General features: G+C 63.4%; 126 protein-coding genes, 5 tRNA genes and 1 other RNA gene (2 of these 132 running past the window's edge). 67 read left to right on the forward strand and 65 right to left on the reverse strand.

What is annotated here, in order from left to right; genetic code table 11:
• On the reverse strand, positions 1-97 hold the 5' end (the start) of the coding sequence (locus tag CWE16_RS11060; protein WP_007098450.1) for a NifU family protein. 149 nt of this gene lie to the left of the window's left edge; the window shows 97 of its 246 coding nt (coding positions 1-97); it begins with the start codon at positions 95-97; the stop codon falls past the left edge of the window.
• A 98-nt stretch (positions 98-195) separates the two neighbouring features.
• Here CWE16_RS11060 and CWE16_RS11065 point away from each other — a divergent pair, with 98 nt between their 5' ends.
• Positions 196-1,686: a malate:quinone oxidoreductase gene (locus CWE16_RS11065; protein ID WP_131595420.1), complete on the forward strand. Its 1,491-nt coding sequence runs from the start codon at positions 196-198 to the stop codon at positions 1,684-1,686.
• A gap of 48 nt (positions 1,687-1,734) precedes the next feature.
• Positions 1,735-3,549 carry a translation elongation factor 4 gene (gene lepA, locus CWE16_RS11070; protein WP_131595422.1) on the forward strand — a complete coding sequence of 605 codons (1,815 nt, stop codon included), beginning with the start codon at positions 1,735-1,737 and terminating at the stop codon, positions 3,547-3,549.
• Positions 3,550-3,627: 78 nt separating this feature from the next.
• Here lepA and CWE16_RS12425 read toward each other — a convergent pair whose 3' ends face one another.
• On the reverse strand, positions 3,628-4,131 hold the full coding sequence (locus tag CWE16_RS12425; protein WP_330848559.1) for a pilin: 504 nt from the start codon (positions 4,129-4,131) through the stop codon (positions 3,628-3,630).
• Positions 4,132-4,256: 125 nt separating this feature from the next.
• Here CWE16_RS12425 and CWE16_RS11080 point away from each other — a divergent pair, with 125 nt between their 5' ends.
• The 4 genes from CWE16_RS11080 to CWE16_RS11095 are packed head-to-tail and all read left to right on the forward strand — an operon-like array spanning position 4,257 to position 6,224.
• Positions 4,257-4,742, forward strand: coding sequence for a hypothetical protein (locus tag CWE16_RS11080; RefSeq protein WP_131595424.1), 486 nt, complete (start codon positions 4,257-4,259; stop codon positions 4,740-4,742).
• A complete protein-coding gene (locus CWE16_RS11085) occupies positions 4,739-5,134 on the forward strand; it encodes a type II secretion system protein (RefSeq protein ID WP_131595426.1) in 396 nt (131 codons plus the stop codon). Before CWE16_RS11080 ends, CWE16_RS11085 begins: the two co-directional genes overlap by 4 nt.
• A complete protein-coding gene (locus CWE16_RS11090) occupies positions 5,131-5,649 on the forward strand; it encodes a GspH/FimT family pseudopilin (protein WP_131595428.1) in 519 nt (172 codons plus the stop codon). Before CWE16_RS11085 ends, CWE16_RS11090 begins: the two co-directional genes overlap by 4 nt.
• Positions 5,649-6,224, forward strand: a complete 576-nt coding sequence (locus tag CWE16_RS11095; RefSeq protein WP_131595430.1) for a prepilin-type N-terminal cleavage/methylation domain-containing protein — start codon at positions 5,649-5,651, stop codon at positions 6,222-6,224. The genes CWE16_RS11090 and CWE16_RS11095 overlap by 1 nt, the downstream gene beginning before the upstream one ends.
• Here the strand turns inward: CWE16_RS11095 and CWE16_RS11100 are convergent.
• Together CWE16_RS11100 and CWE16_RS11105 are read right to left on the reverse strand one after the other, a co-directional pair.
• Positions 6,192-6,566 (reverse strand): hypothetical protein, encoded by a 375-nt coding sequence (locus CWE16_RS11100; protein WP_131595432.1) that lies wholly within the window; start codon positions 6,564-6,566, stop codon positions 6,192-6,194. The genes CWE16_RS11095 and CWE16_RS11100 overlap by 33 nt on opposite strands.
• Positions 6,563-8,059, reverse strand: coding sequence for a sensor histidine kinase (locus CWE16_RS11105; protein WP_131595434.1), 1,497 nt, complete (start codon positions 8,057-8,059; stop codon positions 6,563-6,565). Before CWE16_RS11105 ends, CWE16_RS11100 begins: the two co-directional genes overlap by 4 nt.
• 124 nt (positions 8,060-8,183) lie before the next feature.
• Here CWE16_RS11105 and CWE16_RS11110 point away from each other — a divergent pair, with 124 nt between their 5' ends.
• Together CWE16_RS11110 and CWE16_RS11115 are read left to right on the forward strand one after the other, a co-directional pair.
• Complete coding sequence (locus tag CWE16_RS11110; RefSeq protein ID WP_131595627.1) at positions 8,184-9,002, forward strand: ABC transporter permease; 819 nt, start codon at positions 8,184-8,186, stop codon at positions 9,000-9,002.
• A gap of 20 nt (positions 9,003-9,022) precedes the next feature.
• Entirely contained in the window at positions 9,023-9,283 is a 261-nt protein-coding gene (locus CWE16_RS11115; RefSeq protein WP_131456141.1) for a hypothetical protein, read from the forward strand.
• 15 nt (positions 9,284-9,298) lie between these two features.
• Here the strand turns inward: CWE16_RS11115 and trmH are convergent, their stop codons facing one another.
• Entirely contained in the window at positions 9,299-9,988 is a 690-nt protein-coding gene (gene trmH, locus CWE16_RS11120; RefSeq protein ID WP_131595436.1) for a tRNA (guanosine(18)-2'-O)-methyltransferase TrmH, read from the reverse strand.
• Here trmH and CWE16_RS11125 point away from each other — a divergent pair.
• Both CWE16_RS11125 and CWE16_RS11130 read left to right on the forward strand, forming a co-directional pair.
• Positions 9,987-10,364 carry an MGMT family protein gene (locus tag CWE16_RS11125; protein WP_131595438.1) on the forward strand — a complete coding sequence of 126 codons (378 nt, stop codon included), beginning with the start codon at positions 9,987-9,989 and terminating at the stop codon, positions 10,362-10,364. The two genes, trmH and CWE16_RS11125, sit on opposite strands and share 2 nt — an antisense overlap.
• A 7-nt stretch (positions 10,365-10,371) precedes the next feature.
• The gene (locus CWE16_RS11130) at positions 10,372-11,724 is read left to right on the forward strand and encodes a 16S rRNA (cytosine(967)-C(5))-methyltransferase (RefSeq protein WP_131595440.1); all 1,353 of its coding nucleotides are present in this window, start codon (positions 10,372-10,374) and stop codon (positions 11,722-11,724) included.
• 4 nt (positions 11,725-11,728) lie between these two features.
• Here CWE16_RS11130 and CWE16_RS11135 read toward each other — a convergent pair whose 3' ends face one another.
• From CWE16_RS11135 to petP, 3 genes are read right to left on the reverse strand one after another with little or no spacing between them, the layout of a single operon-like run.
• Positions 11,729-13,762 carry a transglycosylase domain-containing protein gene (locus tag CWE16_RS11135; RefSeq protein WP_131595442.1) on the reverse strand — a complete coding sequence of 678 codons (2,034 nt, stop codon included), beginning with the start codon at positions 13,760-13,762 and terminating at the stop codon, positions 11,729-11,731.
• Positions 13,759-14,712 (reverse strand): chlorophyll synthase ChlG, encoded by a 954-nt coding sequence (chlG, locus tag CWE16_RS11140; RefSeq protein ID WP_131595444.1) that lies wholly within the window; start codon positions 14,710-14,712, stop codon positions 13,759-13,761. Before chlG ends, CWE16_RS11135 begins: the two co-directional genes overlap by 4 nt.
• An 11-nt stretch (positions 14,713-14,723) precedes the next feature.
• Positions 14,724-14,945, reverse strand: a complete 222-nt coding sequence (petP, locus tag CWE16_RS11145; RefSeq protein WP_131595446.1) for a cytochrome b6f subunit PetP — start codon at positions 14,943-14,945, stop codon at positions 14,724-14,726.
• A 67-nt stretch (positions 14,946-15,012) separates the two neighbouring features.
• On the opposite strand from petP, the gene hisF reads away from it, so the two are divergent.
• The 7 genes from hisF to CWE16_RS11180 all read left to right on the forward strand — a co-directional run bounded on the left by hisF (position 15,013) and on the right by CWE16_RS11180 (position 20,065).
• The gene (gene hisF / locus CWE16_RS11150; protein WP_131595448.1) at positions 15,013-15,792 is read left to right on the forward strand and encodes an imidazole glycerol phosphate synthase subunit HisF; all 780 of its coding nucleotides are present in this window, start codon (positions 15,013-15,015) and stop codon (positions 15,790-15,792) included.
• Between the two features lie 40 nt (positions 15,793-15,832).
• Positions 15,833-16,051, forward strand: a complete 219-nt coding sequence (locus CWE16_RS11155) for a hypothetical protein (RefSeq protein ID WP_131595450.1) — start codon at positions 15,833-15,835, stop codon at positions 16,049-16,051.
• An 11-nt stretch (positions 16,052-16,062) separates the two neighbouring features.
• On the forward strand, positions 16,063-16,764 hold the full coding sequence (gene ubiE / locus CWE16_RS11160; protein WP_131595452.1) for a bifunctional demethylmenaquinone methyltransferase/2-methoxy-6-polyprenyl-1,4-benzoquinol methylase UbiE: 702 nt from the start codon (positions 16,063-16,065) through the stop codon (positions 16,762-16,764).
• 86 nt (positions 16,765-16,850) lie between these two features.
• On the forward strand, positions 16,851-17,201 hold the full coding sequence (locus tag CWE16_RS11165; RefSeq protein ID WP_131456159.1) for a hypothetical protein: 351 nt from the start codon (positions 16,851-16,853) through the stop codon (positions 17,199-17,201).
• Between the two features lie 45 nt (positions 17,202-17,246).
• Entirely contained in the window at positions 17,247-18,119 is an 873-nt protein-coding gene (gene glyQ / locus CWE16_RS11170; protein WP_131595454.1) for a glycine--tRNA ligase subunit alpha, read from the forward strand.
• A 36-nt stretch (positions 18,120-18,155) separates the two neighbouring features.
• The gene (locus tag CWE16_RS11175) at positions 18,156-19,958 is read left to right on the forward strand and encodes a ComEC/Rec2 family competence protein (protein WP_131595456.1); all 1,803 of its coding nucleotides are present in this window, start codon (positions 18,156-18,158) and stop codon (positions 19,956-19,958) included.
• 20 nt (positions 19,959-19,978) lie between these two features.
• Positions 19,979-20,065, forward strand: a tRNA-Ser gene (locus tag CWE16_RS11180).
• Positions 20,066-20,089: 24 nt separating this feature from the next.
• Here the strand turns inward: CWE16_RS11180 and CWE16_RS11185 are convergent.
• A complete protein-coding gene (locus tag CWE16_RS11185; protein ID WP_185189932.1) occupies positions 20,090-20,347 on the reverse strand; it encodes a hypothetical protein in 258 nt (85 codons plus the stop codon).
• A gap of 76 nt (positions 20,348-20,423) precedes the next feature.
• Between CWE16_RS11185 and CWE16_RS11190 the strand changes: the two genes are divergently transcribed.
• Both CWE16_RS11190 and CWE16_RS11195 read left to right on the forward strand, forming a co-directional pair.
• Positions 20,424-21,662, forward strand: a complete 1,239-nt coding sequence (locus CWE16_RS11190; protein ID WP_131595458.1) for a glycosyltransferase — start codon at positions 20,424-20,426, stop codon at positions 21,660-21,662.
• A 26-nt stretch (positions 21,663-21,688) separates the two neighbouring features.
• Positions 21,689-22,411 (forward strand): sugar transferase, encoded by a 723-nt coding sequence (locus tag CWE16_RS11195; protein ID WP_236629715.1) that lies wholly within the window; start codon positions 21,689-21,691, stop codon positions 22,409-22,411.
• On the opposite strand, the gene cbiB is transcribed toward CWE16_RS11195, so the two are convergent.
• The 5 genes from cbiB to CWE16_RS11220 form a co-directional block, all read right to left on the reverse strand.
• On the reverse strand, positions 22,405-23,406 hold the full coding sequence (gene cbiB, locus CWE16_RS11200) for an adenosylcobinamide-phosphate synthase CbiB (RefSeq protein ID WP_131595460.1): 1,002 nt from the start codon (positions 23,404-23,406) through the stop codon (positions 22,405-22,407). The genes CWE16_RS11195 and cbiB overlap by 7 nt on opposite strands.
• A gap of 27 nt (positions 23,407-23,433) precedes the next feature.
• Positions 23,434-24,429: a ketol-acid reductoisomerase gene (gene ilvC / locus CWE16_RS11205; protein ID WP_131456171.1), complete on the reverse strand. Its 996-nt coding sequence runs from the start codon at positions 24,427-24,429 to the stop codon at positions 23,434-23,436.
• Between the two features lie 55 nt (positions 24,430-24,484).
• Complete coding sequence (locus tag CWE16_RS11210) at positions 24,485-25,087, reverse strand: ATP-dependent Clp protease proteolytic subunit (RefSeq protein ID WP_131456173.1); 603 nt, start codon at positions 25,085-25,087, stop codon at positions 24,485-24,487.
• A gap of 80 nt (positions 25,088-25,167) precedes the next feature.
• A complete protein-coding gene (locus CWE16_RS11215; RefSeq protein ID WP_131595462.1) occupies positions 25,168-25,842 on the reverse strand; it encodes an ATP-dependent Clp protease proteolytic subunit in 675 nt (224 codons plus the stop codon).
• A gap of 30 nt (positions 25,843-25,872) precedes the next feature.
• Positions 25,873-27,030 carry a PIN/TRAM domain-containing protein gene (locus tag CWE16_RS11220; RefSeq protein ID WP_131595464.1) on the reverse strand — a complete coding sequence of 386 codons (1,158 nt, stop codon included), beginning with the start codon at positions 27,028-27,030 and terminating at the stop codon, positions 25,873-25,875.
• A gap of 71 nt (positions 27,031-27,101) precedes the next feature.
• Between CWE16_RS11220 and hemW the strand changes: the two genes are divergently transcribed.
• Positions 27,102-28,361: a radical SAM family heme chaperone HemW gene (gene hemW, locus CWE16_RS11225; protein WP_131595466.1), complete on the forward strand. Its 1,260-nt coding sequence runs from the start codon at positions 27,102-27,104 to the stop codon at positions 28,359-28,361.
• Here hemW and panB read toward each other — a convergent pair.
• Complete coding sequence (gene panB, locus CWE16_RS11230) at positions 28,267-29,085, reverse strand: 3-methyl-2-oxobutanoate hydroxymethyltransferase (protein ID WP_131595468.1); 819 nt, start codon at positions 29,083-29,085, stop codon at positions 28,267-28,269. The genes hemW and panB overlap by 95 nt on opposite strands.
• Before the next feature lie 43 nt (positions 29,086-29,128).
• Between panB and ffs the strand changes: the two genes are divergently transcribed.
• Positions 29,129-29,225, forward strand: an RNA gene (gene ffs, locus CWE16_RS11235) — signal recognition particle sRNA small type.
• A gap of 32 nt (positions 29,226-29,257) precedes the next feature.
• On the opposite strand, the gene ftsZ is transcribed toward ffs, so the two are convergent.
• The 5 genes from ftsZ to miaB all read right to left on the reverse strand — a co-directional run bounded on the left by ftsZ (position 29,258) and on the right by miaB (position 34,178).
• A complete protein-coding gene (gene ftsZ, locus CWE16_RS11240; protein WP_131595470.1) occupies positions 29,258-30,409 on the reverse strand; it encodes a cell division protein FtsZ in 1,152 nt (383 codons plus the stop codon).
• 74 nt (positions 30,410-30,483) lie between these two features.
• A complete protein-coding gene (locus tag CWE16_RS11245) occupies positions 30,484-31,329 on the reverse strand; it encodes a cell division protein FtsQ/DivIB (protein ID WP_131595472.1) in 846 nt (281 codons plus the stop codon).
• Complete coding sequence (locus CWE16_RS11250) at positions 31,326-31,736, reverse strand: hypothetical protein (RefSeq protein ID WP_131595474.1); 411 nt, start codon at positions 31,734-31,736, stop codon at positions 31,326-31,328. The genes CWE16_RS11245 and CWE16_RS11250 overlap by 4 nt, the downstream gene beginning before the upstream one ends.
• Before the next feature lie 33 nt (positions 31,737-31,769).
• Positions 31,770-32,831, reverse strand: coding sequence for a D-alanine--D-alanine ligase family protein (locus CWE16_RS11255; protein WP_131595476.1), 1,062 nt, complete (start codon positions 32,829-32,831; stop codon positions 31,770-31,772).
• A gap of 36 nt (positions 32,832-32,867) precedes the next feature.
• Entirely contained in the window at positions 32,868-34,178 is a 1,311-nt protein-coding gene (gene miaB / locus CWE16_RS11260; protein ID WP_236629728.1) for a tRNA (N6-isopentenyl adenosine(37)-C2)-methylthiotransferase MiaB, read from the reverse strand.
• Positions 34,179-34,349: 171 nt separating this feature from the next.
• Here miaB and CWE16_RS11265 point away from each other — a divergent pair, with 171 nt between their 5' ends.
• Complete coding sequence (locus CWE16_RS11265; RefSeq protein ID WP_131595480.1) at positions 34,350-35,450, forward strand: dipeptide epimerase; 1,101 nt, start codon at positions 34,350-34,352, stop codon at positions 35,448-35,450.
• On the forward strand, positions 35,450-36,526 hold the full coding sequence (locus tag CWE16_RS11270) for a DUF1611 domain-containing protein (protein ID WP_131595482.1): 1,077 nt from the start codon (positions 35,450-35,452) through the stop codon (positions 36,524-36,526). The genes CWE16_RS11265 and CWE16_RS11270 overlap by 1 nt, the downstream gene beginning before the upstream one ends.
• A 45-nt stretch (positions 36,527-36,571) precedes the next feature.
• Here the strand turns inward: CWE16_RS11270 and CWE16_RS11275 are convergent.
• Positions 36,572-36,644 (reverse strand) — tRNA-His (locus CWE16_RS11275).
• A 109-nt stretch (positions 36,645-36,753) separates the two neighbouring features.
• Here CWE16_RS11275 and CWE16_RS11280 point away from each other — a divergent pair.
• From CWE16_RS11280 to CWE16_RS11290, 3 genes are read left to right on the forward strand one after another with little or no spacing between them, the layout of a single operon-like run.
• Positions 36,754-37,131, forward strand: a complete 378-nt coding sequence (locus CWE16_RS11280) for a DUF4359 domain-containing protein (RefSeq protein WP_236629716.1) — start codon at positions 36,754-36,756, stop codon at positions 37,129-37,131.
• The gene (locus tag CWE16_RS11285) at positions 37,128-38,423 is read left to right on the forward strand and encodes an amidohydrolase family protein (RefSeq protein ID WP_131595486.1); all 1,296 of its coding nucleotides are present in this window, start codon (positions 37,128-37,130) and stop codon (positions 38,421-38,423) included. The genes CWE16_RS11280 and CWE16_RS11285 overlap by 4 nt, the downstream gene beginning before the upstream one ends.
• A 24-nt stretch (positions 38,424-38,447) precedes the next feature.
• Positions 38,448-39,788: an FAD-binding oxidoreductase gene (locus CWE16_RS11290; RefSeq protein WP_131595488.1), complete on the forward strand. Its 1,341-nt coding sequence runs from the start codon at positions 38,448-38,450 to the stop codon at positions 39,786-39,788.
• A 40-nt stretch (positions 39,789-39,828) separates the two neighbouring features.
• Here the strand turns inward: CWE16_RS11290 and CWE16_RS11295 are convergent, their stop codons facing one another.
• The 5 genes from CWE16_RS11295 to murA all read right to left on the reverse strand — a co-directional run bounded on the left by CWE16_RS11295 (position 39,829) and on the right by murA (position 44,239).
• A complete protein-coding gene (locus tag CWE16_RS11295; RefSeq protein WP_131595490.1) occupies positions 39,829-40,383 on the reverse strand; it encodes a pentapeptide repeat-containing protein in 555 nt (184 codons plus the stop codon).
• Between the two features lie 24 nt (positions 40,384-40,407).
• Positions 40,408-41,628, reverse strand: a complete 1,221-nt coding sequence (locus CWE16_RS11300) for a bifunctional folylpolyglutamate synthase/dihydrofolate synthase (protein WP_236629717.1) — start codon at positions 41,626-41,628, stop codon at positions 40,408-40,410.
• Positions 41,625-42,809: an aspartate aminotransferase family protein gene (locus CWE16_RS11305; protein WP_131595629.1), complete on the reverse strand. Its 1,185-nt coding sequence runs from the start codon at positions 42,807-42,809 to the stop codon at positions 41,625-41,627. The genes CWE16_RS11300 and CWE16_RS11305 overlap by 4 nt, the downstream gene beginning before the upstream one ends.
• 8 nt (positions 42,810-42,817) lie before the next feature.
• Positions 42,818-42,899, reverse strand: a tRNA-Leu gene (locus CWE16_RS11310).
• Positions 42,900-42,940: 41 nt separating this feature from the next.
• Positions 42,941-44,239 carry a UDP-N-acetylglucosamine 1-carboxyvinyltransferase gene (murA, locus tag CWE16_RS11315; protein ID WP_131595492.1) on the reverse strand — a complete coding sequence of 433 codons (1,299 nt, stop codon included), beginning with the start codon at positions 44,237-44,239 and terminating at the stop codon, positions 42,941-42,943.
• Positions 44,240-44,396: 157 nt separating this feature from the next.
• On the opposite strand from murA, the gene CWE16_RS11320 reads away from it, so the two are divergent.
• The 5 genes from CWE16_RS11320 to trpC all read left to right on the forward strand — a co-directional run bounded on the left by CWE16_RS11320 (position 44,397) and on the right by trpC (position 47,967).
• Positions 44,397-44,480 (forward strand) — tRNA-Leu (locus tag CWE16_RS11320).
• Between the two features lie 30 nt (positions 44,481-44,510).
• Positions 44,511-44,759 carry a hypothetical protein gene (locus CWE16_RS11325; protein WP_131595494.1) on the forward strand — a complete coding sequence of 83 codons (249 nt, stop codon included), beginning with the start codon at positions 44,511-44,513 and terminating at the stop codon, positions 44,757-44,759.
• Between the two features lie 26 nt (positions 44,760-44,785).
• On the forward strand, positions 44,786-45,640 hold the full coding sequence (locus tag CWE16_RS11330; protein WP_131595496.1) for a TrmH family RNA methyltransferase: 855 nt from the start codon (positions 44,786-44,788) through the stop codon (positions 45,638-45,640).
• Complete coding sequence (gene lpdA, locus CWE16_RS11335; protein WP_131595498.1) at positions 45,637-47,079, forward strand: dihydrolipoyl dehydrogenase; 1,443 nt, start codon at positions 45,637-45,639, stop codon at positions 47,077-47,079. Before CWE16_RS11330 ends, lpdA begins: the two co-directional genes overlap by 4 nt.
• A 3-nt stretch (positions 47,080-47,082) precedes the next feature.
• Positions 47,083-47,967: an indole-3-glycerol phosphate synthase TrpC gene (gene trpC, locus CWE16_RS11340; RefSeq protein ID WP_131595500.1), complete on the forward strand. Its 885-nt coding sequence runs from the start codon at positions 47,083-47,085 to the stop codon at positions 47,965-47,967.
• Positions 47,968-48,045: 78 nt separating this feature from the next.
• Here trpC and CWE16_RS11345 read toward each other — a convergent pair whose 3' ends face one another.
• The 3 genes from CWE16_RS11345 to CWE16_RS11355 form a co-directional block, all read right to left on the reverse strand.
• Complete coding sequence (locus tag CWE16_RS11345) at positions 48,046-48,645, reverse strand: superoxide dismutase (RefSeq protein ID WP_131595502.1); 600 nt, start codon at positions 48,643-48,645, stop codon at positions 48,046-48,048.
• Positions 48,646-48,709: 64 nt separating this feature from the next.
• A complete protein-coding gene (locus CWE16_RS11350) occupies positions 48,710-49,309 on the reverse strand; it encodes an FKBP-type peptidyl-prolyl cis-trans isomerase (protein ID WP_131595504.1) in 600 nt (199 codons plus the stop codon).
• A 38-nt stretch (positions 49,310-49,347) separates the two neighbouring features.
• Positions 49,348-49,677 (reverse strand): phasin family protein, encoded by a 330-nt coding sequence (locus CWE16_RS11355; protein WP_131456218.1) that lies wholly within the window; start codon positions 49,675-49,677, stop codon positions 49,348-49,350.
• Positions 49,678-49,732: 55 nt separating this feature from the next.
• On the opposite strand from CWE16_RS11355, the gene CWE16_RS11360 reads away from it, so the two are divergent.
• On the forward strand, positions 49,733-51,259 hold the full coding sequence (locus tag CWE16_RS11360; protein ID WP_131595506.1) for an apolipoprotein N-acyltransferase: 1,527 nt from the start codon (positions 49,733-49,735) through the stop codon (positions 51,257-51,259).
• On the opposite strand, the gene mnmA is transcribed toward CWE16_RS11360, so the two are convergent.
• Complete coding sequence (gene mnmA, locus CWE16_RS11365) at positions 51,180-52,346, reverse strand: tRNA 2-thiouridine(34) synthase MnmA (protein WP_131595508.1); 1,167 nt, start codon at positions 52,344-52,346, stop codon at positions 51,180-51,182. The two genes, CWE16_RS11360 and mnmA, sit on opposite strands and share 80 nt — an antisense overlap.
• A 99-nt stretch (positions 52,347-52,445) precedes the next feature.
• Between mnmA and CWE16_RS11370 the strand changes: the two genes are divergently transcribed.
• Both CWE16_RS11370 and CWE16_RS11375 read left to right on the forward strand, forming a co-directional pair.
• The gene (locus CWE16_RS11370) at positions 52,446-53,978 is read left to right on the forward strand and encodes an NAD(P)H-hydrate dehydratase (RefSeq protein WP_236629718.1); all 1,533 of its coding nucleotides are present in this window, start codon (positions 52,446-52,448) and stop codon (positions 53,976-53,978) included.
• Positions 53,979-54,145: 167 nt separating this feature from the next.
• A complete protein-coding gene (locus CWE16_RS11375) occupies positions 54,146-55,084 on the forward strand; it encodes an RpoD/SigA family RNA polymerase sigma factor (protein WP_131595512.1) in 939 nt (312 codons plus the stop codon).
• Between the two features lie 23 nt (positions 55,085-55,107).
• On the opposite strand, the gene pdhA is transcribed toward CWE16_RS11375, so the two are convergent.
• Positions 55,108-56,199, reverse strand: coding sequence for a pyruvate dehydrogenase (acetyl-transferring) E1 component subunit alpha (pdhA, locus tag CWE16_RS11380; RefSeq protein ID WP_131456226.1), 1,092 nt, complete (start codon positions 56,197-56,199; stop codon positions 55,108-55,110).
• A 46-nt stretch (positions 56,200-56,245) separates the two neighbouring features.
• Between pdhA and CWE16_RS11385 the strand changes: the two genes are divergently transcribed.
• From CWE16_RS11385 to CWE16_RS11405, 5 genes are all read left to right on the forward strand, one after another.
• Positions 56,246-58,363, forward strand: a complete 2,118-nt coding sequence (locus CWE16_RS11385) for an ARC6/PARC6 family protein (RefSeq protein WP_131595514.1) — start codon at positions 56,246-56,248, stop codon at positions 58,361-58,363.
• A 61-nt stretch (positions 58,364-58,424) separates the two neighbouring features.
• The gene (gene ffh, locus CWE16_RS11390; RefSeq protein ID WP_131595515.1) at positions 58,425-59,915 is read left to right on the forward strand and encodes a signal recognition particle protein; all 1,491 of its coding nucleotides are present in this window, start codon (positions 58,425-58,427) and stop codon (positions 59,913-59,915) included.
• Between the two features lie 78 nt (positions 59,916-59,993).
• Entirely contained in the window at positions 59,994-60,431 is a 438-nt protein-coding gene (gene rpsP, locus CWE16_RS11395; RefSeq protein ID WP_131456231.1) for a 30S ribosomal protein S16, read from the forward strand.
• 8 nt (positions 60,432-60,439) lie between these two features.
• A complete protein-coding gene (locus tag CWE16_RS11400) occupies positions 60,440-61,450 on the forward strand; it encodes a PhoH family protein (protein ID WP_131595517.1) in 1,011 nt (336 codons plus the stop codon).
• Positions 61,451-61,525: 75 nt separating this feature from the next.
• Complete coding sequence (locus CWE16_RS11405; protein ID WP_131595519.1) at positions 61,526-62,260, forward strand: Bax inhibitor-1/YccA family protein; 735 nt, start codon at positions 61,526-61,528, stop codon at positions 62,258-62,260.
• 61 nt (positions 62,261-62,321) lie between these two features.
• Here CWE16_RS11405 and CWE16_RS11410 read toward each other — a convergent pair whose 3' ends face one another.
• The gene (locus CWE16_RS11410; RefSeq protein WP_131595521.1) at positions 62,322-62,843 is read right to left on the reverse strand and encodes a hypothetical protein; all 522 of its coding nucleotides are present in this window, start codon (positions 62,841-62,843) and stop codon (positions 62,322-62,324) included.
• Between the two features lie 64 nt (positions 62,844-62,907).
• Between CWE16_RS11410 and era the strand changes: the two genes are divergently transcribed.
• The 6 genes from era (at position 62,908) to larB (ending at position 66,704) form a co-directional block, all read left to right on the forward strand.
• On the forward strand, positions 62,908-63,834 hold the full coding sequence (gene era / locus CWE16_RS11415; protein ID WP_131595523.1) for a GTPase Era: 927 nt from the start codon (positions 62,908-62,910) through the stop codon (positions 63,832-63,834).
• Positions 63,835-63,870: 36 nt separating this feature from the next.
• Entirely contained in the window at positions 63,871-64,341 is a 471-nt protein-coding gene (locus CWE16_RS11420) for a phycobiliprotein lyase (protein WP_131595525.1), read from the forward strand.
• A 5-nt stretch (positions 64,342-64,346) separates the two neighbouring features.
• Positions 64,347-65,057 (forward strand): tRNA (guanosine(37)-N1)-methyltransferase TrmD, encoded by a 711-nt coding sequence (gene trmD / locus CWE16_RS11425; RefSeq protein ID WP_131595527.1) that lies wholly within the window; start codon positions 64,347-64,349, stop codon positions 65,055-65,057.
• Positions 65,058-65,098: 41 nt separating this feature from the next.
• Complete coding sequence (ispF, locus tag CWE16_RS11430; RefSeq protein WP_131595529.1) at positions 65,099-65,584, forward strand: 2-C-methyl-D-erythritol 2,4-cyclodiphosphate synthase; 486 nt, start codon at positions 65,099-65,101, stop codon at positions 65,582-65,584.
• Positions 65,585-65,694: 110 nt separating this feature from the next.
• On the forward strand, positions 65,695-66,039 hold the full coding sequence (locus tag CWE16_RS11435) for a TIGR03792 family protein (protein ID WP_131456542.1): 345 nt from the start codon (positions 65,695-65,697) through the stop codon (positions 66,037-66,039).
• Positions 66,036-66,704, forward strand: coding sequence for a nickel pincer cofactor biosynthesis protein LarB (larB, locus tag CWE16_RS11440; RefSeq protein WP_131595531.1), 669 nt, complete (start codon positions 66,036-66,038; stop codon positions 66,702-66,704). Before CWE16_RS11435 ends, larB begins: the two co-directional genes overlap by 4 nt.
• On the opposite strand, the gene CWE16_RS11445 is transcribed toward larB, so the two are convergent.
• From CWE16_RS11445 to CWE16_RS11465, 6 genes are all read right to left on the reverse strand, one after another.
• Positions 66,693-66,872: a hypothetical protein gene (locus tag CWE16_RS11445; protein WP_131595533.1), complete on the reverse strand. Its 180-nt coding sequence runs from the start codon at positions 66,870-66,872 to the stop codon at positions 66,693-66,695. The two genes, larB and CWE16_RS11445, sit on opposite strands and share 12 nt — an antisense overlap.
• A gap of 64 nt (positions 66,873-66,936) precedes the next feature.
• Entirely contained in the window at positions 66,937-67,104 is a 168-nt protein-coding gene (locus CWE16_RS12045; RefSeq protein ID WP_161567588.1) for a hypothetical protein, read from the reverse strand.
• Positions 67,105-67,198: 94 nt separating this feature from the next.
• Entirely contained in the window at positions 67,199-68,176 is a 978-nt protein-coding gene (locus CWE16_RS11450; protein WP_131595535.1) for a DUF1517 domain-containing protein, read from the reverse strand.
• Between the two features lie 33 nt (positions 68,177-68,209).
• Positions 68,210-68,425, reverse strand: a complete 216-nt coding sequence (gene thiS / locus CWE16_RS11455; protein ID WP_131595537.1) for a sulfur carrier protein ThiS — start codon at positions 68,423-68,425, stop codon at positions 68,210-68,212.
• Between the two features lie 11 nt (positions 68,426-68,436).
• Positions 68,437-69,483, reverse strand: a complete 1,047-nt coding sequence (locus CWE16_RS11460; RefSeq protein WP_131595539.1) for a thiamine phosphate synthase — start codon at positions 69,481-69,483, stop codon at positions 68,437-68,439.
• A gap of 137 nt (positions 69,484-69,620) precedes the next feature.
• Positions 69,621-70,547, reverse strand: a complete 927-nt coding sequence (locus tag CWE16_RS11465) for a bifunctional riboflavin kinase/FAD synthetase (protein WP_131595541.1) — start codon at positions 70,545-70,547, stop codon at positions 69,621-69,623.
• Between the two features lie 61 nt (positions 70,548-70,608).
• Here CWE16_RS11465 and CWE16_RS11470 point away from each other — a divergent pair, with 61 nt between their 5' ends.
• Positions 70,609-71,184 (forward strand): DUF3611 family protein, encoded by a 576-nt coding sequence (locus CWE16_RS11470; protein ID WP_131456257.1) that lies wholly within the window; start codon positions 70,609-70,611, stop codon positions 71,182-71,184.
• Here CWE16_RS11470 and surE read toward each other — a convergent pair.
• Entirely contained in the window at positions 71,169-71,978 is an 810-nt protein-coding gene (surE, locus tag CWE16_RS11475) for a 5'/3'-nucleotidase SurE (RefSeq protein ID WP_131595543.1), read from the reverse strand. The two genes, CWE16_RS11470 and surE, sit on opposite strands and share 16 nt — an antisense overlap.
• A gap of 71 nt (positions 71,979-72,049) precedes the next feature.
• Here surE and pheS point away from each other — a divergent pair, with 71 nt between their 5' ends.
• The 4 genes from pheS to CWE16_RS11495 all read left to right on the forward strand — a co-directional run bounded on the left by pheS (position 72,050) and on the right by CWE16_RS11495 (position 75,174).
• Positions 72,050-73,057 (forward strand): phenylalanine--tRNA ligase subunit alpha, encoded by a 1,008-nt coding sequence (gene pheS, locus CWE16_RS11480; RefSeq protein ID WP_131595545.1) that lies wholly within the window; start codon positions 72,050-72,052, stop codon positions 73,055-73,057.
• 67 nt (positions 73,058-73,124) lie between these two features.
• A complete protein-coding gene (locus tag CWE16_RS11485; protein WP_131456544.1) occupies positions 73,125-74,033 on the forward strand; it encodes an NAD(+) kinase in 909 nt (302 codons plus the stop codon).
• Positions 74,030-74,716, forward strand: a complete 687-nt coding sequence (locus tag CWE16_RS11490) for a winged helix-turn-helix domain-containing protein (RefSeq protein ID WP_370318296.1) — start codon at positions 74,030-74,032, stop codon at positions 74,714-74,716. Before CWE16_RS11485 ends, CWE16_RS11490 begins: the two co-directional genes overlap by 4 nt.
• Positions 74,717-74,718: 2 nt before the next feature.
• Positions 74,719-75,174, forward strand: a complete 456-nt coding sequence (locus CWE16_RS11495) for a DUF192 domain-containing protein (RefSeq protein WP_131595547.1) — start codon at positions 74,719-74,721, stop codon at positions 75,172-75,174.
• 1 nt (position 75,175) lies between these two features.
• Here CWE16_RS11495 and CWE16_RS12050 read toward each other — a convergent pair whose 3' ends face one another.
• Genes CWE16_RS12050 through CWE16_RS11505 form a run of 3 tightly spaced genes read right to left on the reverse strand, consistent with a single transcriptional unit; the run spans position 75,176 to position 76,828 of the window.
• Positions 75,176-75,337, reverse strand: a complete 162-nt coding sequence (locus tag CWE16_RS12050) for a hypothetical protein (protein WP_161567589.1) — start codon at positions 75,335-75,337, stop codon at positions 75,176-75,178.
• Positions 75,334-76,617 (reverse strand): precorrin-6y C5,15-methyltransferase (decarboxylating) subunit CbiE, encoded by a 1,284-nt coding sequence (cbiE, locus tag CWE16_RS11500; protein WP_131595549.1) that lies wholly within the window; start codon positions 76,615-76,617, stop codon positions 75,334-75,336. The genes CWE16_RS12050 and cbiE overlap by 4 nt, the downstream gene beginning before the upstream one ends.
• A 13-nt stretch (positions 76,618-76,630) precedes the next feature.
• Complete coding sequence (locus tag CWE16_RS11505; RefSeq protein WP_131595551.1) at positions 76,631-76,828, reverse strand: helix-turn-helix domain-containing protein; 198 nt, start codon at positions 76,826-76,828, stop codon at positions 76,631-76,633.
• A gap of 95 nt (positions 76,829-76,923) precedes the next feature.
• Here CWE16_RS11505 and CWE16_RS12335 point away from each other — a divergent pair, with 95 nt between their 5' ends.
• From CWE16_RS12335 to ribD, 6 genes are all read left to right on the forward strand, one after another.
• Positions 76,924-77,193, forward strand: coding sequence for a hypothetical protein (locus CWE16_RS12335; RefSeq protein WP_236629719.1), 270 nt, complete (start codon positions 76,924-76,926; stop codon positions 77,191-77,193).
• A gap of 4 nt (positions 77,194-77,197) precedes the next feature.
• Complete coding sequence (locus CWE16_RS11515; protein WP_131595553.1) at positions 77,198-77,464, forward strand: hypothetical protein; 267 nt, start codon at positions 77,198-77,200, stop codon at positions 77,462-77,464.
• 63 nt (positions 77,465-77,527) lie between these two features.
• Positions 77,528-77,788 (forward strand): DUF3764 family protein, encoded by a 261-nt coding sequence (locus tag CWE16_RS11520; RefSeq protein ID WP_131456548.1) that lies wholly within the window; start codon positions 77,528-77,530, stop codon positions 77,786-77,788.
• Positions 77,789-77,844: 56 nt separating this feature from the next.
• Complete coding sequence (locus CWE16_RS11525) at positions 77,845-80,343, forward strand: GH116 family glycosyl hydrolase (RefSeq protein WP_131595555.1); 2,499 nt, start codon at positions 77,845-77,847, stop codon at positions 80,341-80,343.
• Positions 80,344-80,382: 39 nt separating this feature from the next.
• Positions 80,383-80,883 (forward strand): DUF3122 domain-containing protein, encoded by a 501-nt coding sequence (locus CWE16_RS11530; protein WP_201738000.1) that lies wholly within the window; start codon positions 80,383-80,385, stop codon positions 80,881-80,883.
• On the forward strand, positions 80,880-82,007 hold the full coding sequence (ribD, locus tag CWE16_RS11535) for a bifunctional diaminohydroxyphosphoribosylaminopyrimidine deaminase/5-amino-6-(5-phosphoribosylamino)uracil reductase RibD (protein ID WP_131595557.1): 1,128 nt from the start codon (positions 80,880-80,882) through the stop codon (positions 82,005-82,007). The genes CWE16_RS11530 and ribD overlap by 4 nt, the downstream gene beginning before the upstream one ends.
• Here the strand turns inward: ribD and CWE16_RS11540 are convergent.
• A complete protein-coding gene (locus CWE16_RS11540; RefSeq protein ID WP_131595559.1) occupies positions 81,994-82,737 on the reverse strand; it encodes a potassium channel family protein in 744 nt (247 codons plus the stop codon). The two genes, ribD and CWE16_RS11540, sit on opposite strands and share 14 nt — an antisense overlap.
• An 84-nt stretch (positions 82,738-82,821) precedes the next feature.
• On the opposite strand from CWE16_RS11540, the gene ftsH reads away from it, so the two are divergent.
• From ftsH to CWE16_RS11560, 4 genes are all read left to right on the forward strand, one after another.
• Positions 82,822-84,702 carry an ATP-dependent zinc metalloprotease FtsH gene (gene ftsH, locus CWE16_RS11545; RefSeq protein WP_131456280.1) on the forward strand — a complete coding sequence of 627 codons (1,881 nt, stop codon included), beginning with the start codon at positions 82,822-82,824 and terminating at the stop codon, positions 84,700-84,702.
• A gap of 52 nt (positions 84,703-84,754) precedes the next feature.
• Positions 84,755-85,711, forward strand: coding sequence for an ornithine carbamoyltransferase (gene argF, locus CWE16_RS11550; protein WP_131595561.1), 957 nt, complete (start codon positions 84,755-84,757; stop codon positions 85,709-85,711).
• A 70-nt stretch (positions 85,712-85,781) separates the two neighbouring features.
• A complete protein-coding gene (gene lexA, locus CWE16_RS11555) occupies positions 85,782-86,405 on the forward strand; it encodes a transcriptional repressor LexA (protein ID WP_131595563.1) in 624 nt (207 codons plus the stop codon).
• Between the two features lie 92 nt (positions 86,406-86,497).
• A tRNA-Ala gene (locus tag CWE16_RS11560) sits at positions 86,498-86,570 on the forward strand.
• A gap of 621 nt (positions 86,571-87,191) precedes the next feature.
• Here the strand turns inward: CWE16_RS11560 and CWE16_RS11565 are convergent.
• The 3 genes from CWE16_RS11565 to CWE16_RS11575 are packed head-to-tail and all read right to left on the reverse strand — an operon-like array spanning position 87,192 to position 88,404.
• On the reverse strand, positions 87,192-87,464 hold the full coding sequence (locus tag CWE16_RS11565; protein WP_131595637.1) for a hypothetical protein: 273 nt from the start codon (positions 87,462-87,464) through the stop codon (positions 87,192-87,194).
• Positions 87,465-87,469: 5 nt separating this feature from the next.
• Positions 87,470-87,658, reverse strand: a complete 189-nt coding sequence (locus CWE16_RS11570; RefSeq protein WP_131595565.1) for a DUF3721 domain-containing protein — start codon at positions 87,656-87,658, stop codon at positions 87,470-87,472.
• 44 nt (positions 87,659-87,702) lie between these two features.
• Positions 87,703-88,404, reverse strand: coding sequence for a DUF305 domain-containing protein (locus tag CWE16_RS11575; protein ID WP_443081614.1), 702 nt, complete (start codon positions 88,402-88,404; stop codon positions 87,703-87,705).
• A gap of 58 nt (positions 88,405-88,462) precedes the next feature.
• On the opposite strand from CWE16_RS11575, the gene CWE16_RS11580 reads away from it, so the two are divergent.
• A complete protein-coding gene (locus CWE16_RS11580) occupies positions 88,463-88,840 on the forward strand; it encodes a MerR family transcriptional regulator (protein ID WP_236629720.1) in 378 nt (125 codons plus the stop codon).
• A 24-nt stretch (positions 88,841-88,864) separates the two neighbouring features.
• On the opposite strand, the gene CWE16_RS11585 is transcribed toward CWE16_RS11580, so the two are convergent.
• Genes CWE16_RS11585 through CWE16_RS12430 form a run of 4 tightly spaced genes read right to left on the reverse strand, consistent with a single transcriptional unit; the run spans position 88,865 to position 91,639 of the window.
• The gene (locus CWE16_RS11585; RefSeq protein WP_131595569.1) at positions 88,865-90,295 is read right to left on the reverse strand and encodes a multicopper oxidase family protein; all 1,431 of its coding nucleotides are present in this window, start codon (positions 90,293-90,295) and stop codon (positions 88,865-88,867) included.
• Entirely contained in the window at positions 90,295-91,050 is a 756-nt protein-coding gene (locus CWE16_RS11590; protein ID WP_131595571.1) for a MauE/DoxX family redox-associated membrane protein, read from the reverse strand. Before CWE16_RS11590 ends, CWE16_RS11585 begins: the two co-directional genes overlap by 1 nt.
• Entirely contained in the window at positions 91,043-91,453 is a 411-nt protein-coding gene (locus CWE16_RS11595; RefSeq protein ID WP_236629721.1) for a DUF411 domain-containing protein, read from the reverse strand. Before CWE16_RS11595 ends, CWE16_RS11590 begins: the two co-directional genes overlap by 8 nt.
• A 60-nt stretch (positions 91,454-91,513) precedes the next feature.
• Positions 91,514-91,639 (reverse strand): hypothetical protein, encoded by a 126-nt coding sequence (locus CWE16_RS12430; RefSeq protein ID WP_330848562.1) that lies wholly within the window; start codon positions 91,637-91,639, stop codon positions 91,514-91,516.
• Between CWE16_RS12430 and CWE16_RS12055 the strand changes: the two genes are divergently transcribed.
• Genes CWE16_RS12055 through CWE16_RS11610 form a run of 3 tightly spaced genes read left to right on the forward strand, consistent with a single transcriptional unit; the run spans position 91,580 to position 93,999 of the window.
• Positions 91,580-91,729: a hypothetical protein gene (locus CWE16_RS12055; protein WP_161567590.1), complete on the forward strand. Its 150-nt coding sequence runs from the start codon at positions 91,580-91,582 to the stop codon at positions 91,727-91,729. The two genes, CWE16_RS12430 and CWE16_RS12055, sit on opposite strands and share 60 nt — an antisense overlap.
• Complete coding sequence (locus CWE16_RS11605; RefSeq protein ID WP_131595575.1) at positions 91,726-92,895, forward strand: efflux RND transporter periplasmic adaptor subunit; 1,170 nt, start codon at positions 91,726-91,728, stop codon at positions 92,893-92,895. Before CWE16_RS12055 ends, CWE16_RS11605 begins: the two co-directional genes overlap by 4 nt.
• Before the next feature lie 27 nt (positions 92,896-92,922).
• The gene (locus CWE16_RS11610; RefSeq protein ID WP_236629722.1) at positions 92,923-93,999 is read left to right on the forward strand and encodes a DMT family transporter; all 1,077 of its coding nucleotides are present in this window, start codon (positions 92,923-92,925) and stop codon (positions 93,997-93,999) included.
• 343 nt (positions 94,000-94,342) lie between these two features.
• On the opposite strand, the gene CWE16_RS11620 is transcribed toward CWE16_RS11610, so the two are convergent.
• Genes CWE16_RS11620 through CWE16_RS11660 form a run of 10 tightly spaced genes read right to left on the reverse strand, consistent with a single transcriptional unit; the run spans position 94,343 to position 100,776 of the window.
• On the reverse strand, positions 94,343-94,993 hold the full coding sequence (locus CWE16_RS11620; RefSeq protein ID WP_131595581.1) for a secondary thiamine-phosphate synthase enzyme YjbQ: 651 nt from the start codon (positions 94,991-94,993) through the stop codon (positions 94,343-94,345).
• 24 nt (positions 94,994-95,017) lie between these two features.
• Complete coding sequence (locus tag CWE16_RS11625) at positions 95,018-95,779, reverse strand: MBL fold metallo-hydrolase (protein ID WP_131595583.1); 762 nt, start codon at positions 95,777-95,779, stop codon at positions 95,018-95,020.
• Positions 95,776-95,904: a hypothetical protein gene (locus CWE16_RS12380; RefSeq protein ID WP_255417772.1), complete on the reverse strand. Its 129-nt coding sequence runs from the start codon at positions 95,902-95,904 to the stop codon at positions 95,776-95,778. The genes CWE16_RS11625 and CWE16_RS12380 overlap by 4 nt, the downstream gene beginning before the upstream one ends.
• A 33-nt stretch (positions 95,905-95,937) precedes the next feature.
• Positions 95,938-96,810 carry a DMT family transporter gene (locus CWE16_RS11630; RefSeq protein WP_131595585.1) on the reverse strand — a complete coding sequence of 291 codons (873 nt, stop codon included), beginning with the start codon at positions 96,808-96,810 and terminating at the stop codon, positions 95,938-95,940.
• On the reverse strand, positions 96,810-98,003 hold the full coding sequence (locus tag CWE16_RS11635; RefSeq protein WP_236629723.1) for a chloride channel protein: 1,194 nt from the start codon (positions 98,001-98,003) through the stop codon (positions 96,810-96,812). Before CWE16_RS11635 ends, CWE16_RS11630 begins: the two co-directional genes overlap by 1 nt.
• Entirely contained in the window at positions 98,000-98,242 is a 243-nt protein-coding gene (locus tag CWE16_RS11640; RefSeq protein WP_131456310.1) for a 2Fe-2S iron-sulfur cluster-binding protein, read from the reverse strand. The genes CWE16_RS11635 and CWE16_RS11640 overlap by 4 nt, the downstream gene beginning before the upstream one ends.
• A complete protein-coding gene (locus tag CWE16_RS11645) occupies positions 98,239-99,732 on the reverse strand; it encodes a cobyric acid synthase (protein ID WP_443081615.1) in 1,494 nt (497 codons plus the stop codon). The genes CWE16_RS11640 and CWE16_RS11645 overlap by 4 nt, the downstream gene beginning before the upstream one ends.
• Positions 99,729-100,130, reverse strand: a complete 402-nt coding sequence (locus tag CWE16_RS11650) for a type II toxin-antitoxin system death-on-curing family toxin (protein ID WP_161567591.1) — start codon at positions 100,128-100,130, stop codon at positions 99,729-99,731. The genes CWE16_RS11645 and CWE16_RS11650 overlap by 4 nt, the downstream gene beginning before the upstream one ends.
• On the reverse strand, positions 100,127-100,372 hold the full coding sequence (locus CWE16_RS11655) for an AbrB/MazE/SpoVT family DNA-binding domain-containing protein (protein WP_161567592.1): 246 nt from the start codon (positions 100,370-100,372) through the stop codon (positions 100,127-100,129). The genes CWE16_RS11650 and CWE16_RS11655 overlap by 4 nt, the downstream gene beginning before the upstream one ends.
• A 20-nt stretch (positions 100,373-100,392) precedes the next feature.
• Positions 100,393-100,776: an Npun_F0494 family protein gene (locus CWE16_RS11660; protein WP_131595591.1), complete on the reverse strand. Its 384-nt coding sequence runs from the start codon at positions 100,774-100,776 to the stop codon at positions 100,393-100,395.
• 83 nt (positions 100,777-100,859) lie between these two features.
• Here CWE16_RS11660 and CWE16_RS11665 point away from each other — a divergent pair, with 83 nt between their 5' ends.
• Complete coding sequence (locus CWE16_RS11665; protein ID WP_131595593.1) at positions 100,860-101,432, forward strand: Maf family protein; 573 nt, start codon at positions 100,860-100,862, stop codon at positions 101,430-101,432.
• Between the two features lie 42 nt (positions 101,433-101,474).
• Here the strand turns inward: CWE16_RS11665 and CWE16_RS11670 are convergent, their stop codons facing one another.
• Both CWE16_RS11670 and CWE16_RS11675 read right to left on the reverse strand, forming a co-directional pair.
• A complete protein-coding gene (locus CWE16_RS11670) occupies positions 101,475-102,812 on the reverse strand; it encodes a type II toxin-antitoxin system HipA family toxin (RefSeq protein ID WP_131595595.1) in 1,338 nt (445 codons plus the stop codon).
• A complete protein-coding gene (locus CWE16_RS11675) occupies positions 102,812-103,048 on the reverse strand; it encodes a helix-turn-helix domain-containing protein (protein WP_236629724.1) in 237 nt (78 codons plus the stop codon). Before CWE16_RS11675 ends, CWE16_RS11670 begins: the two co-directional genes overlap by 1 nt.
• Before the next feature lie 92 nt (positions 103,049-103,140).
• On the opposite strand from CWE16_RS11675, the gene CWE16_RS11680 reads away from it, so the two are divergent.
• Both CWE16_RS11680 and CWE16_RS11685 read left to right on the forward strand, forming a co-directional pair.
• Complete coding sequence (locus CWE16_RS11680) at positions 103,141-103,506, forward strand: hypothetical protein (protein WP_161567593.1); 366 nt, start codon at positions 103,141-103,143, stop codon at positions 103,504-103,506.
• Between the two features lie 65 nt (positions 103,507-103,571).
• Positions 103,572-105,320, forward strand: coding sequence for a mechanosensitive ion channel family protein (locus tag CWE16_RS11685; protein ID WP_236629725.1), 1,749 nt, complete (start codon positions 103,572-103,574; stop codon positions 105,318-105,320).
• Here CWE16_RS11685 and CWE16_RS11690 read toward each other — a convergent pair.
• The 3 genes in view from CWE16_RS11690 to CWE16_RS11700 are tightly spaced (at most 25 nt apart) and all read right to left on the reverse strand, a layout consistent with a single transcriptional unit that may run on beyond the window.
• Positions 105,313-106,077 (reverse strand): YcgJ family protein, encoded by a 765-nt coding sequence (locus CWE16_RS11690; RefSeq protein WP_131595601.1) that lies wholly within the window; start codon positions 106,075-106,077, stop codon positions 105,313-105,315. The two genes, CWE16_RS11685 and CWE16_RS11690, sit on opposite strands and share 8 nt — an antisense overlap.
• 25 nt (positions 106,078-106,102) lie before the next feature.
• A complete protein-coding gene (locus CWE16_RS11695) occupies positions 106,103-106,972 on the reverse strand; it encodes an MlaD family protein (RefSeq protein WP_131595603.1) in 870 nt (289 codons plus the stop codon).
• A gap of 10 nt (positions 106,973-106,982) precedes the next feature.
• A protein-coding gene (locus tag CWE16_RS11700; RefSeq protein ID WP_330848561.1) for a hypothetical protein crosses the window boundary here: on the reverse strand, positions 106,983-107,578 show its 3' portion. The gene runs 19 nt beyond the window's last position; 596 of the gene's 615 nt are visible here — the last part of the coding sequence; the start codon falls outside the window, past its right edge; its stop codon occupies positions 106,983-106,985.

The following is a 107,578-nucleotide window of genomic DNA, read 5'->3' on the forward strand; positions in this document are numbered from 1 at the left end:
CCTCCACGTTGCCGCCGTCGGCCATCAGGAACGGGCGCAGCTCATCGAGCACCTTCTCCACATTCTCACTGGTGAGCGGCAGGGTTTCGGTGCTCATGGCAAACGAACGAAGTTGGAAGAGAACCCAATCGTAGGCAGGCGCGAACGGCACCGGCTCCATACCCTTTGGGCAGCAAAGTCCGTTTTGTCTCTTTCGTGAACCGCTACGACGTTGTGTTGGTGGGCGCGGGAATCATGAGCGCCACCTTGGCGTCGTTGCTGCATGCCCTAGACCCTGAGCTGCGCCTGCTGCTGGTGGAGCGTCTTGAGGCGCCAGCGCTGGAAAGCAGTGCTGCAGTGAACAATGCAGGCACCGGCCATGCGGCCAACTGTGAGCTCAATTACACCCCGCTGCAGGCTGATGGCACGGTGGCGACGGCTAAGGCTTTATCGATCAATGCCGCGTTCGAATCGAGCCTGGAGTTTTGGGCCTCGCTTGCTGAACAGGGCCTGCTGAAGCCAGAGGTGTTTCTGCATCGGGTGCCCCATCTCAGCCTGGTGTGGGGTGCCGAGGATGTGGCCTTTCTGCAGCAACGCCACCGGCAGCTGAGCGCTTTGCCTGCCTTTGGGGCGATGGAGTGGACCAGTGATCCGCAGCAGATCGCAGCCTGGATGCCCCTGGTGATGGAAGGGCGCGGGCGCGATCAGCCCCTGGCCGCGACGCGCATCGAGCGAGGGATGGATGTGGATTTCGGCACCCTCACCCGGGCCTTGTTGGCTCCTCTGCAAAACGCTGGTGCGCTGGAAGTGATGTTCGGCACCACGGTCACCGATCTCAATCGCGGCCACAGCCTTGGCGTGGCTTCCGAACGTGACTGGGTCTTGAATCTGCGCGGACCCTCGGGTGCTCGGCAGGTGGAGACCCCCTTTGTCTTCCTGGGCGCTGGCGGGGGAGCCCTTCCTCTGCTGCAGAGCAGCGGCATCCCCGAAGCCGATGCCTATGCCGGTTTCCCGGTGAGTGGTCAGTGGCTGGTGTGCGGCGAGCCATCGCTGGTGGCGCGCCACCACGCTAAGGTGTACGGCAAGGCGAAGGTGGGAGCGCCGCCGATGTCGGTGCCCCACCTCGATACGCGCTGGATCGATGGCAAGCGCTCGCTGCTGTTCGGTCCCTATGCGGGTTTCAGTAGCAAGTTCCTCAAGACGGGCTCGCTGCTGGATCTGCCGATGTCAATGCGGGCTGGCAACCTGCTGCCGATGCTGCAGGTGGGGGTCAACAACCTTCCTCTGGTGAAGTATCTGATCAATCAGCTGCGCCAGAGCGAGGCCGATCGGATGGAGGCCCTACGCGCCTTCTTGCCTGAAGCCCGCGACCAGGATTGGACGCTCTCGGTGGCCGGCCAGCGGGTGCAGATCATCAAACGCACGCCCGAGGGCGGGCGCCTGCAGCTGGGCACCGAGGTGGTGGCCTCTGCCGATGGTTCCCTGGCGGCCTTGCTGGGGGCCTCACCGGGGGCCAGCACCTCCGTCAAAATCATGCTGGAGGTGCTGGAGCGCTGCTTCTCGCAACAGTTGACCACGGCGGCCTGGCGTGAACGCCTGCAGCGACTGATCCCCAGTTATGGGCAGGACATCAATGCCGATCCGGCGCTGTTAGCCCGCACCCGGGAGCGCAGTGATGCGCTTCTGGGGCTGGTGGCTGCTCCCTAGGATCGCTTCACTGATGACACAAGCCCGAGCCGGGATTCCGCCAACCGCATGACCGACGCCCCCGTCTCAAGGATCCGCAACTTCTGCATCATTGCCCACATCGACCACGGCAAGTCGACCCTGGCCGATCGGCTGCTGCAGGACACGGGCACGGTGGCCAGCCGCGACATGCAGGATCAGTTCCTCGACAACATGGAACTGGAGCGGGAACGGGGGATCACGATCAAGCTTCAGGCGGCGCGGATGAACTACACCGCAGCCGACGGTGAGCAATACGTGCTCAACCTGATCGACACCCCGGGGCACGTGGACTTCTCCTATGAGGTGAGTCGCTCGTTGCAGGCCTGTGAAGGGGCGCTGCTGGTGGTGGATGCCAGCCAGGGGGTGGAAGCCCAGACCCTGGCCAATGTGTACCTGGCACTGGAGAACGACCTCGAGATCATTCCCGTTCTCAACAAGATCGATCTGCCCGGTGCCGACCCCGATCGCATCAAGGAAGAGGTGGAGGCGATCATCGGCCTTGACTGCAGCAAGGCCATTGCCTGCTCGGCCAAAACAGGGTTGGGTGTACCCGAAATTCTGCAGGCGGTGGTGGACCGGGTGCCAGCGCCGAAGGATGCGGTGGAGGAGCCCACCAAGGCACTGATCTTCGATTCCTATTACGACCCCTACCGGGGGGTGATTGTGTATTTCCGGGTGATGAGCGGCCGGATCAGCTGCAAAGACAAGGTGCTGCTGATGGCCAGCAAGAAGACCTATGAGCTCGATGAGATCGGGATCATGGCGCCGGATCAGAAGAGGGTGGAGGAGCTTCACGCCGGTGAGGTGGGTTACCTGGCGGCATCGATCAAGGCTGTGGCCGATGCCCGCGTGGGCGACACGATCACCCTGCTCAATGCTCCGGCAGACGAGGCCTTGCCTGGTTACACCGAGGCCAAGCCGATGGTGTTCTGCGGCCTGTTCCCCACGGAGGCCGACCAGTATCCGGATCTGCGCGAAGCACTCAACAAGCTTCAGCTCTCCGATGCGGCGCTGCAGTTCGAACCGGAAACCAGCAGTGCGATGGGCTTCGGGTTCCGTTGTGGCTTCCTGGGCTTGCTGCACATGGAGATCGTGCAGGAGCGTCTGGAGCGGGAGTACGACCTCGATCTGATCGTCACTGCACCGTCGGTGATCTACAAGGTGAACATGATCGACGGAACGGACGTGATGGTGGATAACCCCGCCACGCTTCCCGACCCGCAGAAGCGCGAGTCGATTGAAGAGCCCTACGTGAAGATGGAGATCTATGCGCCGAATGAGTACAACGGCGCGCTGATGGGCCTGTGCCAGGAACGGCGCGGTGAGTATCTCGATATGAAATACATCACCACCGATCGGGTGACGCTGATTTATGAACTACCACTGGCGGAAGTGGTGACGGATTTCTTCGATCAGATGAAGACGCGCACCCAGGGCTATGCGTCGATGGAATACCAACTGATCGGCTATCGCAGGAACGAACTGGTGCGCTTGGATGTGCTGATCAATGGCGAGCGGGCTGATCCCCTCACTACGATTGTGCACCGCGATAAGGCGTACAACGTGGGCAAGGCCCTGGTGGAGAAACTGAAGGAACTGATCCCCCGCCAGCAATTCAAGATCCCCATTCAGGCTTCGATTGGTAGCCGCATCATTGCCTCCACCAGCATCAGCGCGATCCGTAAGGATGTGTTGGCCAAGTGCTACGGCGGTGATATCTCCCGCAAGAAGAAACTGCTGAAGAAACAGGCCAAAGGTAAGAAGCGGATGAAAGCCATGGGCAAGGTGGATGTGCCTCAAGAGGCCTTCATGGCGGTGCTGAAGCTGAATCAGACACCTTGAGCAGGGTTCCTTTGGGCTTCAGCGTTTTTCCGGCCTGCTTGTAGGGCCTTGGCTGGCGTGCAGGGGCTGAATCAGCCTTTAAATTCCTGCTGTTTTGATGTCGTCGATAGATCCTAGGGCGGCATTTCCGGTGAGTGTAATTGTTACGCCTTTGGTGTTTTGATTGTTGGTGTCACCGGTTGCTGTGATCGTGAAAGCTTCCTCAGTTCCTGTGCATGCATAGGAGAATTTGGCTCCATCTTCAATTGTAGTCAAAGTGCCTGCGTATGTTGAGCAGTTGAGGCTGAGCGTGCCGAGAGAGCCATTCTCTAAAATGTAGGCATGAGTTTGTTTGAAGATGTTGCTAGCCTGCTGTTTCGCTTCAGTCGCTGCTGCCTTCTTGGTTTGACTGAGGAAGGTCGGCAGAGCAACTGCTGAGAGAATTCCTACAATAACGATGACGATCATTAGTTCGGCAAGGGTGAAGCCCTTCGCGAACAAATGCCGTTTTTCGTTGCGGTTTATGAGCGCTTTCTGAACTCTGGAAGTCGTGGGAGTCATGTCCTGAAGTGGGTCGAGCACCTTTGGTGCGAGCCCTTTCATCATTCCCCTGGGATGGGCGCCTGAGTCGGAAGCGTTGCTCAGGCAAACGCAGGCCTCTAGGCCGCCAGGGTTTTGCACTGTATCGGTGCTGTCGGGGAATGATTAAAACCGTTGTCTCTACGGCCATGCATCCGCAACGAAAACCGCCGGCCAATGGTTTCGTGTTGCCCCTGGCGATCAGCACCTCAATCGTGTTGCTGATCGGCAGCGCCTCTCTGCACACCCTCGCGCTTCAGGCCCGCAGCCGTGGGCGCTTGCAGCTGCAACTCCAGCAGCGCGAGGACCAGTTGCGGGCTGCTGCCATGACCTTTCTGCAAAGGGCGTCGGAGCCTGCTGAAGCTTGCCTGCTCGCCTGGCCTTCATCTTCCTGGGAGGGACTGACGTCTCTCTGCGCAGAGGCCTCACTCGAACGGCTCCGCATTGGAGCCGTTCACACCGGAACGCCTACCTGGCGTCTGATCGCCTGGGAGCCTGACGGGAATGGTGCGACCCTCAGCCTGGCCCTGGAGGCTGAACCGGCTGCTGCGCGTTTCCGTTTGGATCGTGCCCAGGGACAGTGGCGTTTGCAGGACGGTTTGCAGCGCCTGCCCGTGTCGGAGCCGGCGTCATGACCCTGCCGGAAGTGTTGGTGGCGGCGGTGATCCTCACGGGCAGCAGCGGAGCTGCTCTACAGACCTGGAGCCTGGCCGCCCGTTCCGCCCTGGAGGGGCAACAGCAGCAGGGCGAGCTGGAGTTGCTCAACACCCACCTGCTGGCTGGCCGCCGTTGGTTGGTCCAGGAGTATGCGGGGGCCTGTCGCTTTGACGCCGCCACCATGGCGGATCAGCTGGCGTTGGCGCAGCCCCTGCCGGAGCCGTTCAAGCGCAGCCTGGAGCCAGACCTTCCCACCGGTGGTGTCTGGCTCAGCCTGCGGCATCTCCCCACCGATCTCAGCCGTCGCCAGTTGCTCACGCCTGCCGGGAGCGGCACCTGTGCGCTCCAGGCCCAGGAGTTGGAGCCATGAGCCAGCGTGATGGCGGCTTCAGCCTGGTGGACCTGCTGGTGGCGATTGCCGTGTTGGGGATCCTCGCCTCGATCGGTCTGGTGCATGCCGGCCAGGATCGCGCTCGCGCCGAATTGGATGGGGCCATGCGTCGCTTGGCCGTGGGCCTGGAGCAAGCCCGGCGATCGGCGGAGCGCGACGGGAAGGCCTGTGCCCTCTCCCTCACCGAGGCGGGCTGGGAACCGCCGGTCTCCGCTGATCTGTCGCCCTGTCGTGGAGCTGGCCTCGCCCTCGAGGAACCCCTCTCCCGCGGGCTGGTCCGTCTCGACACCAACCTTCCCGACCCCCTGCGTTTCAGTGTCAACGGTCTGGTGCTGGACGGGGGGCTGGCGGTGCTGTCCGCCCCAGGCAGCACCGTTCGCCCTTGCCTGGTGGTGAGTCTCCCCCTGGGCGTGATGCGGCAGGGCCGTTACCAGCATGATCCTGCCGCTGGCCTGAGCAGCAGCCACTGTTTGCCGACGGGGAGGACCGGTTGATGTCCCGCCCTGATCGCTGTGATGGCTTCACCCTGGTGGAGCTGCTACTGGCCGCCAGCCTGGGCAGCTTGCTTTTTGGCGTGCTGCTGCAGGTGCTGCTTGGTGACCTCAGGCTCGGTGCCGCGATGGCGGCACGCCTCCAGGCCCGTTCCCAGCAGCAGCGCACCCTGGCGCTGCTCCGTGCCGAACTCGCCATGGCCCATGGGGTGGATCTGGATCCCTACCCATCAGCACAGTGGCCCTGTGGCTTGGCGGGGCGCCGCCCGGTGCTGGCGATCGCCACGGATCCCGCTGACCCTGACGCCCGAGGTCGCGCCATCGTCTACAGCGTTGGCCCGGCTCCCTCCTCGATCTGGCGTGGCCAGGTGCTGATGCGCTGCGGCCCTGCTTACAGCCTCGATGGTCTGCCCAGCCTCGAGAGCCGTTTTCAGAATCGGGTGCTGCTCGACAGCTTGCCTGAGGGGGCAGAGACGGGGCTGATTGCTCGCCGTGATCCAGTGCTGCCGGTGCTGCATCTGGCGTTGGAGCAAGCCCTCTCTCCCTCAGGCCGCGTGCGGACCACGGCGGCGCTGTAGCGGATTGGAGGCCTGGGGTTCCAGAAAGTAGTAGGCCTCCACACTGAGGGCACCAAGCGCCAGGAACAGATGGTCGATCCATCCGTAGTCCACGCCCATTCCCATGAATGCGATCCAGCTGTTCACCGTTGCCATCACCAGCAGGAAGACAGCGAGTACAACCGACAGCGCGGGCAGCGTCTGACGGCGATCGAGCCACAGGGATCGCAGCAGTGGCAGCAGCACCAGCACCGAAACGGCGTGCAGGATGCGCATCGACAGGTCGCTGTGCAAATGGGGCGTGATTGCGGCCCAGAGATTGACAGGAATCAGCAGGGAGGCCACGAATAAGTAGCTGATCATGGCTTGGATGTCTCCGCGTCGATGGATTGGGCTGGGTCCGCGAGCGGCAACTGCACGACAAAGCAACTACCACGGCCAAGCTCGCTGCGAACGCTCACCTCGCCTCCCATTGCTTCCACCAGCAGTTTGACGATGGAGAGCCCTAGGCCAGTGCCACTGCGTTGGGAGGAATTACTGGCCCGCCGGAAGCGCTCGAAGACATGCTCAAGCTCATCGGCGGGAATGCCGATGCCGTTGTCTTCCACTTCGACGCAGACCTTGGTGCCAGCGCGGTGCAGGCCCACGCGAATCTCGGCCTGCTCCGGTGAGTATTTGTCGGCGTTTTCGATCAGATCGAGCAGCACCTGTCGCAGTCGGTCGCCATCGGCCAGGGCCACCAGGGAAGCCCCTTCGCTGCCATCCGGCAGTTCCAGTTGAATCTCCCGTTCGGTGGTGGTGCGCGCCAGGTTGATTGCTTCCTGCAGCGTGTCGGCCATCGACACCGGTTTGCAGCTCACCTGCAGCTGGCCCGAATCCCCTCGGGAGAGATCAAGCAGATCATTAATCAGGCGTCCCATCCGCAGGCTTTCCTCCTCGGCGACGCCGAGCCCCTGGCGTTGCACGCCATCGAGGTTGCTTCCGCGTTTCAGGGTGCGATGCAGATACCCCTGAACGATCGTGAGCGGCGTGCGCAATTCGTGACTGACGGCACTCACAAATTGGCGCTGATGATTCCACGATTCCGCCAGTCGCTCCACCAGGTCGTTGTAAGTACCGGCCAGTTGGGTCACTTCCACGGGGGCATTGGCGATCTCCACCGCTTCCGTGGTGAGGGTGTCGGCCGTGAGTTGGGCGGAGGTGTCACTCAGCTGTTGCAGGGGCCTGATGATCCTGCGCACCAGATGGCTCACCACGGCGAGGGAAAGCACCAGACAGCTGCCCCAGATCACGATCATCCAATTGAGAAATTCCCCCTGGGCTCGCTGCACGCTGGTGATCTCAGCCGAGCTCCAGAGCCGTAATCCCGATGGGTACTGGCGATGCAGCAGGGTCACATAGTCCTGACCGCCCACACTGATCGCTCGGGTGCTTCCCTCCTGGCGTTGGGGATTCGCGGCCATGGCCAAGTGCAGCATCGCTGGATCGTTGGGGAGATGCCCTGCCGTCGGCAGGAGCAGTTGGCCATCGGATTTCTCGATCCAGAGGGTGGTGCGCACGCTTGAGTGATCGCGCAGCTCCTGGCGGATCTCGCGGGCTTTCGCTTCGTGGACTTGGCTGGCCGCTTCCCCCTCACTCCCTGTCAGCAGGTTGTGGGCCAGTAGGCAGGTTTCCAGTGAGCTGGCGCTAGCTGTAAGTTCCGCCTCGCCGCTGAGGAACTGGCTGCGTTGACTCAGCCAGAGCCCGGCGGTGCTGGCGCCGGTGAAGCCGAGGAACACCGCCAGATACGTGGCCAGTTGCAGCTGGCCCATCAAGCTGCCGAGCAGGCGTTTGCGCCAGGGGGTGTGGGTGCTCATGGCTTCATCTTCATCGCCCGAGCCGTCCTCGGCAGCGAGAATCTCCCCAGCACGACCCCCCCGGCGGCCCTTGAGCTTCGGTTTCTCCCCCCTGGGCCTTTCCCGCCCCAGCCTCTCGGCCCGGATGGCCCGCTGGGGATTGGTGATCGTGGCGGTTTACATCGCTGTGGCCCTGCTCACCCCATTGCTGCTGGCGGCCGGGGTGTTGCCTGATCCGAATGCCGGCCTCGACAATCCCATCTATTCCGCCCCCTCCTGGCAGCACTGGTGCGGGACCGATCGTCTAGGCCGCGACGTGTGCGTGCGCACGCTGCAGGGCAGCGGTGTTGCCTTGCAGGTGGTGTTGCTGGCCGTGGCTCTGGCCCTCGTGATCGGCGTGCCCCTGGGCATGGTGAGCGGCTACCTCGGCGGTGGTGTCGATCGCTTGCTGGTGCTGCTGATGGACACCCTCTACACCCTGCCGGTGCTGCTGCTGTCTGTGGTGCTGGCCTTTCTGCTCGGCCGCGGGATTCCCAATGCCGCTGCTGCCCTCTGCGTTGTGTATGTGCCTCAGTATTTCCGCGTGGTGCGCAATCAAACCGCCCAGGTGAAGGCCGAGCTGTTCGTGGAGGCGGCCAAATCCCTCGGGGCCGGACCGGTGTGGATTCTGCGCCGTTACCTGCTCCGCAACGTGATCACCTCCGTGCCGGTGCTGCTCACCCTCAATGCCGCCGACGCGGTGCTGGTGTTGGGGGGGCTGGGATTTCTCGGCCTCGGATTGCCTGAAACGGTGCCGGAGTGGGGCAGTGATCTGAATCTGGCCCTGGCGGCAGTGCCCACCGGGATCTGGTGGACGGCCCTCTACCCCGGCCTGGCGATGTTTGTGCTGGTGCTCGGGCTCTCCTTCCTCGGGGAGGGGCTTGAAGCTTGGGTGAGCAGCAGCGGACGAGACGCGGCAGACTGAAGAAATCCGCAGTTGCTGCCATGCCCTGGTGGGCCACGCTGATCTTCCTCTCGCTGATGACCTACCTGTGGTTTTCAGGTCGGTCGAATCCGGATGATGTGATCGGTCTGCTCGAGCAGATGCTGGCGATCGCCCTGGCCCTGGTGGTGTTGTTCATTGGTCGCAACCTGCTCCTGGAGACCCTGGTGCTCGTGTTTGCGCTTCGGCTTCCGGCGGCGCGACGCGGAACCCCGGTGATCGAGCGCCCAAAGGCCGGCAAGGATGTTCTGATTCCGTTCTGATTGGCTGCTCTTGCTTCAACAGCGCAATCGTGCGGTGCGTGGGAGGTCCTCGAGAATCTCTCCTTCTTCGCTCAACGCCGGGTAGGCCCGCCCCTGCTCGCGGCACCACCGGGCCACCTGGGGATAGGCCCATTCAAAGAGCAGGTCGTCGTATCGGTCTTCAGGGATCCCCTCCCCGCGACTCGGCACCAGCCCCGCTGCCTGCCGTTGTCGCAGCGCTTCAAACAGCAGCGTGGCCGTGGCCACTGACACATTCAGCGACTGCACCATCCCTCGCATCGGAATGAACACCGCCTGGTCCATCAGGGCGGTTGCGGTTTCACTGAGTCCCCATTTCTCGGCGCCCAGCACGAAGGCACAGGGGCCCGTGAAATCGCAGTCGCGGTAATCGCGGGCATCCACGCCCAGGTTGGTGCCATACAACTTGAAACCCTGCGCCTTCAGGTGCTGCACGGCCGTTGTCACGTCGGGGTGATCGCAGAGGGGCACCCAGCGCTGGCTGCCCTGGGCGGTGCTGTTGAACGTGCGCGGTCTGCCGCTGAGGCTCACGGCATGGGCCTCGAGCACACCGACGGCATCACAGCTGCGCAGAATGGCTGAGAGATTGTGGGGCTTCTCCACATGCTCCACCAGCACGGTCAGATCGGCCATCCGCTGGTTGAGCACGGAGCGGAGCCTCTCGAACCGGCGGGGGAGAAGGGGCATGACAGCGAGCACGTCCTTTGATTCGAGGGTATGGGATGCCGTGTCCCAGATCCCCCGGGCCCGCTTGGTCACCTATGGCCAGGTGGCCGATTGGATCGGCGCCTATGGCTGTGCCCGTCAGGTGGGCTGGGCCTTGCGGCGCCTGCCTCTGCCCTCCCAGATCCCCTGGCATCGGGTCGTGAATGCCCAGGGGCGCATTGCGATGAGCCCGAGCCGTGAGGGATCCGACTGGATGCAGCGGGAGCTGTTGATCGCTGAGGGCATTCCTGTGGATGGGGAGGGGCGTCTGCCCCTGCGGCGCTTCCTCTGGACACCCGATCCTGCCTGTTTCGCCGGGGCGCTAGCTCTGGAGTGTTCCGCGACACGTGAGGTTTGAGCTGACGATGCCCGTGCCTGAGTCCGCCATCAGCACCCCTGCGGTGGGCCTTGCCCCGCGCCGTTTGGCTTGGGAGGTGCTGGAGGCCGTGGCGGCTGGGGCCTATGCCGACGTCGCCCTCGAGCGGGTCCTACGCGGACAGACGGTCTCCGCGGCTGACCGCGGCCTGGCCACGGAATTGGCCTATGGCGCGATCCGGCGACGTCGCTGGCTGGATGCCTGGCTTGATCGGCTTGGCAAGGTGCCGGCCCTCAAGCAGCCGCCCCGTCTGCGCTGGCTGTTGCATCTGGGTCTCTATCAATTGCTGCAGATGGAGCGGATCCCGGCGGCGGCGGCGGTGAACACCACGGTGGAGCTGGCGAAACGCCATGGGCTGGGGCGACTGGCGCCGGTGGTGAATGGCCTGCTCCGTTCCGCTTTGCGGGCCCATGAGGCGGGGGAGTCATTGCCGCTGCCCTCCGACCCCGCAGGCCAGCTTGCTCTGCTGCACTCCCTGCCGGACTGGTTTGCAGGGGAATTGCTGCGTTGGTGCGGGGCCGAGCAGGCGGAGCTGGTGGCCCGCGCCTGCAATCAGGTGCCGCCCCTTGACCTGCGCATCAATCGGCTGCGCAGCACCCCAGAGGCTGTCTCGGCAGCCCTGAGCGCTGCCGGCCTCGAGACCAGCTCGATCGAGGGTTGCCCCGATGGATTGCAGGTGCTCGGATCCGGTGGTGATCTGCGCCAGTGGCCGGGGTTTGAGGAGGGGCTCTGGTGTGTGCAGGACCGGGCCGCCCAGTGGGTGGCGCCCCTGATGGAGCCCCAGCCTGGCGATCGGGTGCTGGATGCCTGCGCCGCCCCCGGTGGAAAGGCCACCCATCTGGCGGAGCTGATGGGCGATTGCGGTGAGGTGTGGGCCGTGGATCGCTCCGCTGGTCGCCTGCAGAGGGTTGCAGCCAATGCCAGTCGGTTGGGTCTGGGCTGCGTGAATGCCCTGGCGGCTGATGCTGGCGACTTGCTGCAGGATCGCCCCCAATGGCGAGGAGCGTTCCAGCGAATCCTGCTCGATGCCCCTTGCTCTGGCCTAGGCACCCTTGCTCGCCATGCTGATGCCCGTTGGCGGGTGACGCCTGAGAGCGTGGCTGGGTTGCTCCCTCTTCAGGCCCGTCTCTTGGAGGCCATGGTGCCCCTGCTCGCTCCGGGTGGTCGCCTGGTGTACGCCACCTGCACGATCCATCCGGCGGAAAACCATCGGCAGATTGCGACCCTTCTCAAGGCCCAACCGTCTCTACGTCTGATCTCCGAGGAGCAGCGCTGGCCTGATCCAACCGGGGGGGACGGGTTCTATGCCGCTGTGATCACCACGTCGGGTGTCCCCACCTAGAACATCACTGCACCGGCAGGGGCCTGAAGTTCTCATCCACCGGTGGGCCGCCGGGCGGGGCGATGTAGCGCGGTGGTGGGGCCTGAGGGGCAGTGGGCTGGTTGGGGTCTGTGGACTCGGGTGCCCAGATCGTTGGATCGGGGTTGTATTCATAGCCCCGGAAGGGAGCCTCCTGGTTCTGGCCAGGTTTTTTCGCTTCACTGCCGGGTTTCCTGAAGGTGCGCTTCAGCTCAGGCTTAGGGGGGAAGTTCTGCACCGGGAACTGCTCTTTGATCTTGGTCATGAGCTGGTTCCAGGCCCAGGCCGCTTCGCCGCTGTTGCTATTGGTGTCGGCGTTGTTATCAAAGCCGAACCAGACGGCGGTGGTGAGTTGGGGAATGGAGCCAATGAACCACAGGTCCCGGGCCCCCTCTGAGGTGCCGGTCTTGCCGGCCACCGGACGGTCGTTGAGTTTGGCGGCAACCCCGGTGCCCCCCTCCACCACCCGTTGCAGCATCCAGTTCATGGCGTCGGCCACGTCGCTGTCGACGGCGCGTCGGCCCCGATCGCCATCCACCCGACGACTCCAGAGCACCTCCCCGCCGGGTCCGCGGATCTCTTCAAACGCACTCGGTTTCACATAGACCCCGCGATTGGCCACTGCCGCATAGGCGGCGGTCATGTCGAGGATCGTTTGCTCGTAGGCACCGATTGCCATGGGGTAGTACTTGCCCAAGGGGCGCGTGGTGCCGATCCCCAGGTTGTTGGCCATGGCGATGATCGGATCGAAGCCCACCTTGTCCTGCAACTGCACGGCCACGGTGTTCAGCGAGTTCTTGAGGGCATCGGCCAGGGAGATCGGTCCGAAATATTTATTGCCGAAGTTCTTGGGGCAATAGCCCCTCCAGCAGCGGGGGGCGTCGTTGAAGATGTCTTCTGGCTTGACACCCGCGTTGATCGCCGCTGCATACGGGAACAGCTTGAAGGTGGATCCAGGAGAGCGCAGGGCCTGGGTCGCCCGGTTGAACTGACTCGTGTTGAAGTCTTTTCCGCCCACCATCACCCTCACCAGGCCAGTGCCCGGTTCGATCGACACGATCGATCCCTCGGTGCCGTTGGGGGCGAATTCACGCACCACCTTTTGGGCATCCCTCTGCCAGTTGAGGTTGAGGCTGGTGCGGATCTTCAGGCCGCCCACCTCGAGCTGCTCGGGGCTGAGGATTCGCGGCAGCTGCTGCGCCACCCAGCTAGTGAAGTAAGGGGCGGCACTGTTGAAATATTTGGGTGTCGCTGGTTTGAGGTTCAGGGGACTGCGACGCGCTTCCTCAGCCTGCGCGGCATTGATGAAGCCCGCTTGTTGCATCCTCTCCAGCACGATGGAGCGCCTTTCCAGGGCCAGCTCTGGATTCACCAGGGGGGAGTAGATCGAGGGGGCCGGTGGCAGGCCGGCGATCAGGGCCGCTTCCGACAGGGTGAGCTGATCAGGCGTCTTGGAGAAGTACACCCAGGCGGCATCGGAGACGCCGTAGGCACTGGAGCCGAGATAGACGTAATTCAGATATTGCTCAAGGATCTGATCTTTGCTGAGCTGGCGCTCAAGCTTGTAAGCGAGGGCTGCTTCCTTCAGCTTGCGGGTGATGGTGCGGTCTTGGCTGAGGAAAACGGTGCGGGCCAGCTGTTGAGTAATCGTGCTGGCACCTTCACGCACCGCCCCCTGGCGGAGGTTGGTGACCACAGCGCGGCTGATGCCCCAGAGGTCAACGCCGTCGTGCTCATAGAAACGGCGATCCTCCGCGGCCACGAACGCCTGCTTCACCAGTTCAGGCATCTGCCCCGGCTCGATCTTCTCTCGCGTTGCCGGGCCCAGCTTTTGAATCACCTGCCCATCGCTGGAGAGCAGGGTGATGGTGCCGGGGCGGTTGAAGCGAGCGATGCCGCGGGCGTCCGGGAGGGTGGCATCCAGGGCCTGAGTGATTACGGCCTGGCCCATGGCCACGCCAATCCCCACACCTCCAGCTGTGGCAGCCAGGATCAGCCAGTGACGGCGGGTGCGCTTCACATCACCTGGGTCAAGGAGCTGTGACCAACAGCGAGAGCGGTCACAAGCATGCCGAGCACCAGAAACGGCTGGGCACTGGCCTGATATTTCACATCAAAGGCGACGGGGTCTCGCAGCAGCCAGATGTCCTGGAAGGTGATCTGGGGCACGATCAAGAGCACGAGCAACACAGCAGCGAAATGCTGTCCGATGGCGATCAGAACGGCAACCATCAGCAGCTGAAACACATCGATCATTCCTGCGCTGATCCAGCTGGCTTTCTCAAGACCAAACACCACCGGTAGCGATTGAAGGCCAAGGGCCTTATCGCCTTCGACGCTCTTGAAGTCGTTCACAACGGCGATGCCAAGACCGGCGAGGCTGTAAGCAAGCGTGAGGATCGCCGTTGCCCAGGTGAGCTGTCCGAAAAGGGCTTGGCCAGCCCACCAGGGGAGGGCGATGTAACTGGCGCCAAGGGCATAGTTCCCGAGCCAGCCGTTCTGCTTCAGCTTTAGGGGTGGAGCGGAATAGATGTAACTCACGAAAGAGCCGCCGAGTGCCAGCAGCAGCAGCACGGGGGTCTGATGTCCCGCCCAGAGGTCCAGGCCCCAGGCCACAGCCAGTCCTGCCAGCAGCAGCACCCAGATCTGAAGCTTGACCTGACCGAGCGGAATCGCGCCGGAGGGGATCGGCCGATAGGGCTCGTTGATCGCGTCGATCTCCCGGTCGTAGTAGTCGTTGATCGTCTGGGTGAAGCCCGCCAGGAGCGGACCGCTCATCACCATGCAGGCCAAGGCCGCCAGAAAGTGATCCCAACGCCATTGGTAATTGCCGCTGGCGGCGGCACCGCAGACCACACCCCAAATCAGGGGGATCCAGGTGACCGGCTTCATCAGCTGCAGGCGCAGCTTCCAAATGTTGGTGGTGCCGCTGGCACCTTTCATGCCAAGCAGTTGACGGGCGTCACTCATGGGCCTGAGCCTCAGGCGGGGGCGATTTCGTCATCGAAGAACCAGCAGGTGGCGCCATTGCTGAGCTCCACCACAACACCGATCCCTTTGCCATCGGTGGTCCGGAAATCGATCACGGTGCCGGTGGCGTCCTTCTTGAGAAGCTCCACGAGGCTTGCCGGAATGCGATCACGCACTCGCGTGACCCGCACCTTGGAGCCGATGTCGATGGTGACTGCCGCCTGCTGTGACATGGCCTGCAAGGCTTGGAAAGTGGGCGTCACCCTAACAGCTGCGCCCCCGATCTTTGCCAAAGGCTTGATGGTTGCCCTTCGCCTGATTCCCTGCCTGGATGTCGCTGACGGTCGTGTCGTCAAGGGCGTGAATTTTGTGGGGCTGCGCGATGCCGGTGATCCGGTGGAGCTGGCTTGCCGCTACAGCCATGCCGGGGCTGATGAACTGGTGTTTCTCGACATCGCCGCCAGTCATCAAGGGCGCGGCACCCTGGTGGATCTAGTGCGTCGCACCGCTGAAGCGGTCACGATTCCCTTCACTGTTGGAGGTGGGATTCGTTCCGTGGAGGGGATCACCGAGCTTCTGCGGGCGGGGGCCGACAAGGTGAGCCTCAATTCCTCAGCCGTGCATGAGCCTGAGCTGGTGGCCAGGGGCGCCGAACGGTTCGGCTGTCAATGCATCGTGGTGGCGATCGATGCCCGGGCCAGGGATGGCGGCGGCTGGGATGTGTACGTCAAGGGTGGACGTGAGAACACCGGTCTGGATGCCGTGGAGTGGGCGCGTCGGGTGGCGGAGCTTGGTGCGGGGGAAATCCTGCTCACCTCCATGGATGGCGATGGCACCCAGGCGGGCTACGACCTGGCGCTCACGCGGGCCGTTGCCCAGGCGGTGCCCGTGCCTGTGATCGCCTCAGGAGGGGCGGGATGCCTGGATCACATCGCAGCCGCGCTCGATCAGGGGCCAGCGGGGGGGCAGGCCTCGGCTGCCCTGTTGGCTTCGCTGCTTCATGACGGGGTTCTGACCGTGGAGGTCATCAAGGCGGATCTGTTGCGTCGGGGTCTGCCGATCCGGCCCGCGCAGACCTGATCAGCTCCTTAGGATCGGTGAAGTTATGTGAAAGGCTGCGGTGGCTGGTCTGCCCCTGGTCGAACGCGCCTGGGCTCTGCCGGTTGGCTTGGTCGCAGTGCTCGCAGTCATCGCTTTGGTGGCCTGGGCCTTGCAATTGATGCAGGCGGCTGTTGATCAGCAGGAGTTTTCGCTCATGCTGGCTGGCTGCATGGTCTGTTCTGCCGCCGTGGGCCTCGCGACGGTCATGGTGATGACATTGAACGGCCTGCCGCTCTGAGAACGGTCCCTTTGAAACCCGGAGATCCCGCAGCCGTTGAGCAGCTCTTCAACGCTGTTGCCCCCCGTTACGACCGCCTGAACGACCTGCTCAGTCTTGGCCTGCATCGCCATTGGAAGCGGCAGATGCTGGTCTGGTTGCAGCCCCGTCCGGGCGAGCGCTGGCTTGATCTTTGCTGCGGCACAGGGGATCTGGCCCTGGCGCTAGCCCGCCGTCTACGTCCGGGGGGTGAGGTTCTGGGCCTCGATGCGGCGGCCGCCCCCTTGCGGCGGGCCCAGGAGCGGGCATCCCGAGAGCCCTGGTTGCCTGTCCGATGGCACCAGGGAGATGCCCTCGCGACAGGCCTTCCCCCCGCGGCTCTGGATGGAGCGGTGATGGCTTACGGGTTACGCAATTTGGAAGATCCCGCCGCGGGGCTGCGCGAGTTGCAACGGGTGCTGAAGCCCGGTGCGCGGGCTGCCGTGCTGGATTTCAACCGGCAACCGCCCGGCAGCGCTGCAGAAGCTTTTCAGCGGGCTTACTTGCGCAGGCTGGTGGTGCCAGCCGCTGCGATGGCGGGCTTGCGTGATCAATACGCCTACTTAGAGGCCAGTCTCGAACGTTTTGCCACTGGCCCGGCTCAGGAGCAGATGGCCTTGGCCGCAGGCTTCCTTGAAGCTCACCATCGCCCCCTCGCCGGGGGGCAGATGGGTCTGCTGCTGCTGAAAAAATGACCATCCATCTCGTCTCATGCTGTGTCGCTTGCGACCAGGGCGGTGGTGGGCTTAGAAAGAAATGATTAAGAAAACGGTGCTTGGCCGTGGCGTTCCCTCTCCCCTCTCTGCTCTCCTCGATCGAGGACCTGCTCCTCGAGGTGCAGTGGCTTGACGGGATGATCCTGGTGACCGACTCCCAGCGCGCCACCTTCGTCTCGTTCTCCCAGGTGGATCCGGTGCTGCGTCGCCTGCGAGCTCGGCCGAAGGGCATGGAGGTGGCAGAAAAGCTCTGCATGTCGCTGCTGGACTCCCACGGCAAAGCATCCGCCAAGCCTGTGCTCGTCTTCCAGGGGGATGGCAGCTTCTGGTTGGGAATGATGAGTCCGAGTCGCAGCAATCCCCATCGGCATCACGCCATCGCCCACTTGCATCGCTGCTTCTCCCTGAGCCGGTAGGGGGACCCTTCGGCTGGAGAATGGCGTGCGATCGGCCGCCAGCGGATGCACTTCCAGGACATCATCAGCACCCTCAATCGTTTCTGGGCCGACCAGGGGTGTCTGCTGCTGCAGCCCTACGACACCGAAAAAGGCGCCGGCACCATGAGTCCGCACACGGTGTTGCGTGCGATCGGGCCGGAACCCTGGGCGGTGGCGTATCCCGAACCCTGCCGCAGACCCACCGATGGGCGCTACGGAGACAATCCCAACCGGGCACAGCACTACTTCCAATACCAAGTGCTGATCAAGCCTTCGCCCGATGGCATTCAGGAGACCTACCTCGCCTCCCTTGAGGCCTTGGGGATCAAGGCGGCCGAGCACGACATTCGTTTCGTGGAAGACAACTGGGAGTCGCCCACCCTTGGGGCCTGGGGCGTGGGCTGGGAAGTTTGGCTGGATGGCATGGAGGTGACGCAGTTCACCTATTTCCAGCAGTGCGGAGGCATCGACTGCCGTCCGGTATCGATTGAAATCACCTACGGCCTGGAGCGCCTGGCCATGTATCTCCAGGATGTCGAGAGCATCTGGGATCTGAGTTGGAACGCAGAGCGCAGCTATGGCGATCTCTGGCTTCCCTTCGAAAAGGGACAGTGCCACTTCAATTTCGAAGCTTCCGATCCTGAGCGACTCAAGCAGCTGTTCGCGATCTATGAAGCTGAGGCCGCGGCACTGATCGAGAAGGCTCTGCCTGCACCGGCTCTTGACTTCGTTCTGAAGTGCAGCCACACCTTCAACCTGCTGGAGGCCCGGGGAGTGATCTCCGTGACCGAGCGCACCGCCACCATCGCCCGCATCCGCAATCTGGCCCGCAAAGTTGCGGAGGCCTGGCTGGCGGAGCGGGAGGCGCTTGGTTTCCCTCTCCTGAAGCAGCCTTAGCCGGGGGAATGCTCAGGGAAGCCTTGTCCCTGAGCGATGCCCGCTCGTCTGCCGAAAGCGCGGATCCTGCTGCTGTTTGTGCTGATGGCTCTGCTGTCGTTGCGCTTGTTGTGGGCCTCCGCACCCAACCCTGGGCCCCAGGATCCAGCGGCGTTGATCAGCACCAAGTCCCAGGCCGCGATGCTTTGGCTTGAGGGTCGCGTGTTGGCTGATGGTCCCCTGCGTGATGGGGCCTGTCGGGCCCTTGTGCAGGTGCATCGGATCGATGGCCAGCGCCGATCGGGGCGCACCGAACTGCAGTGGCGCCCCTGCCGGGAGGGATTGCGAGCGGGTGCCTGGATCCGTGCCAGGGGGCGTCTGCGAGCACCGGCACCTGCGGCCCATCCCCTGCTGAGTGCACCGGCTCAACGACTGGCGGCCCATGGGGCCTGGAGTCAGTTCCGCACCAAGGCGCTGGAGGTCACTGGGCAGGACTGGACCCCCCTGGCCGATGCCCGGCGACGGATTGCCACTCAATTTCAGGATGCGGCCGGTCCGGATCGAGGCGGTCTGCTGGCGGCGTTGGTGCTCGGCAGTGCCCAGGTGCAACTCTCCGCCGAGCTGCGCGATGGTTTTCGGGTTGCTGGCCTCTCCCACGCCCTGGCGGCTTCAGGCTTTCATCTGTCGGTCCTGCTTGGAACCACCCTTGCGATGGCCCGATCCTGGCCGGCGGCATGGCGACTGAGCAGCGGTGCCGGAGCGATGGGGCTGTTTCTGGCCCTGGCTGGTGCCCAGCCCTCCGTGGTGCGAGCAGTGTTGATGGGTTCGGTGGCGCTGTTGATTCGCGAGGGCGGGCAGCGCAGTCGACCGTTGGGGGTGCTGGTGTTCAGTCTTGTGCTGATGTTGTTGATCCACCCGGCCTGGTTGCACTCGATCGGGTTTCAGTTGAGTGCTGCTGCCACGGCCGGTCTGGTGATTACCGCCCGGCCACTGGAGCTCTGGTTGGCGGCCCGATGGCCGCATCGCCTCGGCCCATGGCTCTCCACCGCTCTCTCGGTGCCGTTGGCGGCCTTGCTCTGGACCCTGCCGCTTCAGCTGCTGCACTTCGGTTCGACGCCCTTGTATGCGTTGGTGGCGAATCTGCTGGCTGCTCCTCTTCTGGCTCCCCTAACCCTGGCGTCCATGGCCCTGGCCCTCGTGGTGCTCGTGCTCCCCGAGGGGGTCACCCTGCTGCTCCTGCCCTGGTTGATCTGGCCCGTAAAGCATCTGGCGGCGCTGCTGATCGCCATGGTGACTTGGATCAGTCAATGGCCTTTTGCTCAGCTGCTGACCGGTCGTCCTCAGCCTTGGGTGGTACTGCTGTTGGTGCTGGGACTGCTGCCTTGGTTGCTTCAACACTGGTGTGGTCTTCGCTTGCGAACCCTGCCGTTGTTTCTGCTGGCGGTGCTGATCCAGGCGATGGTGCAGCTTGCCGATGGGCTGGTGGTGGTGGAGCAGTGGGGACGCCATTGGCTGCTGGCACGTCATCAGGGGCGGGCCGCTCTCGTGAGCAGCCATGGGGATCGGCGGAGCTGTGCCCTGGCCCGCCGTCTCGTTGAGGCCCATGGCCATCGTCGTCTTGATTGGGTTGCGTTGCTCGATCCTGTGGCCAGCGATGCCTTGCCTTGCTGGCGTGCTGTCGCGCGCACGGTGCTGGCGGAACATCAGGGGCAGCCGCCTTTAGCCCCAGGCCAGCGACTGGCGAGTGCGGGGCTGGAACTGCAGGCTCCAGAACAGATGGCGGGACAGGGGGTGCTGTTGCTTCAGGCCGGTCGCCGCCGTATGAACCTGAGGCAGGCAACGGGTCGCCCCCTAAAGTGAGGTACGCCTAATCGGCGTTTGGAGAGGTGGCAGAGTCCGGTTGAATGCGCACGACTCGAAATCGTGTAGGGGTCACACCCTCGTGGGTTCGAATCCCACCCTCTCCGTTTCAAGCAGGCTTGGTCGATGGATCAGGAGTGAAATAACAGCACCAATCCCTGGCTCACCTGGTGAAATTCCCGTTCCTCACGGCTGAGATCCAGGCCCACTTGCAGGCCTTCTTTCATCGCATCTTCAAAGGGAGGCGTCAGCGGTGACTGGCTTTTGTTCCAGAGGGCGGCAATGCCAACAGGGGTGGCATGCCATCGGAAGCAGCTGGTTTCTCCAATCGATGGTTCGCTCAGCGACTCCTCCAGCAGGGCGTGGATCGCCATGTTCGTCGTGGACATCGATCCAGCTTCGAGAGGGTGCACGAAAGGCGCAACCTGCTGAGAGACTTCGTGATGAATCTGAGCCCTCCTTTTGATGCCAGGCGAGGCCTTGCCAAACCTGCCCGGTCGCATCGCTTTAGTGCACGAGTGGTTTACCCCTCGCTCGGTGGGTGGTGCTGAGCAGGTGGTGGCGGCCATGGATGACCATCTCGCCTCCCGGGGCATCAGGCCTGATCTTGCGGCCCTCGTGGATGGAGAAAGCAGCCGTCCTGGGAGCCGCTGGCAGGGGCGTCACATTCTGACCAGCCCGATTCAGGCGCTGCCCTGGGGCACCTCCCATGTGCAGCAGTATCTGCCCCTCCTGCCCCTGGCGATCGAGCAGATCGACCTCTCCGATTACCCCCTCGTGATCAGCAGTAGCCATCTGGTGGCCAAGGGAGTTCTCACGGCTCCAGATCAGCTTCACATCAGCTACGTGCACACTCCCGTGCGTTACGCCTGGGATCAGATGCACGCCTATCTGCGTCGCTCTGCCCTGGTGCGTCGTGGCTTCGGACCACTCATCCGCTGGCAGCTGCATGCACTGCGCCAGTGGGATCAGCTCAGTGCGCAGCGGGTGGATCATCTTCTGGCCAACTCCAGGTTCACGGCCCGGAGGATTCAACAGTTCTGGGGGCGCCAAGCTCAGGTTCTGCATCCGCCCGTACAGGTGGAGCGCTTCCGCTGGGACCTCCCTCGCTCTGACGTCTATCTCTGCGTCTGCCGTCTTGTGCCCTACAAGCGGGTGGATGTGGTGGTGGAGGCCTTTAATCGCCTTGGGTTGCCACTCCTCGTGGTTGGAGACGGGCCAGAGCGCTCTGCTCTGGAGCGACTGGCGGGACCATCGGTTCAGATCCTTGGGCGATGTCCCCAGGATCAGGTCGAGAGGCTGATGGGAACTTGCCGGGCTTTTGTGTATGCCGGCCTCGAAGATTTCGGCATTGCCCCAGTGGAGGCGATGGCGGCCGGCGCCCCCGTGATCGCTCTTGGACGGGGCGGCTTGCTTGACAGTGTCCGCTGTGCGGCAGCCGGGGTGTCCGCCCCGACTGGCGTGCTGTTTTCTGAGCAAACTCCGGCCGCTGTGGCTGAGGCAGTGCGCTGGTTTGAAGAGCGGCGCCTCTGGCAGGAGCTTGCCCCTGAGTCCCTTCGCCTGTGGGCCGAGCGTTTTCGTCCGGAGGCGTTTGCGTCCCGCTTTGAGACGCTTGTCGACCGCCTCTGGTTGGCCCATCGGAAGGCCTGTGCCGTTGCGGCGAGTGACCCTGGTGGGCTGCCGGAGCTCGGGCGTTGCGATTGAGTGGAATGAGACGCGTGGGAAACGAAATGGTTAGCACCCTGCGTCGTCAGGCCAGCCGTCGACATCTGCGATTGCTTGCCGCTCCGCCTTCCACCCTGCCGGCCGGCCTGCTCGTGCGTCAGCAGAGTGGCTTCGGTCGCACACTCAAGCGCAGCGGCGATGTGGTGTTTGCCCTGACTGTGCTCAGCCTCGGTGCTCCGGTGCTTCTTGTTTTGGCCGTGCTGGTGAAGCTGAGTTCTCCCGGTCCGGTGTTTTACGTGCAGCGGCGTGTTGGGCGCGGTTATCGGCATTTCGGTTGCATCAAATTCCGCACCATGCGTGCCGATGCCGATCAGGTGCTCGCCAGGGTGCTGGCTGAATCAGCAACGATGCGCGCCGAATTTGAGCGGGACTTCAAGCTGCGTCAGGACCCCCGTATCACCCCGATCGGTCGTTTCCTGCGTCGCTCGAGTCTGGATGAGCTTCCTCAGTTCCTCAACGTGTTGAGGGGGGAGATGAGTGTGGTCGGCCCTCGGCCGATCGTTGATAAGGAGATTGAGCGTTACGGGCCCTACATGGATGAGGTTCTCGCTGTGCGCCCTGGCCTCACTGGGCTCTGGCAGGTGAGTGGACGCAACAACCTCAGCTACGCCAAGCGGGTGCGGCTGGATCTGGCCTATGCCCGTGGTCGCTCGTTCCTTCTTGACTTGGCGATCATCCTGCGCACCTTCGGAGTGCTCCTGCTCCCGATGGATCGGGGCGCTTACTGAGCGACGGCCAGACGGCTGATCATGAGAGCGACCAGAAGCCATGCCCCTTCAAGGGCAAGACTGAGGTTCAGGATTCTGTGCACGGCGCTCTGATTGACATCGGGCATGCTGCCTGCGAGGACTGGTTTGTTCACCCAGCGGTCGCCATAGCGATTTCTGCCGCCGAGGCGAATACCAGCGCAGTGGGCATAGATCGCCTGGGAGCGTCCTGCATTCGGTGATGGATCGGGGCGGCCATCCCGTTCAGCGGCACGCACCAGCCGTAGCCAAGCGCTCCAAGGGCGACAGATCAGGGGCAGGCTCACCATCACCAGGCGGCAGGGCAGCCAGGTGAGCCAATCGTCGAGCCTCGCTCCAGCGGTCCCTAGCCAGCGAAGCCTTCCGGTTCGATAACCCAGCATCGAATCAAGGGTGCTGCTGGCCTTGAAGGCCCAGGCCAGGCAGAGCGGACCGGGACCTCCTTGCCAGCCGAGTTGCCAGAGGCCAGCACCGACCAACATCCAAAACAGGGGTGCGAAGAGTCCGTCCACTGCGTTTTCACTGGCGGTTTCCGCCGCTGCTCGCAGGATCTCAGGTTCTTGCAGGCCATCCGTCTGGCGTCCAACGATCCAGCTCAGTCGTTGGCGTGCCGATGACAGGTCACCGCCATCTGAACTGGGAAGCGCCTTGAGGACTGCCAACACGCTGGACCGCAGGCTGCGCGCGGCCAAGGCACTGGCCAAGCCGATCACCAGAAGGACCGTTCCCGAGGCTGAGAACAGCGGGGACAGCGTTGGTTGGGCCGCTCTTTCGATGCACCAGCCGCATCCGGCACTAGCGCCCACCAGCAGCACGGTGATCAGTGTGCCGCCGGCCCTCAGGGCCCAGGGTCGATCGCCAGCCAGGCGTTCGACCCCTGCTCGCAGGATTGTGATCCAGCGCCCCATCCAGATCACCGGATGGGGACACCAGCGGGGATCGCCAACCAGCAGGTCGAGACCTGCGGCGGCAATCACCAGGAGAAAAGGGTGAATGGCCCCTGATCAGGCGGCTTTCAGCCAGCTGAACATGGAGCGCAGGCCCTTGCCCACCTTTTCGATCGGATGCTCGGCATCGCGGTCGCGGATCTTCTTCATTTCAGGCTTGCCGGCTTCGCATTCGGCCACAAAGTTGCGGGCAAAGGTGCCGTCTTGAATGTCGGAGAGGATCCGCTTCATCTCTGCCTTGGTATCGGCGGTGATCAAGCGCGGGCCACTGACGTAGTCGCCGTATTCCGCAGTGTTGGAGATGGAGTCGCGCATGGCGGTCAGGCCACCCTTCACCATCAGGTCCACGATGAGCTTCACTTCGTGGAGGCACTCGAAATAGGCGAGCTCGGGCTGATAACCCGCTTCCACCAGGGTTTCAAAGCCAGCCTTCACCAGCTCAGAGAGACCACCGCAAAGCACGGCCTGCTCACCGAAGAGATCGGTTTCGGTCTCCTCCTTGAAGTTGGTTTCGAGGATGCCGGCGCGGGTGCCACCGATGCCTTTCGCGTAGGCCATCGCCAGCCCACGGGCGTTGCCGGAGGCGTCTTGCTCGATCGCGAACAGGGCGGGAACGCCCTGACCGTTCTGGTATTCCCAGCGCACGGTGTGACCAGGGCCTTTTGGGGCGATCATCACCACATCCACATCGGCGGGGGGCTTGATCAGGCCGAAGCGGATGTTGAATCCGTGGGCGAAGCTCAGCACCTTGCCGGCGCTCAGGTGGGGAGCGATCTCCTTGTCATAGACGTCTTTCTGGAATTCATCGGGCAGCAGCACCATGATCCAGTCAGCCTTGGCGGCCGCATCGGCCACGCTCAGCACTTCCAGTCCATCCGCCTTGGCCTTCTCGGCGGAGCGGCTGCCCTCATAGAGGCCCACCACGACGTTGACGCCGCTGTCCTTGAGGTTCAGGGCGTGGGCGTGGCCTTGGGAGCCGTAGCCGACGATGGCCACCGTCTTGCCGCTAAGCAGCGAGAGATCAGCATCGGAGTCGTAGAAGAGCTGGGCCATCCGGGCGGAATTCTTGAACGGAATAACGCCTGAGCTTACGCAAACGCCAGAACGCTCAGGCGTCGTTGGGGTGGGCGATCACCCGATCGATGAGGCCGTAATCCTTGGCTTCCTCAGCGCTTAGGAAGTAGTCGCGGTCGGTGTCCTTCTCGATCTTCTCGAAGCTCTGACCGGTCATGTCTGCCATCGAACGGTTGAGCATCTCCTTGATGCGCAGGATCTCGTTGGCTTCGATTTCGATGTCGCTCGCCTGCCGCTGGGCGGTGCCGCCAAGGGGCTGGTGGATCATGATGCGGCTGTGGGGCAAGGCCAAGCGCTTGCCTTTGGTACCTGCTGTCAACAAAAAGGCACCCATCGAGGCGGCCAGGCCCACACAGATGGTCACCACGTCGCTCTTGACGTATTGCATGGTGTCGTAGATCGCCAGACCGGCGGTCACGGATCCACCTGGGGAGTTGATGTACAGGTAGATGGGTTTGCTGCTGTCTTCGGAATCCAGGTACAGCATCTGGGCCACCAGGCTGTTGGCGATGCCGTCATTCACTTCCTGGCCCAGGAAGAGAATCCGCTCAACGCCAAGGCGGGTGTAGATGTCGACCCAGCGCTCCATCTGGCTGCCGGGGAGGCGGTAGGGAACGCTGGGGGTACCGATCGGCATGGCTCGAGCAGAAGTGAGAGGGGCTGGGCGGTGTGAGCTGTGATGTTGAAGCGATTCCGGCTTCAGGCCTGGTCAGCTGGTCAGAGAGAGGCCGGAGGACTGGTGGGTAGGTCCTTTCGACTGCTGAGCACCCGATCAATCAAGCCGTACTCCACAGCCTGTTCCGGTGTCAGATAACTCATCCTGTCGGAATCCTTGGAGAGCTGCTCGACGCTGCGCCCTGTGTTCTCCGAGAGAATTTCGAGCATCGCCCGCTTGTTGTGGAGCACTTCCTTGGCACGGATCTGAATGTCCGTGGCCTGGCCGCGGGCGCCGCTGCGCGGCTGGTGCAGCACGATCGAGGCATGGGGCAGGGCGGCACGCTGCCCTTTGGTGCCGGCGGAGAGGATCACCGCGGCCGTACCCATGGCCTGGCCAATGCAGATCGTGTGCACAGGGGGCTTGACGTAGCGAAGGGTGTCGCAGATCGCGAAGGCTTCGGTCTCGAAGCCAATCGCATCCCCTGTGTACCAACTGGTGCCGGTGGAGTTGATATAGAAGTAGATCGGCTTGTCAGGGTTGTCGAACTCCAGGTAAAGGAGCTGAGCAATGATCAGTTCGGTCACATCAAGCCCGAGCTGACGCTTGGTGTCATCGTCGGAGAACAGCGGAAGACCGAGATAGACGATCCTCTCCTTGAGCATCAGCGAGGGCAGATCCGGTGGCGGAGTCCGCAGCACCGTGGAATCCCCGTAGTAGGGCGCTGACGTGGTCATCCTCTGCACATCCCCTGGCGTCTCGGGAGCCTAGCGGGGGTTGGCCGGAGGCCGCTCATTTCCTTTGCTTCCACTGTTTCCTCGTGGGGAGCGGTTGGCCTTGGCTGAGCGTGGGGCAGAGGATTCTTTCTCCAGGCGGGCAAACACCATCCGCCCGCTTGGGTTCTGCAGGGCACCGGTCACGACCACGGGTAGGCGGTCACCGATCGCGGTGCCGGCTCCTTCCACGACCACCATGGTGCCGTCGTCGAGGTAGCCAACGCCCTGGTTGTTTTCCTTGCCCTGGCGAACGATCTTGAGCAGAAGTTCATCGCCTGGCTGAACCTCTGGACGCAGGGCGATCACCAGCTCACTGAGGTTCATCACCTTCAGCTCCTGCACCTGGGCCACTTGGGCGAGGTTGAAATCAGCCGTCACTAGGGTGCCGCCGGTATCGGCGCTCAGCTGCAGCAGGCGGTCGTCGGTTCCAGCTCCGTCGTAGCGGGTGGTGTTGATCACCAGTCGGCGACCGTAGGTTTCGCGAAGATCTGTCAGCAGCTTGAGCCCGCGCCGGCCACGGGCCCGCTTCTCAGCATTGGCGGAGTCGGCCAGCTGCTGCATCTCATCAATCACCGTCTGGGCCACGATCACCTGGCCCTCGAGCAATCCGCAGGCCAGGAGCCCGCGAATGCGTCCATCAATGATCACGCTGGTGTCGAGGATCTTGGCGCTGGCCGGAGTCAGCACCCCATCGGCCACCAGCAGCGCCTCCGTCGACGACGGGTTGAACAAGCGCAGGAGCGTGCGGCCATGCACTTCAGCGAGGTTGTAGCCCAGCACTCCGAAGAACACATTGCTCAGCACCGCCGCTAGCGGCTTCACCAGTGACACGGCACCGGCGAGGGGCAGCAACAGGATCGGGGCGAGGAGCAGGTTGGCCACTAGCAGCCCAAGAATCAGGCCCACGGCTCGGCTGACCAGCAGATCCGTGGGCATGGTGCGCACTTGGCGCATCAGCTGTTGACGCAGTCGGCGAAAGACCAGGCCAGCAATCAGACCAATGAAGGCGCCAAAGCCGGTGAGCACCCAGCGCACACCTTCGACATTGGTGGTGTCGTTGAACAGATCCTGAGGCAACAGATGCACGCCCATCCAGCCGGCTGAGGCACCTGAGATCAGAAACACAAGCAGGATGAGCGCTTCCACCATGGGTTCAGGTCGTGGCTGCTCACTCCAGTTGCAGGCAGCATGCACCATCTTCCGCCGCTTGGCCCGGGCAGATGTCCGCACCCCGTAGCGCCTATCTCCATATTCCCTTCTGCCACAGGCGTTGTTACTACTGCGATTTCGCGGTGGTTCCACTGGGGGATCGCGTGGATGCTGCCGGCGGGCCCGGTCAGGCTTCGATCGAGGCCTATCTCGCGCTGCTCCATGAGGAGATCGCCCTGGCGCCCCCAGGCCCGCCCTTGAGCACCGTCTACATCGGGGGCGGGACCCCATCCCTGCTGACACCAGCACAGATCGAGACCCTGCTCCATCGATTGGAGGACCGCTTCGGGGTGCAGCAGGGGGCGGAAATTACCCTGGAGATGGATCCGGCCAGCTTTGATCAGGCCGCTCTGGGGGCATTGCTCGCTGCCGGAGTCAATCGTGTGAGCCTGGGTGGTCAGAGCTTCGACGATGGGGTGCTGACCGCGCTGGGTCGACGGCACCGCCGGCTGGATCTGCTGCAGGCCTGCGACTGGTTGCGGGCGGCCGAGATCGATGGTCGTCTCTGGAGCTGGAGCCTTGACCTGATTCGGAATCTGCCCGGTCAGACGCGCTCCGGATGGGAGGAGCAGTTGCACGAAGCCCTTCAGGTGGGTGCTCCCCATCTGTCGATCTATGACCTAACCGTTGAGCCCGGCACCGTGTTCGCCTGGCGGCAGCAACGGGGTGAGCTGGACCTCCCCGAGGAGGACGAAGCGGTCGCTGTGATGGAACGCACCACTGAGCGCCTCCAGCAGGCGGGGTTCTGTCGGTATGAGATTTCCAACTACGCCAGACCCGGTCACGCCTCCAGGCACAACCGGGTGTATTGGAACGGTGCCGGTTGGTGGGGGTTTGGCCTCGGTGCCACCAGTGCCCCCTGGGGGCAGCGGCTGGCAAGGCCGCGCACCCGCGAGGCCTACGGGCTCTGGATTGCAACGCAACGGCAAACCCTCGACCCTTCCCTGCAAGCCGCCTTGGCGGAGCGGCTTCCCCTGGATGACCGTTTGCTCGTGGGACTGAGGCGCCGCGAAGGTGTGGATCTCTGGGCGAGCGCCAGCGCCAGTGGCTGGGATCCTTCCCTTTGCCGCCGACATCTTCCCGATCTGGAGCGTCGCTGGACGCAGGCGGAAGCGTCTGGACTGATTCAGCGTTGCGGTAGGCGCTGGCGCCTCAGCGATCCGGAGGGAATGGCCCTCAGCAATCAGGTGCTTCTTGAAGTGGTGCGCTGGTGGGAGGCGCTGCCCCCTGGCGTTGCTGTTCCACCCAACCCTTCAGGGCCTCAATCATGAGCTGACGACCAGGGATGAGGGCAGGGCTGAAGGGGGGCTGCACAGGGGTCAGGCCGAGCAGATCGGCGGTCACCCGTACCTGTCCATCGCAGGACGCGCCGGCTCCGATGCCGATCGCAGGAATCGTCAGTATCGCCTGGACCTTGGCGGCCAGCTCCGCCGGCACATGCTCCAGCACCAGGGAGAAACAGCCCGCACTCTCAAGCGCCTGGGCCTGACGCAGCAGCTTCTCCTGGCTACGGGGATCCTGCGCCTGCTGGCGGTAGCCCAGACGATGCACCGCCTGAGGGGTCAGTCCCAGATGCCCCATCACAGGGATCCCCATGCGGACGAGGCGATCGATCACCGCCACGACCTCCGGTTCAGCCCCCTCCAGCTTCACGGCGGCGGCACCAGAGTCTTTGAGTAAAAGTCCGGCTGCCGCAACGGCTTGATCCTCACCGCACTGGTAGCTGAGAAAGGGCAGATCGCAGATCACCAGTGGCTGTTGCTCCAGCGGGCCGCTCAGCCCTCTGCAGACCGCCTGGCAGTGATGCAGCATCTGCTCCAGGCTGACCGGCAGGGTGGTGGCATGGCCAAGTACCACCATTGCCAAGGAATCACCGACCAGCACAAGGTCTGCACCAGCGGCCTGCACCAGGGCTGCTGACAACCCATCCCAGGCGGTCAGCACAGTGATCGGTTGACCGGTCTGTTTGAAACGGATCAGGTCAGATGGGCGCATCTGCCTCTCCAGGCCAGCGGAGGTCCATTGCTAGCATCGCAACGACTCGGACCCATGCGGTTCGGACGCCCAAACCTGGTCAGGACCGGAAGGGAGCAGCCACACGGGATGCTCAGGGCAGGCGTGGACTCCGGGTCACCCCCTTCCAAGTGGAGATTGGACGAGGAACTCCTCAGCCGATCTCCCCATCGCGCCTGAGCTGACGCTGGCGCAGAAATTCAGGGATGCTGGCGCCGGCCTCAGGGGCTGGGCTGAACGAGGGCGTTGCATTAGTGCTAGCCCGTCGCTCACTGCGGTAAGGCTGACCGTTCTCAAACCCCGTGGCGATCACGGTGACGTGGATTTCTCCTTCGAGACGCTCGTCCACGACCGCACCCACAATGATGTTGGCCTCGGGATCCACCACGTCGTAGATCACCTCTGAGGCAGTGGTCATGTCTTCCAGGGTCATGTCGCGACCACCGCTGATGTTGATCACACAACCCTTGGCGCCATCGATGCGAGCAGCCTCCAGGAGGGGGCTGTTGATCGCGGTCTGAGCCGCTTCGATGGCGCGGGAGCGTCCGGAACCCACGCCGATGCCGAGCAGGGCGGTGCCAGCTTCAGTCATCACTGAACGCACATCGGCGAAGTCCACATTGACCAGGCCGGGGCAGGTGATGATGTCGCTAATGCCCTTCACACCCATCCGCAGCACGTCGTCAGCACTGCGGAATGCTTCCTGCAGAGGGGCACCGGCGATGGCATCCCTGAGACGGTCGTTGGGAATCACGATCAGGGTGTCGACGTGCTCCGCCAGACGGGCAATGCCTTCATCGGCCTGGCGCATCCTTCGACGACCTTCGAAACCGAAGGGTTTGGTGACGATGCCAACGGTGAGGGCACCGCTCTCCTTCGCGACCTCCGCGACCACGGGAGCAGCACCGGTACCGGTGCCACCGCCCATGCCGGCGGCGATGAATACCAGATCGGCACCCTGAAGAGCCTGCTGAAGGTCAGCCCTGGATTCTTCGGCCGCCTTCTGGCCGATGCTGGGATTGCCACCGGCACCAAGGCCACGGGTCAGGGTCTGTCCAAGCTGAACCCGGTGGTCTGCTGCCGACTGCAGAAGGGCTTGGGCATCGGTATTAAGAACCCGGTAGGAGACCCCCTCGAGATCGCTCTGAATCATTCGATTCACAGCATTGCTGCCACCACCGCCAACGCCGATGACTTCAATGCGGGCGGACTGACTCGGAAGAATCCCTGTGCTCTCGGGGCTGGGGGATTGATGTGTGCCCATCATCTCCATCGTTAAGGCCGAACCGTTGAGCTGTGGGTGCATTATGTCCCTGCGGTTCGCATCCGCTGCAAATTTTGGTCAGCCTGAGGCGTGCTGCCTCGCCCAGCAACAAAGCGTCAGGGTTTGCTGTCTGTGGGTGCTTTCTTGTTCAGCTGCAGCTCCGGACGGCTCGGATCACTCAGATCAAGGCTGCTGCCCTGCTGTTGCCTCAGCTGGGCGGGAAGACTTCGGCTCAGCTGGGCCATCGTGACCATCTGTTGCTGCATCAGGCCTGGATCGGAGCCGAGATGCACCAGCCCAAGCCCGGTCACCTGAAGACTGATTCCCCCCTCAGGACTGATCAGGACCCGCTGGAGTGTCCCGCCCAGCTGCGCACGGTTCTCGAGCAGCAGTGCGATGGCGTCTCTCTGGCTAGGGATCCAGCCCTTGATTTCAATGCTCGTTTCCGGTTTGTCTCCGTGGGCGGCCATCGTCGCCGGCATCCACTGGCCTCGCCGATCAACCATTCCCCGCTCGACTCCGCGGGGTCCGGTGCGACTGGCCGTTGCCATCGGTCGACGGTCGTCGAGTTCCACATCGAGTCTTGGAGGCAGCAGGCGCCGCCGCACGGCGGCTGATTGCACAGGCAGCTCCAGCATCAGGGTCTGCTCCATCGCATGGGGATCCAGGCCAAGGAGGGGCTGGGGGAAGCGCAGGCCAGCCGCTTGGCTTACGGCTTCCACCCCCAGGCGTTCGCTGCCGCGGACCTGAAGCTGTTGGGGGCTGCGCAGGGTCCATCCTTGGGTGAGGAGCACCCAGCCAAGGCCACCGGCGGCTGCGCTGAACCACAGCAGGCGCCAGAGCTGGATCAAGCGATCTTGACGGTGCTCGCGACGCAGGCGACGACGGCGTTCGACGCCAGGGGGGAGCGGCGCTTCAGTGGTCCGCGAGGCTGATTTTGAGGCTGGACGGCGACGGCTCACAGGTCGCAGCGTGCCGTGGCCATCAACTGGCCCATCCAGCTGCGGGCTCGCTCCGCATCCGAGAAGGGCACATCCATCTGCTGCCCTCCACCGATCAGGCGCAAGCGACAACGGCCCTGGGATTCATGGGCCAGTGGCGCTTCTCCTGAGGCAAGGGCCATCAGTTCGACCATTTCCAGGGTCTTGATCGCAAAGCGTCCTTGCTCTTCAAACTTTCCGGCTGAAAAACTGCTCCAGTGCAGTTCACCATCCTTGACGCGGGCGGCGCCGCAGCCATCGAGTTTGGCTAGTTCCGCGCCTTCAGCCCAGCTGCGGAACAGCGATTGGCGACGGCGCTCCAGCCAGCCCAGGGCTGCTAGCAGCACAAAGACGAGAAGAAGCGGAAACCAGAGCAATCCGTGAATCATCGCCAGTTCAGAGCCCAGCCTTTCTCCAGGTGCTCATTCTCGCGCGTTCTCCACCAGTCGTGCCACCAGTGTTTCCAGGGGTAGCCCGCTGGCGTTCCAGAGCATTGGGTACATGCTCAGGGAGGTGAAACCTGGAAGCGTGTTGATTTCATTGATCCAGAGCCGGTCTTGATGGTCGTCGTAGAAAAAATCAACGCGGGCCATCCCGCTCACGCAGAGAGCGCGGCAGGCCGCAAGGGCCATCTGGCGCACTTGATCGGAGTGATGGGATGCAATCGGGGCGGGAATCAGGGTGTGGCTGAGGCCGTCGCTGTATTTGGTCGTGTAGTCGTACCAGTCGGCGTCAAAGCGGATTTCACCCACCACCGAGGCCTCGAGTGTTTTGACACCGATCACGGCACATTCCAGCTCTCGAGCCTTGACTCCCTTCTCCACCACGATGCGCTGGTCGAGTTCAGCGGCGAGATCGAGGCCTTCGTTCAGCTCCTGACGTGTGCGCGCTTTGCTGATGCCCACCGAGGAGCCGAGGTTGGCCGGTTTCACAAAACAGGGATAGCCGAGCTCTGTCTCAATGCGCTCCAGCAGCTTGGAGCGCTCTTCGGGCTTGGTGAGTTGCTCAGCATTGAGACCCACATAGGGCACCTGGGCGAGTCCGGCGGCAGCGAAGGCCGCCTTCATGGCCAGCTTGTCCATCCCCAAAGCAGACCCGAGCACGCCAGCCCCCACGAAGGGCTTGCCCATCAGCGTGAAGAGGCCCTGCACGGTGCCATCCTCACCATTCGGACCATGCAGCACCGGGTACCAGACTTCGATGGACGCAGCGCCGGATGGCAGGCCACCAAACCCTTGCGGGGGTAAAGGATCGGGAAGATCACTGTTCTCTGCCGCTTGGCCGCTGGCGAGCACAGCCTCAGCGACAGCTTCCGGCCACCAGCGGCCCTCCAGATCGATATAAAACGGCGTGACCTCGAAACGCTCTCGGTTTGCAGCGCTGCGCAGGGCGGTGATCACGGTGCTGGCCGACCGGATCGAGACCGCGTGCTCTCCTGAGGCACCACCGAACACCACGCCGACGCGAACTGAAGAGCTGGGCATGGAGAGGTGCCTAGGCGGGCGGGAGCGCCAAAGGTATCAGCCGCTGACAGGGGTGCCACTGAGGGAGAAGGAGCGCACCGCGTCAATGCGGACCTTCACGGTGTCTCCGGGTTGGAAGCTGCGGCCATCCTCAGACCGTGCACTGAAAAAGGTGAGCCGGTTGGTCCGAGTCCGTCCCATCAGCTGGCTGGTGTCCTTGGGATTGATGCCCTCAGCCAGCACGTCCTCGATCCGGCCGGCATACCGGGCATTGCGCTCGCGGGCCGTGCGCTCCACGAGGGCGTTCAGTTCCTGCAGACGAGCCACCTTCACGTCTTCGGCCAGTTGGTTGTCCCAGTCGGCCGCCGGCGTGTTCGGCCTCGGTGAATAGGCCGCCGTATTCACCTGATCGAAGCCGATCGATTCGACAAGATTGAGAGTGCGCCGGTATTGGGCGTCGGTCTCTCCAGGGAAGGCGACAATCACATCGGCACTGATCGCTGCATCGGGCATCCGCTCCCGGATCCGGTCAATGATGCGCCGATAGCGCTCCACCGTGTAGCCGCGCGCCATGGCACGCAGGACATCGTTGTCGCCGCTTTGGAATGGGATATGGAAGTGTTCGCACACCTTGGGCAGATCCGCACAGGCATCGATCAGCCGTTCGGTGAAGTAGCGGGGATGGCTGGTGGCGAAGCGCAGACGCTCGATGCCCTTCACGTCATGCACCTGGTGGAGTAGGTCCGTGAGGGTGTGTTGGCGACGGCCCTCGCTGGTGATCCCGGGTAGATCCCTTCCGTAGGCATCGATGTTTTGCCCCAGCAGCGTGATTTCCTTGAAGCCCTGGGCTGCCAGTCCCTCCATCTCGAGTCGGATCGCCTCCGGGAGCCGTGATTGCTCCTTGCCGCGCACCGAAGGCACCACGCAGTAAGTGCAGCGTTCGTTGCAGCCGTAGATCACGTTCACCCAACCGCAGATCGTGCTGTCGCGGCGGGCGGTGGTGATGTCTTCGAGGATGTGGTGCTCTTCGGTGGCCACCACCTGCTGGCCGCTGTCCACCTGTTGGAGGAGCGTTTCCAGGCGGTTGGCATGTTGGGGGCCCATCACCAGGTCGAGTTCGGGCACGCGGCGGAGCAGCGACTCACCCTCCTGCTGGGCCACGCAGCCAGCGACGACCAGGGTGAGATTGGGATTGCTGCGTTTGCGTTGGGCCTGCCGGCCTAGATAGCTGTAAACCTTCTGCTCGGCGTTGTCTCGGATCGTGCAGGTGTTGTAGAGCACCAGATCGGCTTCAAGCTCTGCGCTGGCCTCCCTGTAGCCCATCGACTCGAGGATGCCCGCCATCCGCTCGGAATCGGCCTTGTTCATCTGGCAGCCGAAGGTGGTGATCCAGTAGCTGCCCCGTTGCGTGGGGCTGCTGATGGGGGAGGCGGAGACGGTCAAGGTGGACGGCGTTCCGGTGAACCGGTGTGGGCTTTGCTCCCATCAGTGTCGGATACGACGGTGCTGTGCCAGTTTGAGGATCGGTGCATTGATGGGATGGGCTGGGCCCTGCGGCGATTCCCCCTCTCCAAGGCTGTGCCTCTGGCGATCAGTCGGGGCACGACCGCGTCAGTGGAGCATCTGTTGCTGCAGCTTGAGGCAGAGGGCTGCATCGGTCTGGGGGAAACCGGTGGTTTCGACACCGGCCATCGCCACTACGCCATCGATGCCCTTCAGGTCGAGTTGGAGTCGGTGCTGCCTCTGCTCGACTCCCTGGATCCTGCCGATCGCGGGGCAATCGCGGATCGGATCGCTCCCCTCTCACCCCCGGCTCGGTGCGCCATCGACCTCGCCCTTTGGGACTGGTGGGGCAAGCGACTTGGCCAGCCCCTCTGGCGACTGCTGGCCCTGCCGGTCGAGAGGCCCATTGAGACGTGGGCTGTCGCCACCAGTGTCACCCTCGGCCTGGCCTCGGTGGACCGGGTGCTTGAGCGACTTCAGCGTTGGTGGCAGCTGCTGCCGGCTTCACGGATCAAATTGAAGCTCGGCAGCCCGGATGGTCTCGACCACGATCGGGCCCTGCTGGAGGCCGTGGCAGAAGCGATCGAGCGGGAGGGACAACGCCGGCAAGAGCCCTTGGAGCTGCAGGTGGATGCCAATGGAGGCTGGACGCTGGACCAGGCCCGGGGGATGGTTAGCCACCTTCAAGCCCATGGGGTGGTGCTGCTGGAGCAACCCCTGCCGGCTCAGGTCGATCCAGAGGCGGACCGCCTTGCCTTTGCAAGGTTGAAGCCCGATTGTCCGCTGCCTCTCGTGGCGGATGAAAGTTGCTGGGATCTGACCGATCTGCTTCGGCTTGCCCCCCATGTCGATGGGGTCAACCTCAAGTTGCTCAAAACCGGAGGCTTGAGTGAGGCCCTGCTCATGGCCCTGGTCGCCCATCGCCTCAATCTGGCGCTGATGGTGGGTTGCTATTCCGACAGCACCTTGCTCAATGGAGCCGCCGCCCAGCTGTTGCCCTTGATTCGTTGGCCGGATTTAGACAGTCATCTCAACCTTGTCGATGATCCCTTCACGGGCTTACCCATCAGTGCGGACCGCCTGGGAGTGCCCAGGACCCTCGGCCTCGGGATTGATTGGCAGGAGGTGAGACTCTGATGCTTAGCGCTGACCATCCCGTGGTGCTTCTCCAGCACGGTGGGCTGGATTCACTCACCGGCAAGACCGGTCTGGCGATGCTTCGGCACCGTCGCGGCCCGATCGTGGCTGTGATTGATCCGGCTCATGCAGGGGCAGACCTCGAGGCAGTCACAGGGATTCCGCGCGCCGTGCCGGTGGTGGCAGATCTCCGGTCGGCTCTCCCCTTTGGTCCTGCGGTGGCGGTGGTGGGTCTGGCTCCCTCGGGGGGGCGCTTGCCGGAGCCGGTGCGGGCCGATGCTCTGGCGGCCCTCCGGGCTGGCCTCAGCCTGGCCAGTGGCCTGCACACCCGCTTGGCAGACGATCCCGAACTCAAAGCGGCCTGCCGGCCCGATTGCTGGATCTGGGATCTGCGCTGCGAACCCCCTGGTCTTGTGGTGGCCCAGGCCAGGGCAGCAGCCCTTCCCCAGCAACGTGTGCTGGCGGTGGGCACCGACATGGCGGTTGGCAAGATGAGCGCTTGTCTGGCCCTGCAGGCCGCGGCCGAACGTCGTGGCCTGCCGAGTGCGTTCATCGGGACTGGTCAGGCGGGGATCCTGATCAGTGGGGCCGGTGTGCCGCTGGATGCCGTGCGAGTGGATTACGCCGCTGGGGCGGTGGAGGCCGCTGTTCTGCAGGGGGCGGAAGCCCTGCCGGTGGAAGGGATGGTGTTGGTGGAGGGGCAGGGCTCCCTTTGCCATCCGGGGTCCACGGCCACGCTGCCCCTGCTGCGGGGGAGTCAGCCCACGGCGTTGCTGATGGTGCATCGGGCCGGACAGGGCACGATCGAGCGGCTTCCTGAGGTGCCCTTGCCCCCGCTGGCGGAGCTGGTGCAGCTCTGCGAAGGTCTCGCTGCGATCGCCCGCCCTGTTCAAGCGGGGCCGCCTGCCAAGGTGCGGGCGCTGGCGCTGAACACCGCACGCCTGGAGCCGGCGGAGGCGCAACAAGCCGTGGACGCGATCGCCGCTGAACTGAATCTGCCCTGTGCGGATCCCCTCCGCATGGTTGCTGGCTGCCATGGCGCCGACCTGTTGCTCGATGCCTTATTGACGCCCTGAGCCAAGGGGGACGAGGAGTGCCGAAGCTCTCATCTGGTTGAAAAGGGCGAGCGAGGGGATTCGAACCCCCGAATAGCGGCGCCACAAGCCGCTGCCTTAACCACTTGGCGACGCCCGCCGCGTCGGTAAGAATCTACCAACCTGCCCACAGCACTCTGTCGCCCGACTTCCCTCAGCCCTTCTCGAGCAAGAGACCTGGGTTTAGTCAGGCACAGCTGGCCTGCGGGGTGATCGTTCTGGCTGCCGGCAGTGCCCTGGTGGTGACCAACCCCTCCATGGGTGATTACAAGCAGCACGCTGGTGCTCAGCTGGTGCGACTCGCCACCGAGGAGCTGTGCGACCGCCAGGGGTTGCCGATGGTGCTGCGCCTCTGGATCCGAGACTGTCCCCGTCTGGTGGCTGATCAGCGTGCCGGCCTGGAAACCCTGGCTGGCCGTTTCACGCAGCGTCTCAATCTTGGTGTGGCCAGCGTGTTCACCACCAGGGTGGGCGGTCAGGATCTGCTGCCGTCGCTGCGATTGCCGGGCTACACGATCACCACCCTGGGCCTGGCCGGTCATTTCATCACCCTCAGCAGCCGCGCTGACGGGGGGCGGCTGGAGTGAATCGTTCCTTCAGCTCCACAGTTCAGCAGGGTGGCGCAGGTGGAACGATCAGGGCCTGGGTGCCCGATCTGCTGCTTCAGCTTCCGGAGCAGGCGAGGCCGCGCTCGAGCGCTGAAGGATTGGTCGCCGCGGAGCTGGATTGGCAGGGGGGTGTGTTCACGGCACTGCGGCCGATCAGCGCCGAGCATTCGCCGCCGGACGGCATGGTGCTGCCGCGCCTGGTGGAGCCCCATGCCCATCTCGACAAGGCCTTCAGCTGGTCGGAGCATCCCAATCTCAGTGGCACCTACGACGGGGCGATGGCGGCCAATCGGCGGGAGCACCAGACCCGCACGGCCGAGCTGGTGCATGCCCGCGGTGAACGGGCTCTGCGTTTGGCCTGCCGCCATGGCCTCAGAGCGATCCGCAGTCATATCGACAGCCTCGGGCCCGGTGCCGTTTGTAGCTGGGAGGCCCTGCTGGATCTGCGCCAGCACTGGCGTGATCGCATCGACCTGCAGCTGGTCGCCCTGTTGCCGGTGGAGCACTGGTCAAGCTCCGATGGGCAGCGCCTGGCGGCCTGGATCGCCTCCCGGGGCGGCTTGCTCGGAGGGGTGATTCCATCCCCGTGCCCAGTTCGGAAGATGCGTGCTGCCCTGCGTCGCTTGCTGGAGCTCGCCGAGGAGCTCGGCTGCGGGGTGGATCTGCATATCGATGAGGCCGATGCTTACCCTGCCGCCGGAGTGGGACAGCTGCTGCGAAGCATGAATGGGCTGTCCCTGTCTGTGCCGGTCACTTGCAGCCACGCCAGCAGCCTGGCCCTGCTTGGGGCGGAACCGCTGCGACGGCTCGCGGATCGGATGGCGGAGCATCAGCTTCAGGTGGTGGCCCTGCCCCTCACGAACGGTTGGCTGCTGGGTCGTCAGGGAGACAGCACGCCCTATTGCCGGCCCCTGGCTCCGATTCGTCAGCTCCAGAGGGCCGGTGTGCGTGTTGCAGTGGGAGGCGACAACATTCAGGACTGCTGGTTCCCTGGCGGTAACCTCGATCCCCTGGCCTTAATGGCTGCCAGCTTGTTCAAGGCGCATCTGGCTCCTTGGGAAAGGCTTGGACTGGAACCCTTCAGCAGCGAAGCAGCCCGGTTGATGGGGCTCATCTGGGATGGTGTTTTGCGGCCTGGAGCACCGGCTGATCTGATGCGTCTCGAGGCGTCCAGTTGGTCTGAGGCGCTGTCGGAGCCGCCCCGTCGGCGCGTGTTGATCAACGGTGAATGGCTGGACCCATTCCCGGGTCACGCAGAGTTGCAACACTGAGCGCAGCGACCGCGGGTCAAGGCCATGGAACCGAGAGTTCTGGAGGGATTGCTCGAGGAGCTCACCGGGCTGGAGCAGCTGAGCGTTTGGCGTGATCCCGCTGATCTGGAGCGATTCTCCCGTGATGCGTACGACTATTCACCGGTGCTGCTCGAGCGGCTGAGGAGCTGCCGTGCCGATCTGGTGGTGCGACCTGAGAGCGTTGCTGCCGTGATGGCGGTGGCTGCTACCTGTGCACGCCATCAGGTGCCGCTCACCCTTCGGGGAGCGGGGACGGGGAATTACGGCCAGTGCGTGCCTCTCGAGGGGGGGGTGGTGATGGTGATGACAGCCCTGAATCGTGTGCGCGCCATCGAGGCCGACAGCGGCGTGGTGGAGGTGGAGAGCGGTTGTCTGCTCAAGGAGTTGGATCAGTCTCTCGGCGCCCACGGTCGTCAGCTCCGCTTGCTGCCGAGCACCTGGCGCAGCGCCAGCGTGGGTGGCTTCATCGCCGGGGGATCCGGCGGTATCGGTTCGGTGCGCTGGGGATTCCTCAGGGATCCAGGTCATCTGCTCGGCCTTGAGTTGGTGACCCTGGAGCCGGAACCCCGGTTGCTGCGGCTTGATGGGGCCAATGCCGAAGCCCTCAATCACGCCTACGGAACCAACGGAATCCTCACGGCTCTGCAGCTGGCCACGGCGCCGAGGGTGCCATGGCAGGAAGTGAGCATCGACTGTGATGACTGGGGAGATGCCCTGCAGTTGGCCACGCTCTGTCAGCGCTCCGCCCTTGAGCTGCATCTCTGCACCCTGCTCGATCGATCGATTGTCGATCGGCTGCCCCCTTGGAGTGGCCCCGCGGGTGGCCGTCATCGCTTGCTGCTGCTGGTGGCACCTGATGGTGTTGCCACGCTTGAGCGTCTTGCCGCCCGCTCCAACGCCATCATCGTACGAATCGGGGCGGAGGCTGCCCACCGCGGCAACGGTCTGCGGGAGCTGAGCTGGAACCACACCACGCTGCACTGCCGAAGCGCAGAGCCCGGTTGGACCTATCTGCAGATGCTGCTTCCCCAGCCAGAACAGGCTCTGATCGAGGCCTTGCGGGTCGACTGGGGGGATGATCTGCTTTGGCATCTCGAGGGGGTGCGCCATTGGGGTGGGGCCCGCCTGGCCGCCCTGCCACTGGTGCGTTGGCGCGGCGTTGAGGCTCTGGACCGCTTGATGGCGCAGTGCCGTTCCCTCGGCGCGGTGTTGTTTAACCCCCATGTGCTCACGGTGGAGGACGGGGGGCTGGGGGTCATTGATGGTGACCAGGTGGCGGCCAAGGCTCGGTTTGATCCCAAGGGATTGCTCAACCCAGGAAAGCTGAGGGGCTGGACGGGCTGATGGGCCTTAACAGCTGGTCTGCCTTAACATCTGCTTTGCTTTAACAGCCAAGACTGTCGCGGGTGGCCACGCCAGTGCCGGGGTGGACGCCCTCTGCGTCTTGGCATAAGCGGCGCACATCATCACGATCCAGCAGGGCATCGCTGAAATCTGCCCCTTCGATGCGGGCCCCGGCGAAGCTGCTCCCGGATGCAATCACGCCGCTCAGCAGCGCCTCTCGCAGGTCGGTGCCCGTGAAATCAGCCCGGTCCATCAGGGCATCTGACAGATCGGCGCCTCTGAAATCAGCATCAGCGAAAGCCCCCTGGGTGAAGATGGCTCCGTGCAGATCGGCAGCGCTGAAATCGCCGCCTCGGCCCACGGCGCCGGCAAACGATGTGTTCCTCAGGTCCTGACCATGGAAGTCATGGCCGCTTTGATTGGTAAGGGTGTAATCCACCCGCTCCTGAAACAGTGCCTTGTCCTGAAGGCCCACTCCAGAACTGGTGTCCAACGCTTGCACTGCTTCGATGGGGCCAACGGCCAGGCCGATCAGGAGTGCGCTGATCAGGAAGTGGTTCAGCCAGCGGCGTAGCGACAGCAAAAGGTTTGGCATGACGGGCGCGCGGCGGCAGGGTCTTCACTCTGCCCGGAGAAGGCCGCGCCCGAGCAGATCCCCAAGCAGATAGAGCGATCCGGCAATCACCGGACGCGCCTGCGGCCATCCCGCCTGTTCCAGCTGCTCCAGGGCGGTTTCCACTGGCTCGTGGCCGTCGGCCTCTCGCAGCTGGCTTGCGAGTTCTGGGCAAGAGGCCTTGAGGGCCTCTGCGCTCCAACTGCGGTGGCCGTTCACCGGCACGATCCAAGCGCTGTCCTGGGGTTGCAGCAGGCTGCGAAGCATCGCTGGAGCCTCCTTGTGGCTCTGGATGCCCAGAATCCAGTTCAAACCCAGACTCTGACCGCTCCAATGGGCGCGCTCCCCTGCGAGTCGCTTGGCCGCTGGCGGATTATGGGCGCCATCCACCAGAACCTGTCGCTGGCGCCAGAGCAGTGGTTGAAGACGTCCTGGCCATCGGGCCGCGGCGAAGCCGTGGCGAATGCTGGCCGCATCCATCGGCCAGCCTCGGGCGGCGATCTGCTGCAGCACCTCCAGCGCCACAGCGCCGTTGTCCCGTTGCCAGATGCCATCCAGCCCTAGCTGCCAGTCGGCACCCAGGGGGCTGACTTGAATCAGTTGGGCTCCCACCTGATCGCAGCGGCGGGCGAGCACGGCGTTCACCTCGGCTGCCTGGGGGGCGCTGATCACCGAGGCACCGGCTTGGATGACGGCCGCTTTCTCTTCCGTCACCGCCGTCAGCGTCCCCCCTAGATGCTCACAGTGATCGAGGCCGATCGAGGCCACCGCCACCAGGGGGCGATTCGGGTGGGCCGTGGTCGCATCCAGGCGTCCGCCCAGGCCAGCTTCCAGCACGAGCCATTGAACGGATTCGGCTTGGAAGTGAATCAGGGCCGCGGTGATGAGCAGCTCGAAAGGCGTGAGGTTTTCCTGGCGCGCCAGCGGCTGAAGCTCGATCAGTCGTTGGCGCAGGGTTTCAGGCCGGATGGTCTGCCCATCCACGCGGATGCGTTCGCACCAGTCGATCAGATGGGGAGACGTGGTGAGACCGGAGTGGATGCCGGCCGCCGTGAGGGCGCTGTGAATCAGCGTGGCAATGGAGCCCTTGCCGTTGGTGCCTACCACCTGCACCGCGGGGATGCTTTCGGTGGGGGATCCCAGCTGCTTCAACGCACGGTTCATCCGCGCCAGGGAGAGATCCATGCCCCGCTGATCAAACGGCGGGAGCAGATCGTTGAAATTCACGCCTGCAGGCTCTCCAGAGCGGCAGCAAGGCGGCGAATCAGACTCGTCACCTCGCGGCGATTGATCACCAGCGGTGGCACCATCCGCACCACCTGTGGACCGGCCGCCACAAGCAGTAACCCCTGATCAAGGGCTGCTTTCACGACGTCGGCTGCTTGGAACGATCCCTCCTCCCGCAGCACGAGACCTTGCAAGAGCCCCCAGCCACGTACGCCGCTGAGTTGGTCGGGATGACGTGCTACCAAGGTTTGCAGACCGGTTCGCAGCTGCTCGGCTCTGGCATCGACATTGGCCAGTAGGTGACGACGTTGGAGCTCCCTGGCCACGGTGAGTCCGGCGCGACAGGCAAAAGGATTGCCCCCGAATGTGCTGGCGTGGTCACCTGGCTGGAAATGGTCGGCGTGCTGCTGCACCAGCAGGGCCCCGATCGCATGTCCACCGCCGAGGCCCTTGGCCAGCGTGAAGGCATCCGGTTCGATGCCCAGCTGCTCGTAGCCCCAGAGACAACCGGTTCGACCCATGCCCGTTTGCACCTCATCGAGGATCAGCAGGATCTTGCGCTGGCTGCAGTGCTCCCTCACGGCACGGAAGAAGTCGACTGTGCCGGGATTGACACCGCCTTCGCCCTGGAGCGGTTCGAGCAGAACTGCTGCCACACGCGGACCATTGGCCTCCATCCGGTTGAGCAGAGCCTCGAAACCGTGGAGGTCGTTGTAGGGGAAGGTCTCGAAACCTTCCACCATGGGTTCAAAGCCCGCGTGATACCGGGGCTGCCCCGTGGCGCTGACCGCTGCCAGGGTGCGCCCGTGAAAGCTCGATTGGGCTGTGAGGATCACGGGGCGATCGATACCGCGGACGGTGTGACCGTGTTTGCGGGCCAGCTTGATGGCCGCTTCATTGGCTTCAGCGCCTGAATTGCAGAAGAAGACGCTGTCAGCACAGCTGTGATCCACCAGCCAACGGGCCAGATCTTCCTGCTCCTGAATCCGATAGAGATTCGACACATGCTGCAACCGCCTTAGCTGCTGGGACAGAGCCCTGCGCATCGCCGGGTCGCTGTGGCCAAGGGTGCAGGTGGCGATGCCAGCCACTGCATCGAGATAACGCCGGCCGCGGTGATCGCGCACCCAGCAACCCTGACCACGCACAAGGGTGATCGGGAAGCGTCCGTAGGTGCCCATCACAGCAGTGGGAGCGGTGGGACTTGAACCCACATGCCCGAAGGCGCTCGATTTTGAGTCGAGTCCGTCTACCAATTCCGGCACGCTCCCCTGTCGCTGATGTTATGCGAGCGCCCTCTGATCCGTACCGATCAGTCCTCGCGGCGTTGCAGCTGGGCGCCTGTGGCGCAGAGCTTGGCCTCGATGGTGTCGTAGCCACGATCGAGATGGTTGAGCCCTGACACCTGGCTGGTGCCGCGGGCTGCCAGACCAGCCAGCACCATTGCAGCGGCGGCCCGGAGATCGCTGCCGGTCACCGGTGCAGCGGTGAGCTGAGGCACCCCTTCCACCACGGCGGTGTTGCCTTGCAAGCGGATCGAGGCACCCATGCGCTGCAGTTCGGCCACGTGTTGCATGCGGTTTTCGTAGATCTTTTCGGTGATCACACTGGTGCCGCGAGCGGTTGTCAGCAGGGCCATGAACGGCGCCTGCAGGTCGGTTGGGAATCCTGGGAAAGGTTGCGTTGTGAGATCGACACCCTGGATCTCGCCTGGGGTGATGGTGATGCCCTCCTCGTCAATGTCGAGCTGGCAGCCACAATCGCGAAGCTTTTGGAGCACAGCGCTGAGGTGCTCAGGGACCACGGGGGCAACCCTGAGGGTGGAGCGAGTGATCGCTGCAGCGAGCAGGAAAGTGCCGGCTTCAATCCGGTCGGGGATCACCGAATAGGTGCAGCCGTGCAACTCAGTGACGCCCTCAATGGTGATGGTGGGACCGCCGGCACCGCTGATCCGAGCACCCATGGCATTGAGCATGTTGGCCAGGTCTTGCACTTCCGGCTCTTGAGCCGCGTTTTCAATCACGCTGGTGCCTTCGGCCAGAACGGCTGCCATCAGGATTGTCTCGGTGGCTCCGACGCTCGGGCAGTCAAGAACGATCGAGTCACCTTTGAGGCGACGACGGCGGCCGGGGACGGCGGCGGAGACCACGCCATGCTCCACATTCACAACGGCTCCGAGGGCCTTGAGGCCACGGATATGTTCCACAACAGGGCGGGCACCGATGCGGCAACCACCGGGCAGGGGCACCCGGGCACTCCCAAGGCGGCCAAGGATGGGGCCGATCGCAAAGAAGCTGGCCCGAAGACCATTGACGAGTTCATAGGGAGGTTCGCCGTGCAGAAGCTGTTCGGCGTGAATCTTCACGGTCTCGCCGTCGCGCTGAACACGCACACCCAGGGCTTCAAGAATCTCCGACATTCCATCGATGTCGGTCAGTTGCGGAACGTTTTTGAGGACGAGAGGCTCGCGGCAAAGCAAGGCAGCAGTCATCAAAACAAGGGCTGAATTTTTGGCGCCACTCACGCGCAACTCACCCTTGAGGGGGCGTCCTCCTTGGATCTCCAGGTGCGGCTTGAGAATCTCCTGAGACACGGGCGCCGCAGCCGGCATAGCTTGAAGACCTTAAGGAGACGTCCCATGTTGGCAAGGGTGTTTGAGACCGTCTAGACGGCCGGCCCGCAAACTGGATCGCATGCGGAGTGAGCCTTCTGATCAGAGGGAGGTCGATGCCGTATGTTCGATCACGTCGCCTGCGCGACACACGCCCGCGGATGTGGCGGAATTGGTAGACGCGCTAGTTTCAGGTACTAGTGGCAGCAATGTCGTGGGAGTTCAAGTCTCCCCATCCGCACTATTTTGAAAGGGTTGCCCAACCCAAACCATGATTGTCCTGAAGATCTCCAACTCCTCAGAGGTGGTGGCAGCCAAAGTTGGCAAGTTGTTGGAGTTTTTGACACCTGAATCGATTGATCAAAACGCTGTTGAAGATCAGGTGATCAAGAAGCTGGTTGAAAATTTGTCCGCCGAAGGCATCAAGGGTGAGATCGCCGCTGTGAAGGGCATTGACCTCCAGGGTCAGGAGCTCAGCCTCCATGACGGCATGAAGGTGCGCAAGCACGAGTCGTTCTGAGCGCCCACGACCCGGTCGCTCGTGCGATGGAGAGTCCGCTGATCACCAGCCGGCGTAATCCGTTGGTCGCGCGCCTTCGGGCGCTCGCAGCCCGTGCCGGACGGGAACGCGAGGGGTTGCTCTTGCTGGAGGGCACCCATGGCTTGCAGGAGTTGCAGGGTGCTGAAGCGGCCGTTCATGTGACCGAACTGGTCGCCACTCCCGACTGGATCAACCGTCATCCTCAGCTGCTGGAGGGGTGGTCATCAGCCCTGCGTGTGCACCAGGTGAGTGAGACGGTGTTGCAGGCCTCCTTATCCACGGTGCATCCCGACGGGGTGGCGTGTCTGCTTCCGCTCTCGGCGTTGCCTCAACCCCCGGCCAAGCCCGAGTTTGTGCTTGCTCTGGATCGCCTCCAGGACCCAGGCAACCTTGGAACGCTGCTGCGTACAGCCCTGGCGGCGGAGGTGGAGGTGGTTTGGCAGGCTTCCGGCGCGGATCCGTTCGGTACCAAGGTGGTGCGGAGTTCCGCTGGTTCCATTCTTCGATTGCCAGTGGAGCGCTTCGGGCCTGGGGAGGACTCAGGGGTGCGCACCTTGGCTGAGAAACTCCAGGGCTTGCGGGAACGGGGCGTTCAGGTCGTCGCCACCCTCGTGCCCGGAGCTCGTGTCGATTGTTCCGTGGTTCCCTACTGGGAGCTGGACTGGACACGACCCACGGCGCTGGTGCTGGGGAATGAGGGGGGCGGGCTTCACGGCGAGCTGCTGGCCTGCTGCAGCCATGGCGTCACCCTTCCCCACAGTGCAAAGGTCGAGTCGTTGAACGTGGCGTCGGCCGCCGTTCCACTCCTGTTGGAACGCCGACGGGCGACAATGACCGCTCCAACGCAGCTGACCGGGTGAGCGACGCCAGTTTCGACTTTGATGTCATCGTGATCGGCGCCGGCTACGGCGGCTTTGATGCCGCCAAGCATGCAGCCGAGCATGGGCTGCGCACGGCGATCATCGAATCCCGCGACATGGGCGGTACCTGCGTGAACCGTGGCTGTGTGCCGTCGAAGGCGCTCCTTGCGGCCAGCGGTCGCGTACGCGAACTCGCGGATGCAGAGCACCTCGCTGGTTTCGGAATTCATGCGGCACCGGTGCGTTTCGAGCGCCAGAAGATTGCGGATCACGCCAACCAGCTCGTGGCGACCATCCGTAGCAACCTCACCAAGACGCTCGAGCGTTCTGGGGTCACGATCATCCGCGGTAAGGGCCGCCTGGAGGGCAGTCAGCGGGTGGGCGTGCGTGAAATCAATGGTGTTGATCGGGTGCTCACGGCCCGCGATGTGATTCTGGCCACGGGCTCCGATCCATTTGTGCCGCCAGGCATCGAAACCGATGGCCGCAGCGTGTTTACCAGTGACGAGGCGGTGAATCTGGAATGGCTGCCCCGCTGGATCGCGATCATCGGTAGCGGCTACATCGGCCTCGAATTTGCCGACGTCTACACCGCCCTCGGTTGTGAGGTCACGATGATCGAAGCGTTGGATCGGGTGATGCCCACCTTTGATCCCGACATCGCCAAGCTCGCTGCCCGCAAGCTGATCGATGGTCGTGACATCGATGCCCGCTCAGGCGTGTTGGCTCAATCCATCAAGCCTGGAGCACCGGTGCAGATTGAGTTGGTGGAGATGCAGACCCGTGAGCCGGTGGAGACCCTGGAGGTGGATGCAGTCCTCGTGGCCACGGGCCGGGTGCCAAGCAGCAAGGGGCTCAACCTCGAGGCCCTTGGCGTTGAGACCCATCGAGGCTTCGTTCCGATTGACGACAGCATGCGCGTGCTGGTGAATGGCCAGCCCGTTCCCCATCTCTGGGCTGTCGGCGATGTGACCGGCAAGTTGATGCTGGCCCATACGGCAGCAGCCCAGGGCACCGTGGCCGTGGACAACATCCTTGGCCATTCCCGACAGATTGATTACCGCAGCATCCCGGCCGCCACCTTCACCCATCCGGAGATCAGTTCGGTGGGTCTGAGTGAGGTGGATGCCAAACAGCTGGCCACGGACCAGGGGTTTGAGCTTGGCGTGGTGCGCAGTTACTTCAAGGCCAACTCCAAGGCTCTCGCTGAACTCGAGAGTGACGGCCTGATGAAGCTGCTGTTCAACAAAGCCAGCGGTGAGGTGCTCGGTGCCCACATTTATGGATTGCATGCGGCTGATCTGATTCAGGAGGTCGCCAATGCCGTCGCCCGTCGTCAGAGCGTGCGGCAACTGGTCACCGAGGTGCACACCCACCCAACCCTCAGCGAGGTGGTGGAAGTGGCCTACAAGCAGGCTGCTGCAGCTTTGGGGGCCTGAGCGATGGAAATCCGGCGCCGTCCCCCGAATCCGCGGATCCAAGTGGCTCACCTGGAATACGCCATCCCCCACGCCGAGGAGGAACCCCGCCACATTCTCGAGAAGATTGTTTGGGAGAAAGACCGGGAGATTGAGGCAGCCCGCCAGCGGATGCCTTTGGATCAGTTGAAGAGCAAGGTGGCCAAGCTGCCGCCATCCCGGGACTTTCTTGCGGCCCTGCGTGCTGCGCCAGTGCTTCCAGCAGTGATTGCAGAAGTCAAGAAGGCCAGCCCCAGCAAGGGAGTGATCAGGGAGGACTTTGACCCTGTGGCGATCGCCCGTGCCTATGCAGCCGGTGGCGCGAGCTGCCTGTCGGTACTCACGGACAAAACCTTCTTCCAGGGAGGTTTTGAGGTGCTGGTGGAGGTTCGCGACGCTGTGGATCTGCCCCTGCTCTGCAAGGAGTTCATCCTCAGCCCTTACCAGCTGTATCAGGCCAGGGCAGCAGGTGCCGATGCCGCTTTGCTGATCGCGGCCATTCTGAGCGATCAGGATCTCACTTACTTGCGCAAGGTGGCCTCCAGCCTTGGGCTCACGGTGCTCGTGGAGGTTCACGACGCTGACGAGCTGGAGCGGGTGCTCAGCCTGGGGGGCTTCCCTCTCATCGGCATCAATAATCGAGATCTCACTAGCTTCGAGACGGACCTGGCCACGACAGAAACGCTCACGGCCCAGTTCGGGGAGCGACTTCAGGAGCAGCAGGTTCTGCTTGTGAGCGAATCGGGTCTGTTCAGTCGCGCCGATCTGGATCGGGTTCAGGCCGCTGGTGCAGGGGCTGTGTTGGTGGGCGAAGCGCTGATGCGCCAGCCGGATGTGGAAGCCGGATTGCGCACCTTGATCGCGGGCTAACCGACCTGCTGAGCCACCAAAAAAAGCCCCCGCAACGCGGGGGCTTTGCTGAAGAGCAACGAACGGGCTGCTACGCGGTCAGGCGGCTGCCAGGTTGGCAGCCACGAAGTCCCAGTTCACCAGCTTGTCGAGGTAGGTGGTGATGTAGTCAGGGCGACGGTTCTGGTAGTCGAGGTAGTAGGCGTGCTCCCAGACATCCATGGTGAGCAGAGCCTTCTGACCATGGGCCAGGGGCAGGTCGGCGTTAGCGGTTTTGGTGATCTTCAGGGTGCCGTTATCCAGCACCAGCCAGGCCCAGCCGCTGCCGAATTGGGTTGCGCCGGCAGTCTTGAACTGTTCAACGAAAGCCTCGTAGCTGCCGAAGTCAGCGTTGATCTTGTCGAGCAGTGCACCACTGGGTTGGCCGCCGCCACCTGGCTTCATGCACTGCCAGTAGAAGCTGTGGTTCCAGACCTGAGCAGCGTTGTTGAACACACCCGCCTTGCTGGCATCACCGGCCACTGCGGTGATGACCTCCTCGAGGCTCTTGTTGTCGAGGTCCGTTCCCTCAATCGCCTTGTTCAGATTGGTGACGTAGGCGTTGTGGTGCTTGCCGTGGTGAAATTCCAGGGTGGAGCGGGAGATGTGCGGCTCCAGGGCATCCAGGGCGTAGGGCAGCTGGGGAAGGGTATGGGCCATGGGAATGACGTTCGGCGGCGGGATCCTAACGACAGCCCTGCCGCCATAGACGTGCTCCGGCGCCTCAGCCCTTCACCTCCAGCAGTTCCACTTCAAAGATGAGGGTGGCATTGGGGGGAATGATGCCGCCTGCACCACGGCTGCCGTAGCCGAGATCGGGGGGAATCACGAGCTTGCGCTTGCCGCCGACTTTCATGCCGGCCACGCCTTCATCCCAGCCTTTGATCACACGACCAGCGCCAAGGGGGAAGCTGAACGGTCCGCGGTTGTAGCTGCTGTCGAATTCCTTGCCGTTCTCAAGCGTGCCGCGATAGTTCACAACAACGGTTTGTCCGGCGCTGGCTTCGGCACCGGTTCCGACCACGAGGTCGGTGATGCGAAGGCCGCTGGCGGTGATTTGCGGTTTTTCGACGCTCATGGGCCCGCCCAGGGCGGAGGCATCGGCCTGATTGGAGTCGGCTGCCATGGCAAAAAGTGTGGGGTTGGGATCCTCAGGATCCAGCTCCATGGGTGCGGATGCCGCGGCTGAGGGCGCGCTCTTCTCCAGGGCAGGAGCAGTGGCGGCCATGGCAGGGGCGATGGTGGATGGGGCCACGATCTGGCTGACAAGCGCCACTATCAGGCAGGCCACGCAGACGGCAGAGCTGATCAGAATGTCGCGCACGGATGCTGGATTGGGGGGAGGAGCTGATTGTTGCAGGTTCACTCCTGGCGTTCACGCTGACGCAACTGTTGCTCAAGGCGGTCAATCCGGCCGCGCAGTTCATCCAGTTCCCGCTGGCTGGCCAGGCCGAGGTCTTGCAGCAGGTTGTCGCGATTGCGCTCGAGATTGCGTCCCATCTGCTGCTCCAGTTCAGGGGTTTCCCCCCGGAGAGCCTTGAGCACATCGTCCACCAGTGCACTGGCGTGGGAGGGATCCAGCCGACCGCTGCTCACCCACTCCTGGGTCACATAGCGAAGTCGATCCGCCACAAGAGTGGTGGTGCCCAGGCCTCGCAGCAGCAGCTGCTGAAGGGGGTTGGCGGTCTCCATGGCTGATCCCGATCCGGTCCTGCCATCAGGATGGCTTCGCGCGTCGCCGCTGACCATGGGCAATGACCGATCCTTGGCCCTGGTGCAGGGAGGGCTGGGTGGCCTGCTGGCTGGTCTGACCCTTGGCTTGCCGGGGGGCTGGTGGCTGGGGGGACCGCTGTGGATGATCCCAGCACTGGCGCTGCTCTGGTCGGCCCAGCGTCGTCCTGTAGCGGCAGCGCTCTGGGCAGCGGTGGCTGTGCTGGTGAGTCATCGCTGGCTGCTGGCTTTGCATCCGCTCACCTGGATCGGGGTCCCGGCTCCCTTGAGCCTGCCGTTGGCCCTTTTGATCTGGGGCTTTTGCGCTGCTGTCGCCGCTCTGTTGCTGGCGGTCTGGGCGGCCCTGGCGACCTGGATCGACAGCAGCCGCTTCGGCTCAGCTCTCTTGCTGGCCGGGGTGTGGGGCCTGATGGAGACCGCCCTCTCCCGTACCCCTCTGTTTTGGATCGGCGTGGGGGGCTCGCTGTTGCCGGCGGATCCCTGGTTCGCCGGTTTGGCCCGCTGGATTGGTGCCGGAGGGCTGGCGGCCCTGTTGTTGCTCATGGGCTGGTGGCTTTGGCGGGGTGTGCGCTTGGTGCAGTTGCGGATGCAGGGCTGGCGCCTCTGGTTGGCGGCTGGGCTCCTGGTGTTGCTGCTGGCCCATGGCCTCGGTGGGCGTCTTCTTGCTTCTGGCCCTGAGCCGGTTCTGGGCTGGCGAGTGGCCCTCTGGCAGCCAGCGATTCCGACCCGAGAGAAGTTTCAGCCTGAGCAGCAGGCCCGTCAGGCCGCCGGCCTGGAATCGGCTCTTGAGCAGGCTGCCCTGCAGGGGGCCGATTGGTTCGTCGCTCCTGAGGGAACCCTGCCCCTCGATGCCCGTCTGCGCAGTCCAGCTCCCCTGCCCCTGCTCAGCGGTGGTTTCCGCTGGCGGCAGGGGCGTCAACGCAGCGCGTTGCTGCTGATTCCAACGGGTGCAGAGCAGCCCAGTGCCGCCATCGACAAGCACAGGCTGGTGCCCCTCGGTGAATGGCTGCCCGACTGGCCAGGGCTTGGAGCCGGTCTGTCCGCGGTGGGTGGTGTGGAGCCCGGCCCGCCCTCACGCTTTTGGCGGTGGTCAGGGCCACCGGCCGCTGTGGCCATCTGTTACGAACTCAGCAACGGCGCGGCGATCGCCAGGGCGGTGGCGGAGGGGGCCCAGTGGCTGCTCACCATCGCCAACCTCGACCCCTATCCCGTGCTGCTGCAGCATCAATTCCTGGCACTCGCGCAATTGCGCAGTCTCGAGACCGCCAGGCCTCTGCTCAGTGCCGCGAACACCGGGCCAACCGCCACCGTTTCGGCCAATGGTCAAACCCAGTGGCTGCTTCGACCGGGTGTCTCCGGGCTTGCCCTTGCTGAGCTGCATCCCCAGCAGGGAGGCACGGGGTATGTGCGCTGGGGGGAGGGGCCCCTGGGGCTGATCACCCTGTTGGCGGCGCTCGCTGTGCTCAGGCGGCGTTTTGCTGGATCAGGCCGCCCCCCAGCACCCGCTCCCCCGCGTAGAACACCGCCGCCTGGCCGGGGGTGATCGAGAACTGCGGCTCCTCAAAGCGCAGGCGAACCCGTTGGGGGCGATCGGCGGCTGCGTCGTCAGCGGTCGGTTCAATCACCTCCAGTTGGGCGGGTACCGGCTGGCTGCGGTACCGCACCTGCACCTCCACCGTGAGGCCCTCGCCGATGGCAGGGGCTGGGATTGAGACCCAGTTCACAGCGCCGACGCTGCAGCCCGTTTCCCCGGCGTCCGCGCGGGGGGCGACCACCACTTGGTTCATGGCTGAATCAAGGCGTACCACGTGCAGTGGCTCGCTCCAGGCCACCCCCAGACCCTTGCGCTGGCCAATGGTGAAATGCTCGATGCCGTCGTGCTGCCCCACAACGGTGCCATCGCGCAGCACGATCTCCCCCTGGCGGGGGGGCAGGTAAGCATCGAGAAACGCGCGCATGGAGCCATGGTGATCCGCCAGACAAAGGTCCTGGCTCTCCGCTTTTTTGGCGGTGCGTAGACCATGGCGTTCCGCTTCGGCCCGCGTGTCGCCCTTGGTCAGCTCTCCAAGGGGGAACACCAGGCGGCCCAGGGCCTCCTGCGGCAGGTCGTAGAGGAAATAACTCTGATCTTTTTGGCTGTCGAGGCCTCGCAGCAACTGGTGGCGGCCGTTGTCGCTCTGATCACCATGGCGGATGCGGGCGTAATGGCCTGTGGCGATCCTGGAAATGCTGCGCTCGTCCTGCGCCCAGCGGAGCATCGGGCCGAATTTCACTTCACGATTGCAGCGGGAACAGGGGAGTGGTGTGACGCCGTTGCCATAACCCTCCACCAGGAAGGTCACGATCTGCTCCTTGAAATGCTCTCGGAAATCCACCACATGATGCGGAATGTCGAGCTGCTCGCAGATGCCTGCCGCATCCACCAGCCCCTCGGCGCAGCAGGCGCCCTTGCCGCTCATCAACCAGAGGGTGAGCCCCTCCACCTGCCATCCGGCCTCCACCAGGAGTGCAGCGGTCAGGGAGCTGTCGACCCCGCCCGAGAGACCAACCGCGACGCGGTGCTCACCAGGCCAGAGGCGCAGGCGTGCGAGGGCCTGTTGCCCTGCATCGGTGGCCGGAGCTGAACCCATGGGCGGTTGTGTCTGATCTCTCCATAGTGAGGTCCCGGCTGCCTGTTCGTGTCCTGGCCCTCACCCGACGCTGATCACTGGTTGGTGAGTTCGGAGCGGATGACCACTCTCGAGCGGGAGTGGCTCTCCAGCGGCCTCCCTGTTGCGGCGTTGATGGAGAAGGTGGGCTTGGCGATGGCCGCCTGGTTTCTGGCCCGCCCAGAACTCCTGCGTGAGGGTGTGCTCGTGCTCGTGGGGCCGGGCCATAACGGCGGTGATGGTTTGGTGGTGGCCAGAGAGTTGGCTCAGGCTGGCGTGGCGGTTCGCCTTTGGGCGCCCCTGCCGATTCGACAGCCCCTCACCGAGCAGCACTGGAGCCATGCCCGCTGGCTTGGGCTGCCTGTGCTTGAGGCGGATCCAGACCCGTCGGACCCGATGCTTTGGATCGAGGCGCTCTTCGGGCTTGGTCAGCATCGGCCTTTGCCGGAATCCCTGGCGGTTCTGTTCCGTGAGCGCGAGCAGCATCGACCCGGACGCCTGGTGAGCCTGGACGTGCCCGCAGGCCTGGATGGAGACACGGGCATCCCCCATTCGGGGGATGCGGCGGTGGCCATGGCGACCTTGACGGTCGCGCTGATCAAGAGGGGGCTGGTGCAGGACTCGGCCCTTGCCCATGTGGGGACACTGCATCGGCTGGATGCCGGCATTCCCAACCGTCTGTTGCCCGATGGCTCCACGGCGGAATGCCTTGGACTGATGCCCAGTGATTTGGACGCTCTCTCCTGGCCTCAGCCATCACGGAGGGCCATGAAATACGAGCGGGGGCGAGTGTTGCTGGTGGTGGGCAGCGATCGATACCGAGGGGCGGCTCTGCTCGCCTTGCGGGGTGCACTAGCCAGCGGTGCTGGCAGTGTGCAGGCGATCGTGCCGGAGTCGATCGCGCCATCCCTTTGGCAGCAGGTCCCGGAGGTGGTGTTGGCGACGGCTGTTCCAAGTAATGCGGCTGTTCCTCGCCAGGCGGATGGTGGCAGCGCGGCGGATGGTGGCATGGCCTGGGCTGAAGCCCTCGCGCGTCAGGACATCGGACGTCTGGATGCCTTGCTGATCGGACCTGGTCTTGGCTCAGCCTGCAGCCCCTGGGATCGGGCGGCAGCTCCCTTGCTTGCCTTCCCCGGTGTGCTCGTTCTCGATGCCGATGCCCTCAATCAGTTGGCCCTTTCGGATCAGGGCTGGCGCTGGCTGCAGCGGCGCCGCGCAGTGACTTGGATCACGCCCCATGCCGGGGAATTCCGTCGACTGTTCCCTCAGATCGATCTAGACAACCCGCTGCTGGCTGCCATGGAGGCAGCCGCGTCTTCCGGTGCTGTGGTGCTGCTGAAGGGTGCCCACAGCGTGATCGCCGCACCCGATGGCAGTGTCCGCCAGCTTGTTGAGACGGATGCCCATGTGGCCCGCACCGGCCTGGGTGATGTGCTGGCCGGCCTCGCCGCTGGCTGGGCGGCTCAGGGATCGGTCATGGAGTGGCAGGCGGAACCGTTGGCTGCTGCTGCATTGATGCATGCGACGGCCGCAGCGCGCTGCCGTGGTTCGAGTGCTGCCGGGGATGTGGCGGCCAGCCTGGCGCGCCTGATTCGTCAGCTGCAATCGCAGTAAGTGGTTGATGCAAAAGCTGCATGCGCGTTCATCACGCCATTGGATTGGCTCCCTTGAGCAGGCATTTGTGTCGTTTTCCTTTCATGAATCTGAAGGGTTGCTGAAAACACATGACTGCTTCTGGTTTTCATAGGAAAGTCTTTTCACGCACATCTTGCGGAGACGCAATGGCATCCCTCGCAGCGGGTCTTGCTGAGACTCAAAAGCGACGCAGCAGTGATCCAATCAGTTGGTATCTCGCAACAATTGGCCGTATTCCTCTGCTGACTCCTGCTGAGGAGATTGAGCTTGGTAATCAGGTGCAGGCGATGATGCGTCTCACCGAAGATGGAGCTGTGCCGGCGGATTCGGAATCGCACAGTGCTCAGGATCGCCGGATGATTCGTGTCGGCAAGCGCGCCAAGGAGCGCATGATGAAAGCGAATCTTCGCTTGGTTGTCAGTGTTGCAAAGAAATATCAGGGAAAAGGTTTGGAGTTGCTTGACCTGATTCAAGAGGGTTCTCTTGGCTTAGAGCGAGCTGTTGAAAAATTCGACCCCACCCGTGGTTACAAATTCTCCACCTACGCCTTTTGGTGGATTCGTCAGAGCATGACCCGGGCGATTGCTTGCCAATCCCGCACGATTCGCCTGCCCGTTCACCTGAGTGAGCGGCTCACCACGATCCGCAAGGTGACCCTCGATCTCGCTCACAAGCTTGGGGCGATGCCGAGTCGCATGGAGATCGCCGAGGCGATGGAGATGCCGATGGACGAGCTTGACTCGTTGCTGCGTCAGGCCCTGACCACCAGCAGTCTTGATGCTCCTGTGAATGGGGAGGAGGGACGCAGCTTTCTTGGCGATCTCATTGCTGACAGCAATTCCGATGAGCCGCTCGACAAGGTGGAGCAATCGATTCACCACGAACAGCTCGGCCGTTGGCTCACCCACCTCAGTGAGCAGGAGCAGCACGTACTCGCTTTGCGTTTCGGCTTGAATGGCAATGAGCGCCACACCCTTGCCGACATCGGCCGTCTGATGGAGGTGTCTCGGGAGCGGGTGCGTCAGGTGGAGCTCAAGGCCCTCCGCAAGCTGCGCAATCTCACCCGCAGGATGCCGAGCCTCTGAATCAGTTGCTTGTCACTTGCTGATCAGTCTTCGGCCCAGATGTAACGGGTCAGTTCCGAACCATCGGGTTCTGGAGCTGCGAGGGCGAAGTCAACGCAATCCTGCACTTCGGCGTCGATTTCTTTTTCGATCGCGCGTAGATCCTCGCTGCTGGCTAAGCCTGCACCCACCAGATCTCGCTCCAGAGCCTTGAGCGGGTCGCGCTGGGCCCAGAATTGCTTCTCTTCCTCTGCCCTCAGCTCGTCAGGGTCGGCGAGGGAATGGCCACGGAAGCGGTAGGTGAGGCACTCGAGCACGGTGGGGCCTTCACCAGCACGGGCGCGCTCCAGAGCCCTTTGGGTGGCAGCGCGCACGGCCAGAACATCCATGCCATCCACCTCTTCACCGGCCATGCCGAAAGCGCCGGCCTTGCGCCAGATCTCTGGGTCACTGGTGGCGCGGTCATGGGCCATGCCAATCGCCCACTTGTTGTTTTCCACCACGAAAATGATGGGCAGCTTCCAAAGCTGGGCCATGTTCAGGCATTCAAAGAACTGGCCGTTATTGCAGGTGCCGTCCCCGAAGAAGGCCGCTGTCACCGCATTGCTTGAGGCATCACCAAGGGCGTCGCGCTTGTAGCGGCTCGTGAAGGCGGAGCCCAGGGCAACCGGAATCCCCTCACCGATGAAGGCATAACCACCAAGCAGGTGATGCTCCTTGGAAAACAGGTGCATGGAGCCGCCCCGGCCCTTGCTGCAGCCGGTTTCTTTCCCGAACAGCTCACTCATGACCTCCCTGGCCGGGACTCCAGCGCTGAGGGCGTGCACGTGATCGCGATAGGTGCTGCAGAACCAGTCGTGCTGGCGCTTCATGGCACCGATGACTCCGGTGCTCACCGCTTCCTGCCCGTTGTAGAGGTGCACGAAGCCGAACATCTTGCCCCGGTAGTACATCTCGGCGCACTTGTCCTCAAACCGTCGCCCCAGGGTCATGTCCCGGTAAAGGGCAAGTCCTGTCTCCCGATCCACCGTGGCCCGCTGGGCCGTCACAAGCGATGAAAGCCTTTCGGCATGGGGGCCCGCCATGGAGGCGCTGGCGCCGGAAAGAGCGCTATCCATTGCGATGTTTTGGCTCATCCCAGGCCTTTCGTGATGGTCAACTTTAAGGGTCAGCCCACAGGGAATGGGCAAAAACCCTGACACTGCCTACAGTCTGCAGCCAATGGCTGCATCGCAGTTGGACTTGCCGATCGATCATTTCCGCCTGCTAGGCGTCAGCCCATCGGCCGAGGCTGATGTCATCCTGCGCACGCTGCAGCTAAGAATCGATCGCGCCCCTGATCAGGGGTTCACCCATGAGGCCCTGCAGCAGCGGGCGGAACTCCTGCGGCTTTCGGCTGATTTGCTCACCGATCCTTCCCGTCGCAGGGAGTATGAGGCGACCCTGATGGAGCTGGGTCGTGATCATCCCGGTGATACGGCTGGTCTCGACCTTCCCTCCAGCCGTGAGGTGGCAGGTCTGATCCTGCTGTTGGAGGCCAATGCTCCCCACGAGACCTTCCAGTTGGCCCGCCAGGCACTGCAGCCGCCGCAGGCTCCGGCCTTAGGAAGTGGCCGAGAGGCTGATCTGGCCCTGCTGGCCGGCCTGGCCTGTCGCGCTGCTGCTGAGCAGGATCAGGAGCGGCGGCGCTACGAGTCGGCTGCCGTGCTTCTGGGCGAGGGGCTTCAGCTTCTTCAGCGTGTTGGAAAGCTGCCCGAACTGCGTCGCATTCTTGAGCAGGAGCGAGATCAGCTCACCCCTTACCGGATCTTGGATTTGCTCAGTCGTGACCTGGCTGAACAGGTGGCAAGGCGCGAAGGACTTGAACTGCTCGAGCGCTTTGTGGAGAGGCGTGGCGGACTGGAGGGAGATCCTCAGGCCGTTCTGGGTCAAGGATCTGAACCAAGCCCTGAGTCGGGCATGCCCCAGGGGGAGTTTGAGCTGTTCTTCCAGCAAATCCGCCGCTTTCTGACGGTGCAGGAACAGGTGGATCTGTTTGAGCGCTGGCAGGCCCAGGGCTCCGCTGATGCGGCATTCCTTGGGGTCATGGCGCTGACGGCTGCTGGTTTCTCCCGTCGCAAGCCCGAGCGACTCGATCAGGCGCGCCAACGGCTTCGTGACCTGGCCCTCGAAGGGTTGGACACCCGTCCGCTGCAGGGCTGTCTTGACCTGCTGCTCGGCGATGTGGAGCATGCCCAGGGGCATTTCCAGGCCAGCACCGACGCTGAATTGCAGCAATGGTTGCAGCGCCATCCCGGAGACGATCTGGCGGCCCTCTGCGATTACTGCCGCTCCTGGCTGGGGCGCGATGTGTTGCCGGGATACCGGGACGTGGATGCCGAGGCCATTGACCTCGAAGCCTGGTTCGCCGACCGGGATGTGCAGGCCTTCGTGGAGCGTCTCGAGCGGATCGAGGGGAGGCAGCGCCCTGCTGGGTTTGACTCGACCCCAGCCTTTGGTCTCGATCCGGATGGCACGCTGCCCCTGGAGATTCCTTCGGCTGGAGACCCGTTAGCCGATTCCGCCCCTTGGCCCGGTCAACCAGCTTCGCTAGCCTCCATGGGTCTGGCTTCAGGAGCGGATTCAGGGTCTGAGGAGTCTGCTGCAGGATTGAGCTGGCGTGAGCGGTTGGATCAACTGCCCCGTCCCAGCCGTCCGGCGCTGCTCGCGTCCGGGGTATTGGCGGTTGTGGTGGCCGTCGTGGCAGCGCTCAGCCTGATTGGCCTGCGTCGTGAGGCGGAGCCCAGCCGTCTCAAGCCCGAAGGGCAGCCGCCAACAGAGCAGAACAAAGCCGAGCCAACCCCTGGGCAGCCGAAGGCGGCCCTGCGGCCTGAACAGGGCAGCCAAGGCTCTCAACCGTTCCAGCCGCTGAACGCCGATTCCCCTAGCGAAACCCAGCTGCAGACCCTTTTGCAGACGTGGCTGGATCGCAAGGCGACCGTTCTTGGCGGCGGGACTGTGGCGGATGTTCAACTCGACGCGGTCGCCCGCGATGGGCTTGTGTCGCAGGTGCAGCAGGAGCGCAGTGTCGATGCAGCCGCTGGCGAAAGGCAGACGGTGGAGGCTTCGATTACCTCCCTCGAGCTGGTCAGCCGAACGCCGCAGCGGATCGAACTCAGGGCCCGCGTCGCTTATTCCGATCAGCGCGTTGATGCTGCAGGCAAGGTGATCGAACGCACGGCTGCGACCACCCTGCCGATTACCTACATCCTTGGCCGAGACGGCGACACATGGCGTCTCCACGCCTATATCCCCGGCTGAAGACCGGGCTGAGGCGGCGGCTTTTTACGATCAGGGATTAAGCCCTGTTGGAAGCCCCTCCATGTTTGACGAGCTGTCAGCCCGCTTTGAAGACGCGGTCAAGGGGCTGAGGGGGCAGGACAAGATTTCCGAGACCAACGTTGATGGGGCTCTAAAAGACGTGCGTCGGGCCCTGCTCGAGGCTGACGTGAGCCTCCCAGTGGTCAAGGACTTCGTCGCGGAAGTCCGCGAGAAGGCGGTGGGGGCTGAGGTGGTGCGCGGGGTCAGCCCCGATCAAAAGTTCATCCAGGTGGTGCACGATCAGCTGGTGGAGGTGATGGGTGGCGGCAATGCACCCCTTGCCAAGGCTGAGCAGGCGCCCACCGTGGTGCTGATGGCTGGTCTGCAGGGCGCCGGTAAGACCACCGCGACCGCAAAGCTCGCCCTGCACCTCAAGGACCAGGGACGGCGGGCCTTGATGGTCGGGGCAGACGTGTATCGCCCCGCGGCGATCGAGCAGCTCAAAACCCTTGGTGCTCAGATCGATGTTGATGTGTTCAGCCTCGGAGCTGAAGCCAAGCCGGAGGACATCGCCGCTGCTGGCTTGGCCAAGGCCAAGGAGGAGGGATACGACACCCTGCTCGTCGATACGGCGGGCCGGCTCCAGATCGACACCTCGATGATGGAGGAGATGGTGCGGATCCGTTCTGCGGTGCAGCCCGATGAGGTGCTGTTGGTGGTGGATTCGATGATCGGCCAGGAAGCGGCCGAGCTCACCCGCGCATTCCATGAGCAGGTGGGCATTACCGGGGCGGTGCTGACCAAGCTCGATGGCGATTCCCGCGGTGGTGCAGCGCTCTCGATCCGCAAGGTGAGCGGTCAGCCGATCAAGTTCATCGGCACCGGCGAGAAGGTCGAGGCCCTGCAGCCTTTCCATCCCGAGCGGATGGCGAGCCGCATCCTCGGCATGGGGGATGTTCTGACCCTGGTGGAGAAAGCCCAGAAGGAAGTGGAGCTCGCCGATGTGGAGAAGATGCAGAAGAAGTTGCAGGAGGCGTCGTTTGACTTCTCCGACTTCCTTCAGCAGATGCGCCTGATCAAGCGGATGGGCTCCCTCGGGGGCTTGATGAAGATGATCCCAGGCATGAACAAGCTTGACGACGGCATGCTCAAACAAGGCGAGCAGCAGCTCAAGAAGATCGAAGCGATGATCGGCTCGATGACACCTGCGGAACGGACGCAGCCTGAGCTCCTGGCCGCCCAGCCCTCCCGTCGTCGCCGCATTGCCGGCGGCTGTGGCTATCAGCCGGCGGATGTGGACAAGGTGCTGGCCGATTTCCAGAAGATGCGGGGCTTCATGCAGCAGATGACCCGTGGTGGTGGGATGCCTGGAATGCCCGGGATGCCCGGTATGGGTGCTGGGATGCCTGGGATGGGCGGATTCCCCGGGATGCCGGGTATGGGTGGCATGCCCGGGATGCCCGGCATGGGCGGTCCGGGTCGCGGTGGTCGTGGTGGAGCTCCGAAGCGGCAGCGCCCGGCCAAGAAGAAGAAGGGTTTTGGGGAGCTCTGACCCGTCGCAGGGTATGGTGGCTGTTTGGCGCGCGACTCAGAGTCAGCGCCGAGTTCCACCCTCAGAAGCAGCGCCACGATGATCAAGCTCCGCCTGAAGCGGTTCGGTAAGAAGCGGGAAGCGAGCTTCCGCCTCGTGGCCTGCAACAGCACGTCACGCCGTGACGGACGCCCTCTCCAGGAGCTGGGCTTCTACAACCCCCGCACCAAGGAAACCCGTTTGGACACAGAGGGTTTGCGCGCCCGTCTCAGCCAGGGAGCTCAGCCCACCGATGCAGTGCGTTCCCTCCTCGAGAAGGGTGGCCTGATCGAAAAGACTGTCCGTCCCGCCGAAATCGTGGGCAAGGCCAAGCAAGCTGCTGCTCGGGAAGCTGCTGCTAAGCAGGCTGCCAAGGAAGCTGCAGAAGCCAAGGCCGCTGCTGAGGCTGAGGCCAAGGCTGCCGCTGAAGCTGCTGCCGCTGAAGCCGAGGCTCCCGCCGGTGATGAAGCCGCTGCGGACGAGACCGCCGAGGCCTGATCCACGCCATGACCGAAGCTGCCGCGCCGGGTCGCTTCGTCTTTGATCTTCCCCATCCCGAAGCAGCCCTCGCCCTTGCAGGGCCCTCGGAACAGACCCTGCGTCAGCTGGAGGCCCTCACAGGGGTCTCTCTGGTGATGCGGGGTCTTCAACTTGAAATCAGTGGTCGACCCAGCCAGTTGGAGCGGGCCGCGGCGGTGGTGGAGCTGCTGCGCGCCTTCTGGCAGGAGGGGCAGAGCGTCTCTCCTGTGGATCTTCAGACCGCTCTGCAGGCCCTCGATACCGGACGTCATCAGGACCATCAGGCCATGGGGCAGCAGGTGCTGGCTCGCTCCCAGCGAGGTCAGTTGCTGCGGCCCCGCACTCTGCGCCAGAAGTCTTATGTGGAGGCGATGGAACGCCATGACCTCACCTTCGCCTTGGGTCCGGCAGGGACCGGTAAGACCTTCCTGGCCACGGTGCTGGCCGTGCGCATGCTCACGGAGCGCAAGGTCGAGCGTCTGATCCTCACTCGGCCCGCCGTTGAGGCAGGCGAGCGTCTCGGTTTTCTGCCAGGGGATCTGCAGCAGAAGGTGGATCCTTACCTCCGTCCCCTCTACGACGCGCTCCACACCCTCATGGGTCCTGAGAAAACCACGGCCCTCCTGGAGAAGGGGATGATTGAGGTCGCTCCGCTGGCTTACATGCGCGGTCGAACCCTGGCTGAATCCTTCGTGATTCTCGATGAAGCCCAGAACACCACACCGGCCCAGATGCGCATGGTGCTCACCCGTTTGGGGGAGCGTTCCCGCATGGTGGTGACGGGTGACATCACCCAGGTGGACCTGCCGCCCGGGCAGATGAGCGGTCTGGTGGAGGCCTCACAGGTGCTGGAGGGTGTGGAGGGTGTGGCGGTGTGCAAACTCACAGCAGCCGATGTGGTGCGCCACCCCTTGGTGCAACGTGTGGTGGAGGCCTATGCCCGGCGTGACGATCGACGGAAGCCGACGCGATCAGCGGCTCACCCCGGTGAGCGCTGATGGGGAGATCCGCACCTGGGATCTGACCACAATCTGATCAGCCCTGCCAGAGTGTTTCCAGTGATCTGGGGCACCATGCCTGCCAGCAGCAATTTCCAGGAAGCCATCCGTCAGGCGCAGTCCAGCGCTTTGGTGGGGCCCAATGTCGTCAATAAAGCCCTCCCCTACGTGGGGGGTGGCATGGTGCTCACCGCCGGTGGCGTACTGGGCGGCATGGCCACGATGGCTTCGATCGGTTACGGCGCCTTCAACACCCTGTCGCTGATCGCGATCATCCCCTGGTTCATCCTCTTCTTCGTGGCCCAGAACGCCGCGAACAAGGCCAACAACGGCACAGCCCTGCCGCTGATGGCCACCTTCAGTTTGCTCACCGGCTTCACCCTCACCGGGCTGGTGGTGCAGGCCATCGCCGTTGCTGGTGCTGCCTCGATTGGCATTGCAGCCCTCGCGACCGGCCTCACCTTCGTGGTGGCTTCGATCGCGGGCCGTCGCATGAGCGACAGCGTTGGTCAAGCCCTCAGCGCTGTGGTCGGCCTCGGCCTGATCGGTCTGCTGATCGCGATGGTGGGCATCTTCATCGCCGGCTTCTTTGTGCCCGGCATCTTTGCGGCCACCAACCTGGCGATTGCTGGTTTCGGCACCGTGCTCTTCGTGGGCATGGCCTTCGTGGATTTCTACACGATGCCCCGCACCTACCGGGATGATCAGTTCCTGGCCGGCGCCCTGGGGATGTATCTCACCTACATCAACCTGTTCATCTTTGTGCTCCGTCTGATCATTGCCCTGCAAGGAGGCGGCCGCCGCGATTGAACACGGTGACCTCCTCGATCAGTGCGTTCACCCCGGCTTATCAGTCGGGGTTTTTTGTTGGCTAGCGATCGGCCACGGCTTCGACGGAGTCACCGATCGCCTGTTTCTGCCGGTCGTCATAGCCCCAGCGCTCAAGGAAGGCCAGGTCGTCACCTCGGCTGTGATGGGCCGCCTCCAGCAGGGTCTCAAGACGCTCTTTGACTTGGTGGGGATCCAGCTGGCGCAGCAATTCGCAGCACCGGGCGTTGACCCGCTCCGAGCCAGCGGCCTGCTGCTCATCGCCGTTGTTGCGGTGGTGGACCACCATCGCCGCGCTCATGGCCAGGTTGCGGGCGGTGAGATCCACCACGCCATCGCCCGCTTCCCGCAGCTTGATGACGAGTGGTTCCGGCAGCCGATCCATCAGGGCACTGTCGCCGGCAAGGCTCACCACGAAGAAGCCGCGGGCGCCATCGCGACTGGCGACCAGCTCAGCCACACGATCGGCCATCACTTCATCACTGATTTCCTCCCCATCCCATTGCTGCAACCAGCTGGCGGCGATCTCCATCGCCTGCTGAAAGGTGGGTTCAAGCGTGCTCATGACTGCTGTCATCCTCGCGCTCAGCCTATGGGCAGGTGGTGGGCCCAGAGGCGATGCTGAAGGCATGGAAGCTTCCTCACAGCCCTACCGCTCCGGTTTTGTGGCCCTAATCGGTCGGCCCAATGTGGGCAAGTCGACCTTGGTGAATCAGCTCGTGGGCGACAAGGTGGCGATCACATCACCGGTGGCGCAAACGACACGCAACCGGCTGCGGGCGATCCTCACCACCCCGGAGGCCCAGCTGATTTTGGTGGATACTCCTGGGATCCATAAACCCCATCACCTGCTGGGGGAGCGGTTGGTGCAAAGCGCGCGCGCGGCCATCGGTGAGGTGGATCAGGTGTTGCTGCTTCTGGAGGCCTGCGAAGCTCCTGGTGGCGGTGATGCCTTCATCGTCAATTTGCTGCGTCAGCAGCGCCTGCCCGTGCAGGTGGTGCTCAACAAATGGGATCTGGTGCCCCCCGCCAGGAAGCCGGAGGCGGACGCGGCCTATCGGGAGTTGCTCGACGGCAGCCATTGGCCGGTGCACCATTGCTCTGCCCTCGATGGCCAGGGCTGCGCGGAGCTGGTGACGGCGGTGAGCGCGCTGATGCCGGAAGGGCCGCAGTTGTACCCCCCTGACATGGTGAGCGATCAGCCGGAGCGGTTGCTGATGGCAGAACTGATTCGCGAGCAGGTGCTGACCCACACCCGTGAAGAGGTGCCCCACAGCGTGGCGGTGCAGATCGACCGGGTGGAGGACATGCCCTCGAAGGGCAAGGGCAAGCCCCGCACCGCCGTGCTCGCCACCGTGCTGGTGGAACGCAAGAGCCAGAAGGGGATCCTGATCGGCAAAGGGGGGGCGATGCTCAAAACGATTGGCCAGGGCGCCCGCCTGCAGATGCAGACCCTGATCGATGGTCCTGTCTATCTGGAGCTGTTCGTGAAGGTGGTGCCCGATTGGCGAAGTAAGCCGGCTCGGCTTGCGGAATTGGGCTATGCCGAGGAGTGAAGACGGCTGGGGGACCAGGGCTGAGAAGATAGGCGGATGACCGACCTCCCCTTCCCGCCCACTGATCTCGGCGCGTTCCTGCAACTTTGCGACGGGCGCTGGATGAGTCTGCGCAGCGTGTTCCAGCTCGATGGTTCCGAGGACTGGCACAGCAGTGAGCGTGGGGAGCTGGTGATGGAGTGCGTGGAGGGGGCGTCTGACGCTGGCCCCAGCCTGGAGGTGCGGAACGGTGAGGGACGTCAGCTAGCTTCAATGCGTTTCGCCGCAGACGGTGTCTTGGTTCTGCAGGCAAGCCAGGGCGATCAGAGTGGCCAGTGGCAACTGCACGGTGATGGCTGTTTGGAGCTGACCCTGCCCGCTGAGGCTGGCGCCAGCCTGCGCGAGCGGATCTGGTTCACCAAGGCGAATCTGCGCCTACGAAGCACCACCCTGGTGGATCGGGACGGGACGCCGAGGCAGGCCAGTTTCTGCTCGGAGATCCGCCGGGTCACGGCTCCCGGCTCCTGATCGCAATGGCTGCGTTCCGCCTGGATGTGGTGAGCGTGGCTCCCCATGCCTTCGCCCCTCTCGAAGAGCTGGGTGTGATCGGTCGAGCCTTCGCTGCCGGCATTGCCGAGCTGCACCTTCATAATCCTCGCGATTACGCCACCGATCGCTATCGCAAGGTTGACGATGAGCCCTATGGCGGTGGCGCTGGCATGGTGCTCAAGCCGGAGCCGGTCTATGCCGCCGTGGAGGCGATTCCGGTGCTGCTCCGGCGCCGCGTGTTGCTGATGACACCGCAGGGGACGCCCCTTGGCCAGTCGGATCTGCAGCGCTGGGCTGACGATTGCGATCAGCTCGTACTGCTCTGCGGGCACTACGAGGGTTTTGATGAACGGATCAGACCTCTGGCGGATGAGGAGGTGTCGTTGGGGGATTTTGTGCTGACAGGTGGTGAGCTGCCGGCGATGACGATCATCAACGGGGTGGTGCGTCTCCTCCCGGGCACCGTCGGCACGGCCCATTCGCTCGTGGAGGAAAGCCATAGCGATCTGTTGCTCGAGCATCCTCACTACACCCGCCCCGCAGAGTTCCGCGGTCTGTCCGTGCCCGATGTGTTGCGCAGTGGCGATCATGGCGCGATCGAACACTGGCGGCAGCAGCAGCGCGAGCAGCGAACCGCGGAGCGCAGGCCAGACCTCTTCACCCGCTGGCAGCAACAGCAACAGCAACAGCAGTAGGGCTGTCGGTCATCAAGAATGGATGCCTTGACCTAGGCCCTATGCAGCTCCGCATCGGCAACGGCTACGACATCCACCGTCTCGTGCCAGGGCGGCCACTGATTTTGGGCGGTCAGCGACTGCACCATCCCGATGGCCTCGGCCTAGACGGGCACAGCGATGCCGATGTGCTGGTGCACGCGATCATGGATGCCTTGTTGGGGGCGTTGTCGCTCGGCGATATCGGCAAATACTTCCCCCCCGATGATCCCCGCTGGAAGGGGGCCGACAGCCTGGTGCTGCTGGAGCAGGTCGTGGCTCTTGTCAGGCAGCGCGGTTGGCAGGTGCTGAATCTCGATTCGGTAGTGGTCGCTGAGCGCCCCAAGCTCAAACCTCACATTGAGGCGATGCGCTGTGCCATTGCAACGCGCATCGGCATCGAACCCGAGCAGGTGGGGGTGAAGGCCACCACCAACGAGAAGCTCGGCCCTGAGGGGCGGGAAGAGGGAATCTCTGCTCAGGCGGTCGCGCTGCTTCAGGCCCTGTGACCCACCACTCAGTGACCCGCCACTTTTCAGGATTGCTGCGTAGGGTTTTGAGCCTTGCCCTGTTGTTGGCTGTGCTGTTCAGCTCCCCTGCCCAGGCGCGTTTCGCCGCGATGGCTGATCCGCAGGGTGGCGACGACGCTGCGGTGATCGAGCATCTCAAGGTGAAGGTGCCGGAGGCCGCCCGGCAAGCTTGGCTGGAGGCGGAGCAGGGCAGCTGGGAACCCTGGCTTGCCCACCAAGAGGGGTTTCTGGGGCGTGATCTGCTCTGGGATCCCGAGGCCGAGGAAGGCACCTTGCTGATCCGCTGGAGCAGCAGGGAAGCCTGGAAAGCGATTCCAGAACAGGAGGTGGAGGCTGTGCAACAGCGCTTTGAGCAGCTAGCCCGTGAGGGCACAGGGCAGCGTCAGGGCAATCCATTCCCGCTGGTCTTTGAAGGGGAACTGCTGCCGCAATGACCGTGACAGCTCATCTCGACTGGGATCGTCGCCGTCGCTTAGGCATCAGCGAGGCGATCTGGGGGGAGCACAAGACGGCTGAGCAGATCGCGGCGATTCTGGAGTCGTTCCACGGCCGCGGCGAAGCGGCGCTTGTGACACGCGTGGATGCTGCCAAGGCCGCTGATGTGGCGGCGTTGCTGCCTGATCTTCTCCTTCAATGGCACGATCAGGCCCGGTGCCTCAGCTGCGGTCACCGTTCCCTTGACGAGAACGCTTCTGAGGCGCCAGTCACGATCCTGAGCGGTGGCACCAGTGATCTTCCGGTGGCCAAGGAAGCGCAGCTGGCCTTGGAGTTCCATGGAGTGGCCGCCTCTCTGATGCTCGATGTGGGAGTCGCGGGTCTGCACCGCCTCCTGGAGCGTTTGCCGTTGTTGCGCTCCTCGAGAGTGCTGATCGCCTGCGCCGGCATGGAGGGTGCTCTACCCACCGTGCTGGCTGGGTTGATGCCCCAGCCGGTCATCGGTGTGCCCGTGTCAGTCGGCTACGGCGTCAGTGCTGGAGGACGGGCGGCCTTGGACGGCATGCTGGCCAGCTGCGCCCCTGGACTCGCAGTCGTCAACATCGACAACGGCTATGGCGCTGCGATGGCTGCGTTGCGCATCCTGCATGCGTCAGTCGACTGAGGCGTCGAAGGAGGAAGGCAGCAGGCCACTGGTGTTCTCAGAGCCATCCAGTTCAAGCATCTGCTCCACCCAGAGCTGCATGGAACGGGGCAACAGGCCCTGTTCGTAACGCAGCATCGCTTCCATCAGGACGGGTGAGTTCACCCACTGAATGGGTCTGCTAGCCATGCGTCAGACAGTGCTGGCCAAACGATGCGTCAGGCTTCCCCCGCCGGCAAGGGGGGTGATGGGATCAGTCGGCTTTGTCGTACTTACTGCCCAGACGCCAAAGTTCATTGCTGTGGGTCGGCGACTCCACATCCCTGAGGTGACGCACCAGCTCGAACAGATCGCCCTGATCAAGCTCTCCGTTGTTCTGCCATTGCATGGCACGGGGATCGGGGCGAGAAGTGGGTGCCAAGGAGGGAGTTCTTAATCAACTCAAGCTAGGCAGCGAGAGCTTGATTGCCTCGGAGAGCTCAACCTTTGGAGTGGAAGATTTTCTGAAGCTTCGCTCAGAGATGCTGCATGTTCGGGTATGCCGTCACGAGCTCGTCGGCGCTGAGCACGTCTCCGGCTCCGTCGGGCTGCCAGATCACTTCGAGGGCGATCAGGTCGCTCGAAGCGGTGGATCCGAGGATGCGCAGGGCTTCCCGTAGCCCTTCACCGGTCTCGACTTGTTGAAGCGTGACCGGCCGACGGCTTGCCACTAAGACGGTGACGGCGATGTAGTCATTCGTTGCATCGGCATCGCCACGGTCTTGCTCGGAGGAGCTGCTGCTCTGGCCGTTGACGTTGCTGGTGAGTTCAGCGCGCAGTTTGCTGCGTTCCGTCATCGAGAGGCGATTGAACGTGGCTTCCGCGGCGTTGAATGGCACGTTGCCGGTTTCGACATTCGCGTAAACCCAGAGGTCTGGTTGGCGCAACAGGGCGAGGGTGGTTTCCTGCAGCACCCGTTGGAGGCCACTGGGGGTGCTGGTATCGGCGGAGGCTGCCAGCTGGCGCAGGTCGTTCTGCAGGGCCTTGGCGCTGGCGAGCAGTCCGATCTGCATCTGGATCATGGTCACCGGGCCGGCGCTGATGGCTCCGCCGCCGTAGCGCTCTCCCGCCAGGGCGTTGTTGGCGCCGCCACCACTGCCAGCCCCACGGAAAGCATTCACCAGCACCCCCACAATCGCCATCAGGATCAGGAAGCCGAACAGGCCCCCTCCGCCGAAACCGAAGATCGGGATGATGAACGGAAAGCCGATTCCACCGCCGTAGCCGCGGTTGTAGCCACCGCCATAGCTGCGGCTGTAGCCACCGCTGCGGGGCATTGAGGGAGCGCGGAAACTTCCGCCTCCGATCCGGCCACCGCTTGCGGCCTCACTGGCTTGCGGTTGGATCACCAGCAGGCCGATCAGGAGTGCTGGCACCAGGAGTGCCGAGAGGCAGCGGTTCAGCAGCCTCTTCAGGGAGCGGTTCGGAAGAGGTTGGCTCCGGGGAATCGGCATGCTTTGCAGACTGGACTCATCGGTGCAACGACTCTAGGAACCACCGCCCACGATGGTGACGATCTCCAGGCTGTCACCGTTCTGAATCGGCTGGTCCTGCCAGCGATCAGGGGTCAGGATCAGCCCGTTGAACTCCACCACCACCAGCCGGGGGTGATGCCCCAGTTGCTCGATGGCTTCCGCGAGATGCTGCGGAGCTGGTGAAAGTTCGCGGCGTTCGCCATTCACCTGCAGTTGGAGTGTCGCCATGGGGAGGGGAATCAGCCGAGGGTTGCCAGCAGCTCGCGGCTGGCAACCAGGGGGTCGGTCGCTTCCATGATCGCTCGCACCACCGCCACGCGGGTGGCACCGGCTTCTCGAACCGGTGCGATGCGAGCGGCATCGATACCGCCGATGGCGTACCAGGGGATCGTGGCGTGGCGACTGGCCTCTCGCACCCAATCCAGGCCTCGGGCGCTGCGATCCGGTTTGGTGGCGGTGGCGAAAACGGGGCCGACCCCGACGTAGTCGCAACCTTCCTGCTGCGCTCGCAGCAGTTGATCCAGCTGATGGGTGCTGCGACCGAGCAGTCGCTCTTCACCGATCAGGCTTCGGGCTTCAGAGGTGGGGAGATCGTCTTGACCGAGATGCACGCCATCGGCATCAACCAGTAGGGCTAGATCGATGCGGTCGTTGACGATGAACAAGGCCTGATGCCGCCGGCAGAGCGCAGCCAGCGCTAGCGCCTCCTCCAGACGTGTGCGGTCATGGCCTTGCTTGGCCCGGTATTGCACGAGCGTCACTCCCGCCTGGAGGGCGGCTTCCACCTGCTGAACCAGGCCTTCAACCGGTGACGTGATCAGGTAAAGGTGGCTGGTTTGCAGTTGGCTCAGACGCTGCTGGCGTCGCCCAGCCCGCTGAATCGTCATCTCCAGGTCATAGAGGCCGTAGCGGATCGATGCGGCGGAGTGGGCCAACTCAGCGTGGGTTTCCCGCGCGAATTCTTCAAGCACCCGTAAAGCCTCCTGCACCCTGGCGCAGTTGGCGGCCACAACCGCCTGGGTCTCTGTGCGTTGCTGTTGGGCGGGATGGCTCAGGCCGGCGCCCGTATCCGTGGCTGTGGAGCGGGCCTGTTTGTAGCTGTCGTGATGCAGCGCTCCCAGCTGCTGCCGCCAGTCCTTGAGGGTGACCACCAGGTCCTTGCGATCGAGGCCGAAGCGGCACCAATCCTCAACAACCCGCAGTCCCTCGCGGGCTCGGTCGAGATTGGCGTCGATCAGCCGAGCCACACGCAGGTCGCGGAGGGGGGCGACAACCATCGATTCCATGGCAGTCTTGGCAGGATCGCATGCTCCCAAGCGGCCATGGACAACGGTGGATCCGAGAGCACGATGCACGTGCTGGTCTGGGGGATCGTTCTGCTGGGTGGAATCGGCGTGTTCATCGTCTGGGGGCTGACGAACGCTTACCCCACCGGTGTCTGAAGCAGCATCCGTGCCTGCTGGGCATCGCGGCCGATCTGGGCGCTCAGGGCTTCCAGTCCTGCAAAGCGTTCCTGACCCCTGAGACGTGTCACCGGCTCCACGGTGAGTTCGCGGCCTTCCAGCTCCATTTGGGTATCGAGCAGATGCACCTCGACCGCTGACGGAGAGGTGGGATCCACGGTGGGTTGCGGGCCCAGGTTCATCACCGCTGGCAGGGGTTGATCTTGGTCGCCGACGATCGCCCAGGCTGCATAGACCCCCAGTCCGGGTAGGAATTTGCGGCCATCCACCTGGAGGTTGGCCGTGGGCCAGCCCAGTTCGCGCCCAAGGCCCCGTCCGCGTACGACCCGTCCGCTGAAGCGGTAAGGGCGCCCGAGCAGCTGGGTCGCAGCGTTCAGGTCTCCCTCACTGAGGGCGTTTCGGATTCGACTGCTGCTCATGCGTCCTCCGTCGTCCTCCAGGATCGGCAGCACGCTGACTTTCACGTTGGCTTGCTCGCAGAGCAGGCGCAGGGTGTTGGTGTCACCACTGCGGCCACGGCCAAAGCGGAAGTTAGCTCCCACAGCGATGTGGCGCGCCTGGAGAGCCTCGAGCAACACGGTGTGCACGAAGGTCTCGGCACTCAGCTGAGCCAGCTGCTGGTCAAAGGGAACGAGCACCAGCTGTTCGATCCCTAGCGGTTCGAGCAGGTTCAGTTTTTCCGACGGCAGATCAAGGCGCAGCCGCGGCTCGCCATGAAGCACCTCCCGAGGGTGGGGCCAGAAGCTCACGACGCTGGGGATACCCCCGAGCGGCTCGCGCGTGATCGCTTCGATCACGCGCCGATGTCCGGCATGGAGACCATCAAAACTGCCGAGGGCCAGGGCCGTCGGCCTGCGGGCCTGCTGAGGTGAGCAGAGGGGAATCAAGGGCAGCCGTGCATCCGGCGTTGGTTAGTGGCAAGTTTGGACGAACGCCGTTCATCCGCGCATGGCCGATCGCCTCGACTTCCAGCAGCTGGCCCTTGGGGTGCGCCGGATGGCATGGATCCGCTTCTGGATTCAGACCGCCCTTGGGGTGGTGGTGGTGGGTGTGCTGCTGTTCAACAACATCGGCGGCAGCCTGGCTCGGAACTCAGAGCGTGCCCTTGGCCTTGGCCCTGGCCTGTCGCTCACCACACTCTCGTTCTTTGTGCTGCTTTACAGCCTCTGGCAGGGTTGGTTGATCGTGCGGCTCGGGCGTGCCTTGGGCAGCAACGCCAGGCCGAGTCGCGGTGAGGCCAGCCGCCTGCTAAAGCGTGGTCTTCTCGCGGATTTGCTGGGGCTCGTGCTCGCAGCCGTTGGCTATCAGTCTTTGGCTGGAAGCCTGTTCGTGCAGGCTTCTCTGCAGGCACCGGGCTTCTTCGGGTCACCGGTGGGAGGCACCAGTGCCCGGAGCCTGGTGGGTTACCCGATCACCTCGATCGAGATGCTTTCAGTGCTGAGCAACACCCAGGTGTTGTTTGCCCACACCCTCGGGCTGATCTTCTCCCTCTGGCTGCTGCAGAGGATTTATCGGACCAATTGACCGCCCAGCCGCAGCTCCGGCAGACCACTGAGGGATCCGCGCCAGAACAGTTCTGGCTGGATCGGAGTGAGAGAAGGGGCGTGGGCCTGAATCTGGGCCACATCGGTGGGCCAGTCCCGTGGACCATCGCCGCCGGACTCCAGGTCCTCGACCACCTCCCCTGCTAGCCAGTAGTACGTGCGGCCGCGGGGATCGACGCGGGGGCTGAATTGCTCGTCGTAACGGCGAATCGAGAGGCGGGTCCAACGCAGTGGGCCCATCGTCTCTGGCCGGCAGGGAGGGATGTTGAGGTTGAGCAGCAGGTTCTCCGGCCAGCCGTCGGCCAGGGCCGCTTCGGCGATGTCGACGGCGAGCTCACCGGCGCCCTCGAAGTTGCGCCACTGGAAGCAGGCGCTGCTGATGGCCATCGCCGGCAGTCCCTCCAAGGTGCCCTCCATCGCGGCGGCCACGGTGCCGGAGCAGAACACATCGGTACCCAGGTTGGGGCCGTGATTGATTCCCGACAGCACAAGATCTGGCTTTTGATCCATCAGCTCGAACAAGGCCAGCTTCATGCAGTCGGCTGGAGTGCCGCTGCAGGCCCAGGCGGTGATGCCGTGATCAAACAGCTCATCGGCCCGCTCCGCTCGGATCGGCGTCTGCAGGGTGAGGCCATGCCCTGTGGCAGAGCGCTCCTGATCAGGGCAGACCACTGTCACCTGGTGGCCGCGGCTGGCGGCGGCGGCGGCCAGGGCCCGGATACCGGCGGCGAAGACGCCGTCGTCATTGCTGATCAGAATCCGCAGCGGGGACATGGCATCCGATGGCTCTGGGGGGAACCTAAGCGTGATGGCTGCCTACAGTCAGTCGCCGAGAATCCGATGCCGTGAGCGCCACCGTGTCACTCCAGCAGCTCACCGATCAGCTGGAGGCCCTGGAAGCTGAAGCCGCCGAGGCGATTGCCGCCGCCGCCGATGCCGAGGCGCTCGAGCAGCTGCGGGTGGGACTACTCGGGAAGAAAGGCCGCCTCTCGGGGGTGCTCGGCGCCATGGGCAAGCTTCCAGGTGATGAGCGTCCCTTGGTGGGCCAGCGGGCCAATGTGCTGAAAACCCAGGTGCAGGAGCTGCTCAGTCAACGGCTGCAGGCTGTGAAAAGCGAAGCTCTGGAGGCACGCATTGCGGCGGAAACCCTCGATGTGACGGCTCCTCCCAGTGGCATTCCCGCTGGCCATCGCCATCCCTTGATCACCACGAGTGAAGAGATCGTCGATCTGTTCTGCGGCCTTGGTTACCAGGTGGCTGAGGGCCCTGAGGTGGAGAGTGATCACTACAACTTCACGGCCCTCAACATTCCCCCGGACCATCCGGCCCGGGACATGCAGGACACCTTCTATCTCAGCGAGAACCTGTTGCTGCGGACCCACACCTCACCGGTGCAGATTCGCCACCTCGAGCAGAATCCACCGCCGGTGCGGATCGTTGCCCCTGGTCGGGTGTATCGCCGCGATGCCGTCGACGCCACCCATTCTCCGGTGTTCCACCAGGTGGAGGTGCTGGCGATCGATGAAGGGCTGGATTTCAGCCACCTGCGCGGCACGGTGATGGCGTTTCTGAAAGCCTTTTTTGGGGATCTGCCGGTGCGCTTTCGTGCCAGTTATTTCCCGTTCACTGAACCGTCGGCCGAGGTGGATGTGCAGTGGAGGGGGCGCTGGCTCGAGGTGATGGGCTGCGGCATGGTCGATCCGGCTGTGTTGGAGGGTCTGGGGCTCGACCCGGAGCGTTACAGCGGCTTTGCGGCTGGCTTGGGTGTGGAGCGCTTCTGCATGGTGCGCCATGGCATCGATGACATCCGCCGGCTTTACACGAGCGATTTGCGTTTCCTCGAGCAGTTCTGAGCCCTGGCTTAAGCCAGGGAGGCTCCACTTCTCATAAAGTGGCGGAGCTGTTGCGTGGATGCGGTCGGTGCCCCGGGTCGGACTGATCGTGAATGACGGCAAGCCATTGGCCGTTGAGACGGCCCAGACCATCCAGGCCAGGCTGGAGCGCTGCGGCCATGAGGTGGTGCGTGCCAGCAGCTCCGGGGGCATGGTCGGCTTCGCCAACCCTGATCAGCATCTGCGCCTGCTGGGCTACAACGCTTGTGTGCCTGAGGGCTTTGAGCCGAGCATGGCCCTGGCGATCGTGCTGGGCGGTGACGGCACTGTGCTTTCGGCGGCTCGCCAAACCGCCCCTGTGGGCGTGCCGATTCTCACGATCAACACCGGCCACCTCGGCTTCCTGGCAGAGGCCTATCTCGATGATCTCGACCGGGCCCTGGAACAGGTGCTCACCGAGCAATGGACGATCGAGGAGCGCGCCAGTTTGGTGGTGAGTGTGATGCGCGGTGAGCAGCGTCGCTGGGAGGCCCTCTGCCTTAACGAGATGGCGCTGCACCGCGAGCCGCTCACGAGCATGTGTCACTTCGAGATCGCGATCGGGCGCCACGCGCCGGTTGACATCTCCGCCGATGGGGTGATTCTTTCGACGCCCACGGGCTCGACGGCCTATGCCCTCAGCGCAGGGGGGCCTGTGATCACACCCGACTGCCCGGTGCTGCAGTTGACTCCCATTGCCCCCCATTCCCTGGCATCCCGCGCCCTTGTGTTCAGTGACCGCGAGCCGGTCACCGTGTTTCCCGCCACCCCAGAGCGCTTGATGATGGTGGTGGACGGCAGTGCCGGTTGCTATGTGTGGCCGGAAGATCGGGTGCTGATTCGTCGCAGCGAGCATCCGGTGCGCTTCGTGCGCCTGTCAGACCATGAGTTTTTTCAGGTGCTGCGCAACAAACTGGGATGGGGGTTGCCCCATGTCGCCAAGCCCGATCGGCCATGACGATGAACGCTCCGGTGTTGTTGGTTGGAGAGGGGGCTGTGGCCCTGGCGGCCCGACTCGAGGCGTCTGGCTATCGCCCCCTCGACTGGTCGGCTGGGATGGCCGCCGCGCTTCCAGCCGATGGCGAATCTCCTCTGGCGGCTGTGTTGGCTTCCGATCAGTCGGCTCGCGTTGCTGACCTGCGCTCCCGGTTTGGATCGATGCCGATTCTCCTTGATGTGGAGAACGACAGCGTGGAGGCCCGCGAAATTTGCCTCTCCGCAGGCGCGGACGACTTCTGGCTTTCCTCGCTCGGCACCAGCGATCTTCTGCAGCGACTGCGCCTGCATCTGCGGATTCAGGAGCGCAACGGTCACCAGCCCACCCTGCTCCAGGTGGCTGATCTGACCGTGGAGCCGACCTGTCGTCAGGTGCGCCGTGGCCGTCGTCCTGTGGCGCTTACAGCGCGGGAGTATTCGCTGCTGTTGCTGTTGCTGGCCCACCGCGGCGAGGTGCTCAGCCGCGAGCAGATTTTGAGAGAGGTCTGGAACGACGATCAGGGCACGGCGAGCAACGTGATCGAGGTGTATGTGCGCTATCTGCGCCAGAAGCTTGAAGAGGGTGGGGAAAAGCGACTGATCCATACGATCCGCGGCCGCGGCTACTGCCTCAATGACGGCATGCCTCAGATGGAGCGCCCCTGAGCGTGGAGGGTGCTCCTCCGCTTCCACCGCAGCAGCTGCCCCTCGAGGCACGCTGGTGCGTGGCCGATCGCCGCGATGCCTGTGTGCTGCTTGAGGTGGCTGATGAACCCCAGGAGCAGCGCCTCGGTCTGATGCAGCGCCCGGCCCTGCCCCCCTTGCGGGGTATGTGGTTCCCGTTCGTGCCGTCTCAGCCCCTGCGCTTCTGGATGTTCAACACGATCGCCCCGCTCGACATGGTGTTTGTGCGTCGCGGACGGGTGCTGGCGATTCAGAGCAACGTGCCCATCTGTCGGGCGCAACCTTGCCCGTCCTACTGGGCGGATGCGGATGGCAACGGCCGGGCTGATTTCGCCGATGGCGTGATCGAGCTCGGCGCTGGCGAGGCGACCAGGCTGGGCATCAAGGTCGGCCTGCCGGTGCGGATCGAGTCGATGAATGATGAGCCCTTAAGGCGCTAGGTCAGCCGAAGAAGCCTTTGGATTGCAGAAACAGGCCGATGGCCAGCAGCGGCCCGAAGCCAGCGATCAACAGGGTGATCTTCATGCGCAGGGGGGACACCTGACGGTCTTTCTGGAGTGGCATGGCGATCGCTGCGGACGTGGCTTCGATTCTGCTGCTCAAGGCCCTGGAAGGCTGCCTTTGAGCACCAGCACCGGATTCATCGGCGCCAGCCGGGTGCCATCGCTCAGGGGCTGACCACGCCAGGCTTGGTGCTGACTCACCCTCACCTTCAGGCCTGCGCGCTCCAGGAGTGCTCGCAAATCCGCCAGGGCTTCGAGGGTGGCCAGGGGGATCACTACCACGCCGCCGGGGTTCAGCCGCTGCAGCACTGCATTGAGTAAGGCGGCGCGATCCTTGCCTCCACCGCCAACTAGCACCCGGTCGGGGCGTTGCAGGGGCTCCGGGAGCGCAGCGGCGGTAGCCTCGCCGCCTTGCAGCAGGGCCAGGGCATCGCCTTCCAGCACGGCCGCAGGGCGCACTCCCAGCCGCTCGGCATTGGCTTGGATCAAGGGCGCACCGCCGCCCCGTCGTTCAATCGCCAGGAGCTGGAGGCCTGGCTGTAAGCGCAGCGCCTCCAGGCCAACGCTGCCGGTGCCGGCTCCAAGGTCCCAAAGCACCCCTGTCGCCGGCAGCTCCAGCTCGGCCAGCAGCTGGATGCGCACCTCCCGTTTGGTCATCAGCCCCGGGCGGTCGTCGTGTTGCAGGAACACGCCGTCATCTAGGCCAAAGAGGGGTAAGGCCTCTGGCTCCGGGGCAGGAGCCTCGCGCGCCAGCAACACCACCAAGTGCAGAGGATGGAGATCAGCGGGGGTGAGATCCGTGGGGTCGAGCTGGCGCACATGCTCTTCGGGGTGCCCCAGTGCTTCGAACAGCCAGAGCGCATAGGCCGTTTCCAAGCCGCTGCTGTGCAGGACTCCTCTCACCTCATCGACGCCCCCGCGACTGGGATCGGTGAGGACCGCCAAGGCCTTGGGTCGTTGCTGCAGCCGCTGCATTAGCGCCATCGGGTCACGCCCATGCAGGCTGAGCCACTGGGCGTCCTGCCAGGGACGACCGAGTCGGGCGAAGGCCAGTTGCAGGGATGACGGGGCTGGATGGAAACGAAGCTTCGTCGGCCCCAGACGTTCGATCAGGGTGCGGCCGATGCCGAACCAGAGCGGATCGCCACTGGCCAGCACGACGGAACGGACCTGGATCGATTGCTCCTGCAGGGTGTCGCAGAGGCTGAGCGGCGCATCGCTCGCGATCAATTCCGCGCCGTTTTCACTCCCCAACCAACGGGTGAGTGCTGGGTGCAGACGCCGGGGTGCGGCGATCAACGCAGCTTCACGAAGCAGTTGCTGCTGCGGCGCCGCCAGGGTGGCGGGTGCGCCGGCATCGGTGCCGATGACCTCGATCATGAGGTCATTGTGATCAGGCGGCCGCCAGAAGGGTGTCCCGTGGTGACTCCTCAAAATGCTGGCGGTAGATGGCCGCAAAGTTCCCGCGGCTACGGAAGCCAAAGTGTTGAGCGACCTCGCTCACGGAATGCAGCTTCGCTGCCGCTCGTGTGGCTGGAGAGCGCAGCATCCAGTTCACCTGCTCGAGCCGGATTGATCGCAGCAGCTCCATCGGGCCCAGCCCGTGCAGCTGGACCCTTCGGCCAAGCAACACCTGCAGGCGCTGCTTGGAGGTACGTTGACGCCCTGTTGATCGGCTCCGACGCGATGCGTCTGTTTTTGGCCCCACTGCTGTTTGCCCTGATGGCAGGGTCGCCGGCGCTTGCTTTCAACGACTGCACGCAGATCCGCCGATTGATGCAGTCCATGGGGGCCTCGATGGCGCGCAACCGCGCCCTGATCGCGGAGTCCCAGGCCTCAGGGAAGAATCCAGCGCGGGCGGAGCAGGCCAGTCAGATGTTGACGCGACAGACCAGCGGCTACCGGGAGCTTCGAGCTGACTACGAAAGACTGAACTGTCGTCATCCCCAGGAATGAGCGCATGGCAAGGGATCGTCGTGAACGCTTGCATGAGCTCCTTCTGGCGCTGATTGCGCAGCAGTCGGATCTTGAACTGATGGATGCCGAGGGACCTGCCGGCATCAGCACCAGCTCGAGTGGGGAGGCCCCTGCGGATGCCGCCCGCTGGTTGGATCGCAATCGCCGGGTTCTGCAGCGCTATCAGGCTCTGGTGCGCACGGCGGTGACCTTGGATACTTTGCTCGATGCGGAAACCACCGCTGGCTCAGAGGTGAACGATGGCTTCTGACCGGCCCTTCTGACAATCAGTGATAAGTTCCGCGCGTTTCATGCGCTCAGGCATTCGCTGATGATCGAAACCCACGTGCTCACGTTCACGATTAACAAGAGCTTTGCTGAATGGGTGGCGACCTATGACGCCTCGAAGCCATTGCAGGCAGCGGCTGGCATTACCTCCTTGTATCGGGGCGTGAGCAAAGAGGATCCCACCAAGGTTTGTGCTGTGATGCAGGCCGAGCCCGGGGTGATGGAAGCGTTTATCAGTGATCACGCTGAGCTGGTTGCTTCCTCGGGCCATGTTCTGGAGAGCACGGTGAGCCAAGTGTTCATCTGAGCCCCTCTGGCTTGTCGCCTCAGCTCTGGCAGGCTGGGGCGACTTTCTGCCTCTCCATGGCCCCGCTCGGACTCTCTGCTCTGCGTTCGCTGCTGGGCCGTCGCAAGCAAGCCAAGCGTTGGCAGCCGCCCCAGGCGAGCTGGAGCCGGCCGTTTGGCCTGGGCTGGACCAACCCCTACACGGTCCGTTATGCCAGCAACCTCGACGATGGCCCCAACCACGGCATGCCCCTGGGGGGCTTTGGTGCTGGTTGCATCGGCCGGGCACCCGATGGAACGATCAACCTCTGGAACCTCGATGGCGGAGAACACTGGTTCGGTGTGCTGCCCGATTGCCAGTTCGCCCTGTTTGAAAGCAACGGCAGCAGCACGAGGGCCCATGCGCTGGCGGTCAAACCGGAGGAAGATGCTTCCCGTGTTGGTGGCGGTGAGCCCCTAGCGGCGTGGGATTGGTATCCCGCCAGCACGCCCGAGCGCAGCACCGGGACCTATGCCGCCCGCTACCCCCTGAGCTGGACCAGTTACGAGGGCGTGTATGACGCCGAGGTGCGCTGCGAAGCCTTCAGCCCCATCGTGCCGGGGGATTATCAGCGCACCAGCTACCCGGTGGCTGTGTTCGTGTGGACCTTGCGCAACCCCACCACCAAGCCGTTGGATCTGTCGTTGCTGTTGAGCTGGCGCAACACCACCGGTTGGTTTACCAACACCGATGCTTCAGCTGAGGTGCACTTCCGGGACGACGGCAGCCCTGAGCACAACTACGCACCGGCGATCGGCATCACCGATGGGCAGCGCAACCGTTGGGTCGATGACGGCGACCTGAAAGGTGTCGTACTGGAGGGCAACGTCTCCACTCCGATCGCCGAAGGTGAGGGGCAATGGTGCATTGCCACGTCTGATCAGCCAGGGGTGACGATTCAGCGTTGCAGCCGCTGGAATCCCCACGGCGATGGCAATGAGCTGTGGAGCCATTTCAGTGCCGACGGCTCCATTCCCGAGAGCAACAACGATCGCCGCAGCGGAAAGAACGATCCCGTCAGCGCGGCCCTCGCTGTGCAGTGTCAGTTGGCGCCGGGCCAAAGCATCGAGATTCCGGTGGTGATCAGCTGGGATCTACCGGTCACGGCCTTTGCGACAGGAAGCAGTGCCCTGCGCCGCTACACCGATTTCTTTGGCGCTGAAGGCAACCAGGCGGCGGCGGTGGCTGCTGAAGCGCTGCGGGATTGGTCGCAGTGGAAGCAGCAGATCGAGGCCTGGCAGCAGCCGGTGCTGGAGCGCAGCGATCTGCCGGAGCCGCTGCGGATGGCTCTGTTCAACGAGCTTTATGACCTCTGCAGTGGCGGAAGCCTCTGGACTGCGGCAACGCCTGAGGATCCCCACGGTCGTTTCGGAGTGCTCGAGTGCCTCGATTACGCCTGGTACGAAAGTCTCGATGTGCGTCTGTATGGCTCCCTAGCGCTGCTGCAGCTCTGGCCGGAACTCGATAAGGCGGTGCTGCGCAGTTTTGCTCGGGCGATTCCAGCGGCGGATGCCACCCAGCGGCCGATCGGGTGGTACTTCACCCAGGGCAAGGGCCGGGTGGAGGCTGACCGCAAGGTGAAAGGGGCGACCCCCCACGATTTGGGGGCACCGAATGAATGTCCGTGGGATGCGACCAACTACACCGCCTATCAGGATTGCAATCTCTGGAAAGACCTGGCCAGCGATTACGTGCTGCAGGTCTGGCGCACGTTCAAGCTGGCCCCGAGCGGTGAAGACATCAACTTTCTGGCCGAGTGCTGGCCATCGGCGGTGGAAGCGCTGCGCTATCTGAAAACGTTTGATGCCAACAACGACGGTCTGCCTGATAACGGTGGTGCGCCGGATCAAACCTTCGATGACTGGCCGCTTCAAGGGGTGAGTGCCTACTGCGGTGCGCTCTGGATTGCGGCCTTAGAGGCGGCCCTGGCGATTGGCCAGACCTTGCAGCTCGCAACCGGTGTGGATACGTCAGCGGAGCAGCGTGAGTTCAGCGGTTGGCTTGAGCAGTCGCGCAGCAACTTCGATCGTTTGCTGTGGAACGGGGAGTATTACGACATTGATGCCGAGAGCGGCACGCCAGTGGTGATGGCCGATCAGCTCTGCGGTGATTTCTATGCGCGCCTGCTGGGGCTGGAGCCGGTGGTGAGTGAGGCCAACAGCCGCAGCACGCTCAAGGCCGTGAAGGAGAGCTGCTTTGAGAAGTTCCAGGGCGGCAGCCTTGGGGTGGCCAATGGCCTGCGCCGGGATGGCACACCCCTGGATCCCAATGGCACCCACCCCTTGGAGGTGTGGACGGGCATCAACTTCGGCATTGCCAGCTATTACCGCCTGATGGGTGACACCAGCACGGCCCTGGCGATCACCTCAGCGGTGGTGAACCAGGTGTATGCGGGCGGGTTGCAGTTCCGAACCCCAGAAGCGATCACGGCGGTGAACACCTTCCGCGCCTGCCATTACCTGCGGGCGATGGCGATCTGGGGCCTGTGGGCGACCCATACCGATTGGCAGCAGATTCCTGGTGCGCATCGGTCCTGAAGTTCAGCACCGATGATGGCAGCAGCACCCCCGGGTCTGATGCATCTGCTGCGCCGTTTACTGGTTTCACTGTTGGCTGCTGTGTTGCTGCTGCTCGTCACCCCTGGGGTGGCGATCGCGCAGGTGCACGAACACCAGGATGAAAACGGGGCACCAATGCTGCGCAGTCTCGAAAGCCTGCGCGATCTCGATTACCAGAGCTGGCAGGCGGTGGCCTATCGCACCGGAACCCCTGGCAATCCTGTGGTGCTGCGGATTGTGGGTTATCCCGGCAAATTGCGCCTCGAACATCCCGCCCCCCTGCTCGTGCAGGCCGGTGTGAAGGAGTGGCAGCTCGACGACATCACCCTTGAGAATCCTGTTCTGGCCAGTGATGGCCGGGAGGCGGCAGCCGAGTTCGCCCTCGACCCCCTGCTCAACGATCTCAGCAACAACCGCCCGCTGCGTTTGTTCCTTCCTGGTGTGTTCAATGAGCTGCCGGTGCCTCCCTACGTGGTGGGTGAATGGCGTGAGGTGCAAACGGAGCCCCTCGGTTCATGAGGGCGGTCGCTGACTCTGATCAGCGCTGGATTCCCTGGATGCGCCGGGCCTTGCAGCTGGCGGCCTTGGCCGATGGTCACACCAGCCCCAACCCCTTGGTGGGCGCGGTGGTGCTCGATCCCTCCGGCGCGTTGGTGGGAGAGGGGTTTCATGCCCGGGCTGGTGAACCCCATGCCGAAGTGGGGGCCTTGGCCCAGGCCGGAGAGCGCGCGAAGGGCGGCACGCTGGTGGTCACCCTCGAGCCCTGCTGCCATCACGGCCGTACCCCTCCCTGCAGCGACGCCGTCATCCAGGCAGGGATCGCTCGGGTGGTGGTGGCGCTGACCGATCCCGATCCCCGCGTTGCCGGTGGTGGTTTGCAACGGCTGCGCGATGCCGGAGTGGAGGTGCTCTCCGGAGTGCTGGAGGCCGACGCTGCCCACCAGAACCGCGTCTTCGTGCACCGCGTGCAGACCGGACGCCCCTGGGGCCTTCTCAAGTGGGCGATGAGCCTGGATGGCCGCACGGCGCTCCCCAGTGGAGCCAGTCAATGGATCAGCGGGCCTGCGGCACGCGCCTGGGTGCATCGCCTGCGCGCCCAGTGTGATGCCGTGATCGTGGGGGGCGGCACCGTGCGCGCCGATGATCCCCTGCTCACCAGCCGCGGACTGCGCCAGCCTGAACCCTTGCGGGTGGTGCTGAGCCGCAGTCTTGATTTGCCCGATCAGGCCCAGCTTTGGGATCAATCCGTCGCTCCCACCCTGGTGGCCCATGGAGTCGCTAGCGACGGAGCCGACAGCGAGCGCGCCCAACGGCTGGACGCCCTTGGCGTGGCCGGCGTGACGCTCACGGCCTTGCAACACTGCGAGCCTCAACAACTCCTGGAGGTGCTGGCGGGCCGTGGCTGCAACCGGGTGCTCTGGGAGTGCGGCCCTGCCCTGGCCGCTGCTGCGTTGCAGCAGGGCTGCGTGCAGGAGCTGGCGGTGGTCGTTGCTCCCAAGTTGATAGGTGGCGCGGCGGCCTGCACTCCCCTCGGCGAGCTGGGTTTCACGGCGATGGATCAGGTGATTTCCCTTCAGCAGATTCGCCACAGCTCCCTGGCGGAGGACTGGCTGCTTCAGGCGCTGCTCCCTACAGATCGCTGAGGTCGTTCTCCGAGCTCTCATCTCGTTCCTCCACATCGCCGGTGTAGCGACTGATCAGCACCCCCATCACAACCGCAAGGTAGAGAGGCCCCACGATGCTGGTGGTGACCGAAAGCATCCGCGACAGGGGCAGCATCGGATTGATATCACCGAATCCCACGGTTGTGAGGCACACGAAGGCGAAGTAATTGAGCTTGGCGAAGATGCCCGGTGTCATCAGCACGCTCAAATCACCCCCGAGCTGCGAAGCCGTCGGTAGATCCAGGGGCTCAAAGCTGCCCGGCTGGATCGTTTCCACGGCACTCATCACCAGGCCTGAGGTCAGCCCCAGCAGCAGATAGCCGGCAGCGGCACCCATCAACATCCCGGCGGTCACGCGCTTCTCCTGGGAGAGGCGGTCGACGAGCCGCACCACGCTCCAGCCCACCAGCAAGCTCCAGCTGAGCACCAAGGGCACTCCGGTGTTCACCATCCGCAAAGGAGTGATCACCCAGATCCACTGGGCGGCAAGGGCAATCACCCCGAGCAGGCGGTAAAGCCGATCCCAACGGCTCAGACGCGGCTTGCGAATCATCACCAGCTGGGTGAGCAGCAAGGCGATCAGCGAATAGCCAACCGTGCCCAGCCATGACAGCTGCGGAAAGGCGAAGCTCACCAGCACGAGCAAACAGAGGCTGAGCAGCAGCTCATAGATCAGTTCCCGACGTCTCAGGGCTCGAGCTGAAGGCATCGTCTCGTTCGGTTCTCCGCCCTCTCAGGGCGACCAGGCATGAAATGACGGCCTTAGTTTGGTGCCCTAGACGGAACCTGTCTCATGCCGATCCGCGAGGACGACAACCGACCCAACCGGCGCTTCGGGATCATCAACCTTGTGTTGATCGGTTTTGGGGTGCTGTTGCTGTTCAGCAGCTTCATTCCCAATCCCGGTATGCAGGTGCCTCGCGTGCCGTACTCCCTGTTCATTGATCAGGTGAATGACGGTGCCGTGAAACGCGCGTTCATCACCCAGGATCAGATCCGCTACGAGTTGGCCAACCCCGAGGAGGGTGCTCCGGCCGTGCTGGCCACCACGCCGATCTTCGACATGGATCTGCCCCAGCGCCTGGAGAGCAATGGGGTCGAGTTCGCAGCCGCTCCACCCAAGAAGCCCAATATCTTCACCACGATCCTCAGCTGGGTTGTCCCACCGCTGATCTTCATCCTGGTGCTTCAGTTCTTCGCCCGCCGCTCCATGGGTGGTGGTGGTGCTCAAGGTGCCCTGAACTTCACCAAGAGCAAGGCCAAGGTGTATGTGCCCGATGAGCAATCCCGGGTGACCTTCAATGATGTGGCTGGTGTTGATGAGGCCAAGGACGAACTGACAGAGATCGTTGATTTCCTCAAGACTCCAGAGCGTTACGCCGAGATCGGCGCTCGCATTCCCAAAGGTGTGCTGTTGGTGGGGCCTCCAGGCACCGGCAAGACCCTTCTATCCAAGGCTGTCGCCGGTGAAGCAGGCGTTCCCTTCTTCATCATCAGCGGCTCGGAATTCGTCGAGTTGTTCGTGGGTGCCGGTGCCGCCCGGGTCCGCGATCTGTTCGAGCAGGCCAAGAAAAATGCTCCCTGCATCATCTTCATCGACGAGCTCGATGCCATCGGTAAGAGCCGTTCCGGTTCGATGGGTGTGGTCGGCGGTAATGACGAACGCGAGCAGACCCTCAATCAGCTGCTCACCGAAATGGACGGCTTTGCTTCCAAGGACAAGCCCGTGATTGTGCTGGCGGCCACGAACCAGCCCGAAGTGCTCGATGCCGCCCTGCTGCGTCCTGGCCGCTTCGATCGGCAGGTGCTGGTGGATCGTCCGGACCTGTCTGGACGCAAGACGATTCTTGAGATCTATGCCAAAAAAGTGAAGCTCGCTGATGGGGTGGATCTCGATGGCATTGCCCAGGCCACCAGTGGTTTTGCCGGCGCCGACCTTGCCAACCTGGTGAATGAGGCGGCACTGCTGGCGGCCCGTGCCAAGCGCACCAAGGTGGAGCAGGAGGATCTCGGCGAGGCGATCGAGCGCGTGGTGGCCGGCCTTGAGAAGAAGAGCCGTGTGCTTCAGGCTGATGAGAAGAAGGTGGTGGCGTATCACGAGGTCGGCCACGCGATCGTCGGTCACCTGATGCCTGGAGGCAGCAAGGTGGCGAAGATCTCGATCGTGCCCCGCGGGATGAGCGCCCTGGGCTACACCCTGCAGCTCCCGACCGAAGAGCGCTTCCTCAATTCCCGCGAAGATCTCGAGGGTCAGATCGCCACGCTGCTGGGAGGGCGTTCAGCAGAGGAAATCGTCTTCGGCAAGATCACCACGGGTGCAGCCAACGATCTGCAGCGCGCCACCGACATTGCCGAACAAATGGTCGGCACCTATGGCATGAGTGACACCCTCGGCCCTCTGGCCTACGACAAGCAGGGTGGTGGTCGCTTCCTCGGCGGCGGCAACAATCCACGCCGCACGGTGAGTGATGCCACCGCCCAGGCCATCGATAAGGAAGTGCGGGCCCTCGTGGACAACGCCCACGACACCGCCCTGGCGATCCTGCGTCAGAACATGGCCCTGCTCGAGACCATTGCCCAGAAGATCCTCGAAAAAGAGGTGATCGAGGGCGACGAGCTCAAGGAGATGCTGGCCGCCAGCGTGTTGCCTGAATCCGCTGCGGCTAGCGCCTGACACTTGACGAAAGGGGCTCTGATCCCCGATAAAGCTCCTTTGAAACCCAGTCATGGTTGCCTCCGCTCAGGGTGTCGCCTCTGTTCTCTCGCCCCTGAGCGGCCGTGACTTCCTCTCGTCGGCCGATGCGACGGCCGAGCAGACCGCAGCCCTTCTTCAGCTGGCTCTTCAGCTCAAGACTGGTGACCGTCGTATTGACCTAGGCAACCGGGTGCTGGGGCTGATCTTCACCAAGGCCTCCACCCGCACTCGGGTGAGTTTTCAAGTGGCGATGGCCCGCCTCGGCGGCCAGACCGTGGATCTCAATCCCCAGGTGACGCAGCTGGGCCGCGGCGAACCGTTGGAAGACACGGCGCGGGTGCTCAGCCGCTTCTGCGATGTGCTGGCGATCCGCACCTTCGCTCAGCAGGAGTTGGTGGATTACGCCTATTGGGCTTCGATTCCGGTGATCAATGCGCTCACCGATCTGGAGCATCCCTGCCAAGCCCTGGCGGATTTCCTCACCATGCAGGAAGCCTTTGGCGATCTGAAAGGACAGACCCTCGCCTATGTGGGCGATGGCAACAATGTGGCCCATTCCCTGATGCTCTGCGGTGCGCTCCTGGGCGTGAACGTGCGGATCGGTTGCCCTGAGGGATTCGAGCCGCTGCCTGGTGTGCTTGACCAGGCCAGGGCGCTGGCGGTGGATGGCGCGGAGATCAGCGTCACCAGCGATCCCGTCGCTGCGGTGCGCGGAGCTCAGGCGCTTTACACCGATGTGTGGGCGTCCATGGGGCAGGAACAAGAACAGGCGGAACGGGAGCGCGCCTTCCAGGGCTTCTGTCTCAATGAAGACCTGCTGGCGGAGGCGGATGCCCGCGCGATCGTGCTTCATTGCCTGCCTGCTCACCGCGGTGAAGAGATCAGCGCCGGGGTGATGGAGGGTGAGGCGAGCCGCATCTTTGATCAGGCGGAAAATCGCCTGCATGCGCAGCAAGCGTTGCTGGTGGCTTTGATGGGCGGCCTCTGAGCCCTTGATCCCTTGAGGGGCTTGTCAAACAACCAGGGCGCCGGTACAAATGTATTGACGACCATTTGTCTTGCCGGTGCCCACTGGATCCCCCGAGCCCCTCACATCTGCTCAGCAGGAGCTTTACGACTGGCTCGCTGATTACATCGGCAGTCACCATCACAGCCCCTCCATTCGCCAGATGATGCAGGCCATGGGGTTGCGATCTCCCGCTCCTGTGCAGAGTCGCCTGCGTCATTTGCAGCAGAAGGGATGGATCACCTGGCAGGAGGGTCAGGCGCGCACACTGCAACTGCTCGGAGGCATGGCCTCCGGTATTCCGGTGCTGGGGGCCGTGGCGGCCGGTGGGTTAGTGGAAACCTTCGATGATGTGCAAGAGCGACTCGACCTGGCGCCGCTGCTGGAAACCCGTGGACTGTTTGCCCTCACGGTGAACGGCGATTCGATGGTCGAGGCGCACATCGCCGACGGTGATGTCGTGCTGATGGAGCCCGTGACCGATCCCGGCAGGTTGCGGCAGGGGACCATCGTGAGCGCCTTGGTGCCTGGTAGCGGCACCACCCTCAAGCATTTCCATCGTGATGGCGGCATGGTGCGTCTCGAGGCAGCGAATGCCGCCTATGAGCCGATTGAGCTGCCAGCCGATCAGGTGCAGGTGCAGGGCAAGCTCATGGCGGTCTGGCGCCAGGTTTAGGCCTTGTCCGTCCAGGTCACGGGGTCTGGCCTGCGGCGGTGTAAGCTTCGACACGACGAATGGACAGGTCTAAGGGCTTAACCGACGTCATTGGGGCCATAGCTCAGCTGGTAGAGCACCTGCATGGCATGCAGGGGGTCAGGAGTTCGAGTCTCCTTGGCTCCATCCAGAGAACCCAGGTTTTGCCTGGGTTTTTTTGTGGCTGGCGCAGCTTGGGCAAGGGCTCGGATCCATCCTGGTGAACTCCGCTTCTCTGTTTGGCGCCTGTTTGGCGCATGACACCCCGGTAGCACTTGGTGTGAGATTCGCCCGCTGAGCATCAGGACGGAGCACGGCAAAAGCTTGAGCATGCGCGAAATCGGGACGTGCAAGCGCAATTCCATCGGCTGATTCAGCTCACCAGCATCTGGGAGGACCGCACTCGCAGCCGCGTGGTGCTGCCTCTGGTATGGAAACACCTAAACAGCTCTGCAATCTCCCGGGCGCCGGGCCAGCGGGGGTAGTGCACTTCACGGCCTTAGGGACCCACAAAGTCGCCAAGGTTGCCTGGAGAGTCCTAGAGGCCCAAACGCGGCACCAGGCGGCCTCAGGACAAACCCCTTGCGCCGTCTGGCTTTCCATCAGGCTAACGATCCAACCCTGATCGACTGACACATCCATCGGGTGACGGATGCTGTGCTTGAACTTTTTCGGCTTCCTTTCCGCCCGAAGAGTTGGAAAGTTAGTGCTAGCGAGCGATCTCAACATAACCCCAAAGCCAGCGCCTAGAGCCAATGGTGAGGTTCTCTACACGCGTTTAGCTCGGGACAACAAGAGCCCTAACCCGGAGATGATCACCACCAGGGTGGAGATGCCCAGCAGTATGGAGTAGTAGGGCTGCAGATTCACTGGCCCGAAGCGGCCGGTGTGAACCTTGATCAGCCAAAAGGCGTCAATTCCCTGCTCCAACAAGAAGCTGTAGAGCGAGCCGCTTGCGGCGGTGAGCAACAGCGGTAACGCTGCCAGAGGAACGAGCAGCCGATGCAGCCGTCGAGCCCGGTGTTGCAGGGAGCGGGAGATGGGAGTCACTCCTTGCGCAGCTCTTTGTGCAGCATTGCTTCATCGCTGCAGGGCATCCAGCGGCCGTTGTTGTCGTGGACCCCATCACAGCCGAGCTGCTTGGCCCGTTGCTCGGCCTCAGCTCTGGTCGAGTAGAGCCCCTTGGAGTGGGCCCAGCTGTCTTGAGGCTGAAGCAGCGTGGCGCTGAGCAGCATCACAGCTGCGATGGAACGCTGGAGAAAAGTGGGGAATGTGGTGATCACAGCGAAAAGAGAGCGTCGTACTTGTAGTAGGCCGGCTTGTTGAGACCGTCACGCTGGAGCATGCGGCGCAGTTCGATGATTTCGCTGCGCTGGGCCACGATGATCTCGCGGGCCAGCCGCAGGATTGTGATGTTGGTGGATTTTCTCAGGGCATCGTGGGCCATCTCCAGCGCACCGCCGTGGTGCTGAATCATCCCCTCCAGAAACCAGTTCACCCGGGTGGCAGGGCTTGGGGCTGATCCGCTCATCTGCATTGCGCTGATCTGCGCGGTGCTCATGCGTCGAAGGGCTTCCAGGCTGTTGGGATTGCCGCCGGGAGGCAGCATCACCGGGTAAACGGGCGCCTGTGGATACCAGGCCTTGCGCCACTGCCGCATCGCCTTGATTTCATTGGCCTGCTCATCCCAGATGCTGTTGGCCAGGGCTCCCACTCCCGGTGAACCGATGTTGAATACGAATTCACTCATGCGCAGCGCACCGGTGTGGTGCTGCACCATGGCGTCGATCCAGCGCAGGTCGTAGGTACTGCCTCCAGGGCCCACCGAATGGTCATGCCCTTGGTGCTGCAGCTGGCTCGGTTGCGGTTGATGGTGGTCGTGGTTGTGATCGTGACCTGAGTGATCCATCGCTGGCTGTGCCACGGCCCCGGCCGGCAGCCAGAGGGAGGCGAAGGCAACCAGGGGAAGTAGACGACGCAAGTCGAACAGTGCGAATGGAGGTATTTTTGAGTCTCCTCTTGCGGGAGAGTCAATCCCCGTGACCGCTGCTGGCGCGTTGCTCAAGATTGGTGCTGTGGCCGAGCGCAGCGGTGTTTCGGTTAAAACAATCCGCTTCTACTGCGACCAGGGCCTGCTCAAGACGGTGACGCGCTCTGATGGGCGCTACCGCCTGTTCGACGACTCGGTGTTTGCCGAGCTCGCCCTGATCCGTCGTCTGCGAGCTATGGATCTGCCGCTGGCGACAGTGGGAACTGTGCTCAGTGCGCGGCGATCCGGCACTTGCTCCTGCAACGATCTCCAGGCATCGATCCGAGGAAAGCTCACCGAGATTCAGCAGCGTGTGAACGAACTGCAGACCCTGGAAGTCGAACTCAACACGATGCTGAACAGCTGGGAGCCTTGCGGCGGACGTTGATGAGTTGTGCGAGCAGCGCAGTTGTCAGCCTTCGATCAGGATGTTGCCCATCATGCCGAGCTCCTCGTGATCGAGGATGTGGCAGTGATAAACGCTTTTGCCTGCAAAGTCGCTGAAGCGGGTCCGCACGCGCACGGTTTCTCCAGGGCGCACGAGCACCACATCGCGCCAGGCCCGGTAGGCCTCAGGCCTGTCATTGCGGCTGACCACCTGCATCGGATTCACATGCAGATGGAAGGGGTGATCCATCACGCCTGTGTTCACCAGCTCCCAGTCCTCTGTGTCTCCCAATTGCACGCGTGTGTCGATGCGCGCATGGTTGTAGCTCTGTCCGTTGAGCAGAAAGGCCATGCCCATTCCTGGCGCCATGCCGTGATTCATCACAAACCTGCGCGTGCGCACCGGGCTGGGGAGCTCCTCCACCGCTAAGAGCTGCTGCGGCAGGGGCTGCGGCGCGACAGCCCCAATGGTGGTCACCGTTGCGATGACGTCAGCTTGTCCCTGACTAGAACCCGCTCTCCCCATGCCCATGCCGCCCATCCCTGGTCGGCCCAGACGCCTGTAGGGGAGCCTGTTCAACCGAAACCGACCACCCTTGGGAGTTACCTGCACCAACACATCGGCGCGTTCTCCAGGCACCAGCAGTAACTCCTGCAGCGGCACCGGTTCCTCCAGGGCACCACCATCGGTGGCGATCAGATGCATGGTGTGTCCTTCCAGCGCCAGTCGCCAGAAGCGGGCATTGGAGGCGTTGAGGAGGCGCAGCCGCAGCAGGCCGCCGGCTGCAACCTGCAGCTCGGGGTTCACCTGGCCGTTCACGCTCAGAACCGAGCCTTCGCGCCCAAGCATCACTCCAGAGCCGGAGCGCTCGTTGGCGGCCGGAAGATCCTTGAGCACCAGAACTTCCTCCTGGGCAGCCTGCACTTCAGGGTTGCGATCGAGATCTCCTCTCACCAGCAGCGCGCCACCCAGACCACCAAAGACCTGGTCAGCGACAGTTCCATGGTGATGGGGGTGGTAGTGGAACAACCCAGCCGGGTGATTAGCCGGCAAACTGAAGCTGTAGCTCTGCTGCTGGCCAGGAGCCACCCTCAGGAACACATTGTCGGCTGTTCCATCTGGTGGAATGTGCAGGCCGTGGTAGTGCAGATTCGTTGGCTGATTCAGGCGGTTGTGCAGATGGATCCGCACCGCATCACCAGGCTGCAGCTCAATCTGGGGGCCGGGGAGTAAGCCGTTGTAGGTGAGCGCCCGCCCTGATGTGCCAGGGATGCGAATGGCCGTTTCCTGTGCCACCAGATCCAGCTCCAGCACACCCGCCTTGGAGCGCACCACCGATGTTGTCGCCGAACTGATGTTTCGGCGCGGACCTGCGCTCCAGCCAGAACGGAGAGCCGTGGCTGAGGCCACCGCAGCGCCACCGGCTGCCAGGGCGAGAAAGGAACGGCGGTTCATCAAAGCCCACTCCCCGATGCCTGAACCATCACTGCCTGGATCAACATCGCCAGGCCCATCAGCCCCATGATCAGATTCTCAGCGAAGCTCACCACCCCGAGCGGAGTGCGTGAGTTGCCGCCCACACAGGCACAGTTCAGGGCCAGGTGATCCACGAACACGGCTTTGCCCACAGACACCATGCCCATCGCGCCGAGAAGGAGTGCTGTCACGCCAATCACCGCTTCCAGGCCTATACGTTCCGCTGATTGCAGCATTCCAAGCCCCACCAAGAGCTCCACACTTGGATAGAGCTTTCCCCAGGCCGGCCAACGCTGCGTAAACAGGTCGTATTTGCTGAAGCTTGCTGCGAATGCCGCAACATCCATCAGCTTGAGCATCGCCAACAGGCAGATCGTCAGGCCCATGAAGCTCCGGATTCCGCCTCCCAGTGCCAGGTTGATCAACAGAGCGCTGAGGAACACAGCGATCACCGGCGCGTAGGACTCCTCTGCTGTTTCGGCGGTGACACCAAGCCGTTTCGCCAGCTCGGTGTAGCCACCAATCCGCTCCGCGCCGGCAAACACCTGCGGCGTGGTGGTGACACCATGGGCATGCTTGAAGGCTTCCACCTCTGCCTGGCTGCGCAGAGGATAATCCTCAAATGGAATCCCTTCGGCGCGCAGGAGCTGAAGCGCACGCTGCCCCCACGGACAGGCATGCTCGGGCGTCTCCATCCGGTAGAGGCGCACGGCACTGAGTGCCGGCTCAGCCATCACCCTTCACCGTCTGGAAGGCTTGGGTTCGGCCGGATTCGGTGAACGTGAACACCGTGTAGCTCTCCTTCTTGGACGGTGATTCCATGCCGGGCGATCCGAGCGGCATGCCGGGTACAGCAATCCCAGCTACCTGCGGTCGTTCCTTCAGCAGCCGCTGAATTGTCGATACCGGAATGTGCCCCTCAACGGTGTAACCGCCAATTCGGGCGGTGTGACAGGACTGCAGCAGCGAGGGGACGCCGTAGCGCTGTTTGACGCTCGCGAGGTCGCTCGTCACGTAGTCCTTCACCGTGAAGCCGGCTTTTCGGAGGTGCTCCAGCCAGCCTTTGCAGCAGCCACAGCTGGGGGAGCGATAGGCAGAAACCACCACAGGCACAGGCATGGCGGCGACTGGAGTCATCAACACAGGCATAGGAGATCGGCGACTGCCTCCAACGTAAAAACTCCAGCCAGTGGAGAGTCAATGAGGGGGTGGCTCGGACGCCGGAATCATCAGAGAGAAGCAACTGCCGCATCCAGCTCTGGATTGCATCTGGATCTCTGCGCGATGGCGGTAGGCGATGGCTTGCGCGATGGCCAGCCCCAGTCCACTGCCACCCTCTATGCCCGCTTTGGCCGCTGGCTGTTGCCTGCCCGCGACGGTTCGGCGTCGTCTCTTGTCTCTGTCACGTCATGAACCTCAGCCCCAAGCAACTCCGGCATCACCTGCGCCAGTCCCGCGTGCTGCTTCCGCTGGCGATCGCCGCATCCCTGCTGGTTGGCATCGGCGTGGGTCGCCAAACCAGCCGAGTGAACCCTTCGCTGTCAGCAGCGGCGATGGACCGTGCTGATGACAATCGCAGCGTTGCCCTCAGCGAAGAGCAGCTGCGGCGCTTGGGACTGACCACCGTTCGCCCGGAGTTGAGTACGGGTACGGAACGGCCGATCACCGGCTTTGTTGAAGCGGCGACGTCGTCACGCTCCAGCGTGGGGATGCCTGTGGCGGGCCGTGTTCTGCGCCTGATGGTGTCTCCAGGCACCACTGTGCGTGCCGGCGAACCGATTGCAGAAGTGCGAAGTGCTGATGCGGCTGCTGTGCGCGCCGATGCCGATGCCGCCAAGGCCACGGCGCTCTCGCTTGCCTACCAGTATCGCCTTGCCGAACCCATGGCGCGGCAGGGAGCCCTCTCAGCCCAGGAACTGGAAAGCCGCCGTATCGCCAGCGTGACAGCCGCGACGACAGCAAGGTTGGCTGCTGCCAAGGCTGCAGCGCTGGGGAGGCCAGATGCCTCAGGGCGTCTGTTGATTCGCAGTCCAATTGCCGGCCAGGTCAGTGCTGTGAGCACCTCACCCGGTGCCGTTCTGTCTGTGGGTGAAGTCGTGGCCCAGATCAGTGATGACTCAGGGAGTGAGCTCCGCTTCCTCGTGTCTCCGGGACTTGCCACGAACCTCAGGACTGGAGAGCTGCTGCGGGTTCGAGCGGGAGCTCAGACACTGCAGGCACGGGTCATCGCTATGGCACCTGATGCGCAAACTTCCGGTCGCGTGATGCTGCTCCGCGCTCAATCCGTTGATGGTCGACTCCCACCGATCGGAACAGCGATCACGGCCTTTGTGCAGATCCCATCCTCTGAGCAACGGTTCATCGTTCCGCAGGATTCCATTGCCCTCATCAATGGCTCACCCGTGGTCTTCCGCTATCAACGGGGAACTGTGGAACAGGTTGCTGTGGTGGTGGCCCAGCAAACTGTGGGGCAAACGGAAATCCATCAGGGCGTTCGACAAGGTGATGTGCTCCTGAGAGGTAACACCCAGATGTTGCGCAACGCATTGGCTGCCTCCCGAGGCACAAGCCAGAACTGAGCAAGATTCAGCATCCCGATGACACTGATGACATCCTTGAGACGCGGTCAACTCTCTGGTTTCGCTGCGGCCGTGTTGTTCGGCTGCAGTGCACCACTGATCAGTACGTTCACGGACAGCGGTTCGGCCCTGAGCATTGCCGGGTTGCTCTACGCAGGAGCGACTCTGGCTCTGGCGATGGTTCGGCTGATGAAACGCCGAGCCAAGGATGAAAGCCCCCTGCAAAGGCACGACGCGCCAGCCTTGGCCGGGGTGATCCTTCTGGGAGGGATCGTCGGGCCCGTTGCCCTGGTGCTCGGCCTCGCGCGCTTACCAGCTGCATCGAGTTCATTGCTGCTCAACCTTGAGACCGTCTTCACCCTGGCCATTGCTGTTCTGGTGGGGCGTGAACATCTCGGTAAACGCGGCGCCGCTGCCGCAGCGCTCACTATCGCTGGCGCCATCGTTCTTTCGGATGGATCACTCGGAGGCGCCAATGCCGCCGGGACTGCACTGATCGCTCTAGCGACCCTGGCCTGGGGGATCGACAACAACCTCAGCCAACGCCTGAGCCTCCGCGATCCGATTCAGATTGCCACCGTCAAGGCTCTGGGTGCATCGTTGCCCATGCTCGTTCTTGCCCTGGTCCTGGGGCATCCCTTCCCGCCTGCCACCGACTGCGCTGGCTTGCTGCTGGTCGGTGCACTGGGCTACGGCCTCTCGATCTGGCTGGATCTTCTGGCGCTGCGGGATCTGGGTGCAGCGCGAGAAGCCGTGATCTTCTCCACCGCGCCTTTTGTGGGCGGCTTGTTTGCGCTGGTGGTCCTGCGTGATTCCTTCACGCTGAACCTAAGTGTTGCCGCCGGATTGATGGGGTCGGGCGTCGTTCTGTTGCTGAGGGAAGAGCACAGCCACTGCCATCACCATCATGCGTTGCGCCATGATCATCGCCACCGCCATGACCCAGTAGCTGGCAATTTCCACCACGAGCACGAGCACAACCCGCAGCAGCTCGACGGTATCGACATCAATCAACCCTTCTGGCATGCCCATGAACACGACCATTCCCCAACCGCCCATGCACACCCCCATGTGAGCGATGCTCACCACAGGCATCCGCACTAGCAAAAAAGGACCAAGGCATCTCCGGGCAGGACATGTACCAACCTGATAGGAAGACAGAAATGATTTTTACCGTCGTCATTCTCAGCGAGTCAGTCTCTTCCTATCCAGAGGTGGATTGGCTGGAATGGAAGGATGAGAATCGAAGGAAAATGAAAAGCGAAGGTGATCATTGGTCGATGGCAATATTGAGTGGTCGTGATATCTGGGATTGTCTCGATCGCAACAAGATCGACTATCGGCATCTTGTTCAGTGGAAGCCCGCTGAGGATGTGATCTACAGAGTGAGCCTGCCCACCAGGTAAAGCGAAGCCCTGTCTGATCAGTCCTGGTTTGCATTGACCAATTATTCCGGCGGCGCCTCGGCGATCTCGTGGAGACGATCGATCAGAAGATCGACATCCGTTTCAATGCCGCCATCCTCGGCCCAGGCATCGGGTTGATGTCGCGACAGCACGACCTCATTGAGTTTGCGGCCATTACCGCGTTGCAAAAGATTGGCTTGGCTGGCTTCGCTGGCAGGGACTGTTCGTTCTGTGATTCTTTCTCCCACCAGATGGCAGGCAATCCGACGTCGGTGGGGCATGGCGCGATGCTCCCAGAGGTAGACCGCTTGCCAGATCCCCAACAGCAGGCGGCCGCCTTGCACCGACAGGGTCATGGTCTGGGCCGTGAGTGCGGTGCGGATGTGGGCGGGCATGTCATCACGGCCTTCATCGTCATGCCGGTAGCGATGGCGTTGGCCGCTCGCTGTCACTGGGCCATGGCCGTCTTGGGGAACCATGGCCTCCATCCAGGCCGCTAGGTCCTCGAGTACTCGCGGGTCGGCGTTTTCATTGATGGTCAGGCTGCAGCTGGTGTGGAGACAGGTGAGGTGCAAAACCCCGGTGTCGATGCCGCTGTCCGCTAGCCATTGATTCAGATGCGGATCGAGGCGCGTGAATCCCTGGCCATGGGTTTCGAACTCGAGCTGTTCCAGCACCTGTTGCATAGCCATGGCGGGGGGAAGCTCAGTTTCGTTTTACTCAGACGCTGATTGTTCCGCCGCTGAGCGCGTGAGTGGAATCGCGATGCCTGGAGTCGGCACCACCACTGGGTAAGTCGCAGACCCCACCGGCACTTCGCGGGTTCCCTCGCCCCCTTGCAGCAGGCTGCTGATCAGACCGCTGAAGCGCACGTCGCCGCCGGTGGTGCTGGCCAGCACGCGCTCGGGCTGGAATCGCTGCATTAGTTCTGGCAGGACCTTCGCACCGGTGATGAAATCACCCAGCAGGGGCAGACCCAAGTCCACCACCGGAGTGATCACTGTGTCGATCGATCGTTTCGGCAGCTTGGGGTCGAGTACGCCGTGGGGTTCGAGGTACAGCGACCCCTCGGGCCAATCGAGCAGGTAGCCGTTCTCCACGGTGGGCACTGCCGCCCCCGCAGTCGCTTGCACCGTGAGCTCTCCAACACGCGTGTGCTCGCCCGGTTGCAGGCTGGTGATGGAGCTGAAGCCGAGTCGCTGGGCGACCCGAGCTGCCGCTGGCGATGCCACGACTGGAAGGGTCTTCGGCAGTAATTGCAACGTGTCGGGGTGGGCGTGGTCCGCCAGGCCCTGGGTAAGTAGCAGCAGATCGAGGCTTTCCGGGACTGTGATCTCCTGGGGAAGTTCACCCTTAAGCAGCCAAGCCCCTGGAGGAAACACCAGATCGCCTTTCAGCCAAGGATCCACCAGCACGCGTAGGCCGCTGATCTCCAGCAGCCAGCCATTGGCTCCGAAATAAGTGGCCTGATCGCTCATGGTTGCTGCACGGCAGGGGGTTGGAGGGATTCATCCATGCCCAGATCGATCTCCCCGATCCAGGCGACCATCGCAATCAGGGCGCCGATCGCACCGATCAGCAGCAACCAGCGGCGGGCGTTCATAGGGGAGTGCTGAGTGGCACGACCGTAGAGGGTTCAGCTCAGAACGGCGAGGGCGACGCCAGAGACGGCCAACAAGGATGCGATCACCCCGGCGCTACGGGGATGGTCGCCCTCCAGTCTGGAGACCAACAAGGCCATCACCGGAGAGGTGCCCAGCAGCGTCACCCCCACCCCCAGGGGCAGGCGTTGCAGCACCACCTGCTGCAGCAAGATCCCCAGATTGGTTCCTAGCAAGGTGGCAAGCAGCACCCGAGGCCAGCGGATCTGTTTGGGTCGCGGACGCGGGATGATTGGGCCGATGCGTAGCCAGGGGAGCAGCAGCAGCAGGCCTCCCAGCAGACGGGTCGCAGCACTCTGCAATGGGCTCAGATCGCTTGAGATCAGCACGCTGCGAGACAGGGCCGCTCCGCTCACCCCGCAGAACACGGCAGCGATGGCGTAGAGCAGCCCGAGCCGTTGGCTCGCTTGCGAGCGGTCGACCTGGCCCGTGGCATCGGGCGGGTTTTGATTGGCGATCAGCAGCACTGAGAGCGTGACCAGGGCAGCACCCAACCAAGCAAGGGCGGAAATCTGCTCTCCCAAGGTGACGACACCACCAACTGCTGCAGCAATCGGAGAAAGGGCATCGACCGTGAGGGTGCGGCGGGTGCCGAGGCGGCGTAGGGCCGCCAGATAAAAACTGTCGCCAAGGGCGATCCCCACGCCACCGCTGAGCAGCAGCACGATCAACCCTTGCTTTTCCTGCATCCAGGGCAGGGTCAGCAGCACCGGCAACAGCAGCAGCGTGGCGATTCCGTTTTTGAGCCCGTTGAGCTGCAGTGCCGAGAGAGAGGTGGTGAGCCCGCGCCAGAGGCTGCTCGCCAAGGTCCAGGCCAGCGCGGCGATCAGCCCTGCGAGCAATCCCATCAGTGCTTGTTCTGCAGCATCTGGCCCACCAGCAGGCCGATCACTAGGGCACCGGCCCCATGGCCCTGGAGCAGGGTTAGTCCCAGCAGCAGCGCCAGCAGAGGGGATCCCAGCAGCACCGACAAGCTGCCGCCCACCACTCCTGAGCTCCAGCTCTCCATGCCACCAATCCATGGCAGCCATTCATGGAAGCCAATGCCGATCGCGCTGCTGGCCAGGATCACCGGAAAGAACTGCCCCCCTCGCCAGCCGGTCTCCAAGCAGCCACCCACCAGCAGTAACTTCACCAGTCCGGAGGCGATCAGTAGCAGTGGGCTGAGCTGCCATTGCCCCAGCACCAAAGGCTTCAGTTGCACCTCTCCAGAGAAAGGGGCCAGGGGTAGGCCCCAAAGGCAGAGCCCCAGCACCAGCCCGGTCACCACCGGACTCCACCAGCAGCGCCCGGTGAGATCCAGCCCGTTCAGCCACTGACGCCAGTGCTTCAGGAGCACTCCACAGATGGTGCCGACCAGCCCGGCGAGCAGCGCGGCGGCCAGGGCACTGAGCCGTTGCTCCTGATCGATCGGCCAGTCGTAGGGCACGCCGTGGAGCCCACCGCCAAGGTCGCTGAGGCCATCGAAGATCACAAATCCGGCGATTCCGCCGAGGGTGGCGGGGAGCCAACGCCAGAGAAGTTCCCAATGGCGCCCCGCTAAGGCGGCTCCACCCACCAGCGGCGAGCGAAACAGGCCAAGGCTGCCGGCCATGGCAGCGGCGATCAGATTCCGATCAGCGCCGCGCCAAATGCGATGGCTGGCCACTGCCACCAATCGTGTCATCAAAGCCTCCGGCCCAAGGGCACCGCCTCCGATCAGGGCGAGGGCACCTCCCAGCAACTGTCTGGTGCCATGGCGGGTCTGCAGGCCACTGGGGTGGCGCAGTTCGCTCAGGGTTTCATGCATCTCGGGCAAACGGCTGCCGGCCTGTCGCCGTTGCAGCAGGGCGATCAGCAGGCCGATCCCTCCAGCCCAGAGAAGACACCAGGCCAGGGGCAGCTGACTGGGTTGACCCCGAAGCACGGCTTCGCCCCAGATCTGTCCCTGCAGCTTCAGGGTGATCAGCACCACGAGGGCAGCGAGGGCGCCGCCTGTAGCTCCGGCGCCCAGGGAGCGCAAGCTGCCCAGTAGCAGGGAGTGGGAGGTGGTGTTGCTCACCAATGGGGATCGGTGGCCAGCTCCACCGTGAGTTGCCCCGATGCTGCCGCAGGAACGCTGGCGATGCAGGCTCGGATTGTGTTGCCGTTCACGTCCAGTTCGCAGGCGCCGCAGCTGCCGCCGAGGCAGCCTGTGGGGATCGAAAAGCCGGCATCGCGCGCTGCTTGCAGCCAATCCGCTCCAGGGGTGCAGCGGCTGGTCTGTCCATTGGGCCAGTGAATCAACACCTCTTGGTTCATGGCTTCAGCAACGGCTCCAGGTTCACGTGCTGCTCGAAGGCATCGGCGAGGCGATCGAGCAGTGCTTCGCGCTGACGGCTGTGGTGGGGTTGCTGTTCGCTCAATATCGGCAACCCTTTGCGAGCTCGTAACTGATTGAGCCAACGCCTGCGCCACGGACCGCTTTCAAACACACCGTGCAAGTAGGTGCCGGCCACTGAGCCGTGCACCCAGCCCAGCTCCGCATCGGTGCAAAGGGGCTGGCATGTCTCCAGGGCGGTGGTGCTGCCGCGGTGCAGCTCGAAGCCTTCAATCGAGAGTGTGCGGCTGGCGTCCAAGAGCGGCCAGAGTGCCTGGCTGCTGCGTTGGCGCAGCGCCTTGCTGCCACCAAATACCGTGCGTAGGGGCAGGAGGTTGAGTCCTGCAGCGCTGCCCGCACCGTTGCTGGCGCCCTCCAGACCCTCCGGGTCGTGGAGCTCGCGGCCGAGCACTTGCATGCCGCCGCAGATTCCGAACACCGCCCCGCCGGCTGCGGCGTAGGCCTGCACTTGCGTGCCAAGGGTGCTGATCTTCAGAGCGCCGAGATCGCGCAGGGTTTGTTTGCTGCCGGGTACCACGACGGCATCGGGGCTGCCCAGCTCCTCGCCGGGGGCCACCCAGCGCAGCTGCACCGTGGGCTCGGCTTCCAGGGGATCGAGATCGGAGAAGTTGCTGAGGGAGGGCAGCTTGAGCACGGCGATCTCCAGCTCGGCGCCGCGTTTGCGGCCCCGTCGCTCCAGCAGATCAAGCGAGTCTTCCGGCGGGAACAGCTCATCCAGCCAAGGCATGACCCCCAGCACCGGAATACCCGTGTTGGCCTCCAGCCAGCGGCGCCCTTCATCGAAGAGTTCACGCCGGCCCCGGAAGCGGTTGATCAGCAGGCCTCGGATCAACGGACGCTCCACCGGCCGGAGTAATGCCAGGGTGCCGACCAGCTGGGCAAAGACTCCGCCGCGCTCGATGTCGGCCACCAGGATGCAGCGGGCGCGTAGGTATTGGGCCAGGCGCAGGTTGGTGAGATCGCGCGGTTGCAGGTTCACCTCGACGGGGCTGCCGGCGCCTTCTAACACCAGCCGCCCCTCGGGGTAGGCCGCCTGCAGCTCCTGTAAGCCGTTGCGGATCGCGGCCCAGCCGGGGCGAAACCAGTCGCGGTAATAGTGCTCGGCGCGGCAGCTGCCCACCGACTGGCCCAGGTGGATCACCTCACTGGTGCTGTCGCCCTGGGGTTTGAGCAGCACCGGGTTCATGGCGCACTGGGGTTCGAGCCCCGCCGCCCAGGCTTGCAGGGCCTGGGAATAGGCCATCTCGCCGCCGGCCTGATCCACCCAGGCGTTGTTGCTCATGTTCTGCCCCTTGAAGGGCAGCGGTGTTTCACTGCGGCGCCGCAACACCCGGCAGAGGGCAGCCGTCATCAACGACTTGCCGGCACCGCTGCTGGTGCCCAGAACCATCAGGGCGGGGGGGATGGTCATGGTGCGACCACGCTGTTGCCTGCAAACCACGCCTCAAGCTCCTCCCAGGGCAGGTCATCAGCTGCCAATCGCTGAATCATTAACACCACGCTCTCATTGCTGCCCTGAAAGCTGAACCCGTTCAGACCGAGAAACACCACAGCCACAAGGAAACCGCTGCGCTTGTTGCCATCCACAAACGGGTGGGCTCGCACGATGGCTTCCGCGTGGGCCGCTGCCAGTTGCGGAATGGTGCTCAGCTCCCCGTAGCTCCAGCGTTGCTGTGGCCTGGCGAGTGCGGCATCCAGGGCGGCCTGGCTTCTGATGCCCTGCAGCCCTCCGTGCTCCAGCGTTTGCTGCCGGTGGATGGCCTGCACGGCAACGCTAGGGACCCAGCGGGGTTCCGCTGTGTTGCTCAACGGGCCAGCTCTCGCAGGGCTGGCTGAAATTGGCGTGCAGCTGCACTGGCCAGCGCCAGGGCTTCCTCGACCGCTGGATCAAAGGGCGAGAGCAGGATCCCCTGTTCCGTTTCGATCGCCTGCACCCGGTCTCCGGGCGACAGATGAAACCGGCGTGCCATTTCAGCCGGGATCGTGGCACTTAGCGATCCGCCGGCCTGCCGCAAGGTGACTTCTGTTCCCATCACTCTGATCAGTAGCATAAAGATGCTACTTGCTTTCGTCACAGCCTCGGTCGGTGTCGCCTCAGCCAGTGATGCAGCCGCTGAGGAAGGGAAGCCCTTGGGATGGCCTCCGGCCAGGCGGTTAGGCAATCGCGGCCCATCGGCGTGAGTCGGACCCGTTCGGTGAGTCCCTGGCCATCCACTTCCCGCCGCAGGACCCCCAGCTGAATCAGCCAGATGAAGTGATCTTCAATGCGGCTGGCTGCTAAGGGGTGGCAGCAGAAGAGTTCCCCCCAATCCGGCCGGCTCACCAGCCCCGTGCTGCTGAGCGCTTCCTCCTCGAGAACCTGATAGAAACGCCAGGTGAAGGGCAGGCAGCCCATCGCCTGCCGAGCTCGTTGGAGCGCGCGTTGGCTGAGCAGGGGGGAGGAGGGGGTGATCACGGCCAAGACTCGCTGGAGCTCATTCTCAGATCTCAAGCCCTTGGGAGCGATCAGGTCAGACTGCGCCGAGTGATCGCTGGCCCGTGCTCCTGCTTGCTTCCGCGTCTCCAGCCCGCCGGCGTTTGCTTGAACAGGCGGCGATCCCCCATCGGGTGCAGGTGAGTGGCGTGGATGAAGACGCGATCCATCACGCTGATCCAGCCCAGCTGGTGCAGTTGCTGGCGAAAGCCAAGGCTCAGGCGGTGCGCGATGCCTGCACCGACGCTTCGATCTCGGCGGTGTTGGGCTGTGATTCCGTGCTCGCGTTTGAGGGGGAGGTGTTCGGCAAGCCTGCCGATGCGGCTGAGGCCATCGCCCGCTGGCAGCGGATGGCTGGCGGCTGGGGGGAACTGCACACCGGGCACTGTTTGTTGGCGGTTGGTACGCCGGCGGAACGCCTCACGACCATCACCACTCGCGTGCAGTTCGCGCCACTGAGCCCCGCCGAGATCGAGGCCTACGTGGCCACCGGGGAGCCGCTGCAATGCGCTGGCGGCTTTGCGCTGGAGGGGCGTGGCGGCGCGCTGGTGGAGCGGATCGACGGCTGCTTCTCGAATGTGATCGGGCTGAGCTTGCCGTTGCTGCGGCGTTGGCTCCTGGCCATGGGTATCCGTTAGCCCACAGTGGTACCGAGGCTGCCAGGGGTGCAGCCCCAGCCATCAGGTCAGTTCGCGCTCAAGCTGATTGGCGGAGGTTTGAAGTCCTGTGAACACCGCTTCGGAGACGGCTGGTGGAAAGTCGGCTGGCAACTGGTCCTGCACCGCGGCAATCACAGTGGGAGTGTGAACGATCAGTTCGTTGAGGATGGTCTGGGCGTCGCCAAGGCCAAGCCGTTGTGCGGTGAGCAGCATGCGACGGCCAGTGATCTCCAAAGGCTTGTAATAACGCCCTTTTTCACCAAGCCAGGCCATCGCCATCTTGAGTTTTTGCTGTGGCCATTGATCGCTTCTTCGTCCAATCACGGGCCAGGCTGAGAGCACGTCGTAGAGCGGAGTGAGCTGAAAGTGGCCGCCTGGATTCAGGAAAAGGCTGAAATTCTTGGCGTGGCCATCAATGGCCCGCAGCATCCAGAACAGCACCTGCGCTTTGAAGAACGTGGCTCGGTCGTTCCGCTCTGAGGATTGAGCCAGCAGCTCGGCAATGGCTGCCATGCCGGGGCCGCCATTGTTTTCATATTTTTGAGCAGCTGGAGTGGCACTGGCCTGGCAGCAATCTTCGGTGGGGAGGCGCAGCCAATAGGCTCCACTGGAATGCAGGCGTCGATCAAAGCGCTGCACAATCAGGCAGCGTTCGCCGTCGAACTGGGCAATCTCCGTTGAGGCTATCGGTAGGCCATAGGCCTGAAGCAGCCTGCTGCAGAGCCATTCGTTGGCGACAGAACTGCTGAAATCAATCTGGCCCTCGCCGATCACCCCCATTGGTAGCTTGAAGAGATGGGTGGTGGGCGTGCTCCCAAACGGCAGACACCATTGGTTGTCGTGCAGCAGGAAGGCTGTTTTCTCCTGAGCACCGGCAATCGAAAGCCTGAGCTCATCAGGCTCTGGGCCCAGGGACCCTGGAGCCGGCGTTGCCGTGACGGCGCGCAGCCGCTGGCCGATCTCCTGGTCGCTCAGGGGCCGAGCCTCGATGCGATCGAAGCCGCTGGGCACCTCGTCTGGTGGAAGCAGCTGTACGGCTCCGGCACAGTCGCGGCCGACGGCAGCCAGCAGATCGAAGGCACTGGTGCTGGCTGCCTGAAACCGAGCCTGGGCTCGACGGCGGATGGTGTCGCTGTCAGGGAGGAGGTTCTCAAACCAGCTCTCGACGGCATGTCCGCTGAGCGCTGAGGACCCGAGCCCTGCTGGCAGAGACAGCGATAGCGGGCGGAATTGACTGGACTGAAGCCAGGACTCGGCGTAATTGAACTGCTGAGGCCCGCGAGCCGGCAACAACCAGGTGCCGACCCGTTCACCGTTCATCCACACCGCCAGGGAGCGCGCCCTCGAGGGTCTACCCATCACCACTCGGCCGGTTCGATGGAGTGTTCTCGCGGTCGCACCACCACTTCGAGGTTGAGGGCGGCCAGGAGCAGCAGCAGGCGCTCCACGGTGAGACGACCCGGTTGCAATTCGAGCTGAGAGAGCCTGGCCTGGCTTATGCCACCGGCCTTGAGTGCCAGTTGTTGCTGATTCATCCCCTGTTCTCGCCGAGCATCGCGAAGCAGCATCCCCAGCTGCGCAGGGGTGCGGATCACCTGCTCATGTACAGCCATGACCTACGCGGTTTCTCAATAAACGCACAATAACAAGAATCTTGATAAAAGGCTTTTATTGCGAATCCGAGTGAATGGGGCGGAGCTGGCGCAGGCCTGAGCGGTCGCTGCCCGCCGGACCTTGCCATTTTTTTCTGGCCGTGGCTAATCCGGAGATAGGCCCTCCTCACACCCTGGCCATGATCCGCTTCTCCCTCGCCTTTGTTGGCGCATCCCTGCTGCTCGCTGCTGTGGCCCCCCAGGCTGTCGCCATGGAGCCGGTGGTGCTCACCGCCAGCAGTGAAGTGTCTCTCGACCCCAGCATCGAAGCGGAGCAGGCCTACTTCAGCAACAGCCGCGCCCATCTCGGCAGTGGTGTCGTCTCTCCTGCCGATCCCGGCCTGCAGCAGGGTCAGCCCCGCGCTCCTCGCGGTTACAGCGTGCTCGACCTCAGTTTCTGAATTGAGCCCGAGTGCTCATGGGCTGCCGCTCGAGGCGATTTCCATCAGAGTGCCATCGTCTCCCCGTGTCTGCGGTGTCGCTGTTTCTGAGACGACTCCTGCTTCTCCTGGCTGCGGTGGCTCTGGTGATCTGCACCTCACCGCATCGCGCGAGGGCTAACACCGGCTTCCCTTTGATCGATGCCGGTCGCATCACCGAACCGGCGGCCATGTCGCCTCGCTCCCGCTCAGAAGTGCTGGAGGCGGGAAGCTACGAATTGGCCAAGGTGCGCATCCTGGGCGTGCCCGCCCTCACGGTTGCCAGCCCGGTGCTGCGGGATGGTGACGCCCTTGGCGCCAAGCGGCGCGCCTCGGTGATTGAAGGCAACCTTCGCCTGCTTTACGACCCCAATCGCCTCTGCAGTCAGAGCGAGCGGCTGAGTGAATGGATGCTGGAGAGCCTGTTGGGGCAGCAGGCCAAGGTCTGCACGTCAGGGCCTGGGGATGGTGTGTCGCTCAGCCATGACCCGCTCACGATCAGCATTCAGACCGATGCCGCCGGCAATCAGATCCTGGAGGCCCAGCTTCCTGATCGACAGCGCCAGATTCCGCTGATGACGGTGACCCGGGCCGATGCCGAAATCAATGGCGTCAGCAGCGAGGAACTGGCCCGGCGCTGGAAAACCCTGCTGGAACGCCGGATCAACCATGCCCGTCGCATCCTCACGCCGGAACGTCTCCTGCAGCGCTGGCGCTTCACCTTGGCGGTGGAGACGCTCCTGTTTGGCATTCTGGCCGGGCTGATCTGGTGCTGGGTCTGGGTCCGCCGTCGACGCTGCCTGTTGCAGCTCCGGCGCCATCAGGGCGAACGCAATCGAAAGCTGGAACTCAAGCTCCATCTTTTGCACACCATCACCCGGGTGTTGATGGTGATGGTGCTGTTTCTGCTGGTCGTGATGGTGGGTCTCGGGGTGATGGCGATGCCCGGCCGGATCCCACTGGGCATCGAACTGTTGCTTCAACCCAGTGTCGTGATCCTCAAGGTGGGCGTGGTGACAGTGTTGGGTTTGCTCGGCCGGGCGCTCTGCACCTTGCTGCTGCACCAATGGGCCGACAATGTCGACGTGATGGAGCAGGAGCGGGCCCGGCGCGACCAGCGCTACCGCAGCCTGCTGCGGGTGAGCCATCGCCTGGTGGATGTGGCCTGTGTGTTGGTGGTGGGGGTGTGGATTGCGGTCGACATTCCTGGTGTGCGCTCCGCCTCCACCTCGATCCTGGTGGCTGGGGGTGCTCTGCTCGGTGCCCTGGCCTTCGTGTTTCAGAGCCTGCTGCGCGATTTCGTCGCCGGCATGTTGGTGTTGCTGGAGGATCGCTACGCCATCGGCGACTGGGTGGAGATCGACGGCGTGGAGGGGGAGGTGATCGACGTGGGTTTGTTCAGCACCGACATGCGTTGCCTCGACCAGCGAGTCGACACCCTGGAAAACAGCGCCATCCGTCAATTGCGGAACCACACCAAACTGCGCTCCGGAAGCTTGATCAAACTGTTGATCTCCCATCGCCAGAACTCGATCGATCAGGCGATCGGCCTGATCAGCGACGAGATCGAGCGTTTTGTCGCTGATCCCAACTGGGGAGAGCGCTTGCTCTCCCAGCCGATCCTGCGCGGTGTGCGCCGGATCACCCCGCTCGGCACCCAGCTGGAGGTGTTGCTGATCACCCGTGCGGGTGAACAGTGGGTAACCGAACGGGAGTTTCAGCTGCGCGTGCTACGCAGTTTTGAGCAGCACGGGGTGGTGTTGGCCGATGGCCTCGAGCTCAGCGCACTTACTTGAACAGATTGTTCAGCAGGTTGCCAACTGCAGCCCCTAAGGCAGCACCGGCGGCTTCCTGATTCGAGCTGCTGCTGTTCTGTGTGGCCACCAGTTTGTAGTTGGCAAAGCGGAACACACCGGTGTTGCCATGGTCGACGAAGGTCACCGGCCAGCTGCCACCGAAGGAATCGGTGATGGCGTAGTTGCCGCTGCCGTTGTCTTTGAACACATAGGTCGTGCCGTTCTGGAGTTGAATCTTGTAGCGGTTGCGATCACCCTTCGAGACCTGCTTGAGCAGACAGGGGCCATCAAACACCCGCTGACCACCTTGGCTGAGGCTGCAGTAGCCCGTATCGCTCGTCACCTGTCGATTGCCACTGCTGGAACTGACGTTGCTGGGGCGGTTGCTGCTGTTTCCGAACAATTGTTTGGTCAGTCCCTTGGCCACATTCTTCTCTCCCCAGCCGTCATCCCAGCAGGTGCGCTTCTGGATGCTGCAAGCCTGGCCGGAGCTGAGCCGGAAGTCGTTGTTGTTGGAACCACGGCGGTTCTGGCTGAGACGATCCGCCGCGAACTGACCGAAATAGATCTTGGTGATCGCGATTGATGGGCCGTAGCTGTCGTAGCAGACTTGCCCCACTTGATCGCACACCACCCCGGCTTTGGGATACGTGATGCCCTTGTTCTGGGCCGAGGCAGGCATGCCTGCCAGGGTTGTGCTGATCAGTGCTGTGGCGGCGAGCAGGCCGGTGCTGGTGCCTGACAGAGACAGTCCCATCAATCGAGAAAGCGATGAGTTGAGGTTAGGGGCGCTGGTTGTCGTTTGCTGGCGATGGAGTGGCACTGCTTGGACCGTCGGTAGGTTCCAACAGCGGACCGATCACACCCAGCAGGCTGTTGAGCAATCGCCGGCTGGTCTGCGCTAATTCGCGCACGTCTTGGAGTGTGCTGGTGATCAGAGGCCGCGACTCCTGCAGCAACTGCTGAGCTTCCTTTTCCGCCACACGCGCCTCCTGGCTCACTTGGCTGATCTCGGCGCTCACGTTGTCGAGGGAGCGGCGCACTACAGGGGCGGTCTCGGCGGCTTCTCGTTCGATCGTGGCGGTGAGCGTGTTGGTGTTTTTCAGGGTGTTACGCAGATCGGCGAGCGTGGTGTTGATGTCGCCGTTCTTGGCAGTCAGGGAGGTGGTGTTGCGCAAGGTGGCCTGGAGTTGCTGCTGCGTGACAGCGAGGTCTTCGAGGGCATCGGCGAGGTTGAGGGGCTCGGCGTAGGCGATGGTTTTTCCATCAAGAGCCTGCGCATCACCAACGCGTTGAGGATCCGGACTGATGTCGATGAAGCGATCTCCAACAAGGCCCTCTTGGGCCAGCCTTGCGCTGCTGTTGGGGCCGATCAGCCGTGCTTTGCTCTGCTCAATCCGCAATTGCACCCGCACGCGTGCATCAGGTTTGAGCTCTAAGCCACCCACTTGACCCACGGGAAAACCGGAGATGCGCACCTCTTCACCGGAGTGCAGACCACTGATGTCGCTTGCGAGTAGGTAAACGTTCACGAACCGGGTGCCCCAGCGCTGCTCCCGGGCAAGCCCGAAGAGTACGGCAACCAGCAACAAGGTACCGGACCCCAGAAACAACCAGCGTTCGCGGGGGTGGGACGGTTCGATCGAGTTCATTCTTAACGCATCATGAGATCAGGGTGTTGAACACCAACACCCAAACCAGTTTGAGAGCGAGGGCCAGCATCAGCCCCTCCACCAAGAGATTGCTGACAATCAGCGCTTCGCTGCGACCGCTTCTGAGCGCGGTCAACGCCCGCCACTGACACCAGGCGCAGATGCAGCTCAGGAACACACCGCTACGCGCCAGGGTGCGTAACAGATCCAAAAGCCTGATCCCAGAGAGCAGATCAGTCGTTTCACGAAGCAGATCAGCCCGCGGTGTGACGAGAACCCCGCCAACGATGGCGCCAACGAAAAACAGCATCATCAGCAAGAGTCCCACTAAACCTGCTGCAGGAACGGATTGACGCCAGGCTCGCTGGCCTTGCTGCACCACGCGCTCCAACCAGCGGGGCAGCAGCAGGGCCATGGCCAGCACGCTGACGAGAATGGGGCCAATCAGTTGCAACACCAGCAGAACCAGTAACTGCAGGCTGAAGCGACTGGTCTGGTTCAGCGCACCAGTGGCAAGCTCAATGACACCAAAGCCCACCACAAACCCTGCCATCAGTACCGGACCGGCGCAGCGCTCACCGTCGCGTTCGGCGGTGAGGAGTGTTG

It is taken from the genome of Synechococcus sp. BS55D (assembly GCF_004332415.1).
GTDB lineage: Bacteria > Cyanobacteriota > Cyanobacteriia > PCC-6307 > Cyanobiaceae > Synechococcus_C.

Coding starts and splice junctions, on each gene's coding strand:
- CWE16_RS11330 (WP_131595496.1), top strand. CDS start 44,786: ATGGAGAGTCCGCTGATCACCAGCCGGCGTAATCCGTTGGTCGCGCGC.
- CWE16_RS11185 (WP_185189932.1), bottom strand. CDS start 20,347: ATGTCCACGACGAACATGGCGATCCACGCCCTGCTGGAGGAGTCGCTG.
- miaB (WP_236629728.1), bottom strand. CDS start 34,178: ATGAACAAGGCCGATTCCGAGCGGATGGCGGGCATCCTCGAGTCGATG.
- CWE16_RS11305 (WP_131595629.1), bottom strand. CDS start 42,809: ATGGGCACCTACGGACGCTTCCCGATCACCCTTGTGCGTGGTCAGGGT.
- ffh (WP_131595515.1), top strand. CDS start 58,425: ATGTTTGACGAGCTGTCAGCCCGCTTTGAAGACGCGGTCAAGGGGCTG.
- CWE16_RS11385 (WP_131595514.1), top strand. CDS start 56,246: ATGGGCAAAAACCCTGACACTGCCTACAGTCTGCAGCCAATGGCTGCA.
- rpsP (WP_131456231.1), top strand. CDS start 59,994: ATGATCAAGCTCCGCCTGAAGCGGTTCGGTAAGAAGCGGGAAGCGAGC.
- CWE16_RS11515 (WP_131595553.1), top strand. CDS start 77,198: ATGGCAAGGGATCGTCGTGAACGCTTGCATGAGCTCCTTCTGGCGCTG.
- CWE16_RS11405 (WP_131595519.1), top strand. CDS start 61,526: ATGCCTGCCAGCAGCAATTTCCAGGAAGCCATCCGTCAGGCGCAGTCC.
- trmH (WP_131595436.1), bottom strand. CDS start 9,988: ATGCCCCTTCTCCCCCGCCGGTTCGAGAGGCTCCGCTCCGTGCTCAAC.
- ftsH (WP_131456280.1), top strand. CDS start 82,822: ATGCCGATCCGCGAGGACGACAACCGACCCAACCGGCGCTTCGGGATC.
- CWE16_RS11215 (WP_131595462.1), bottom strand. CDS start 25,842: ATGACCACGTCAGCGCCCTACTACGGGGATTCCACGGTGCTGCGGACT.
- CWE16_RS11220 (WP_131595464.1), bottom strand. CDS start 27,030: ATGGTGGAAGCGCTCATCCTGCTTGTGTTTCTGATCTCAGGTGCCTCA.
- hemW (WP_131595466.1), top strand. CDS start 27,102: ATGTCCGCACCCCGTAGCGCCTATCTCCATATTCCCTTCTGCCACAGG.
- CWE16_RS11265 (WP_131595480.1), top strand. CDS start 34,350: ATGGGCTGGGCCCTGCGGCGATTCCCCCTCTCCAAGGCTGTGCCTCTG.
- era (WP_131595523.1), top strand. CDS start 62,908: ATGGAAGCTTCCTCACAGCCCTACCGCTCCGGTTTTGTGGCCCTAATC.
- CWE16_RS11645 (WP_443081615.1), bottom strand. CDS start 99,732: ATGACCATCCCCCCCGCCCTGATGGTTCTGGGCACCAGCAGCGGTGCC.
- CWE16_RS11690 (WP_131595601.1), bottom strand. CDS start 106,077: ATGGGACTGTCTCTGTCAGGCACCAGCACCGGCCTGCTCGCCGCCACA.
- CWE16_RS11490 (WP_370318296.1), top strand. CDS start 74,030: ATGACGATGAACGCTCCGGTGTTGTTGGTTGGAGAGGGGGCTGTGGCC.
- CWE16_RS11540 (WP_131595559.1), bottom strand. CDS start 82,737: ATGCCTTCAGCTCGAGCCCTGAGACGTCGGGAACTGATCTATGAGCTG.
- ilvC (WP_131456171.1), bottom strand. CDS start 24,429: ATGGCCCAGCTCTTCTACGACTCCGATGCTGATCTCTCGCTGCTTAGC.
- CWE16_RS12425 (WP_330848559.1), bottom strand. CDS start 4,131: ATGAAAGGGCTCGCACCAAAGGTGCTCGACCCACTTCAGGACATGACT.
- CWE16_RS11085 (WP_131595426.1), top strand. CDS start 4,739: ATGACCCTGCCGGAAGTGTTGGTGGCGGCGGTGATCCTCACGGGCAGC.
- ribD (WP_131595557.1), top strand. CDS start 80,880: ATGAGGGCGGTCGCTGACTCTGATCAGCGCTGGATTCCCTGGATGCGC.
- CWE16_RS11175 (WP_131595456.1), top strand. CDS start 18,156: ATGCCCGCTCGTCTGCCGAAAGCGCGGATCCTGCTGCTGTTTGTGCTG.
- CWE16_RS11375 (WP_131595512.1), top strand. CDS start 54,146: ATGGCATCCCTCGCAGCGGGTCTTGCTGAGACTCAAAAGCGACGCAGC.
- CWE16_RS11620 (WP_131595581.1), bottom strand. CDS start 94,993: ATGGCTATGCAACAGGTGCTGGAACAGCTCGAGTTCGAAACCCATGGC.
- CWE16_RS11585 (WP_131595569.1), bottom strand. CDS start 90,295: ATGAACCGCCGTTCCTTTCTCGCCCTGGCAGCCGGTGGCGCTGCGGTG.
- larB (WP_131595531.1), top strand. CDS start 66,036: ATGACCGTGACAGCTCATCTCGACTGGGATCGTCGCCGTCGCTTAGGC.
- CWE16_RS11570 (WP_131595565.1), bottom strand. CDS start 87,658: ATGCTGCTCAGCGCCACGCTGCTTCAGCCTCAAGACAGCTGGGCCCAC.
- pdhA (WP_131456226.1), bottom strand. CDS start 56,199: ATGAGCCAAAACATCGCAATGGATAGCGCTCTTTCCGGCGCCAGCGCC.
- petP (WP_131595446.1), bottom strand. CDS start 14,945: ATGTCACAGCAGGCGGCAGTCACCATCGACATCGGCTCCAAGGTGCGG.
- CWE16_RS11115 (WP_131456141.1), top strand. CDS start 9,023: ATGCCCTGGTGGGCCACGCTGATCTTCCTCTCGCTGATGACCTACCTG.
- hisF (WP_131595448.1), top strand. CDS start 15,013: ATGGTTGCCCTTCGCCTGATTCCCTGCCTGGATGTCGCTGACGGTCGT.
- ftsZ (WP_131595470.1), bottom strand. CDS start 30,409: ATGCACCCACAGCTCAACGGTTCGGCCTTAACGATGGAGATGATGGGC.
- CWE16_RS11435 (WP_131456542.1), top strand. CDS start 65,695: ATGGCTGATCCGCAGGGTGGCGACGACGCTGCGGTGATCGAGCATCTC.
- CWE16_RS11680 (WP_161567593.1), top strand. CDS start 103,141: ATGGGGCGGAGCTGGCGCAGGCCTGAGCGGTCGCTGCCCGCCGGACCT.
- CWE16_RS11325 (WP_131595494.1), top strand. CDS start 44,511: ATGATTGTCCTGAAGATCTCCAACTCCTCAGAGGTGGTGGCAGCCAAA.
- trpC (WP_131595500.1), top strand. CDS start 47,083: ATGGAAATCCGGCGCCGTCCCCCGAATCCGCGGATCCAAGTGGCTCAC.
- CWE16_RS11110 (WP_131595627.1), top strand. CDS start 8,184: ATGGCCCGCTGGGGATTGGTGATCGTGGCGGTTTACATCGCTGTGGCC.
- CWE16_RS11420 (WP_131595525.1), top strand. CDS start 63,871: ATGACCGACCTCCCCTTCCCGCCCACTGATCTCGGCGCGTTCCTGCAA.
- CWE16_RS11630 (WP_131595585.1), bottom strand. CDS start 96,810: ATGGGATTGCTCGCAGGGCTGATCGCCGCGCTGGCCTGGACCTTGGCG.
- CWE16_RS11095 (WP_131595430.1), top strand. CDS start 5,649: ATGTCCCGCCCTGATCGCTGTGATGGCTTCACCCTGGTGGAGCTGCTA.
- CWE16_RS11595 (WP_236629721.1), bottom strand. CDS start 91,453: ATGACTCCAGTCGCCGCCATGCCTGTGCCTGTGGTGGTTTCTGCCTAT.
- CWE16_RS12380 (WP_255417772.1), bottom strand. CDS start 95,904: ATGAACGCCCGCCGCTGGTTGCTGCTGATCGGTGCGATCGGCGCCCTG.
- CWE16_RS11525 (WP_131595555.1), top strand. CDS start 77,845: ATGGCCCCGCTCGGACTCTCTGCTCTGCGTTCGCTGCTGGGCCGTCGC.
- panB (WP_131595468.1), bottom strand. CDS start 29,085: ATGCGCCCATCTGACCTGATCCGTTTCAAACAGACCGGTCAACCGATC.
- thiS (WP_131595537.1), bottom strand. CDS start 68,425: ATGGCGACACTCCAACTGCAGGTGAATGGCGAACGCCGCGAACTTTCA.
- CWE16_RS11210 (WP_131456173.1), bottom strand. CDS start 25,087: ATGCCGATCGGTACCCCCAGCGTTCCCTACCGCCTCCCCGGCAGCCAG.
- argF (WP_131595561.1), top strand. CDS start 84,755: ATGGTTGCCTCCGCTCAGGGTGTCGCCTCTGTTCTCTCGCCCCTGAGC.
- CWE16_RS11345 (WP_131595502.1), bottom strand. CDS start 48,645: ATGGCCCATACCCTTCCCCAGCTGCCCTACGCCCTGGATGCCCTGGAG.
- CWE16_RS11400 (WP_131595517.1), top strand. CDS start 60,440: ATGACCGAAGCTGCCGCGCCGGGTCGCTTCGTCTTTGATCTTCCCCAT.
- CWE16_RS12335 (WP_236629719.1), top strand. CDS start 76,924: ATGCGTCTGTTTTTGGCCCCACTGCTGTTTGCCCTGATGGCAGGGTCG.
- CWE16_RS11270 (WP_131595482.1), top strand. CDS start 35,450: ATGCTTAGCGCTGACCATCCCGTGGTGCTTCTCCAGCACGGTGGGCTG.
- CWE16_RS11505 (WP_131595551.1), bottom strand. CDS start 76,828: ATGGAGCTGCTGCGATCAATCCGGCTCGAGCAGGTGAACTGGATGCTG.
- CWE16_RS11445 (WP_131595533.1), bottom strand. CDS start 66,872: ATGGCTAGCAGACCCATTCAGTGGGTGAACTCACCCGTCCTGATGGAA.
- CWE16_RS11670 (WP_131595595.1), bottom strand. CDS start 102,812: ATGGGTAGACCCTCGAGGGCGCGCTCCCTGGCGGTGTGGATGAACGGT.
- glyQ (WP_131595454.1), top strand. CDS start 17,247: ATGCACTTCCAGGACATCATCAGCACCCTCAATCGTTTCTGGGCCGAC.
- CWE16_RS11105 (WP_131595434.1), bottom strand. CDS start 8,059: ATGAGCACCCACACCCCCTGGCGCAAACGCCTGCTCGGCAGCTTGATG.
- CWE16_RS11590 (WP_131595571.1), bottom strand. CDS start 91,050: ATGGCTGAGCCGGCACTCAGTGCCGTGCGCCTCTACCGGATGGAGACG.
- CWE16_RS11195 (WP_236629715.1), top strand. CDS start 21,689: ATGGTTAGCACCCTGCGTCGTCAGGCCAGCCGTCGACATCTGCGATTG.
- CWE16_RS11295 (WP_131595490.1), bottom strand. CDS start 40,383: ATGCCAAACCTTTTGCTGTCGCTACGCCGCTGGCTGAACCACTTCCTG.
- CWE16_RS11255 (WP_131595476.1), bottom strand. CDS start 32,831: ATGCCCAGCTCTTCAGTTCGCGTCGGCGTGGTGTTCGGTGGTGCCTCA.
- surE (WP_131595543.1), bottom strand. CDS start 71,978: ATGTCCCCGCTGCGGATTCTGATCAGCAATGACGACGGCGTCTTCGCC.
- ispF (WP_131595529.1), top strand. CDS start 65,099: ATGCAGCTCCGCATCGGCAACGGCTACGACATCCACCGTCTCGTGCCA.
- CWE16_RS11625 (WP_131595583.1), bottom strand. CDS start 95,779: ATGAGCGATCAGGCCACTTATTTCGGAGCCAATGGCTGGCTGCTGGAG.
- CWE16_RS11605 (WP_131595575.1), top strand. CDS start 91,726: ATGAACCTCAGCCCCAAGCAACTCCGGCATCACCTGCGCCAGTCCCGC.
- CWE16_RS11410 (WP_131595521.1), bottom strand. CDS start 62,843: ATGAGCACGCTTGAACCCACCTTTCAGCAGGCGATGGAGATCGCCGCC.
- CWE16_RS11640 (WP_131456310.1), bottom strand. CDS start 98,242: ATGAACCAAGAGGTGTTGATTCACTGGCCCAATGGACAGACCAGCCGC.
- murA (WP_131595492.1), bottom strand. CDS start 44,239: ATGCCGGCTGCGGCGCCCGTGTCTCAGGAGATTCTCAAGCCGCACCTG.
- cbiE (WP_131595549.1), bottom strand. CDS start 76,617: ATGATCGAGGTCATCGGCACCGATGCCGGCGCACCCGCCACCCTGGCG.
- CWE16_RS11360 (WP_131595506.1), top strand. CDS start 49,733: ATGGGCAATGACCGATCCTTGGCCCTGGTGCAGGGAGGGCTGGGTGGC.
- CWE16_RS11100 (WP_131595432.1), bottom strand. CDS start 6,566: ATGATCAGCTACTTATTCGTGGCCTCCCTGCTGATTCCTGTCAATCTC.
- CWE16_RS11655 (WP_161567592.1), bottom strand. CDS start 100,372: ATGCTACTGATCAGAGTGATGGGAACAGAAGTCACCTTGCGGCAGGCC.
- mnmA (WP_131595508.1), bottom strand. CDS start 52,346: ATGGGTTCAGCTCCGGCCACCGATGCAGGGCAACAGGCCCTCGCACGC.
- CWE16_RS11250 (WP_131595474.1), bottom strand. CDS start 31,736: ATGATTCACGGATTGCTCTGGTTTCCGCTTCTTCTCGTCTTTGTGCTG.
- CWE16_RS11370 (WP_236629718.1), top strand. CDS start 52,446: ATGACCACTCTCGAGCGGGAGTGGCTCTCCAGCGGCCTCCCTGTTGCG.
- CWE16_RS11610 (WP_236629722.1), top strand. CDS start 92,923: ATGACATCCTTGAGACGCGGTCAACTCTCTGGTTTCGCTGCGGCCGTG.
- CWE16_RS11090 (WP_131595428.1), top strand. CDS start 5,131: ATGAGCCAGCGTGATGGCGGCTTCAGCCTGGTGGACCTGCTGGTGGCG.
- CWE16_RS11695 (WP_131595603.1), bottom strand. CDS start 106,972: ATGAACTCGATCGAACCGTCCCACCCCCGCGAACGCTGGTTGTTTCTG.
- CWE16_RS11460 (WP_131595539.1), bottom strand. CDS start 69,483: ATGGAATCGATGGTTGTCGCCCCCCTCCGCGACCTGCGTGTGGCTCGG.
- lepA (WP_131595422.1), top strand. CDS start 1,735: ATGACCGACGCCCCCGTCTCAAGGATCCGCAACTTCTGCATCATTGCC.
- trmD (WP_131595527.1), top strand. CDS start 64,347: ATGGCTGCGTTCCGCCTGGATGTGGTGAGCGTGGCTCCCCATGCCTTC.
- CWE16_RS11470 (WP_131456257.1), top strand. CDS start 70,609: ATGGCCGATCGCCTCGACTTCCAGCAGCTGGCCCTTGGGGTGCGCCGG.
- chlG (WP_131595444.1), bottom strand. CDS start 14,712: ATGAGTGACGCCCGTCAACTGCTTGGCATGAAAGGTGCCAGCGGCACC.
- CWE16_RS11125 (WP_131595438.1), top strand. CDS start 9,987: ATGACAGCGAGCACGTCCTTTGATTCGAGGGTATGGGATGCCGTGTCC.
- CWE16_RS11355 (WP_131456218.1), bottom strand. CDS start 49,677: ATGGAGACCGCCAACCCCCTTCAGCAGCTGCTGCTGCGAGGCCTGGGC.
- CWE16_RS11130 (WP_131595440.1), top strand. CDS start 10,372: ATGCCCGTGCCTGAGTCCGCCATCAGCACCCCTGCGGTGGGCCTTGCC.
- CWE16_RS11530 (WP_201738000.1), top strand. CDS start 80,383: ATGCATCTGCTGCGCCGTTTACTGGTTTCACTGTTGGCTGCTGTGTTG.
- CWE16_RS11080 (WP_131595424.1), top strand. CDS start 4,257: ATGCATCCGCAACGAAAACCGCCGGCCAATGGTTTCGTGTTGCCCCTG.
- CWE16_RS11190 (WP_131595458.1), top strand. CDS start 20,424: ATGCCAGGCGAGGCCTTGCCAAACCTGCCCGGTCGCATCGCTTTAGTG.
- CWE16_RS11450 (WP_131595535.1), bottom strand. CDS start 68,176: ATGCCGATTCCCCGGAGCCAACCTCTTCCGAACCGCTCCCTGAAGAGG.
- CWE16_RS11290 (WP_131595488.1), top strand. CDS start 38,448: ATGGAACCGAGAGTTCTGGAGGGATTGCTCGAGGAGCTCACCGGGCTG.